Raw genomic sequence first — 115,343 nt, forward strand, 5'->3', positions numbered from 1 at the left:
GAGTAGGACACCGCCGGACCACACCAGAAAGGGTCGAGCCCCCGCACCACACGGTGCGGGGGCTCCCCGCATTTAACCACCCGTTCCGGCGCCGCACCGCCCCCACATGCCACAGGCCCCCACCACCACGGTGAGGGCCTGCTCCCGTGCACGAGGGCGATCAGCCGACGATCTTGCCCGGGTTGAAGTTGCCGCCCGGATCCGCCGCGGCGAACAGGCTGCGCATGAGCTGCACACCCTCGGGGGAGACGTCCTGCTCCATCCAGGGACTGTGCTCCAGCCCCACTCCGTGGTGGTGGGACAGCGTCCCGCCGGCGTCGATGAAGGCCTGCTGGATCGCGCTCTTGATCACGGCGTACTCGCCGTGCGGGTCCGCACCGATCTCGTAGCCGAAGGTGAAGTAGAGGCACGCCCCGGCATGGTACGAGTGGGACATGTGGGACATGATCCACCCGGTCTTGCCCTGCGACGCGAAGGCCCGGTGCGCGGCCTCGTAGACCGCCTGGTGCACGGTGGTGAGCTTGGACCACGGTGCGGCGGTCTCGGAGACGTCGCCGATGGTGTTCTGCTCGAGCAGGAAGTCGCGCAGGTACGGGGTGTCGAACTTCTTCTGGTCATAGAGCGCGCCGGGGCCGGCTCCGAGCACGAGCGCGCCCTGCTTCTTCACGATGCCGGCCACCGTCTTCTTCCGGCGCTCGACCTCCGGCTTGCTGCCCTCGAAGCACACGTAGGCGATGCACATCGCATCGGTGTCCCAGCCGCGGCGCCGCATGAGCTCCCACAGCAGGTCCTGGCCCTTGGCCGTGACCTTCTTCTTCAGGGTGGCGGGGGCCTTCTGGGTGGACAGGGAGAACGCGGTCTCGTGGGCGTCGGAGACCCGGGCGAAGGTGGTGCTGACGCCGGACCGAGCGATCCCGCGCATCGCGGTGAGCGCCTGCTGCCACGTGGGGAACATGTACGCGATGACCTCGCGGTGCTCGGCGATGCGGTGCACGTGCACGTCGAGCTGGGTGATCACGCCCAGCCGGCCCTCGGAGCCGATGATCATCTCCCGCAGGCTCGGACCGGTGGAGGTCGAGGGGAGAGGGCGCAGCACCACGGTGCCGCCGGGGCGGACCACCCGCAGGCCGCGCACGATGTCGGCGATGTCCCCGTACTTGTCGGACTGCATCCCCGAGGACCGCGTGGCGGCCCAGCCGCCGAGGGTCGAGTGCGTGAAGGAGTCCGGGAAGTGTCCCAGCGTCCACCCGCGGGCGTTGAGCTGCTCCTCCATGTCCGGACCCAGCACGCCCGCCTGGATCGTGGCGAGACCGGAGGTCTCGTCGAGGGAGAGCACCTGGTTCATCCGGCCCAGATCCAGTGAAACGATCGTTCGTTCCTCTGCCGCGTCCGGCTGGAGGCTGCGGGAGATGCTCGTGCCGCCCCCGAACGGGATGACCACGAGATCGCGCTCCACCGCCAGCCGCAGCACCTGGGCCACCTCGTCCTCGCTGCCGGGGTACACCACGACGTCGGGTACGCGCGCGAACTCGCCCGCCCGGGTGAGCAGCAGCTCGGTGACGGACTTGCCGGCCCAGTGCACGATCCGCAGCTCGTCATCGAGCGTCAGGTGCTCGGCGCCGGTGATGGCGGCCAGTGCCTCCAGGAGGGAGTCCTCGGCCCGGGAGGCGGGGACGCGCACCGTGGAGAAGTCCATGGTGTCGCGCTGCCGGGGCCGCAGGTCCACGTCCAGGGCGTTCTTGACGAACGGGGCGAAGGCGGGCTTGTTCGCGTACTCGAAGTGCACGCCTTCCTCGCCCCACCCCCACCACTTCATGTGCTTCACGTGTGCCATCTGCGCAGTACTCTCCTGGTTCTCGGGGGGCTGGTGGTGCTCAGGCGTCGATGCGCGGCCGGTGCTCGGCGTAGAGCGCCCGCACCGAGGCCTCGATGCGGCCGTTGAACGAGGAGGTGGGCTCCTTCTCCCGGGCGACCAAGGGCTCGCCGACGGCCACGACCACGCGGGGCCGACCGCGGCGCGGCCACCGCGTGCCGTGCGGCATGGCCTCGTGCGCCCCGATCAGGGCGACGGGCAGCACCGGCACGCCCACGGCCTTGGCGAGACCGGCGGCGCCGATCTTGAAGGACGCCATCTCGCCCGTGCGGGAGCGCGTCCCCTCGGGAAAGACGAGCAGCGGCACACCCGCCTTCAGCAGCTGCTTGGACAGCCCGCGGTTCGCTCCGGTGCCCGTCCGGTCCACCGGGAACGCGTTGAAGATCAGCTCGGTGAACAGCCGCTTGTGGGGTGCGGTGAAGAAGTAGTCCGCGGCCACCCCGGTCGCCAGGTTCCGGCGCACCCGCGGGGGCACGGAGCCGAGGACGAGGGGCGCGTCGAGGTGGCTGGAGTGGTTGGCCACCACGATGCAGGGACCGTCGAGGGCCTCGGCCGCCGGATGGGTCACGACCGTGCGGCGCACGGTGCGGTAGGCGAGCCCCTGCAGGAACACCCGCTGGGCGATCCGGCGGGCCAGGCGGCGCCGGGGATCCTGGAAGCGCGCGGGATCCAGCTGCGCGGAGGAGGCCGGTGGGGCGGGCGGGGCCGGCTCGGCGGCGGAGGAGGTGCCCCCGCCGTCGATGGACCGCCGGACCGGGACCGGGTCGTGATCCTTGCGGTGCTTCACGAGCCGGCCGTCCGTTCCTTCTGGCGGGCCGAGGCGACCAGCCCCGAGATCCGGCGCACCGCGGAGCGCGGCAGGTGGCGCAGGGCGAAGCCGAGGAGCCGGTAGCGCTTGGTGGGCATCGAGAGCACCTTGCCGCGGGCGACGTCGTCGAGCGCCTCCTCGACCACTCGCTCGGGGCTGAGCCACATGAAGGAGGGGATGGAGGACCCGCTGATGCCAGCGCGCTCGTGGAACTCCGTGCGCACCCAGCCGGGCAGCAGGGCGGTGACGTGGACCCCCGTCCCGTGGAGCTCCACGGCCAGGGCCTCGGTGAACGCGGTCGTGTAGGCCTTGATCGCCGAGTACGAGCCCATCGTGACCAGTCCGGCGGTGGAGGAGACGTTGATGATCCAGCCGGAGCCGCGTGCCGTCATCGCCCGGGCCGCCGCCGAGGAGAGGACCAGCACGGCCCGGCACATGACCTCGAACGCGCGGTCGTGGGCGCCGGTGTCCGGGTCGGCGAAGCGGGTCTTCACGGAGAACCCGGCGTTGTTCACGAGCACGTCCACGGGGTGCTCGGGATCCTCGACCCGGGCGGCGACGCGGTCCACGTCGGCGCGGTCGGAGAGGTCCGCGGCCAGCACCTCGACCGGCACGCCGTGCTCCGAGCGCAGCCTGGACGCCGTCTGCTCGAGGCGGTCCGCATCGCGGGCCACCAGGACGAGTGCATTTCCCCGGCGGGCCAGAGCCTCGGCGAACGCGGCGCCGATGCCGGACGTCCCCCCGGTCACGAGAGCGGTAAGCATGAGATCTAGGCTACACTACGGTAGCCGTAGCGCAGTCGGGTGCGGTCCGCTCGAGGGGCGCCGTCGTCGCCCGCCGGGCGGGGTCCGCCCGCAGCCCCCCGCCCGCTCCGCACCGGCCGCGGACCAGCACACCACCGGAGGAACACCGTTGACCGAGACCCCCACCACGCGCGTCCTGCTGACGGGAGCCACCGGCTTCCTCGGACAGGCGGTGCTCGAACGGCTGCTGTCCGCCCACGAGGGGGTGCACGTCACCGTCGTCGTCCGGCCGAAGGGCAGCATCAGCGGTGAGCAGCGACTGCGGCAGCTGCTGCGCAAACCGGCCTTCCGCACCTGGCGGGAGGCGGTGGGCGAGGACGAGGCCAAGCGGGTCTTCGCGGAGCGCACCGCCGTGCTCGAGGGGGACCTCTCCGCCCTCGCGGGCATCACGGAACCGTTCGACGTGGTGATCCACTCCGCCTCGACCGTGTCCTTCGACCCGCCCATTCACGAGGCCTTCAGCACGAACGTCGGCGGCGCCACCGGTCTCTACGACGCGCTCCTGGCCTCCGGACAGGACCCGCACGTCATCCACGTCTCCACCTGCTACGTCGGCGGGATCGCCAAGGGCCTGCGTCCAGAGGCGCCCGTGGACCACGACGTCGACTGGGCCGCCGAGTTCGAGGCCGCCCAGCGGGCGCGCGACGAGGCCGAGATGGCCTCCCGCACCCCGGAGCGGCTGCAGGCCATCATCGACGACGCCACGGCGGACCACGGTAAGGAGGGCCCCAAGTCGGTGGCCCGCGCCGCGGAGACCGCGCGCGAGGAGTGGGTCCGCACCCGCCTCGTCGAGTACGGGCGGACCCGGGCCCAGTCCCTCGGCTGGACCGACATCTACACCTTCACGAAGGCCCTGGGCGAGCGCGTCGCCGAGCAGAAGTGGGCGGGCGGCGGACACCGTCTCTCCGTGGTCCGTCCCTCCATCATCGAGTCCGCGCTGCGCCACCCGTACCCCGGCTGGATCGACGGCTACAAGGTGGCCGATCCCCTGATCATGGCCTACGCGAAGGGCGCCCTGCCGGAGTTCCCGGGGCTTCCGGACTCCGTGCTCGACGTCATCCCCGTCGACTTCGTGGTCAACGCGATCGTGGCGCTGGCCACGGAGGGGCACCGCGCCCCGTCGGGCGCGGTCACCCCGGACGGGCAGGCGGACCCCGCCCCCGCGTACTACCAGGTCTGCTCGGGCGCCTCGAACCCGCTCCCGTTCCACCAGATGTACGAGAACGTCCGGTCCTTCTTCCTCGCCCACCCCCTCGAGGACGCCGACGGCAAGCCCATCCGCGTGCCCGAGTGGAAGTTCCCCGCCAACAACGCCGTGGAGCGCTCGCTGGCGGTCAAGGAGAGGCTCTCCGCGGTGGGTGGCCGGCTCACCTCGGCGCTGCCCGCGACCTCCCGCACCCGCGAGTGGGCCAACTCCCTGCACCGCATGCAGTCCGGTCTCGGTTCCCTGCGCACGTACGTGGACCTGTACCAGTCCTACACGCGGACCGAGATGATCTTCGACGACGCCAGCACCCGGCAGCTCAACGACTCGCTGCCCGCCGGTACGCCCGAGGACCGGACCTTCGACGTCCGGTCGATCGACTGGGCCGACTACTGGAAGAACGTGCACCTGCCGGCCCTGACCACGATGACCAAGGCCTACGGCCGGCTCCAGGCGGCCTCCAAGCGGCGAAACGCGACCAGGCGGGGTCTCAGCGAGGGCACGGACGTGCTCGCGGTCTTCGACCTCGAGGGCACCGTCCTGGACTCCACGGTCATCCGCCAGTACCTGCAGCTGCGCCGCCGGACGCTCCACCTCGCGAAGTGGCCCGCCGAGGTCGCCGACCTCGTCTCGAGCGCCCCGACCTACCTGAAGGCCGAGAGGCGGGACCGCGGGGAGTTCATCCGGGCGTTCATGCGCCGCTACCAGGGCGTGCCCGCCGAGACCGTGCGGGAGCAGGTGGCCGGTCCGCTCGGCCAGGACATGCGGCGCCTCCTGCGCCCCGGGGCCCTGACCCGGATCGAGGAGCACCGCGCCGCGGGGCACCGGACGGTACTGGTCACCGGGTCCATCGACCTGCTCGTGGAGCCGATCGCCCACCTCTTCGACGAGGTCGTGGCGGGCCGGATGGACGAGCGCGACGGCGTGATGACCGGCTACCTCGCCACGCCGCCCCTGGTCGACGAGGCGCGGGCCCAGTGGCTCAAGAAGTACGCGGAGCAGGGCGGCTACGACCTCTCCCGCTCCTACGGCTACGGGGACTCCCACGCGGACGCCAGCTGGCTGCTGCTCATGGGCCACCCCTACACGGTCAATCCCGACCTGCCTCTCTCCCGGCTGGCCCGGAAGAACCACTGGCCCATCGAGGACTGGAAGACCGCCTGACCGCCGGGGGCGGCGGACGGCGAGCAGGAGGGGCACCGATGGGCGACGACGACCGGACCGATCCGCGGACCGTCACCACCGACAAGAAGATCACCGCGACGGCACTCGCCCTCCTCCGGGAGGGCGGGCCGCACCGGGTGAGCATCGAGGCGGTCTCGGCGGCCTCCGGCGTGGCCAAGACGTCGATCTACCGCCGCTACGCCAACAGCCTGGAGATGCTCGAGGGGGCCCTCCAGGACGCCGTGGCCACGTACTCGCCGCAGCGCCCGAGCGCCCCGGCCGGCTGGGACGAGGGTCTCGCCGAGGCGCTGGACTTCCTGCTGCACGACATGGGCATCGGCGTGGCGGTCTCGCTGCTGAGCGACCCGGACTCGGAGACGTCCCGGATCCTGCGGACGCACCTGGTCCGGCCGCGCGTGGAGCGGCTCAAGGAGATCCTCGCCGCGGAGACGGCGGCGGGACGGCTGAGCCCGGACCTGGACGTCGACGTCGTCCTCGACTTCGTGCTGGGCTCCGCCTACTCCCACGTGGCCCGGTACGGGAGCCTGGACGAGGACTGGCCCCGGCGGGTGCACCGGACCCTGACCGGCGTGCTCGAGGCGCACCGACCCTGACCGGCGCGGAGCGCCCCCCGGCTCAGAAGACCTCCCGCTCGTCGGGGCGCTGGGCCAGCTCCGAGGCCACGTAGTCCTCGACCGCCGTCTGCGTCGCCACGTCCTTGCCGGCGCGCTCGGAGAGGAACCACCGGTGCTCGAGCACCTCGTGCACGATCTCGGCGGGCTCGAGCTTGCGGCGCATCGGTGGAGTGACCGCCTCCATGATCGGGGAGAAGACCTCGCGCATCCACAGCTGGGCCACGAGCTCCTCGGGCAGACCCGGATAGAGGTCCTGTCCGAGCTGGGCGATGTCGGTGAGCAGCCGGCGCGCCTGGTTCTCGTGGGCGCTGAGACCCGTGAGCCGCTGCAGGCGACGGGTGTGGTGGCCGGGCTCCACGACCTGGGGGCGCAGCCGGATCCGGCCGTCGACCGTGTCCATGGAGGCCTCCTCGACGTCGAAGCCGAGCTCGTTGAGGCGGCGCACCCGCTCCACCACGCGCCAGCGCTCGTCCATGCTGAAGGACTCCTCGACCGTCAGCTCGCGCCACAGGAACTCGTAGGTGGCGACGAGCCGGTCGGAGACGTCGAAGGGGTCCACCAGGTCCGCGATGTCGTGCCCCTCCTCGACAGCACCGGCGAGCAGGTCCATGATCTCCCCGGCCACGTTCGTGCGGGCCAGCTCGATGTCGTAGCCCCGCTGGCCGCGCGTGAGCTGCGGATGGATCTCGCCTGTCTCCGCGTCCACCAGGTAGGCGGCGAACGCGCCGGCGTCCCGGCGGAACAGCGTGTTGGAGAGCGAGACGTCGCCCCAGTAGAAGCCGGAGAGGTGCAGCTGCACGATCAGCGAGGCGAGCGCGTCCACGAGCCGCTCGACCGTGGCGGCGCTGGGACCGGCCGAGAAGATGGCCCGGTAGGGGAGGGAGAAGCTCAGGTGGTCCGTCACCAGGGCCGCCGGCAGGAGCTCTCCCTCGGGGGTGTACCGGTCCGTGACCACGGAGTCCGGCACCACGGAGGGGATGCCCATGCGCTGGAGCCGGCGCAGGGTGGCGTACTCGTGCCGGGCGTAGTGGGGAACGGTCTCCTTGACGGCGACGACCTTCCCGCCGGCGTGGGCGAAGCGCACGACGTGCCGGGAGATCCCGCGGGGCAGAGCGGCGAGGACGTCCTCCGGCCACTGCTCGAGGGGCGTGTCCCACGGCAGCTCGAGCAGTACCGGGTCCGGGAAGGCCGTCTGGATGGACACGCTCCCGGACCGTCCGCCGCGGGCGGAGTCGTTCTGGGGCGCGAGGGGGAAGCGGGGGTCGAGGGAACCCTTCATAACGGGCCATGCTAGCAACCGGGGCGGTCCTGGTCCCGCCGCGGGCCCTCCCGCGCTCGATCCCCGTGGTGGTTAGGGTGGTGAGGGTGTCGATCGAACAGCGCATCCACGCGCACTACGCCGGGCTCTCGCCCCAGGAGCAGCGCGCCGCCGACCTGATCCTGGACCACCTGGACGACCTCGCCCTGTACAGCTCGGCGGAGCTGGCGCAGATGAGCGGCGTCTCCCGCGCCACCCTCTCCCGGTTGTACCGGCACCTGGGCTTCGAGTCCTTCACCGACCTCCGGGAGACGGCCCGGACCCTGCGACAGCAGGGCGTGCCCCTGGGGGCCGACGCCGACCCGGAGCTGAGCCAGCACCTGGAGCAGGAGCTCAAGAACCTGCGCAAGGTCCTGGACCCGGCGGGGGAGGACCGCCCCGCCCAGGCAGTGCGCGCGCTGGCGGACGCGGGGACGGTGATGCTCATCGGTCTGCGCAACAGCTACCCGGTCGCGCTGCACCTGAAGCAGCAGCTCCAGCAGGCACGGGACCGGGTACGGCTCGCGCCGCTGCCCGGACAGACCCTCGGCGAGGAGCTCGTGGACCTCGGCGAGGGCGACGTCATCGTGCTGCTGGGCTTCCGGCGGCGTCCCCGTGGGTTCGAGCGCCTGGTGGAGGTCTGCGTGGCCACGGGGGCGCGGACCGTCCTCGTCGCGGACAGCACGGCCCGTCGCCACGCGTCGGCCGTGGACCTGTGGATCGAGTGCCCCCTCGACGGTGTCGGGCCGTTCGACTCCTACGCGGCGGCCATGAGTCTCGTGTCGGTGCTCGCCGACGGAGTGCTCGCCGCGGCAGGTCCGGAGGGACGACGACGGGTGGGCCGCGCCGCCGAGCTCTACGAGGAACTCGAGGAGCTGGACCTGCGCTGAGACGGGCCGTGGTCGTGGGCGCCCGGTGCGCCGCAAGGGTCCGTCGGCTAGGATTCGTCAGTTGGCTGATCGATCCGGGCCGGGAGCGGTCCGGTCCGTACCGGAAGGAACCCGCCATGCATGATCCCCAGGCGCTCGCCCAGGCCGAGACGCATCTCATCCACGTGCTCGAGCACTCCGATCCGCCGCGCGACGCCAGCCGCTACAACGTGACGGCCGCCGCGCAGGCCTATCACGAGCGCACCGGGAACTGGGACGTGCGGGACGCCGACCCCGAGCTCGTCGAGCAGGTGCTCGCCGACCACCCCGCCCGCGACTGACCCGGCTCCGGACGCGCCACGGCGCCCTCCCCGATGAGGGGAGGGCGCCGTGGCGCAGGTGCGGTGCGCGCGCTGTCGCCGCCTCGCCGATCCGCTGATCCGTCGGCCTGTCGGCCTGTCGACCCGTCGGTCCGCGGGTCAGTCGGGGAGGCGGTTGCCGGTGGCGGTGTCGAAGAGGTGGACGTGCTCCAGGTTCGGGGCGACCCAGATCGTGGTCCCGGCCCGCGGTGGGGTGCGGCCCTCGGCCCGCACGATGATCTCGTGGGCGCCGGCGGCGTCCTCCTCCACGGTCCCGGTCGGGTCGACCTGGACGATGGTGTTCGCGGCGGTGACCGGGGCGAGGTGGCCGTAGACGAACGCGTCGGCGCCGAGCTCCTCGACCACGTCGGCCTCGATCGGCAGCCCCTGTCCTTCGGCGGCCGGGTGCAGGTCCTCCGGGCGGATCCCGACGGTCACGTGGGTCCCGGTCAGGTGCGCCTGCTGCTCACGGGTGAGTTCCAGGGACATCGTGCCGAAGGTGGCCGACCCGCCCGTGACGGGCACGCGGAAGAGGTTCATCGCCGGGGACCCGATGAACCCGGCCACGAACTCCGTAGCGGGCCGGTCGTAGAGCGCCCGCGGGGTGTCGACCTGCATCAGGTGCCCGTCCTTGAGCACCGCGACCCGGTCGCCCATGGTCATGGCCTCGACCTGGTCGTGGGTCACGTACACCGTCGTCACGCCGAGCCGGCGGGTCAGCGACGCGATCTGGGTGCGGGTCTGGACACGCAGCTTCGCGTCCAGGTTGGACAGCGGCTCGTCCATCAGGAACACCTGCGGGGAGCGCACGATCGCCCTCCCCATGGCCACGCGCTGGCGCTGCCCGCCGGACAGCGCCTTGGGCTTGCGGTCCAGGTAGTCGGACAGGTCCAGGATCTTCGCGGCCTCCTCCACCCGGCGGCGGCGCTCCTCGGGGGAGATCTTGGCGATCTTCAGGGCGAAGCCCATGTTCTCGGCCACGGTCATGTGCGGGTACAGGGCGTAGTTCTGGAAGACCATCGCGATGTCCCGGTCCCGGGAGGGGACATCGGTGACGTCGCGGTCCCCGATGTAGATGTTCCCGCCGGTGACCTCCTCGAGCCCGGCGAGCATCCGCAGGGTGGTGGACTTCCCGCACCCAGAAGGCCCAACGAGGACGAGGAACTCCCCGTCGGCGATCTCCAGGTTCAGGTCGGTGACCGAGGGCCGCTCGGCCCCCGGGTACTGACAGGTCACATTGGCGTAGCGCACAGAAGACATGGTTCACAGCCTCTTTCCCGGCAGGCACGTGCCGGACGATCCGAAGGAGAAGAGCTGTCCCCATCACGTGATGGGGACCACAGTGATCCTAATCACCTTCCGGGCGCCGGTGTCGGCGGCTCGCCGTCGTCGAACGTCCTCGTCGTCCGAGTTCACTGCTGCGCGTCCCGCCGCAGCCCGGCCAGCCGGGTCAGGGCCGCGGCCAGCTCCTCCGCCGAGGCGACGCGGTGCGTGGCCACGGTCTCCCCCGTGCCCACCTTGATCCCGAGATCGGCGGGACCGAGCTCGCGCATGGCGTTCTCGTCCGTCACGTCGTCGCCGGCGAACAGGGTGACGTCCGCGCCGGTGGCCTGCATGAACGCCGTGATCCCCTCACCCTTCGTCGCGGAGTGCACCGAGGACTCGACCACGTGCTGGCCGGGGGTGATCTTCAGTCCCTCGAGCTGTTCGAACTGCTCGATCATCTCCTGCTCGGCCCGGGCGCACCGGGACTGATCCGCCATCGTGCGGGTGTGGAAGGCGGCCCCCGTGGGCTTGAGCTCCAGCTTGGACCCTGGATACCGGGTCACCTGCGCCTCCACGAGGGCGGTGGCCTGCGCCAGCAGCTCCTCCTGGGCGGGGGAGAGCTGCAGCTCGGTGTCTGCCGCCGCGTCCCCCAGAGCGTCGAGGAGCAGCTCCGCCCCGTGCGAGCCGGACAGGAGCATCCGGCCGGCCGGGTCCACCACGGAGCGCAGGAACCGCATGGGCCGGCCGGAGATGACGGCCACGTACGTGCGGTCCAGCTCGAGCAGCGCCTCGAGCGCGGACTGGGCCTCCGGCAGGGCACGGCTGTCGTCCGGGTCGTCCGTGAACGGGGCCAGGGTGCCGTCGAAGTCCAGGGCGACCAGCAGGGTCTCGGCCTCGGCGGCCCGGGGGAGGGCCTCCTCGAGTGCCGGGCGGATGTCCTCGTGCGGCTCCATCACTGCTCCTCCTCGCCGGTCGTTCCCGGGCGGGTGCGGGCGAGGTCCCGCAGGAACGCCTCCGACCAGTCGTTGACGTCATTGCCCAGGACCTGCCGGCGCATCGAGCGCATCCGCTTCTTCGCCTCGGCCGCGGGCATGTCCTTGGCTCGCAGCATCGCGTCCTTGAGCCCGTCGATGTCGTGGGGGTTGACCAGCAGCGCCTGTTTGAGCTGTTCGGCGGCGCCCGTGAACTCCGAGAGGACCAGGGTCCCGGACCCGTCCGTCTTGGCCGCGACGTACTCCTTCGCCACCAGGTTCATGCCGTCCCGGAGGGAGGTCACCAGCATGACGTCCGTCGCCAGGTACAGCGCCACCATCTCCTCGAACGGATAGCCGTGGTGCAGATAGCGGATCGCGGTGTGCGAGATGGTGTCGTGCTGGCCGTTGAGGTGGCCCACGAGGCCTTCCACGTCCTCCCGCAGCTGGACGTAGGACTCCACGCGTTCCCGTGAGGGATTGGCCACCTGCACCAGCACCGACGGCCCCACCGTCAGCCTGCCGTCCTCCAGCAGCTCCCCGTAGGCCTTGATGCGGTGCAGGATGCCCTTGGTGTAGTCCAGGCGGTCGACGCCCAGGAACACGGTCTCGGGGTCGCCGAGCTCGTGCCGGATCTCCCGGGCCCGCTCCTTGACCTCCGGCCGCGAGGCCAGCTCCTGGATCGCCTCCGCGTCGATGGAGATCGGGTAGGCCTGCGCGTGCACGGTCCACGCGGCGTCCTCCGTGCCGAACCGCGCCGCCCCGTTCTTGAACGGCACGTCCAGGAACCGCCGCACGCAGCGCTGGAAGTTCTGGGCGTCACCGGGGCGCTGGAAGCCGATGAGGTCCGCCCCGGAGAGGCCGTCGAGGACGGCGCGCCGCCAGGGCAGCTGCGCGAAGATCTCCAGGGGCGGGAACGGGATGTGGTTGAAGAAGCCGATCGTGAGGTCCGGCCGCAGCTCCCGCAGCATCTTGGGGACCAGCTGCAGCTGGTAGTCCTGCACCCACACCGTGGCGTGCTCGGCGGCGACCTCGGCGGTCCGCTCCGCGAAGCGGCGGTTGACCCGGCGGTAGGAGTTCCACCACGTGCGGTGGAACTCCGGTGGGGCGATGACGTCGTGGTAGAGGGGCCAGAGCGACGCGTTGGAGAAGCCCTCGTAGTAGGCCTCCACCTCCTCGGCGGACAGCGGCACCGGTGCGAGGTGGAAGACGTCGTGGTCGAAGCGCTCGAGCGTCTCGTCGGCGGCCCCGTGCCAGCCCACCCAGGCGCCGGCGTTGCGGGCCATGACGGGGGACAGCGCGGCCACGAGGCCGCCGGGGGAGCGGCGCCAGGACGACTCCCCGTGCTCCACGACGCGCTCCACCGGCAACCGGTTGGAGACCACGACGAAGTCGTAGCCGGCCTCGTGGGGCACATCGGTCCGGGGCTCCGACACCTGCTCCAGATCGGCCGAGGAGGCGGTGGTGGTCTGCTCTGCACTCACGAGGGGTCCTTCCGGTAGGTCGTCGTCGTCCTGCCCACAGTCTATTCATCAGTGTGCTCACGGTTCCGCCTGATGATCTCCTGAGTCGGCGGGCCGGGAGGGGGTCCGATAATCTGGGCGACGACACGTCCCCATCCGCCCCCGAGGATCTTTCGAAGAGGACCCATGGCATCCAGCAGCAGCACGACCCCCGACCCCCGGAACCGCGACGCCGCCCGAGAGCGGGCGCGGCAGGTCGCCGACCAGCACGCGCGGCAGGACAAGCGCTCCCGCCGGATCCTGCAGCTGGGCATCCTCGCCCTGGTCCTCGTCATCGTCGCGGTGATCGGCATCGTCGTGGCGCAGAACCGTGCCCAGCAGATCCCCGAGGCCGGGCCCGTTCCCGCCAGCGCCAACCAGTGGGGCGGTACGGTGCTGACGGCCGACGGGATCCGCACCGGCGAGTCCGAGGTCCAGGAGCGTGACCTCGGCGAGGTCCCCGAGGCGCCGGAGACCCCGGACGAGTCCGCCGTCCCGATGGGCGTCGAGGCCTCGGGCGACGACGAGCCCGTGCAGGTCGTGATCTTCCAGGACTTCGAGTGCGTGCACTGCGCCGACTTCGAGGCCGAGAACGCCGACGCGCTCGAGGAGGCCGTGACCTCCGGTGACATCACCCTCGAGTACCGCAACCTGAACTTCCTCGACCGCTCGACGCCGACGCAGTACTCCTCCCGGGCCGCGGCCGCTGCCTACGAGGTGGGCAACCAGGTCTCCTCCGAGCAGTACCTGGCCTTCGTCGAGGAGGTCTTCTCGCACCAGGGCACCGGTGGGCTCGACGACGAGCAGCTCGTGGAGATCGCCTCCACGCACGGCGCCGACATCGCGAGCGCGCTCGAGGAGAACACGTGGCGGCCGATGGTGAACGTGGTCTCGCAGGAGTCCCTCGCCAACGGCGTCTCCGGCACCCCGACTGTCTTCGTCGACGGCGAGCGGCTCGGCAACGAGCCCTTCCAGGACGCCCTCGACGCGGCAGTGGAGGCCAAGGAGTAGGGTCCTCGCTCCCGTACAGCGCGACGGCGCCGCGTCCTCTTTCGAAGGGTGCGGCGCCGTCGCGCTGTACGGGCCCTTCCGGCGTTCGGGGGATTTCGGGGTCCCCCGGCGCGTCCGATATCCTGAGGGACCGTCCGTTCGGGCCGCATCCTGCGGAAGCCCGAGGGCGGCCTCGCCTCCTTAGCTCAGCTGGCCAGAGCACCTGTCTTGTAAACAGGGGGTCACCGGTTCGAATCCGGTAGGGGGCTCCACCGGCCCGGGACTGTGCGCTCGCGACCACATGTGACGTCACATGTTGCGCTGAGGTCTCAGCATGAGATATAAGCCTGCTGATGTCCGCGCGGCCACAACATGCGCCGCAGCTCCGGTGGGACCCGTCCACCGAAGGTGCGCTCGGGAACGGCGCCGCCGGAATCCGCGCCAGCACTGGGATCCGGAACTCCGGCCGCGATGCCGGCCGTGGACCCGGCGAGGCGGGGACCACGCCGGCGAGGGTCCGGGCGAGACATGCCGCTCCGGGGGTGCGACGAGACAGAACCGTGATGGCGATCGCCCTGGTCGGAGTCTTGAACCGTGACTCAGGACACTCCTACGGTGTTCATACCTATCTCATAGGCGAGACCTCTTGCCCAGGTCTCGGAACATCTCAATCGCATGACGATCCCCATGTCATGCCCTGTCCACAGGAGCACCTCATGAGCACTCTGCGGAAGACCCTCGTCGGCGCGGCCATGGCCGCCGCCCTCGTGGGAGGAACGGTTGCCACCCCGGCGGTCGCGGGGTCCGACAATCGTAACTACGAGCAGGATGATGGCAAAGACAAACGCGAGAACAAGCATCGCGATCGTGGAGACCGCGGAGATCGTGGAGACCGCGGAGACCACGACGACGGGCGGAAGGGCGACCGCCATCGCGACGGCGACGACGATCGGGGCCGGGACGACAAATACGACCAGGATCGTGACTGGGACCGCAACGACAGGGACCGTGACCGCGACCGCCGCGACAAGGACCACGACGACCGAGATCGCCGCGACAAGGGCGGCTACGACCGCGACCACGACCGCAACGACAGGGACCGCGACCACCGCCACGACAAGGACGACGACAAGAAGTACGACGACCACGATCACGAGGATCACTGGTGGTACTGCGAAGAGCACCAGAAGTGGCACTTCTACGACGACGACAACAAGCGGAGCAGGGACCACCACGAGGACATGAAGGACGAGGGTGATCACCGGCACGAGAAGAGCGGCAAGCACTGAGCCGCTGAGCCCGCGTCCTGACGTGCACGAGCCGCCGGCGACCACCGGTCGCGGCAGCCGCCCGTAGGACCGGACCCCGCGCGAGGGAACGAGCGCTCCGTCCCGTGGTGGACGGAGCGCTCCCCTGTGCGGGGCGTCAGCCGGTGCCGCCTCCGTCGACCCCCGCCAGCCCCGCGGACTGAACCTTCCAGCGCGGTCCGTACGGGATCCCGGCTCCCGGCGGGGAAGACTCCGAGGACACGGGCCGAGCTTCCGCGCGTCCGGCACCGCACCGTGGTGATATCGGTGGACGCACGCGGGAGGAGTCCTTCCCCGTGACATCCGTAGTCCTCGCCAGGACCATGCGGCCGCCTCGGTGCCCGCGGGCGATGACACCCCCCCTGCGAGCGCCCGACGCCGCACGCGGACCGACCCTGGAGGGCACCCTGGTACCCATCGCCCGACGACGCGTGCGCCCCCGGGCCGCTGCGGCGCTGATCCTGCTGCTGCTCGTGCTCCTCGCCGCACCGGCCGGGCCGGTGCGGGCGGCGGAGGAGCAGGAGCCCGACGGCCCGTACCTGGGGGCGCTGCTGGACTGGGGCGCGGACACGGCGGCCGACCACGCCGAGCGTCTCGGGACGCCGGCGGCCGTCTACGGCAGGCCCGTCCCGCTGCCGATGAGCGAGCAGGAGCGGGGCCACCTGCGGGACTACTTCTCCCAGGTCTCCGGGCAGGGCGCCCACGCCCTGCTCACGATCCGCCCTGAGATCGCGCTGGGCCGGGTGGACGAGGCACAGGCCTCCGTCCTGGCGGGACAGCTGGCGGACGCCGCGGAAGGGTTCGGTGGCACGGTCTTCGTCCGCTTCGCCCCGCAGATGAACGCCGCCTGGGTGCCGTGGGGGCAGCAGCCCCGGGCGTACACCGAGGCGTTCCGGGCGGTGGCGGCAGCGCTGGACGCCGAGCTCGGGAACCCGGTCATGGTCTGGTCGCCGACGGCCGGCACGGACTACCCCTTCCGCGCCCCGTCCGGCACCCCACCGCCGGGCGGTGAACTGGCTCTCCTGGACACGACCGGCGACGGGGTCTGGGACCAGGACGACGACCCCTACGGTCCCTACTATCCGGGCGACGACGCGGTGGACTGGGCAGGACTGGTCGCCTATCACGACGAGACGGGCAACGGCCCGGCCCGCAACGTCCTGCCCGCGCCCGGAAAGTTCAGTGCCATGCTGGGATCCGGGGAGGCGGCCGGGCCGTCGGGGGAGGACGACTTCTACGCCGAGTACGCCGTGGGCCGCGGGAAACCCCTCATGGTGGAGACCGGTGCCTTCTACAGTCCGGGGGCCGGCGGTCCTTCCGAGCCGGACATCAAGGGGGCCTGGTGGGACCAGGTGCTCGCGGCGACCTCCGCGGGAGACCACGACCGTGTCCGCGCGGTCGTGTGGAACGAGACGATCGAGCAGCGCGACGACGGCGCGGTGACCGTCGACTGGCGGATCACGGCCGGGGCCGGGACGGTCACGGCCGCCGGCGACCGGCTGCGGGACTCCGCCCTGGTGACCGGGCCCGTCACCGAACGGTCGGAGCCCCCGGGCGCGGACCCCCCGGCGACAGGGTCCGTGCTCGAGGGCCCGGCGGCTTGGGGCGGGGCCCTGGCCGTGCTCGCCGTGGCGCTGTTCCTCTGGGTCCTCCCGCTCCGGGGGCCGGCCAGAGCGTGGGCGTACGCGGACCCCTCCCGGCGGGACCTCCGCATCGACATGCTGCGCGGAGCGGCCATCGTGTTCGTGGTCGTCAACCACGTGGGGATCGCGTCGGTGTTCCAGCTGCTGACGCAGGAGACCGTCGGCGTCGTCTCGGGGGCCGAACTGTTCGTCCTGCTCTCCGGGGCGGTCCTGGGCATGGTCCACGGGCCACGGGCGAAGGACGACCTCGGGGTCGTGGTCGACCGCACGATCTCGAGGGCCTGGAAGCTCTACGTGACCGCCCTGGTGGTGGTGCTGGCCGTCTACGGCCTCAGCCTGCTGCCCTTCCTGGACGCAGGAGCCGTCACCACGTTCACGGACCAGGGGACCGGCGCCGCCGGGGCCGGGGCCGCGGGCACCACGTACGATCTCTACTCCGGGATGGAAGGACTGCTGCAGTTCCCCGTCCCCGCCCACCTGATCCCGTCCCTGCTCCTGCTGCAGATCGGTCCGTGGCAGTTCAACATCATGGGTCTGTACGTGATCCTGCTGCTGGTGAGCCCTCTGGTGCTGGCCGCTCTGGCGCGTGGGCGTGCGTGGCTGGTCCTGGCGGTCAGCCTGGCCCTCTACACGGCGGGCACCGTCTTCCGGATCCGGTTGCTGCCGTCCCAGTTCGAGGACTCGTTCCCCCTGCTGGTGTGGCAGGTCCTGTTCGTCGTCGGCATGACGGCCGGTCACCACCGGCGGCAGATCGTCGACTGGTTCTCCCACCGGCGGCGGCGCCCCGTGCTGGGCGCGTGCCTGGCGCTGGCCGTGGTCTTCGCGCTCTTCGCCTGGTCCAGCCCGTACCTCACGAACGCCTATGACGTCCGGTTGGCCCTGCTGCCGGAGTCGACGTTCCGCACGGTCTACGACGCCTTCTTCGGCCGGACCTACCTGGGGGTCGGCCGGCTGGTGAACGTGCTCCTCGTGGTGGTCGCCGGCTACGCCGCGCTCAGTGCCTACTGGAGACCGCTCGAGCGCGCGATCGGGTGGTTCCTCGTCCCGCTGGGGCAGGCGACCCTGTACGTGTTCGTCATGCACGTGTTCCTGATCCTCGCCGTGGCCAACGTCCCCGCCCTGCAGCAGGGGAACCTGTGGGGCAACACCGCCGCCTACGTCGTGGTCCTGGGTCTGCTGTGGGTCATGGTCCGGACCGGATTCCTGTTCCGGATCGTCCCCCGGTGAGATCCGGCCCGGTCCGGACGCCCCGAGTGCCCCGGTTCAGGAGCGGCGGGCGTCCGGCACGCTGCGGCGCAGGGCCACCACGGTGACGTCGTCAGGGTGTCCCTGCGCGCCGGCGAAGGCGACGGCGCGGTCGACGAGCTCCGCGACGGGCAGGCCGTGGATCTCGGCCCCGACGGCCCGGTCGAGCGTCTCCTCCAGCGTGGGGAAGAAGTCGAGGAACCCGTCGCTGACCACCACCAGCGTCTCGCCCGGCTCGAGCACGGTGCTGTGGAGGTCCCAGGTGTCGTCCGGGAAGACGCCCAGCGGGGGGCCCGACCGCTCCAGCGGACGGTAGCCGTCCGCGCTGAAGACGAAGGCGAGACCGTGGCCGGCGTCGACGTAGTCGACCCGCCCGGTGGCCGGGTCCAGGCGGGCGGAGAACGCGGTGACGAACGCGCCGGTGTCGGACAGCAGCTCCTGCGATGCCACGGCGACCCGGGCGAACGCGCTGCCCTGGTCGTTGAACTGGGCGGCGCCCACCAGCATCGCACGCACCGAGGCGGCGATCAGCGCCGCCGGGATGCCCTTGCCCATCACGTCGGCCACGTGCAGCTGCAGCTGCTCGCCGTCGAGGAGGTGCCAGGCGAAGAAGTCGCCGCCGATCGCCTGGGTGGGTACGCACCGGCCGGCGAGCTCGTACCCGTCGACGTGCGGGGCCGTGCGGGGCATGAGGACCTGCTGGACCTGGGCGGCGCGGTCCAGCTCGTTCTGCAGCGCCAGCTCCCGCTCCACCCAGCCGGCCATCTCCTGCAGCAGCGTCCGCTCGTCGGTGCTCAGGGTCCGGGGCCTCGTGTCGAGCAGGCACAGGGAGCCGATGCGCTCACCCCCCGGCGCCTCCAGCGGCTGGCCGGCGTAGAACCGCACGTGCGGGTCCCGGCGGACGAAGACGTTGTCGCGGAACCGGTCGTCCGCGGTCGTGTCCGTCACGATCAGGGCGCCCGGTCGTTGCACCGCGTGGCGGCACATCGAATCGGGGGACGGGGTGTTCTCCAGCCCGTCGAGTCCCGCCTCGGCCTTGGTCCACTGCCGGTCCGCGTCGATGAGGTTGACCGCCACCATGGGCACGTCGAACATCCGCTGCGCCAGCCGGACGATGCGGTCGTAGCGCTGCTCGCGCGGGGTGTCCAGCACGTTGAGGGCGTGCAGGGCCCGCACGCGGCGGCGGGCGGCGGTGACATCGGCCAGATCGACGGACATGCCACCACCCTACTCACCGGCGCTCGGGCCGCCGCCGGGCCGAGCCGATCAGGGGGTAAGCGCGGACGGACCGCGTTCATGACGGCGGGGCAGCGCCTCCGGTCAGCACGTATGACATCGCCGGCCGGGGCATGGGGGAGCCGTGCCCGCCGGGTGCTAATTTGCGGCTGCTCATACTCGTCGTTCCCGGCGAGGCACCCCCCCCCTTGAGCGCTCGCCGTCGGCGGAGCGCCCGCCCCTCGGAAGGTCCCCATGCCTGCTCCCGTTCCCCCGCGTGTCCCGCGCTCCCTCACGGCGGCGGCCGCCGCCGTGGTCCTGGGCCTGATCGCCGTCCCCACTGCGCACGCGGCGCCCTCGATCCCTCTCCCTGCCGGACCGACGACGCTCGCCGCGGTGAAGAAACCGGTCAGGTCCGTCGCCGTCGCGCCGGCCGCGCCCCAGGTCCGCACGTGCCCCCTGCGCTTCGGGGTCGGCACGGCCGGAGGTCCCGCGGCGTCCACCGAGCTCGCCGAGGTGGCCTCGCTGACCGGGGAGAAGCCCTCGATCGTGCTCTCCTACAAGGACTTCCGGCAGCCCGTCCCCTACTGGGAGCTCGAACAGGTCCGCGCGGCCGGTGCCACCACGCTGCTGACCTGGGAGCCGTGGGCCTGGGGCGGCGGGATCGACCAGCCGGCCTACTCCCTGGACGCGATCGCCTCCGGCGCCCACGACGCCCACATCACCGACTGGGCCACCCGCCTGGCGGACTGGGGGTCCCCGGTGATGCTGCGCTTCGGCCACGAGATGAACGGGAACTGGTACCCGTGGGCCGAGGGCGTCAACGGCAACGGCGCCGGGGACTACGTCGCCGCCTACCGCCACGTCCACGACATCTTCACCCGCGCGGGGGCCGACAACGTGCAGTGGGTGTGGAACCCGAACGTGCCCTACTACGGGTCCACGCCCCTGGACGGGCTCTACCCCGGCGCGGACTACGTCGACGTCACGGCCCTCGACGGCTACAACTGGGGCACCTCCCAGTCCTGGTCCAGCTGGCAGCAGCCGTGGGACCTGTTCGCCTACGGGCTGTCCGAGATGCGGCGCCTGGCCCCGGGCAAGGAGATCGTCATCGCCGAGACCGCCACCGCCGAGGCGGGCGGGTCCAAGGCCGAGTGGAACGCCCACCTGGTGTACTACCTCGCTCAGCAGCCCGACGTCACAGGACTCGTCTGGTTCCACCTGGACAAGGAGGTGGACTGGCGGATCAACAGCAGCCAGACCTCCGCGGCGGCCCTCCAGGAGTCGCTGGCGGTCCGCCCCTGCCCCTGACGAGCGGGACGCCGCGCGCCACACGGTGTCATCCGGGTCACAAAAGCAAATGTCGCGTGTAGCGTGACCCCCACGACCGGCGCCGCGCCACCGCTCATCCGGAGGCGGCGCGGCGCCGGTCGGTCCCCCCCAGGACCGTGTCGAGGAGTCCCCCCATGGCAGTTCCCTTCCCACCCACGCCCTGCCGCCGGCTCGGACCCGTCTGCGCGGCGCTGCTCGTCGTCGCGCTGGTGGGCTGCGCCGAGGACCCGGGGGCGGACGCCACCGCCGCGCCCGGCGCCGGTCCGTCGGCGGCCTCGGTCCCCGGCGGGCCCACCACCGCGCCCCCCGCGGCGGGGACCGGGACCGCGGAGCCGGCGACGCCGGACGGCAGCCCCGCCCCGTCGGGCAACGACGTGGCCCCCTACGACGAGACCTCCACCCGGGACGCCGCCGGTTCCTTCGGCACGACCCAGCGGCTCGACGGCTCCCTCGAGGCCGTGGTGGAGGGTCCCCGCCCCGCCACCACCGGCGAGCGCCCCGTCCGGGCCGCCCCCGGCACCCCGGTCCAGGTGTTCACGCTGACCCTCACCAACACCGGCGGCGCCCCGGTCGACGCCGTGCCCTGGTCCTTCCCGGTCGCCGTCGCCGGCGAGGAGCCGGCGATCCCCGTCTTCGACGACTCCCTGGGCGTGCCGATGGAGACCTTCCCGACCATCGCCCCCGGGGAGAGCGCGTCCCTCGACGTCGCCTTCTCCGCGGCGCACGACACCGAGCTGGCCGTCCGCGTCTTCGCCACCACCACCCCCGACCACTACGTCGAGTTCACCGACTGAACGCCCAGCAAGGGACCCCCTCATGAAGATCTCAGCTCTGCGCATCCCCGCCGCGGTCGCGGCCTGCTTCGCGGTCGTCCTCGCCGGTGCCCCGGGGGCGTCCGCGGCGCCGACCGCTCCCGCCCCCGGCGTCTCGGCCGGCCCGACGACGACTCCCGCTCCCGCCGCGGGCGCCGCCGCGACCGTGCGGCTGGAGCCGGTGGACGACGCGTCCACCGTGTCCGCCGACGGCACCGCGCTCGTCGACGTCCTGGCCAACGACGGTCTCGACGAGCCCGCGGCGGTGCGGCTCCTGCTCGTGGATCCCGCGGCCGACGCGCCCGACGACGAGCTCGTCGACGAGCTGCGCACGGACCTCGGGTCCCTGCGCGTGGTGTCCCCGGACGCGGAGCCCGAGTCCCTGTCCGAGGGCTGGGAGCTTCCCGCGCACCCGGTCCTCGCCCTGACGCCCGCGCCGGACGCTCCGGCGGACGCCTCCTCGGCGGAGGTGACCTACGCCGTGGTGGACACCACCGGTGCCGAGGCCCGGGCCGTGCTCACGGTCGCCCCGGATCCCGAGGCCCAGGCGTCCCCGGGTGCCTCCGCCGAGCCCACCGCGTCGGCGGAGGCACCGGTCCCGGCCGAGCCCACCACCGGCGCCGGGCCCACGGCGGAGCCCTCCACGGGAGCGGAGCCCTCCGCGGAGGCGGAACCCGCCGAGGAGCGCCCGGCCGCACCGGAGGCGGGGTCCCAGGACACGGCCGCCGCGGCCGCCGCGGACGTGCCCGTCGAGGTCCGGCAGGCGCTCGAGGCCGCCGCGGTCCGGGCGGCCGCCCGGACCGGGGAGCCGACCGCCGGGATGCGCCCCTGGAAGGGCGGCTGGGAGTGGCCGCACGAGAGGGGCGTGGTCCTGTGGTCGGAGGCGCACGGCGCGCACTTCGTGCAGCTGCGGGGCGCCATCGGGCACCGGTGGATCCTCGGGGGCGGGGTGGACGCCCTGGGCTGGCCCGTCGAGGACGAGTCCTGTCACCTGACGGGCGGCGGGTGCCGGCAGTCCTTCTCGAAGAACCGCACGATCTTCTGGACCTCCTCCACCGGGGCGCGGACCGTGAACATGCGGGGCGCGATCGGCCACCGGTGGATCCGCGGCGGACGCGAGGCCGGGACCTACGGATACCCCACCACCGACGAGATCTGCGGGTCGTCCGGCGGGTGCCGGCAGTCCTTCTCGGGACACCGCACGATCTTCTGGACCTCCTCCACCGGGGCGCGGACCGTGAACACCCGGGGCGCGATCGGCCACAAGTGGATCCGCGGCGGACGCGAGGCCGGGACCTACGGATACCCCACCACCGACGAGATCTGCGGGCTGGCCGGCGGCGGGTGCCGGCAGTCGTTCACCAGGGCCCACACGATCTACTGGACCTCCTCCACCGGGGCGCGGGCGGTCAAGACGAACGGCGCCATCGGGCAGCGGTGGATCGCCACGGGACGCGAGCGGGGCTCGCTCGGGTACCCCGTCACGGACGAGATCGGGACCGGGAGCGTGCACCAGAAGTTCCAGCGGGGACTCGTCACGTGGAGCCGCGCCACCGGAGCCCGGACGCACCTGTTCCGCGGTGAGTGCCACCACCTCAACACGGGACGCTCCGTGCAGCCGACCCGCAACGCGGCGCGCGTGTCCCTGACCATCGCGGAGGGCTACGGGCGCTCCCAGGCCACGTTCGTCAACTGCGTGCGGATCGGCGGCAGCTACGTCGAGGAGTGGCGGACGTCGGCCTACGTGGGCGCCAGCGGGTTCAAGCGGCCAGGGGTGCCCTCGGGGCACACCCAGTACCTGTTCTCGCCGCAGGGCTCGTACTCGGTCACGGAGTCCTTCGGGGTCTACAACCCGGGCACCGCGCTGCCCTACCGGCAGCTCAACCCGAACTCCCGGTGGGGCGGGCGCCTGGGCACGCTCTACAACAAGTACTTCGAGTCCACCGGCTACACCTGGCCGGACGAGAACATGTGGTACTTCTCGCTCTCCGGCGACTACCGGCTGGGCGTGGTGATCAACTACAACCGTCCGCCCGACTCGTCCATCGTCCAGGGCAACGGCTTCGCGATCTTCCTGCACGCGAACAAAAAGCCCACCGCGGGGTGCATCGCCCTGCACGAGCACGAGGTCGCCCGCTACATGCGCACCGCGCGGCCCGGTGACCGGATCATCATGGGCGTCCGGTCGGACCTGTTCCGCTGACGCCCCGGGAACGTCAGGAGGGGACCGCGCCGTGCGCGGTCCCCTCCTGACGTCCGTGCGGGTTCGGGCTACTCGACCGTCTGCTCCACCTTGGCCTGCTCGCGGCGGCCGAAGGCCCACAGCAGCAGCTCGCTCGGCACGGCGCGCAGCACGCGCACGGTCCCCGTCCTGCCGCGGCCGCCGCGCACGGCACCGTAGGACGGGGCGATGAGCACCACAGTGTCCTCCTCGTCCTTGAGCATGACCTTGGCCACCAGGGTCAGGGACCGCCACAGGGCCCGCTCCTCGTCGTGCAGCAGCGGACGCTCGTGCCACTGGGGCTGGGCCCGGCGGACGTCCTCGTGGTGGACGAAGTACTCCACGGTGTTCATCCGCTTGTCCACCGGTCCCACCCGCGCGGGCGAGTACAGCGGGGGGTGCTCCACCTTCCGCACGAGCTCCTCCCACGGCTGGCCGGCGACGGCCTGCTCGGCGCGGCGGGTGCGCTCGCCGAGCACGGGCACCCGCGGCAGCACCCTGCCGGCGAGGAGGTCCGGGCGCCCGTCGCGCAGGACGAGGTGCACGGCGAGGTCACGGGTCCTCCAGCCGTCGCACAGGGTGGGGGCGTCGGGGCCCAGTCGGCGCAGGAGCGCGGCGAGGTGCCGGCGCTCGACGTTGGCGAAATTGGTCACGGAGATCCTCCTCGTGGCCCCGCCGTCGGTCGGCGGGGCCGTCCTCCGACCACGCTATACCGGGTGCGCGGTCGCCAGGAACCGGCGCGGCACGCTCGGAAATCAGCCGCGGGGGACGGGCGGGCCCAGGTACAGGAGCACCGAGGCGAGGCCCGCGACCACGACCACGCCCGCCACCACGGCCAGCCAGGGGCTGCGGAGGGACCAGGCCTCCAGCCTCTCCAGCACGGTGGCGGGACGATCGCCCCCGGGGGCCAGGCGCCAGCCGCCGTCGAGCCGGCCCGAGCGCTGCGCGCGGCGCTCGAAGGGGATCGTGGCGTACGGGACGAAGGCGCTCGCCAGGCCCAGCGCCCCGAACCCCGTGGACCAGCGCTGGTCCACCCAGACGAAGCAGGTCACCACGCAGTACCCCAGGAACACGAGCCCGTGCAGCATGCCGAAGACGGGCACGAACGCCTCCGAGACGCCCGTGTACTTCAGGACCATGCCGAGGATCAGCAGCGTCCAGGTCACCGCCTCCGCGAGGGCGAAGCGTCCGTAGAGCTCACGGGGTGTCATGGGGAGTGCTCTCCTGCGTCTCGGGGGCGTCGTCGGGGACCGCGGGGGCCGCGAACTGGCTCGCGTGGAGCGCGGCGTACGCGCCCTGTGCGGCGAGGAGCTCCTCGTGGGTGCCCTGCTCCACGATGCGGCCGTCCTCCATCACCAGGATGATATCCGCGTCCCGGACGGTGGAGAGCCGGTGCGCGATGACGAACGAGGTCCGGTCGCTGCGCAGCGCGGCCATGGCCTGCTGCACGAGCAGCTCGGTGCGGGTGTCCACCGAGGCGGTCGCCTCGTCCAGGATCAGCAGGGAGGGATCGGACAGGAAGGCCCGGGCGATGGTGATGAGCTGCCGCTCGCCCACGGACACGTTGCTGCCCTCCGGGTCGATCACGGTGTCGTAGCCCTCCGGCAGGGCGCGCACGAAGCGGTCCACGAGGGTGGCCCGGGCGGCCTCGAGCACGTCCTCGTCGGTGGCGTCCAGCCGTCCGTAGCGGATGTTCTCCCGGATGGTCCCGCCGAACAGCCAGGCGTCCTGCAGGACCATCCCCACCCGGGAGCGCAGCTCGGCGCGGGACAGGTCGGTGACGTCCACGCCGTCCAGCGTGATGCGCCCGGCGTCGAGCTCGTAGAAGCGCAGCACCAGGTTCACGAGGGTCGTCTTGCCGGCGCCGGTGGGGCCCACGATGGCCACGGTCCGGCCGGGGCGGGCCTCGAGGCTCAGGTCCCGCAGCAGCGGCTGTCCCGGCTCGTAGGAGAAGGAGACGTGCTCGAAGCGCACGCGGCCCGGGGAGCGCTCGGGCAGCCGGGCGCGGGCGGTGTCGGGCCGCTGCTCGGAGGCGTCGAGCAGCTCGAAGGCGCGCTCCGCGGAGGCCACCCCGGACTGCAGGGTGTTGGCCATGCCCGCCATCTGGGACAGGGGCTGGGTGAACTCCCGCGAGTACTGGATGAAAGCGGTCGCCTCCCCGAGGCTCAGCTCCCCCGAGGCGACGCGCAGACCGCCGAGCACGGCGATGCCCACGTAGGTGAGGTAGGAGATGAACTGCATGACGGGCATGATCGTGCCCGAGACGAAGTGCGCGCCGAAGGCCGCCCGGTACAGCTCCTCGTTGCGCTCGTCGAAGCGCTCGGCCATCTCCCGCTCGCGGCCGAACACCCTGATCAGTTCGTGGCCCGAGAAGGACTCCTCGATGTGCCCGTTGAGCGCGCCGGTGGCGCGCCACTGCTCCGTGAACAGCCGCTGGGCGCGCACCCCGATGAATCCGGCGGCCCCCGCGGACAGGGGGAGGGCCACGAGGGCCACGAGGGCCAGCTGCCAGGACACCACGAACATCATGATCACGATGCCGACCACCGTGAGCAGGGACTGGACCAGCTGGGCGAAGGAGTGCTGCAGCGCCGTCTGGACGTTGTCGATGTCGTTGGTCACGCGCGAGAGCACGTCCCCGCGCTGGCGGGTGTCGAACCACCCCAGGGGCAGCCGGTTCAGCTTGTCCTCGACCGCGTTGCGCAGGTCGTGGACCACCTGCATGACCAGGCGGTTGAGCAGCCAGCCCTGCGCCCACATGAGCAGCGAGGCCACCAGGTACATGACCAGCACCGCCATGATCAGCCGGGCGAGCGCGGAGAAGTCGATGCCCGCGCCGGGCACCACGTCCGTGGCCGCGACCATGTCCGCGAGGTTCTGCTCGCCGCGGTCCCGCAGGGCCTGGGCCACCTCCTCCCGGGTCGCGCCCGCGGGCATGTCCCGGCCCAGCACCCCCGTGAAGATCACGTCCATGGCCCGGCCCAGGACGAGGGGAGCCCACACGTTGAGCGCCACGGACACCGTCCCGGCCAGGAGGACGAGGACCAGTCCCCGCCACCGCGGCGCGAGCAGTCCCAGCAGCCGCCCGGCGGAGGACCAGAAGTGCTGGGGCTTGCGCGGCGGGGCGGGCGCGGCCATCAGGCCACCTCCTCCGCGCCGGTCTGCGACTCCACGATCTCCCGGTAGGTCCCGGAGCGGGCCAGCAGCTCGTCGTGGGTCCCGCGCGCCGTGATCCGGCCCGCGTCCAGGACGAGGATCTGGTCCGCGTCCCGGATGGTGGACACGCGCTGGGCCACCACGAGGACGGTCGCGTCCCGGGTCACCGGCACGAGGGCGGCGCGCAGCCGGGCGTCGGTGCCGACGTCGAGGGCGGAGAACGAGTCGTCGAAGAGGTACACCGCGGGCCGGGCCACCAGCGCCCGGGCGATGCACAGGCGCTGCCGCTGCCCGCCGGAGACGTTCGCTCCGCCCTGGGCGATCGGGGCGTCGAGCCCCTCGGGCATCCGGCGCACGAAGTCCTCCGCCTGCGCCGTGCGCAGGGCCGCCCACAGCTCCTCGTCCGTGGCGCCGGCGTCGCCGAGACGGAGGTTGGAGGCCACGGTGCCGGAGAACAGGTAGGGGCGCTGCGGCACGAGGGCCACGCGCGCGGCGATCTGGTCGTGGGACAGGCGGGGCAGCGGGACGCCGTCGAGCTCCACGGTCCCGCCGGTGGGGTCCAGCAGCCGGGGGACGAGGTGGAGCAGGGTGGATTTCCCGGACCCGGTGGCGCCGATGACGGCGGTCGTCCGGCCCGGCTCGGCGCGCAGGCACACGCCGTCGAGCACGGGGGCCTCCGCCCCCGGGTAGCGGAACGTGACGTCGCGCAGCTCCACCACACCGGAGCAGGAGTCGGGGACCACCGGCTCGTCGGGCTCCCGGAGGGAGGGCACGGTGTGCAGGACCTCGCTGATGCGCTCGGCGCACACCATGGCGCGCGGGACCATCATGACCATGAACGTCCCCATCATCACGGCCGTGAGGATCTGCAGGAGGTACTGCAGGAACGCGGTGAGCGAGCCGACCTGGATCTGTCCGGCGTCCACCCGCTGACCGCCGAACCAGAGGACGGCGGTCGTGGCCAGGTGCAGGATCATGCTGATGACCGGGAACATCAGCACGAACAGGGAGCCGATGCGCACGGAGACGTCGGTGAGCTCCCGGTTGGCGGCCGCGAAGCGCCGGCGCTCGTGGTCCTCGCGGACGAAGGCCCGCACCACCCGGATGCCGACGATCTGCTCGCGCAGCACCGCGTTGATCCGGTCGATCCGTCCCTGCATGAGCCGGAAGAGGGGCATGAGCAGGCCGACCAGCACTCCCACCGCGATCCCGAGCACGGGCACCGAGACCCACACGAGCCATGAGAGGCCGACGTCCTCCCGGAGGGCCATGACGATCCCGCCGACGCACATGATGGGCGCGGCCACCATGAAGTTGAGCCCCAGGAGCACGAGCATCTGGATCTGCTGGACGTCGTTGGTGCCCCGCGTGATGAGGGTGGGGGCCCCGAAGCGGCTGACCTCGCGGGAGCCGAAGGAGCCGACCTGCCGGTGGACGGCACAGCGGAGGTCGCGGCCGGTGCCCATGGCCGCCCGGGCCGAGCAGTACACCGCGGCGACGGCCGCCGTCACCTGCAGGAGCGCGACGACGAGCATCACCTCCCCGACGCGCAGGATCAGCCCGGTGTCCCCCCGGGTGACGCCCTCGTCGATGATCCGGGCATTGAGGCTCGGCAGGAGCAGCGCGGCGATCGTGGCCACGAGCTGCAGGGCGACGACGGCCAGCACCCACGGCAGGTAGCGGCCGGTGTGCTGCCGGACGAGACGGAGAAGCATGGCGTCCTCTCCTGAACGGGGGACGGTCGGAGCGGGCCGGGAGGCCCGGCACCCAGGGTACGGCCGGGCGCGGACAGCCTTCCGGCCCGGTCGGAGCGGCTGTCGTCACCGAATGTGGCAATTCGTGAAGTGGATCACCACAACCCCTGGTAAAACCACACGAACTCACATAAACTCAAGGGAACGCAGAGAAGTTCATCGTTCCCGTCCGTGAGGTGCACGCCATGTTCGCAGAAGAACGCCAGGCCGAGATCGCCGAGCTGGTGGTCACGACCCGCCGGGTCAACGGCGCGGACCTGGCGCGCCGCTTCGACGTCACCATGGAGACGGTCCGCCGCGACCTCGCGGCCCTCGAGGCCGCAGGCCGGCTCCGCAGGGTGCACGGGGGCGCCGTCTCCGCCGACCAGTCGACGTCCGACGAGAAGGCCATCTCGTCCCGCAAGCACGTGAACACCCCGGAGAAGCGGCGGATCGCGCAGGCCGCGTTCGACCTGCTGCGCACCAGCGGGGCGGGGGCCGTCGTGCTCGACGCCGGCAGCACCGTCGAGGCCCTGGCCGACCTCATCGTCCGCACCGACTCCAGCCTGCCGGACGGGCAGGAGCAGCTCATCATCACCCACGCCCTGCACATCGCCGCCAAGCTCGCCGACGCCACGGGCATCGGGCTCGAGCTCGTCGGCGGGCGGGTCCGCAAGCTCACCTGGGCCGCCGCCGGCGGACGGGCCGCGGAGCACTACACCCGGCTGCGCCCCGACCTCGCCTTCGTGGGCTGCAACGGGATCCACGCCTCGTTCGGGCTGAGCACCCCGGACCCGATCGAAGCGGTCGTGAAGACCGCCATCATCCAGACCTCCCGGCGGGTCGTGGTCCTCTGCGACTCCGCCAAGCACGATCAGGAGACCCTCATGCGCTTCGCGTCGCTCGACGAAGTCGACACCCTCATCACCGACCGGGCGCCCGGTCCGGAACTGGCCGCCGCCCTCGAGGAGGCCGACGTCGAGGTGGTGATCGCGTGATCCTCACCGTCACCCTCAACCCGTCCTTCGACCGCACGGTCGAGCTCCCGGCTCCGTTGCGCCGCGGCGCCGTCCAGCGCGCCGACGGCGCCCGGCAGGACGCCGGCGGCAAGGGCGTGAACATCTCCCGGGCGCTGCGTGCGAGCGACGTCCCGACCCTGGCCGTGCTGCCGGGCGATCCCGGCGACCCGCTGCTGGCGGAGCTCGCCGCGGCCGGGGTCCCGTACGAGACGGTGCCCGTCGGCGCCCCGATCCGCTCGAACGTCACGATCACCGAGCCGGACGGCACCACCACCAAGATCAACGCCCCGGGGGCGCCGCTGGGTCCCGAGCACGTCGACGCCGTCGTCGAGCTCCTCGTGCACCGCGGCGCGCAGGCCTCCTGGGTGGTCCTGGCCGGCTCCCTGCCGCCGGGCGCCCCCGAGGACGTCTACGCGCGGATCGTCCGCCGTGTCCGGTCGGCACTGGGGGAGCGCTCGCCCCGGTTCGCCGTGGACACGTCCGGGGCGGCGCTGCGCGGCGCCGTGTCCGGCGACGACGCCCTGCCCGACCTCATCAAGCCCAACGGCGAGGAGCTCGCCGAGCTCGTGGGGACGGTCGACGGCGAACGGCTCGAGGCCGATCCCGACCTCGCGGCCACGACCGCCGCCGCGCTCGTGGGCCGCGGCCTGGGCGCGGTCCTCACCACGCTCGGGGCCGGCGGGGCGGTGCTCACCGTCGCGGAGGGCTCCTGGCACGCCGTCCACGACCCCGTGGCCGTGCGCTCCACCGTGGGCGCCGGCGACAGCTCGCTCTCGGGCTACCTGATCGCCCAGGAGCGCGGCGACGCGCCGCCGGACTGCCTGCGGCAGGCCGTGGCCTCCGGGTCCGCGGCGGCCGCCCTGCCGGGCACCCGGGTCCCGGCCCTCTCCGAGACCACCCCGGAGGCGGTCACCGTGCGGGAGCTCCCCGCGCGCGCCGTCTCCGGCTGACCAGCCCCACCCCACCTCATCCGAACCACCCGGGCCACCGGCCCGGCCGCTCAAGGAGGACATCGTGTCCGAGCTCATCACTCCCGACCTGGTCTCGCTCGACCAGGACCTGGGGACAGACAAGGAAACCGTCATCGGCCGGCTCGCCGCCCTGGTGCAGCGCACCGGTCGCGCCGAGCAGCTGGACGGGCTGCTGGCGGACGCCATCGCCCGCGAGAACAAGACCGCCACCGGCATCCCCGGCGGCATCGCGATCCCGCACTGCCGCTCCACCGCCGTGACCGAGCCGACGCTGGTCATGGCTCGGCTGGCGCAGGGCGTCCCCTGGGGCGCCAAGGACGGCCCGGCCGACATCGTCTTCTTCATCGCGGCACCCGAGGGAGCCGACCAGACGCACCTGAAGCTGCTGGCCAAGCTCGCCCGCTCGCTGATGAAGAAGGACTTCGTGGCGGCACTGCGCGCCGCCCGGTCCGAGCAGGAGATCGTCCGGATCGTCGACGACGCCCTGGGACTCGGCGGGACCGCCGACACCGCACCGGCCGAGGGGGCCTCCGCGACCGGCACGGGGGCCGCCGGCGCCACGTCCGCCGCCGCGGTGCCCGCCTCGGTGGACTCCCGGTCCGACGACGGGGGCTCCGCCCCGGCGCCGGCCGCGCAGACCGGCGGCGACGCCGAGAGCGCCGGCCCGCACGCCGGCAAGCGGATCGTGGCCGTCACCGCCTGCCCCACCGGCATCGCCCACACCTACATGGCCGCGGACGGGCTGACCTACGCGGCCGAGGACATGGGGATCGACCTGCAGGTCGAGACCCAGGGCTCCGCCGGCTTCACCAAGCTCGACCCCGCGACCATCGCCGCGGCGGACGCGGTGATCTTCGCGACCGACGTCGACGTCCGGGACCGCTCCCGGTTCGCCGGCAAGCCCTACGTCGCCTCGCCGGTCAAGCGCGGCATCGACGAGCCGAAGGTCATGATCGAGGAGGCTCTCGCCAACGCCGAGAACCCCAACGCCCCGCGCGTGCAGGGCGGGACCGGCGCGGACGCCGAGCAGGGCGCGTCGACCGGCGCCAACGAGGGCTGGGGCACCCGCATCCGCAAGGCCGTGATGACCGGTGTCAGCTACATGATCCCGTTCGTGGCCGCGGGCGGGCTGCTGATGGCCTTCGGGTTCATGGTGGCCGGCGCGGACATCGCCAACATCGCCGACGACGTGCTGACCGGCTCCACCGTCTGGAACCTCGGCGAGTTCACCCTCGCCCAGTACATCGGCGCGGTCCTGTTCAAGATGGGCAACCTGGCCATGAGCCTGCTGGTGCCCGCACTGGCCGGCTACATCGCCTACGGCCTGAGCGACCGCCCCGGCATCGCCCCCGGTTTCGCGGCCGGCCTGGTCGCGAACTTCATGGGCGCCGGCTTCCTCGGCGGCATCGTGGGCGGCCTGCTGGCCGGTCTCGCCGCCTACTGGCTCGCGCAGCCCCGGCTGCCCCGCTGGCTGGGCTCCCTGATGCCCGTGGTGATCATCCCGCTGCTCGCCACGATCTTCTCCTCCGGTCTGCTCCTGCTGGTGCTGGGCGGTCCGATCGCCACGTTCATGGCCTGGCTGACCGAGTGGCTCAACGGCATGACGGGCGCCGGCGTCCTCGTCCTCGGCGCGATCCTGGGTCTCATGATGGGCGCCGACCTGGGCGGCCCGATCAACAAGGTGGCCTACACGTTCGCCGCCGCCGGCCTCGGTGCGGCGACCGCCGCGAACACCGCCCCGCAGGAGGTCATGGCAGCGGTCATGGCCGCCGGCATGGTGCCCCCGCTGGCCATGGCCCTCGCCTCGACGGTCGCCAAGCGCTACTTCACGGTCGCCGAGCAGGAGAACGGCAAGGCGGCCTGGCTGCTGGGTCTGTCCTTCATCTCCGAGGGCGCCATCCCGTTCGCCGCGGCCGACCCCCTGCGCGTGCTGCTCTCGACCATGGCCGGCGGCGCGACCGCCGGTGCGCTGAGCATGACCTTCGGGGTCACCCTGGCCGCTCCGCACGGCGGGGTGTGGGTGCTGCCGGTGATCGGCAACCCGCTGCTGTTCCTGCTGGCGGTGGTCGCCGGTACGGTGGTAACCGCAGTGCTCGTGATCGCGCTCAAGCACGTGGGCGGTGTGCACGGGAAGGTCGCGGACTCGTCGACCTCGCGCGCCGGTGCGGCCACCGTCCCGGCGACCGCCTGATCCGACCGGGCTCCCGTCCGGCAACGACTCCCCGAGGAAGAGGAACACCATGCAGACACTGACAGGCGTGGGGGTGTGCGCGGGCCGCGTCATCGGCGAGCTCGTGAGCATGCCGGAACCCGTCTCCGAGCCGGCCGCGGGGCTGACCCTGCGGGACGAGGAGCCCGAGGCGGCGGTGGCCCGGCTGCAGTCGGCCGCGGCCGCCGTCAAGGCGGAGCTCAAACGGCGCGCCGAGGTCGCTGTCGAGAAGGACGCCGCGGACGTGCTCAAGTCCACCGCCCTGATGGCCGGGGACAAGGCGCTGCTGAAGAACGCCGCGAAGCTCATCACCGGGAAGGGGCTCGCCCCCGAGCGGGCCCTGTGGGAGGCCGCGAGCGACTACGCCGACCAGATGCGCGCCCTCGGCGGGTACATGGCCGAGCGCGCCGCGGACATCGAGGACGTCCGGGCGCGGCTCGTGTCCCAGCTGCAGGGGCTGCCCATGCCGGGCGTGCCGCACCGGGACGTCCCGTTCGTGCTGACCGCCGAGGACCTGGCGCCCGCCGACACCGCGACCCTGGATCCCGAGCTGGTCCTGGCACTGGTCACCTCCGGCGGCGGGCCGCAGTCCCACACGGCCATCCTGGCCCGCAACCTGGGGCTGCCCGCCGTCGTGGCGGCCCGGGGCGTCGAGGCGCTCGCGGACGGCACGCGCGTGTTCGTGGACGGGGCCACCGGCGAGATCCGCACGGAGCCCGGCGAGGAGGAGGAGGAGCTCGTGGAGGCCTGGGTGCGCAGCGCCGCGGCGCGCACCGCCTTCGACGGCCAGGGCGTGCTCTCGGACGGCACCGAGGTGCCGCTGCTCGCCAACGTGGGCACTCCCGAGGACGCCCGCACGGCGGCCGCGGCCGGGGCCCAGGGCGTGGGGCTGCTGCGCACCGAGTTCTGCTTCCTGGGCCGGGACAAGGAGCCCTCCGTCGAGGAGCAGGTGGAGCAGTACACCGCGATCCTCGAGTCCTTCGCCGGCAAGAAGGTCGTGGTCCGCACCCTCGACGCCGGGGCGGACAAGCCCCTGCCCTTCCTCACCGACACCGCCGAGCCGAATCCGGCGCTCGGGGTGCGCGGCTTCCGCACCGACCGGTCCGTCCCGGGCGTGCTCGCCCGCCAGCTCGAGGCGATCGCGCTGGCGGAGGAGGCCACGGACGCGGACGTGTGGGTCATGGCCCCGATGATCGCCACGACCTCCGAGGCCCGGGACTTCGCCGCGATGGCCAGGGCCGCCGGCCTGCGCGTTCCCGGGGTCATGGTCGAGACGCCGTCCGCGGCCGTCACCGCCGACCAGATCCTGCGCCACGTCGAGTTCGTCTCCCTGGGCACCAACGACCTGACCCAGTACACGATGGCCGCGGACCGGATGATGGGCTCGCTCGCGGAGCTCAACAACCCCTGGCAGCCCGCCGTGCTGCGCATGATCCGCTACACCGTGGAGGGCGCCCTCCGCGCGGAGTCCGAGGGCGCCGGCCGGCGCAACGTGGGCGTCTGCGGCGAGGCCGCGGCCGACCCCGCGCTCGCCGTGGTGCTCGTGGGCCTCGGGGTGCACACCCTGTCCATGAGCCCCCGGGGACTGGCCCCGGTCGCCGCCGTGCTGCGCAGCGTCGACCTCGCCACCGCCCGGGCCCTCGCCGAGCTCGCGATCGAGCAGCCCAGCGCCGAGGACGCCTCCGCGGCCGTGCGGACGGAGCTCAGCGTGCTCGCCGAGCTCGGCCTCTGACCCGCGGTCCGCACCCGCACGCACCACCCCAACCCCCGGGGTCCGACACCCAGGACCCCGCAACCCGAAGGAGAACCACCATGGCAGAACGCACCGCCACCATCGCCTCGTCCGTGGGACTGCACGCCCGCCCCGCCGCGATCTTCGCCGAGGCGGCAGGGGAGTACGACCTCGAGATCACCATCGCCGCCGAGGGCGAGCCCGAGGACGAGGCCATGGACGCCTCGAGCGTGCTGTCGCTGATGTCCCTCGGCGCCGGCCAGGGGGACAAGGTCGTCCTCCGTGCCGAGGGCGCGGGTGCCGACGACGCGCTCGACCACCTCGTGCAGATCCTCGAGACGGACCACGACGCCGAGTAGGACCACCCCGCACCGTCCTGCCACGGCGCCCGCCCACCGCACGGTGGGCGGGCGCCGTGGCGTGCCCGGACGTGTCCTGCGGGCCTCCCACGTGCGCCGACTACCGTGGAGGGGATGCCCGTTCACCCGATGGAGGACCGATGACCGCCGCTCGACCACCGCTCGACCACCGACGCCGGGATCCGGAGCACGCCGCGCAGGCGCCGCGGCGGGCGCTCATCGTGGGCACGGGCCGGGACCGGGGAGCCCTCGCGGCGGCACGCGCGCTCGGGCGGGCGGGCTGGCACGTGGGCGTCGGCACCCCGGACGGGCCGGGCATGCTCGGTGCCACCCGGGCGGCCGCGGTCCGCCACGAGGTGCCGCGCCCGCGCGGGGACGGGGCCGGTTTCATCGACGGCGTCCGCCGGGCGGTCGCGGACGGCGCCTACGACGTCGTCTTCGGCGCCGGCGACGACTGGATGGCCGCGGTCTCGGCGTACCGCCAGCACATCCCGGCGGCCGTGGCGCACCCCGGCCCCGACGTGGTCGCGGCGGCCCTCGACAAGGTAGGCCTCACGGACCGGGCGGCCCGAGCGGGCCTGACCGCTCCCCGGACGCTGACGGCCACGGACGAGGCGCTCGCCGCCTGGGACGGCCCGGTCGTCGTGAAGTGCCGGGCGCACTGGGCGCCGGGGCAGACCCGGCCCCACCGCATCGAGGCCAAGCTCTTCCCGGACGCCTCCGCCGCCGCCGGACAGGTCCGGCGCATCAGCGGGGCCGGCGCCGAGCCGGTGCTCCAGGCACCGGTGCGCGGCACCCTCGGGGCCCTGATCGGGGTCTACCACGACGGGCGCCTGCACGGGCGGGTGCAGCAGACCACCTCCCGGCTGTGGCCCACGCCCAACGGCGTCTCGGCCCGCGCGCACACGGTGCCCGTCGACGAGGCGCTCGCGGCCCGCGCCGAGGTGCTGCTGCGGGAGCTGGGCTGGTGGGGCCTCGTGGAGCTGCAGTTCCTCACCGGGGACGACGGCGTCCCGCAGCTCATCGACCTCAACGGCCGCTTCTTCGGCTCGATGGCCCTGGCCGAGTCCGCCCGCCCCGGGCTCGCCGACGCGTGGGGCCGGCTGGTCCTCGGCGCCCCCGTGCCGGAGCTGCCGGACGCCCGCCCCGGGGTCCGCTACGCCTGGCTCGCCGGGGACCTGCGCCGGGCGTCCGTGGAGCGCCGCGGCGGTCTGGCCGCGGACGTCGCCGACACCCTCCGCTGGGGCCGCGGCGCCCAGCACAGCGTGTGGGACCCGCGCGATCCCGGACCCACCTGGCACCTGGCCACGTGGCGGCTCGGGTACGGCGTCCGTTCCCGGTAGGGCCGCCCGTCAGCGCCGCCGGCGCGCCGTCACTGCCGCGGGCGCGTCGTCCGCGGCGTATCGCCGGCCCCGGTGCCGGGGAGCGGCGTCCGCTCGCGGTAGGGCCGTCCGTGAGTCCGTGAGTCCGTGAGTCCGTGAGTCCGTGAGCCCGTGAGCCCGTGAGCCCGTGAGCCCGTCGGCGCCCTCAGCGCCGCCGGCGCAGCGTCCGCAGCGTCTCGCCCACGAGCCGGCGCTCGGGGGCCCGCAGCGCGACGAGTCCGAGCAGGTAGGTCCCGCCCACGACGGCGGCGCAGAGCGCCGCGAGCACCAACGACGGCAGCGCGGGCAGCGCCTCCCGCGCGACCAGGCCCGCTGTTCCCGCGACGGCCGCCAGCGCCAGCGCCCGGACCACCAGGGCCGTCGTCGCCCGGGCGTCCAGCCCGGCGTGCCGCCGGTGCAGCAACCACGCGTTGAGCAACGCCGCGACGACCAGGGACGCGGTCGTGGCCGCCGCGATGCCGGCGAGGCCCAGCACGGGGGCCAGGACGAGGTCGCCCACCACGTTGACGACCATCGCCAGCACCGCCACGACCACCGGCCCCCGGGAGTCGCCGAGGGCGTAGGAGGCGCGGACCACCACCTGGCGGAAGCCGAGGGCGAGCAGGGCCGGCGCGTACCAGGCGACCGCGGTGGCCGTCGCCGCGACGTCCCCGGCGTCGAACGCGCCGTGGCCGAAGGCCGTGGCGACGAGGGGCCCGGCGGCGACCACGAACACCGCGCACACCGGGGCGAGCACCGTGACGACCACGGACAGCCCGCGGTTCACGAGCCGCCGCAGCTCGGGGCGGTCGTCCGCGGCGGCGCCCAGGGCCGGGTACAGGGGGACGAGCAGCGCGGCGATGACGATGGTCTCCGGCAGGTCGACCAGGCGCCAGCCGTAGGTCAGGGCCGTGATCGTGCCGTCGTCGAGGGTGGAGCCCACCGCGCGGTCGACGAGGGTGTTGATGTTCACCACGGCGTTGCCCACCAGCATGGGCGGCACGAGCCGGGCGATCTCCCGGAAGCCGGGGTCCCGCAGCTCCCACCGCGGCCGGAGCCGGGTGCCGAGCGCCCGCACCGGGGGCACCTGCATCAGCAGCCGCGCCGCGGAGCCCACCACGTAGCCCACGGCGAGCGCCGAGATCCCGTACCGGGGCCCGAACAGGCCCGCCGCGGCGATCATGACGAGGTTGAACGGGACGCCCTGCAGGGAGGACCACGCGAAACGGCCGTGCGCCTGCACGAGGGAGGCGAGCAGGTCGGTGCCGGCCACGAGCACCGTCGCGACGAGCACGATCCGGGTGAGCGAGGCGGCCGTGGCGGTCTGGGCGTCGTCGAACCCGGGGGCGAGCAGGGTCGTCACCGGTTCCGCGAGCAGACCCGTCACCACGGCGGCCAGGCCGAGGACCACCACGGTGACGGTGAGGGAGACCTCGAAGCCGCGGTGACCGCGGCACCCCGTGCCGTCCGCGCGCTCTCGGGCCGCCTCCCGGGAGGTCACCGGGGTCACGGAGCGGGCCATGGCCCAGGCGAGCAGGCCGAGGACGACGTTCAGCACGCCCTGGGCCACGAGCCACGCGTCGAGCTCGGCGCCGGCGCCGAAGACCGCGCCGACGACGACGTCCCGGAGGAAGCCGAGGACGGTGGAGACGGCGGTCAGCCCGGTCACGAGCACCGCGGCGCGGGCGATGCTCCACCGCCCGCCCGGTCCACCCACGGCTCCCGCCACCTCCCTGGTCCGGACCGCCCCGGGGATCGGTGCGGGCTCCGTCTGGTGCGAGCCGCGGACCTGCCGGTGCGAACCGCCTGAACAGAATACACAGCACGGTTCCCGGGACTGTCCGGGACTGTCCGGGACTGTGCAGGACCGTCCGGGGCCGCCCGGGATCCGGCTCGGCGGACGCGATGCCCGGGGCGTGGGTGCCGCCCGGCACGGCTCAGAGGCCGCTCAGGCCCACGCGGTTAGACTGACCGGGGCCGGCCCCCGCCGGCGCACCGGTCCGCCGGCCGTCCCCGGCCGGTCCGCCCCGACGACCCCGATGATTGAGAGAGCCTTGCGAGAGTTCACCGCACGCTTCGCCACCGCCCAGGAGATCGCCGACTGGGACACCCACGTCACGGCGAACCCCCACGGCGGCAACATGCTGCAGTCCGCGTCCTTCGCGGACGTCAAGGCGGACCACGGCTGGCGGCCCCTGCACCTCGTGCACGAGCCCGCCGACGGCGGGCAGGCGTCCTACAACCTCGTCCTCGAGAAGCCGGTGCCCGCCCTCGGCAAGCTCTGGTACATGATCAAGGGTCCCGACGTCGCCTCCGTCGACGACATCCCCGGGATCGCGGCGGCCAGCGCCCGGCTCGTGGCCGAGCAGCGGCTGAACGTGTTCGCGATCAAGATCGAGCCGGACGTCCTGGACTCCGACTACGCCCGGGGAGTGCTCGCGCGGGCCGGGCTGAAGAAGTCCTTCAACATCCAGCCCAACGACTCCACCGCGATCCTCGACACCGACCGGGACGAGGAGGCCGTGCTGAAGTCCCTGCACTCCCGCGGGCGCAACGCCGTCCGGCGGGCCCTGCGCGAGGGCTGCACGGTCGAACGGGTCGAGCTCACCGAGCAGAACATGCGCCGGATGTACGCGCTCATGGACACCGTGGGACAGGGAGACGCGAACGTGAACCTGCGCTCCTACGAGTACTACGCGAAGTTCTGGACGGCGTTCGAGCAGGCCGGTCAGGGCCGGCTGTACTTCACCTACGAGGACGGCGAGCCCTCCGTGGGGGCCTACGTCATCGCCTACGGGAACAAGGGCACCTACAAGGACGGCGGCTCGAAGCCCCGGCGCCGCCAGTACGGTGACTCCCACCTGCTCCAGTGGACCGCGATCACGGACCTCATGCGGGACCACGGGATCGTCGAGTACGACTTCTGCGGCACCCCGCCGAGCGATCAGCTCAAGAACAAGGAGCACCCCTACTACGGGCTGGGCCTGTTCAAGACGAGCTTCACCAAGACCGTGGTCGACTTCGTGGGCGTCCACGACCAGGTCCTGAGCCCCGCCAAGTACGCGCTCTGGACGAACGTGGCCGAGAAGGTCCAGCGCCAGCTGTGGGTCCGCCGCACGGGCCAGCCCTTCTACTGACCCGACCCCGACCCCGACCCCGACCCCGACTCAGACCCCGACCGCCCGCCGGGCCCCCGCTCCCGCGCCACGGAAGGAGGAACACCGCGTGGTGACCGACCAGCGCGCCCCCCTGCGACCGTTCGCCGCCTACCCCTCGTCGGACGGGGGCGAGGAGCCCGACCTCCACGTCGTCGAGCCGTTCGGGCCCGGCGGGGACACGACCCTCACGGGCGCCGCCCGCCCCGTCGCCCGGCACGGTGCGGGCCTGCCCGCGGTGCGCCCCACCGAGGCCCAGGCCCTCCACGCCCGGCGCCGCGCCGGGACCGCCGTGCCCGACGTGGTGCCCGACGGGCCGCAGGCGCTGCCCGTCCTCAGCACGGGCCAGATCCGCCGGCACGGGGAGACCCCCGAGCCGGAGCAGCGCCGGGAGCCCCTCACGGCCGCCGAGACCGTGCCCCTCGCGGCGTCGGCCCGCCGGCGGCGCCGCACCGACACGGTCCCCGTCTCCCGACCGGAGACGACGACGATCGGCCCCCTCACGGCTCCCGGCAAGAGCTCCGACCGGATGCAGCGGGGCGCGTACCCGTCCACCCGGGCGCAGGGGACCCGGCCCGGCGGGCGCGCACGGCTGCGCTCCATCCTGCAGGGGGAGGCCGCCCCGACCGCCCCCATGCGCGTGGTGGAACGGCTCAACGCCTCGCCCTTCGCCAACCTGCGCCGATTCGGGGAGTCCACCAGCCGACAGGCCCGGCGCACCCTGAACTTCGCGCTGCGGCTCGCGGAGACGATGTTCCACTACGGCGCGGACGCCCTCGACGTCGAGAACGCCATCATCGCGGTGTGCGCCACCTACGGGGTCGAGAACGTCGAGGTGGACATCACCAACCAGGCGGTGACGATCAACTACATCGCCGACGACCAGCCGGACGGCGGGGACACCCGCACCCGCGAGGACGTCTTCAACGATCCGGACACCAACAGCCACACGGTCATGCGGGTCGTGCGCTCCTGGACGGACAACTACGCGGGCCTGGCCGAGACGCACCAGCTCGTCGCGGACATCACGGGCGGGGAGATGCCCCGCGGAGAGGCGGAGCGGCGTCTCGAGGCGATCAACGCCAAGCCCAAGCCCTATCCGCGGTGGATGGTGCGCGCCGCCACGGCCGCCGCGGCGATGGCCATCACCGCCGGCATCGGCGGCGGTGTCCTGGGCGCGCTCGTCGCCGGCCTGTCCTCGATCCTCAACCAGATCGTGGCGCACCGGCTGGGCACCTGGCGGATCCCCGAGTTCTTCACCATGGCCGCCCAGTCCGGGATCCTCACCACGATGGCGCTGTTGCTGTCCTGGGGCGGTGTCGACCTGTCCCCGACACGGGTCATCGCGGGCGGGATCATCCTGCTCCTGCCCACCACCCGCATGGTCTCCACCATGCAGGACGCGATCAACGGCTTCCCGGTCACGGCGGCCGGGCGGCTGCTGTCCACGTCGATGGCGTTCCTCGGCATCGTCGCCGGCATCGCCGGGGGCATCTCCATCGCCGGCTACGCCGGCATGCCGCGGGTCGACGTCTCGCAGAGCACCTTCGACCCGGTGAGCCCGCTGACCAATGCCGTGTTCATGCTGATCGCCACCGGTCTCATCGCGGTCACGATGCAGACCAAGCCGCGCCACGTGCTCTCCACCGTGGGCGCCGCCCTCGGCGGCCTCGTGGTCTACCACACCGGCATGGCCGCCGGTGTGGGGGCCCGCCTGGACACGGCGCTCGCGGCGGTCACGAGCGGGTGCGTGGCGACCGTGCTCGCGGCCCGGCACCGGATCCCGCAGCTGGTCCTGGCGATCCCCGCGATGACGTTCCTGCTGCCCGGGCTGTCCATCTTCCGCGGCATGTACACCATCACCGTGGAGACGGACACCTACGGCCCCGGGATCGTGGGGCTCGTCAACGCGATGGCCTCGATCGTGGCCCTGGCCTCCGGGGTGGTGCTCGGCAAGTACCTCATGCGCCCCTTCGTGGGACATCTCAACGGCACCAGCTCCCGGCGCAACCGGCGCCGCTGACCCGGCCGACACCGGGCGGAGGCATCGGCCCGGGTCGGATCGTCGGGGTCGGAGCGTCAGGGTCAGAACGGCGGTGGGTCGTCCAAGGACACGAGGTCGTGGAGGCCCAGGACACCGGGAGCCGGGCCGCGCTCCGTCCGCACCCCCTCGAGCGGTGGTGGATCCGGCCAGGGTGAGCGGAAGTCCGGCGACGCGGCGGTCGGCGACCCGGGCGTCGGTGATCCGGGCGTCGGTGATCCGGGCGTCGGCGATCCGGACGACGACGCCGGCGGTGGGGGAGCAGCGACAGGCACGTCGTCGTGGATGCGGAGCGGGGAGAGCACGGGGTGATGGTGCTCCTGGGGATAGGTCACGTGGACACGTCCTGCCGGTGAGGTCCACTCCAGGACGCCCTCCTGGGCCCGCGGGTCTCGGTGGCGGACCTGCCAGCGTCCGAGCGGGCCGTGCCGGTGCTTGAGGACGTGGTGGTGGCGGCACAGGTGGGCGAGGTTGCCCGCGGCGGTCGGCCCGCCGTCGACCCAGGCCACGGTGTGGTCGAGGTCGCAGCGCTCGGCCCGGCGGCGGCACCCGGGGAACCGGCAGGTGCCGTCCCTCGCGCGCAGCCGGCGCCTGAGATCGGCCGGCACGGTGTAGGTGGTGCGGTCGTGGTCCAGGACTGTGCCGGTGACCGGGTGGGTGAGGATTCTCGACCACGACCCGGCGCCGGCGGCGATCCGCTCGGCCAGGCTCACCGGGATCGGTCCGTAGCCGGCCAGTTCCGCGCAGCCCGAGGCCCTCGCCGGCCCCCGAGCTCCGGGGAGCCCGTCGGCGTTCGGTGATCCGCCGGGGAGTCCGTCGGCGCTCGGCGACCCGCCGGTGAGCCCGTCGGTGCTCGGTGACCCGCTGGGGAGTCCGCCGCCGGGCGTCTGTGCGCTGTCTTCCAGCAGGGCGAGCACGGGCACGGTGACCGTGACGTGGCCGCGGATCCCGCGCAGGTGCTCGGGCATCAGGGCGGGCTCACCGTCCAGCAGCAGCGAAGCGAGCACGTCCGCGCGCAGCTGCCCGGCCGTGCGTGGTCCGCCGTCCCCGTAGCCCTGGTCGCAGTCCTCGCAGAGACCTCCGCAGCGATCCCCGCAGAGACCCTCCTGGTGTTCTCGGCCGATGCCCTGGCCACCGCCAGCAGACTCCGGCACGTCGGGTCGCGGCCCGTGCGGCTCCACGCGGGCGGCGATGGAGGTGAGACGGTCGTGAACGGCGTGGGCGGTGGCCGCGTCCAGGAGCGCGCACAGCCGCGCCATGCCGTCCTCCTCGGGTTCCACCCACACCCTGCGTCCCCGGTGGGCCACCCGGTGACGCGCCTCCTCGGACCCGGCCAGCAGCCGAGCCCGCCGCCGCCGGGCCAGCGCCCGGAGCTGCGCCGCGGTGACTGTCTCCGCCTTCTCCAGCAGCTCGTCCAGGACGCGGGCCACAGCCTCGCCGGGTGCCCACCGCTCGGGCGGCCGGTCGGCCGCACCCACCAGGTCCCGCCACAGGTCCGCGATCACCTCGGCCTGCCGCAGGGCGATCGCCCCGGACTCGAGGGCTTCGAGGACCCGGGGCAGGTGCTCCGCCAGCAGGACCGCGTTCTCCACCCGCCGCACCGCCGTGCCCACCGGCAGCCGCAGGGCCGGGCCGATCTCATCGGCCACGTCCAGGACCGTGCGCTTCTCCGGTTCCGGAAGGTCCTGCCCGAGCGCACGGGTGTGCCGATGGGACCAGCGTGCCTGAGCCACCCGCCGCTGCTCGTGAGCCTGCTCCTGCAGCTGCCACATCCGGTGGATCACCCGCAGCTGCCGACCCGCGGCCCGGGCCTCCGCCCGGGCGTCCTCCACCAGCTCCGCCACGGCACCGGCGTACTCGCGGTCGATCCCGGCCGCGGCCGTGCCCTCCTGGCGGACCACCTCCAGGTTCCACGGCCGACCGTCGGTAATGGTCATGCCCCATGGTCTCCACCAGGTCCGACACCACAAGACCTGGTCTCACGACGTGCCCCGTCGCGGCCCGCTTCCCATCATCGGTTCACCGTGCCTGCCCGACGACGAGGACGCGGCCGTGGGCGACCGATGACCGGTGTCGGGTCGTTGGCAGGAGCGCCGACCGTGAAGCATCATGGGGGATGATCACGGATCCTTCCCACTCCACGGGACGAGCTGCGGGTAAGACCATGACGGCGGTGGTCACGACCGGCGTCGGCGGCTACGACCGGCTCGTCGTCTCCCAGGTGCCCGTCCCCGTGCCGGGCGACGGTGAGGTGCTGGTGCGCGTCTTGGCGGCCGGCATGAACAACACCGAGATCAACACCCGGCTCGGCTGGTACTCGTCGTCGGTGACGGCAGGGACCAACGATGCGTCCGAGAACGTCGCCGGGGACGCCTCGACGCGGCCGGACGGGGGCTGGAACGCGGTCACTCCGTTTCCCCTGATCCAGGGCGCGGACTGCTGCGGTCGGATCGTCGCCGTCGGTAGCGGCGGCGACGAGTCCGTTCTCGGGGCACGGGTGCTGGTCCGACCCTGCATGCGCACGCAGGGGTTCTCCTCGTGGGACACCATCTGGCTGGGGTCGGACGTCGACGGAGCATTTGCGCAGTTCGTCGCCGTCCCGGCGCACGAGGTCTTCCCCGTCGACTGCGACTGGAGCGACGCGGAGCTCGCGACGGTCCCGTGCGCCTACGGGACGGCGGAGAACATGGTCCGCCGCGCCGGGATCACCGCGGGGGCACGGGTCCTGGTGACCGGCGCCTCGGGTGGCGTCGGATCGGCCGTGGTGCAGCTCGCCAAGCGACGCGGAGCCCATGTCGTCGGCATGGCCGGTGACGCCAAGCAGGACCAGGTCCGCGCCCTCGGCGCCGACGAGGTCATCGGACGCAGCGATCCTCTGGGCGTGCTGGGCGCGGACAGCGTCGACGTCGTGATCGACAACGTGGCCGGCCCCGGTTTCCCGGCGATGCTCGGGCTCCTCAGGAGGGGCGGGACGTACGTCTCGTCCGGCGCCATCGGCGGCCCCGTCGTCGAACTCGACATGCGCACCTTCTATCTGAAGGACCTCACCCTGATCGGGTGCACGGCGTGGGACGAAGAGGTGTTTCCGGACGTCGTCTCGTACATCGAGCGCGGAGAGGTCCGGCCTCTCCTGGCCCAGGTCTTCCCGCTCGAGCGGATCGCGGCCGCCCAGAGGGCGTTTCTCGACAGGGCGCACGTCGGCAATTTCGTCTTGGTTCCGCCCGGTCCCGAGTCCTGAACCCCGCCGACCGAGGTGCGTCGGACCCCGGCCCCGCACCGTGATCGCCGTCGTCCCGCGTCCGGGTCAGAGGATCTGGCCGACCGGCAGCTTCTTCTCCGCCTGGAAGGCGTCCTCGGTGCGGCCCCGCGCCCAGTAGCCGGACAGCGAGACCTGGTCCCGCTCGAGCCTGCGGCGGGTGAACAGCTCCTCGCGCAGGGCCTTCATGACCTCCCGCTCGCCGTGGGCGAAGACCTGCACACCCTCCGGGACCGCGGGCCACGAGGCCTCGCGCACGGCCCGCACCAGGGCCGGGTCCTCCCCGGGCCCGCCGTCCGCGCGGAACGCCCAGCGCACCGTCATGCCGGCCGGACCGGACACCGGCTGGACGTCGCGGGGCGAGTCCACCTCCAGGAGCACCTCGCCGTGCGCGGACGCCGGGAGGGCCTCCAGGACGGCGAGCGCGGCGGGGACCGCGGCGTCGTCGGCGGCGATCAGGGTCCATGCGGCGTCCGGGGAGGGCGTCCACCTGCCACCCGGGCCCAGGGCGATGATCCGGTCCCCGGGCTCGGCGCGGGCCGCCCACGGGCCGGCGTAGCCCTCGTCGCCGTGCAGCACGAAGTCCATCCACAGCTCGTGCCGCTCGGGCACGTACCGGCGGATCGTGAGGTGGCGGGTGACGGGCTGCCGGTCGCCCGGAAGGGTCTCCTTGAGCTCCCAGTAGTCCGGGTTCGGGCCGGGCCCCGTGCCCGGGTCCGCCGCGGCCGGCCGGGCTGGGCCGGAGTGCTCCGTGCCGGTGTGCTCCGTGCCGGTGTGCTCCGTCCCAGGGTGGAGGAAGACGAGCTTGACGTACTTCTCCGGCGGGTCGATGTCCGCGTAGCGCTCGGGCTCGTCGAGGCCCAGGACCACCCGGACCATGGACGGGGACAGCTGTTCGCGGGAGCGCACCGTCAGGTTCAGCTGCGGTTTGCGGGGTCTGGCGGGCCGGGCCCCGGGGGTCGTCGTCATGCCGCCCACCCTAACGGAGGCCTCACCGGGCACCGGGGTCACAGCCGCCAGTCGACGGGCTCGGCTCCCTGCTGCTCCAGGAGCTGGTTGGTGCGGGAGAACGGCCGGGAGCCGAAGAAGCCCCGGGACGCGGACAGCGGGGACGGGTGCGCGGACTCGACCGTGGGGAAGCCGTCCAGCCACGCGGCGGTGCTGCGGGCGTCGCGCCCCCACAGGATCGCCACGAGCGGGGTCCCGCGGGCGGCGAGGACCTGGATGGCGCGCTCCGTGACCGTCTCCCAGCCCTTGCCGCGGTGCGACGCGGGGGCGCCCTCGCGAACGGTGAGGACCCGGTTCAGGAGCATCACACCCTGTCGCGACCACGCGGAGAGGTCCCCGTGCTCGGGCGGGTCGATGCCGAGGTCCTCCTGCAGCTCCTTGTAGATGTTCTGCAGGGAGCGCGGCACGGGGCGCACGTGGGGCTGCACGGAGAAGGACAGGCCCATGGCGTGGCCGGGCGTGGGGTAGGGGTCCTGGCCGACGACCAGCACCCTGACCTGCTCCAGCGGATCCTGGAACGCCCGCAGGACCGCCGCGCCCTCCGGGAGCGTGCGGTGCCCGTCGGCGTGCTCCTCGCGCAGGAACCGGCCCATCTGCCGGATCTGCGGTTCCACCGGGGCCAGGGCCTCCGCCCAGTCGGGGGCCATGATCCTGTCCAGGGGCTGGGGCTCGCTCACGGTGCTCCTCGCTGCGGGTGTCGGTGGGGATGACGGTGCGGGTGTCGGTGCGGAGGCTGGTGTGCCGGGCTCCACTCTAGGCCGGGCCCGCGTCGTCGCCGGCCGGGGCGGCCTCCCGCGGAGCGGTGCCCGGGGCAGCGGTGCCCCGGGGGTCGGGGCCGGAGTGCCGACGGCGCAGCGCGCGGCCCTCCTCGACCAGCTCCTGCTCCCTCGCCTGCAGCCGCCGGACGCCGCGGAGGTCCCGCGGCGGCAGCCGCAGGTTCTCCTCGGCCTCGATCCCCGCCTGGAGCTGGCGGCCGCGCTCGATCTCCGCGTTGAGCTCCGCCCCGGCGAGCAGCACGATGTTCATGATCCAGAGCCACAGCAGCAGGACGATGACGCCGCCGATGGCGCCGTAGGTGGCGTTGTAGTTGTTGAAGTTGGACACGTAGAAGCTGAACCCGGTGGTGGCGGCGACCATGACCAGGATGGCGACGACCGAGCCGATGCTGAGCCACCGGAACCTCGGCTGCCGGATGTTCGGGGTGGCGTAGTACAGCAGGGCGATCATGAAGACGAGCAGCATCAGCAGGGCCGGGATCCGGGCGGCCTGCCAGAGCTGGAGGGCCGCCCCGCCCAGGCCGATCAGCCCGCCGAGGCCCTCGGCGACCGGCCCGGAGAGCAGCAGGAGGAGCATCATGCCCACCACCAGGACCACCAGGGAGAGGGTCACCCCGATCATCAGGGGGTAGAGCTTCCAGACGGGGCGCCCCTCCTCGACCTCGTAGATCCGGTTCATGGACCGCCCGAAGGACCGCACGTAGCCCGAGGCCGTCCAGAGCGCGCCGACCAGGCCGGTGACCAGCGCCAGGCCCGCCGACGGGAAGGCGGTGAGCTCGCTGATTGGCCCCTCGAGCACGGCCACGGCCCCCTCGGGGACGCCGAACTCGTCCAGCAGGCGCAGCAGCGTTCTGGTGGTCGCCTCGGCCTGGCCGACGACGCCGAGCGTCGACACCACCGTGAGCAGCCCCGGGAAGACAGAGAGCACGGCGAAGAACGTCATCACCGCCGCCGAGTCCGTGCACTCGTCGCGGCGGAACTCGTGGACCGACCGGCGCAGGATGTAGCCCCACGAGGGTTTCGTGATCTGCGCCGGCGACGAGGGCTTGTCCGCGCTGTCCGGGTCCGCCCCGGGATCGCCCGTGGGGTGAGGGTCGGCTGCCATGGGGCTCCTCCGCGTGGTCGGCTGCGGGTCAGGATACCGGGGCCGTCACCGTCCCCGCCCGTTCCGTCCGAGGGCGGGCGGGAGCGGCGGCGGACTGGTTAGAGTGGGCGCATGAGCGCTTCCCCCACCGAGACCCGACCCCGCGCCGTCGTCACCGGGGCCACCGGAGGCATCGGCCGCGCGTGCGTGGTGGACCTCGCCCGCGACCACGACGTCCTGGCACTGGGCCGCGACGCCGGCCGGCTGGCCGAGCTCGCCGACCTCCCGCACGTCACCGTCCGCGCCGCCGACCTGACCGACGTCGCGGCGCTGCCCGCCGTGGTCGCGGACCTCGACCGGGTCGACGTCCTCGTGCACTCGGCGGCCGTCGCGGGACGCACCACCGTGGAGGCCGCCTCCGTGGCGGACTGGCGGGCGCAGCTCGAGCTCAACGTGGTGGTCCCCGCGGAGCTGACCCGGCTCCTGCTGCCCGCCCTGCGGGCCGCCCGGGGCAAGGTCGTGTTCCTCAACTCCGGCTCGGGACTCACCGCCCGCGCCGGGGACGCCGTCTACGCGGCCTCGAAGTTCGCCCTGCGCGCGCTCGCCGACTCGCTCCGCCAGGAGGTCGAGGCCGACGGGATCGTGGTCAGCTCGGTGCACCCCGGTCCCGTGGACACGCAGATGCAGCGCGACATCCAGGCGAGCCTGGGCAACGAGTACGTCCCGGAGCGCTACATCCGTCCGGAGTCGGTGGCCGCGGCGGTGCGCGCCGTCGTGGACGCGGGCGAGGACGCGCAGCTGACGACCGTCTCCGTGCGGCCGCGGGCCCAGTCGCGGTGACCGGCGAGAACGACGCCCCCGGCGACGATGTGCCGGACGACGCCGTGCCCGAGGACGCCGTGCCCGAGGGCGCCGTGCCCGGCGACGATGTGCCGGACGACATGGCGCCTGCGGACGTCGTGCCCGGCGACCACGAACCCGGTGGCGACGCACCCCGCGCGGAGCCGGTGCCGGACAGGGACGCCGCGGCCGGCCGGGAGCCGGACGGGGAACCGTCCGACGACGGCACCGGCCTGGGCGCCGTCGACCGCGAGATCCTGGCCCTCGAGAACCTGCAGTGGAAGTACCAGGGGGCGAAGGAGATGGAGATCCGCCGCCGCCTTAACCTCTCGCCCACCCACTACTACCAGCGGCTCAACGTCCTGATCGACACCCGCGCCGCCCTCGAGCACGACCCGATGCTCGTGGCGCGGCTGCGCCGGCAGCGAGGAGATCGGGGATGACCCAGTACCCGCACGACGAGTTCGACGACGTCCCCGAGGACGGCCTTCGCCAGGGCGCCCACCGCGGCCTCCGACCGACCGTCCGGGTGGGCGCCCGGGAGCTCACCGCCATCGTCCTGGCCGGAGTGCTGACCCTCGGCGTCGGGGTGTTCTCGTTCCTCAACGCCCCCGGTGACGGCCCCCCGGCGACCGGAACCACCGCCCCGAGCCCCTGACCCCACCCTCTGCCGAGCCGACCCGGCCCCGGCGCCACCGAACCCTGACGCCACAGACCCTGACGCCACCGAACCCCGACGACACCGAACTCCGACGCCACCGGAAGGAACCGCCGTGCAGATCGAAGGAAGCAGAGTTCGCCTCCGCGACTGGACCGAGGAGGACCTCGCTGCCTACGAGACGTGGATCATGCCGCCCGCCGGCGGCGGCGAGCACGAGTGGCAGCGCACGGACGGCCCCTTCTACCCGAACTTCACCGCCGAGGGCGCCCAGCGCTGGCTGGGCACCCTCCGGGAGCACGTGGCGGCGGGGGACTGGCCGGACCCGCGCGAGACGATGGTCATCGCCGACGCCGCCGACGACCGGTTCATCGGGCAGGTCTCCTGGTACTGGTCGGAGAAGCCCACGGAGGACCCCGGGGACGGCACGCACCTGCTGCCGCTGCGCTCCCTGGGCATCACCGTGTACTCCCCGGAGCACTGGAGCGGCGGCTACGGCACCGAGGCCCTGCGCCTGTGGATCGACCACCTCTTCGCCCGCTCCGACTCCCACCGGCTCGATCTCGAGACGTGGAGCGGCAACGTGGGCATGTGCCGGGTCGCGGTGAAGCTGGGCTTCACGGAGGAGGCCAGGATCCGCCGGGCCCGCAAGGTCCGCGGCGAGTACTACGACCGCATGCTCTACGGCGTGCTCCGCGAGGAGTGGCAGGGCTGAGCGGAATCCGCTCAGGGGTTTGCACTCTCCGGGGACGAGTGCCAAGATTGCGATTAGCACTCAGTCGTGTGGACTGCTAATGGCTCGGTCCCCGGCCCGACCCGGGCAGCCACCGGCACAGGAGTGACACCTCAACCACCACGGTGAGGTGCCGCGCGGCGTCGGGAAGAGTCCGCCGTCGTGCGCGCCGTCCGTCGCGGGCACCGTGGAGGTCGACCGTTTGTCTACCGTCCAGGAGGGACGAAGTCACATGGCAAAGATGATTGCTTTCGACGAAGAGGCACGCCGCGGTCTCGAGCGGGGCCTGAACACCCTGGCCGACGCCGTCAAGGTCACCCTCGGCCCGCGCGGCCGCAACGTGGTCCTCGAGAAGGCCTGGGGCGCCCCCACGATCACCAACGACGGCGTGTCCATCGCCAAGGAGATCGAGCTCGACGAGCCGTTCGAGAAGATCGGCGCCGAGCTCGTCAAGGAGGTCGCCAAGAAGACCGACGACATCGCCGGCGACGGCACCACCACCGCCACCGTGCTCGCCCAGGCGCTCGTCAAGGAGGGCCTGCGCAACGTGGCCGCCGGCGCCGACCCGCTGAGCCTCAAGCGCGGCATCGAGAAGGCCGTCGCCGCGGTCACCGAGGAGCTGCTGGCCTCCGCCAAGGAGGTCGAGACCGAGGAGCAGATCGCCGCCACGGCGTCGATCTCCGCCGGCGACCCCGAGATCGGCCGCCTCATCGCCCAGGCGATGGAGAAGGTCGGCAAGGAGGGCGTGATCACGGTCGAGGAGTCCAACACCTTCGGGCTGGACCTCGAGCTGACCGAGGGCATGCGCTTCGACAAGGGCTACCTGTCCGGGTACTTCGTCACCGACGCGGACCGCCAGGAGGCCGTCCTCGAGGATCCCTACATCCTCGTGGTCAACTCCAAGATCTCCGCCGTCAAGGACCTGGTCCCCGTGCTCGAGAAGGTCATGCAGGCCGGCAAGCCGCTGCTGATCATCGCCGAGGACGTCGAGGGCGAGGCCCTGGCCCTGCTGGTGCTCAACAAGATGCGCGGCTCCATCAAGTCCGTGGCCGTCAAGGCCCCCGGCTTCGGCGATCGCCGCAAGGCGCAGCTGGCCGACATCGCCATCCTCACCGGTGGCCAGGTCATCACCGAGGAGGTCGGGCTCTCCCTCGAGACCGCCACCGTGGACCTGCTGGGCCAGGCCCGCAAGGTCGTCGTCACCAAGGACGAGACCACCATCGTCGACGGCGCCGGCACCGCCGAGGAGATCGAGGGCCGCGTGGCCCAGATCCGCGCCGAGATCAACAACTCGGACTCGGACTACGACCGCGAGAAGCTGCAGGAGCGCCTGGCCAAGCTGGCCGGCGGCGTGGCCGTCCTCAAGGCCGGTGCCGCCACGGAGGTCGAGCTCAAGGAGCGCAAGCACCGCATCGAGGACGCCGTGCGCAACGCGAAGGCCGCAGTGGAGGAGGGCATCGTCGCCGGCGGCGGCGTGGCCCTGATCCAGGCCGGTCAGAAGGCGTTCGACAAGCTGCAGCTCACCGGCGACGAGGCCACCGGCGCGAACATCGTCAAGGTCGCCATCGACGCCCCGCTCAAGCAGATCGCCCTCAACTCGGGCCTCGAGGCGGGCGTGGTCGTGGACAAGGTCCGTGGCCTGCCCCTGGGCCACGGCCTCAACGCCGCCACCGGCGAGTACGAGGACCTGATGGCCGCGGGCATCAACGACCCGGTCAAGGTCACCCGGTCCGCGCTGCAGAACGCGGCGTCCATCGCCGGGCTGTTCCTCACCACCGAGGCCGTCGTGGCCGACAAGCCGGAGCCCGCGGGCGCCGGCGCCGGTGCCGACGACGGCATGGGCGGCATGGGCGGCATGATGTGATCGACGGCTGACCCGTCGAGCGTGCCCAGCACGCATCCGGCACGGGCCGGGCGCCTCGGAAGAGGTGCCCGGCCCGTCGTCGTCCCCGCCCCCGGTGCCGCGGCGCCGGAAGTGGTGTTCAATCGTAGGGACCAGCTGCCGGAGGAGGAGCCGTGGTCGTCGTCGTGTGGGACGCGGTTCCCGTCCAGGTCGCGCTCGTGCTCATCGCCTTCGGGCTCACGTCGCTGGTGGGCCTCGAGCGGAGGCTGCGGCGCAAGAGCGCCGGACTGCGCACGCACGCCCTCGTCGGCACCGGCGCGGCGGTCTTCACCCTCGTGTCCGCCTACGGCTTCGGCGCCCTGCCCGGCATCGACGCCGGGCCCGACCCGTCCCGTGTGGCGGCCCAGATCATCACGGGCATCGGCTTCCTGGGCGCGGGCGTGATCTTCACGAACCGGGACGTGGTGCACGGCCTGACCACGGCCGCGAGCATCTGGCTCTCCGCCGCCATCGGCATGGCCTGCGGGGCCGGGCTCGTGCCGCTCGCCGTCGTCGCCACGGGACTGCACTTCGTCTCCGCGCTCCTGCTGACCCCGATCTCCCACCGCCTCCCGGGGATGCTGGCCCCGCAGGGCCTCCGTCTGCGCTACGAGGACGGGCACGGCGTGCTGCGGGAGGTCCTCACGGTCGTCGACGAGCTGCAGCTGAGCGCCTCGGTGGTCTCGAGCCGGACGGTCGAGGGGCCCGGGGGAGCCGAGGTGGAGCTGCTCCTGCGGCTCGACGGCAAGACGGACCTGCGCACGGCGGCCGTGCAGCTGTCGAAGGTCGCCGGGGTGCGCGACGTCGCCCAGCAGCAGCTCGAGCAGGAGCCCGGCGACTGAGCCCGCGGCCCGCCCGGGTCCGTGGCGCACCGGGTCCGGGCGCCGTGAAAAGATGGGTGCCATGACGATCACTGCTGCCGCCGACGGCTCCGCGCTGGGCAATCCCGGGCCCGCGGGATGGGCCTGGTACATCGACGACAACACCTGGCGGGCCGGCGGATGGCCGCACGGCACCAACAACATGGGCGAGCTCAAGGCCGTGCTGGACCTGCTCGAGGCCACGGCCCACCGCCCCGACGAGTCCCTGCGGGTGCTGTGCGACAGCCAGTACGTCATCAACTCGATCACGAAGTGGATGCCCGGCTGGAAGAAGAAGGGCTGGAAGAAGAAGGACGGCAAGCCCGTCCTCAACGTGGAGCTCATGAAGGCCCTGGACGCCGCGATGGCGGGGCGGGACGTGCACTTCGAGTGGGTCAAGGGCCACGCCGGCCACGAGCTCAACGAGGCGGCCGACTCCCGCGCCCGCGCGGTGGCCACCGCGTTCCAGACCGGGCGCCCCGCGCCCGAGGGGCCCGGCTTCGACGGCGCCGCCCGGCGCCCGGACGCGACGAGCCCCCGGCCCCCGGCCCCGCGGCCGGTGGAGGGGCCCGCGGACGGGGCGGTGGAGGCCCACGACCCCGACGCGCTCGAGGACCGCCACGACCCCGACCTGCTGAGCGAGCTGCTCGCCCACGAGGAGGAGCTGGCCCGCGGCCGGACGGCGGGGGAGACCGTCCAGGCCCTCGAGCGGGACCTGCTGCGCCCGGAGGTCAGGGCGGACCCGGGCCGGCTGGGCCAGCTGCTGCACGAGGGCTTCGCCGAGGTCGGTGCCTCGGGATCGTGGCGGTCCCGGCAGGACGTCCTCGACCGGCTGCCCCGCGAACCGTCCCCCGGCGCGGTGGACGTGCACGTGCTCACGACCACCGAGCTCGGCCCCGCGGCCGTGCACCTCGTCTACCGGCTCACGGCGGGGGACCGCACGAGCCTGCGCAGCTCCCTGTGGGTCCGGGAGGACTCCCGCAACGAGCTGGGTCCCTGGCAGCTGCGCTTCCACCAGGGCACCTACGAGTCCTGACGGGCCCGGTCACACCTCGGGGGCGTCGTCGGCGGGCTCGATGCCCGGCACGCGCACGGTCATCGTCGCCCCGCCGCCGGGGGTCCCGGTGAGCCGCACGGTGCCGTCGTGCTGCTGGACGATCGCGGCCACGATCGACAGTCCCAGCCCCGTGCCGCCGGTCTCCCGCGTGCGGGAGGAGTCGGCCCGGTAGAAGCGCTCGAAGACGCGCTCCGCGTCCTCGCCCTGGATGCCCGGGCCGTGGTCGCGCACCTGCAGGACGGCGTTGAAGGAGTCGTCCACCGAGCGCTCCACGCCCACCGCGATCTCGATCGGCGTGCCCTCCGGGGTGTAGCGCAGGGCGTTGGTCACGAGGTTCGCCACGACCTGCCGCAGCCGGAACTCGTCACCGTGCACCCACGCCGAGACCGGTGACCCGCCCCCCAGGCCCTCGACGGCGATCCGCCGGTCGGGGGCCGAGACCCGGGCGTCCCCGGCCGCGTCGAACGCGAGGTGCAGCAGGTCCACGTCGACGTTCTCGCCGGGCCGCCGCTCGTCGAGGCGCGCGAGCATCAGCAGGTCCTCCACGAGCTGCGTCATCCGCTTGGCCTCCGACTCGATCCGGGACATCGCGCCGGCCACGTCCTCGGGCTCCTGCAGGGCGCCGTGCCGGTAGAGCTCCGAGTAGCCGCGGATGGTCACCAGGGGCGTGCGCAGCTCGTGGGAGGCGTCGGCCACGAACCGCCGCAGCTTGGCCTCGGACCGGGTCCGGGCGTCGAAGGCGTCCTCGATGTGGCCGAGCATCGCGTTGAGGGAGGCCGAGAGCTGGCCGATCTCCGTCTGCCGGTTGTAGCCCTCCATGCGCTGGGAGAGGTCGCCCTCCGCGATGCGGGCGGCGGTCTGCTCCACGCGGTGCAGGGGCGCGAACGCGCGGGTGACCAGGACCCAGCCGACGGCCATGGCCGCGAACAGGGTCGCCACGCCGAAGCTCAGCGTCAGGAGGGTCACCGCGCTGAGCATGGCGTTCATGTCGTCGAGCGGCTCGACGACCGCCACCACCAGGTTCAGCCGCTCCGTCTCGGCTGCGACCACCCGCCACCGGCGGTCCGGGGCGTCCACGGAGCCCACGGTCGTCGGCTCGAAGGGGTTCTCCCGCACCTGCTCGAGGTTGATCTGCGAGAGGTCGGGCCGGCGCTCGAGCACTCCGTCGGGCGTGTGCACCGCCTCGGCGAGCGTTCTCCCCTCGGCGTCGAGCAGGAACCCGGCGTGGGGCACCTGCACGCCCTGCCCGCTGCCCATGTCGGCCACCAGCACCGTGGAGACCGACCGGACGGAGTCCTCAAGCCCGCGGTCGATGTCGTTCAGGAGCGAGGTCCGCAGCACCGAGATCGCCACGAAGCTCGTCACCAGGATGGACAGCGCCAGGAGCAGACCCGTGAGCACCATGAGCTGTGAGCGCAGCGAGGCCGAGCGCCACCGGGAGGACAGGGTGTGCATCCCGGGACCGGGTCAGTGGTTCTTGTGCGAGGACCGCAGGAGGTAGCCGACGCCGCGCTTGGTGTGGATCAGCGGCGGCAGCTCCGGGTCGTTGTCGATCTTCCGGCGCAGGTAGGAGATGTAGGACTCCACGATCGAGGCGTCCCCGTTGAAGTCGTACTCCCACACGTGGTCGAGGATCTGCGCCTTGGACAGCACCCGGTTCGGGTTGAGCATGAGGTAGCGCAGCAGCTTGAACTCGGTGGGGGACAGGTCGATCTCGCGATCTCCCCGGAACACCTCGTGCGCGTCGTCGTCGAGGACCAGGTCGTCCACGCGCAGCCGGGAGTCGTCCTCCTCGGCGGGCTGCGTGCGGCGCAGGACGGCGCGGATGCGGGCGACGACCTCGTCGAGGCTGAAGGGCTTGGTGACGTAGTCGTCACCGCCCACGGTCAGCCCGGTGACCTTGTCCTCGGTCTCGTCCTTGGCCGTGAGGAAGAGGATCGGGAAGTGCCGCCCGGACGCGCGCAGCTTGCGGGTGACGGAGAAGCCGTCCATGTCCGGGAGCATGACGTCGAGCACCGCGAGGTCCGGGTTCTCGGACTCCGCCTTGGCGAGGGCGTCACGGCCGTTGGCGGCGGTGACCACCTCGAAGCCGGCGAAGCGCAGGGACGTGGCCAGCAGCTCGAGGATGTTGGGCTCGTCGTCGACGACGAGCAGTTTCGCTTCGGGGTTCTCGTTCTTCACGCCACCCATTTTCTCGGAACACCCTGAACGCCGCCTGAACGGCGGTCACCGGTCCTCCGGGAGTTCGCCGGGGGCCTCGACGGCCGCGGCGTCGACGATCCGGTAGGCGTAGCCCTGCTCCGCGAGGAAACGGCGGCGCTTGGCCGCGTAGCCGGCGTCCACGGTGTCGCGGGCCACCACGGTGTAGAACGTCGCCGGGCGGCCGTCGCGCTTGGGCCGCAGCAGCCGGCCCAGGCGCTGCGCCTCCTCCTGCCGCGAGCCGAAGGCCCCCGAGACCTGCACCGCGACCGAGGCCTCCGGCAGGTCGACCGAGAAGTTCGCGACCTTCGAGACCACGAGCACCGGCAGCTCCCCGGCACGGAACGCGGCGAAGAGCTTCTCCCGCCGTGCCGTGCTCGTGCTGCCCTTGAGCACCGGGGCGTCGAGCAGCGCGCCCAGCTCGTCGAGCTGGTCCAGGAACTGCCCGATCACGAGCACCGGCTCCCCGCGGTGGCGCGCCACGAGCCGGGCGACGACGTCGAGCTTGTGCGGGGAGGACGAGGCGAGGCGGTGCCGGTCGGCGTCCTCGGCGGAGGCGTAGGCCATCCGGTCCGCGAGGGGCAGCTCCACCCGGACCTCGACGCAGTCGGCGGGTGCGATGTGGCCCTGGGCCTCGATCTCCCGCCACAGCGCGTCGTAGCGCTTGGGGCCGATGAGGGAGAACACCTCGCCCTCCCGGTGGTCCTCGCGCACCAGGGTGGCCGTGAGGCCCAGCCGGCGCCGCGCCTGCAGCTCTGCGGTCATCCGGAACACGGGGGCGGGCAGCAGGTGCACCTCGTCGTAGACGATCAGCCCCCAGTCGTGGCCGTCGAGCAGTTCCAGGTGGGGGTGGATCCCGCCGCGGCGCGCGGTCAGCACCTGGTAGGTGGCGATCGTCACGGGGCGGACCTCCTTGACGGCCCCGGAGTACTCACCGATCTCGTCCTCCGCGAGGGTGGTCCGGCGCAGCAGCTCGGCCTTCCACTGCCGCGCCGAGACCGTGTTCGTGACCAGGACGAGCGTCGTCGTGGAGCTCGCGGCCATGACCCCGGCGCCCACCAGCGTCTTGCCGGCGCCGCAGGGCAGGACGACGACGCCGCTGCCGCCCGCCCAGAAGTTCTCCACGGCGTGGCGCTGGTACGGGCGCAGGGCCCAGGCCTCGCCGGTGACCGGGTCCGTCTCCGTCAGGGCGACGGGGTGGGGCGTGCCGTCCACGTAGCCGGCCCGGTCCTCCGCCGGCCAGCCCACGGTGAGCAGCAGTTGCTTGAGCTGGCCGCGCGCGCTCGCGTGCACCACCGTGGTGGCGCCGTCGATGCGGGGACCGAGCAGCGGGGCGATCCTGCGGTGCCGGGCGATCTCCTCCAGGACGGGGGCGTCGTGGCTGCGCAGCACGAGCCCGTGCACGGGGTCCTTCTCGAGCACGAGCCGGCCGTAGCGGGACATCGTCTCGTCGATGTCCAGGAGCAGGGCGTGGGGGACCGGGAAGCGGGACCGGGTGAGGAGGACGTCGAGCACCTGCTCGGCGTCCAGCCCGGCGGCCCGGGCGTTCCACAGGCCCAGCGGGGTGATGCGGTAGGTGTGCACGTGCTCCGGGGCGCGCTCGAGCTCGGCGAAGGCGGCGAGCTCCCGCCGGGCGTCGTCGGCGTCCTCGTGGTCGAGCTCGAGCAGCACGGTCCGGTCGCTCTGGACGATCAGGGGTCCCACGGGGCGGCTCCTCCGTTGTCGGTCGGGTTGTCGGTCGGGTCATGGGTCGGGTCGTCGGCAGGATCGTCGATCGGGCGCCGCAACCGGTCCCGGCCGGTGAGCCGGTCCACCAGCTCCTGGATCTCCGCCGCTGAGGGGACGGGCAGGCGCGGAGCGGGGACCTCGAGCAGCAGGGTCGGGTCCGCGGCCGGGACCGGCGGGGCGGGCTCCGCGGGGGCGACGTCTAGCGCCGGCTCCGTGCCCGTGGCCCGGACGGCGGCCGCGAGCTCGCGGAGCTCGCCGTCCCGGCCGGCCGGTCCCCGGCGCCGGCCGGGGACCTCCTCGCCGGGGCCGACCACGAGCACGCCGGGCGCGGGCCGGCGCAGCCGCCGCCCCGCGAGGTCCGGGGAGCCGGCGAGCGCCTCCAGCAGCTCGTCCTCACCGGTGAGCACCCAGTCCGCCCGGGTGATCCGGATCCGCCCGTGCCCCCGGCCCGCCTCCTCGACCAGGTAGGCCAGGGCCTGCGGCACCGTGCCCCGGCCGTGCTCCTCGAGCCACGCCAGGATCGAGGGCGGGGTCCAGCCTGCGTCGAGCGCGCGGTGCAGGGAGCGCTCGCTGAAACGGTGCCGCGGGACCGGCCCGTGGCCCTCCGGCTCCGCCAGCCGGTCGAGGGCGCGGGCCACGTCCGGGGCGAGGTAGCCGGTGGCCGTGGCCGTGAGGTCGCTCTGCAGCAGCACGGTCCGCGAGGGCGCCGGGAGCCACCCGGCCACGGAGCGGGCGGCGTCCCCGGGCCGGTCCTCCGCGAGGGCCAGACCGGGAGCAGTGAGGACGTCGGCGCCCAGCAGACCGAGCTCGGCGGCCTCCGTCAGCATCCCCGGGCCCCACCGGTCCAGGGCCCTGGCCAGACGGGGGCGCCGCCAGCGGGCGAGCGCCAGGACGTCCTCGGGGCCGTGGCCACCCGGCGCCCGCTCGGCGAGCTCGGCGTGGGCGGCCAGCAGCGCCCGGCGCACGGCCGGGGCCTCCGGGGCGTGCGTGCCGCGGGTCAGGACCCCGACGACCGAGCCGTCGGCCAGGGGCAGACCCACCGCCGAGGGGACGACGTCGGAGGCCAGCCACGACCGCACCACGTGCCACCACTGGTCGGTGCGCTCGGCGTCCTCGAAGGGCGCCGGCGCGGGGCGCCAGGCCGAGGTGTCCGGGTCCAGCCGCACGAGCCCGGCGAGCTCGCCCAGGCCGAGGAGGCGGACGAGCTCAGCGTGCTCGACGCCCAGGGCCGAGCGCAGGCGGCGCAGCTCGCGCACGCCGATCGCGCCCGCCCGCAGGGTGCTCAGCGGCCGGGCCCGCAGCTCGGCGCGCAGCGCCGCGGTGCGCCGCAGCAGCTGCTCGACCGCCGCGGCGGCGGCGTTGTCCCGCACCCGGTTGGGCACGCGCGCGCCCGGCCGGACGGGCGGCTCCAGGGACATCGTGGCCCAGGGGTCGGGACCGCGCAGGAGCAGGCCGACCTCCCGGGGGAGCTCCACGTGGCGGGAGTCCACGGGGAACAGGACGCCGTGGGCCAGGAGCCAGTCGACGGGCCGGGCGTCGGCGTCGGCCGCGGGGTCGGTACGGCGCAGGGCATCGGGCAGGGCGCCCACGGGACGGGAGCGGAACCGTTCGAGGACCTCCCGCACCGGTGCGGGCCACCGCGCGAGCTCCTCGGCGGTGCGGGGCCCGGCCACGGGTCCCGCCGCGGCCGGTGCGTCACCGCGCAGGCGTGCGGCGAGGGCCGCGAGCACCGGCCGGGGGCGGCCGAGGCCCGCCGGATAGCGGCCGAGGGCCTCCGCCAGCCCGGGCACGAGCCGCAGCGCGTCGCCGTCCCGGTGCACGAGACCCAGGCGGTGCAGCCGGTCCCAGGGCGGGCCGGCCGGCAGGCGCGCGGCGGGCCCGTCCGGCGGGCCCAGCACCACGGCGCGCTCGACGGCGTCCAGCTCGGGCCGGGAGAGCGCGTCGAGGGCCCGGCGCAGCCCCGCACGGGACAGCAGCGCCTCGGCGAGGTCCTCGACCGACGCCGTGCCCGGGCGCACGGCGTCCGGCCGGGCGGCGAGCAGCTCGCGCAGCTCGGCCGGGGAGCGGGACGCGAGATCCCGGAGCAGGCCGTCCGGGAGCACGGATCAGGCCCGGCGGCGGCGCAGCAGGGAGCGCACGAGGACCGCGCAGAACAGCAGGAACGCCACGGGGAGCGCGAACCACGGAACCACCGTGAGCCCGTCCCAGGGGTCCGCGCCGACGGCCTTGAGCACCAGCAGCAGGGCGAGGCACACCGCGCACACCAGGCCGAGCACGACCGCGGAGACGCCGAGGACGTCGACCCCGGGGTGTCGGGCGGTGCGGTTCGCGGGCGCGGCCGCACGGTCGTCGGAAGCAGGCATGGGTCCAGAATACCGAGCGGAGCGGTGTGCTGCTGACCGCGCCCGGCGGTCCCCGCCCGCGGAGCAGGGCTAGAATGGGAGGTTCCACAGGGTGGCCCGGCGGCAGTGACCGACGGGCCGCCCCTCCACGAACACGAGGACGAGGGAGACAGCGTGCCCACCGGCAAGGTCAAGTGGTTCGATGCGAAGAAGGGCTTCGGCTTCCTGGCGGCCGACGACGGCCAGGAAGTGTTCCTGCCCTCCTCGGCGCTGCCCTCCGGGGCCACCACGGTGAAGCCGGGTACGCGGATGGAGTTCGGGGTCGCCCAGGGCCGGCGCGGCGCGCAGGCGCTCTCCGCCCGGATCCTGGACCGGACCCCGTCGGTCGCAAAGAACGTCCGGAAGCCCGCCGACGAGATGGCGGTCATCACGGAGGACCTCATTAAGCTCCTGGACGACATGTCCAACGGGCTGCACCGGGGCCGCTACCCCGACTCCCCGCACGGGAAGAAGATCGCCGCGATCCTGCGCACGGTGGCCGACAACCTGGACGTCTGAGGCCACCGCCCCGAGCGCCCGCCGCGGGGACCAGCTCCACCACCGGGACCCACGACCGGGACTCATGACCGGGACCCACGACCGGGACCCACCACCGGCATCCATCGCCGACATCCAGCACGAGGGAGACCAGCAGTGACCGAGGAGACCGTCCAGGACGCGACCGACGAGGCCGTGCCCCCGGCGCCCGAGCCGGCGACACCGGCGCCCCGCCGCCGCCGGGCCCCGAAGCAGGACCCCCTGCTCGTGGCCGACGTCGCCACGGCCCGCGCCGGGGTGGAGCAGATCGCGGAGCCCTCGCAGATCGGCCCCGGGCACCGGGTGACGGTGGAGGAGGACCGGCTGGTGGTCCACCTCTTCGAGTGCACGCTGCCCGGCTACCGGGGCTGGAACTGGTTCGCGAGCCTGGCCCGCGCCCCGCGCAGCAAAGCGGTCACGGTCTGCGAGGTCGGCCTGCTGCCGGGGGAGGACGCCCTTCTCGCGCCCGAGTGGGTCCCGTGGGCCGCCCGGGTGAGCCCCGAGGAGAAGGCCCAGGAGGAGCAGGACCGGGCCGAGGACGAGGCCGGGGAGAACGCCGCGGCCGAGGCTTCCGGAGGCGCTCGCGGTGCCTCCGGCGGCGACCGGGCCCCCGAGGACCGCCCCGCGGCCGAGGACGGGTCCGTCCCGCCGCAGGAGGGCGAGCGGTCCTGACCGCTCCGCCGGGGACCGCGGGGACGGACGAGGCCCCGGAGCCCGCGCGCGGAATGTTCCGGTCCTTCCGGTTCCGCAACTACCGCCTGTGGTTCCTGGGCGCGCTCGTGTCCAACATCGGGACGTGGATGCAGCGCACGGCCCAGTCGTGGCTGGTCTTCGACGAGCTCTCGGACCACGACGCCACCGCCATGGGCGTGGTGACGGCCCTGCAGTTCCTGCCCCAGCTCTTCCTCGCGCCCTGGGCCGGCGTGCTCGCGGACCGGCTCGACCGGCGGCGCCTGCTGCTGTGGACGCAGACGGCCATGGCGGTGCTGGCGGCGGGTCTGGGGGCGCTGGTCCTGGCCGACGCGGCCACCCTGTGGCACGTCTACGGCTTCGCCCTCGCCCTGGGCGTCGTTTCCACGCTGGACGCCCCTGTGCGCCAGACCTTCGTCTCGGAGATGGTCGACGACGCCTACCTCTCCAACGCCGTGGCCCTGAACGCGACCTCGTTCAACACGGCCCGGATGATCGGGCCCGCCGTGGCCGGCGTGCTCGTCGCCTCGATCGGGTCGGGCTGGGTGTTCCTCCTCAACACGCTGACCTTCGGCGCCATGCTCGCCGCCGTCCTCGCGATCCGCACGGACGAGCTGCGCGGGATGCCCCGGTCCGGGCGGGGGCGGGGGCAGATCCGCGAGGGACTGGCCTACGTCGGCAGCCGTCCCGACATCGTGGCGGTGCTGATCACGATCTTCCTCATCGGCACCTTCGGGCTGAACTTCGCGGTGTTCCTGGCGGCCATGGCCGGCCCCGAGTTCGGCCGCGGCTCGGAGACCTTCGGGCTGCTCAACTCGGTCCTCGCGGTCGGCACGGTGGCGGGCGCCCTGCTCTCCGCCCGGCGGCGCAGCGCCCGGCTGCGCTACGTCTACGGGGGCAGCGCCGTCTTCGCCCTCAGCTGCCTGGGAGCGGCGACGGCGCCCGGCCTCACGCTGTTCGCGCTGTGGCTGGTCCCCTGCGGGCTGTCCTCGCTGACCATCATGACCACCGCCAACGCGTACGTGCAGTCGACCACCTCGCCGGTGATGCGCGGGCGCGTCATGAGCCTCTACATGGCGATCTTCATGGGCGGCACCCCGATCGGGGCGCCGGTCGTCGGCTGGATCACCGACGCCCTCGGCGCGCGCTGGGGCATGGGCGTCGCCGTGGCGGCGGGGCTCGGCGGAGCCCTGGTGGGCTTCGTCGTGTGGTGGCGCCTGCGCGCAGGACGTGCGTCCGCCGAGGACGCCGGCTAGCGCCCTGACGGTCCGCGGAGCTGCTCGACGACGTGGTCGACACAGCGCAGCAGCCGGGCGACGTCGTCGGGTTCGATCGAGACGAACGTGGCGATCCGCAGCTGGTTGCGCCCCAGCTTGCGGTAGGGCTCGACGTCCACCACGCCGTGGGCGCGCAGGACCGCCGCGACCCCGGCCGCGTCCACGGTGTCGTCGAAGTCCACGGTGGTGATCACCGTGGAGCGGTCCTCCGGGCGGACCACGAACGGGCTCGCGAAGGGGGACGCCTCGGCCCACGCGTAGACGAGGTCGGAGGACTCCTTCGTGCGGGCCGAGGCCCACGCCATTCCGCCCTGGTCGTTGAGCCAGCGGACCTGCTCGTCGAGCATGACCAGGGTGGCCAGGGCGGGTGTGTTGTAGGTCTGGTTCTTCCGGGAGTTCTCGAGCGCCGTGGTGAGCTGCAGGAAGTCGGGGATCCACCGCTCCGAGGCGCCGATCCGCTCGATCCGCTCGATCGCCGCGGGGGAGAACGCCCCCAGCCACAGTCCGCCGTCGGAGCCGAAGTTCTTCTGCGGGGAGAAGTAGTAGACGTCCGTCGCGGCCAGGTCCGCGGCCATCCCGCCGGCGGCCGAGGTGGCGTCGACCAGCACCAGCGCCTCGTCCCCGATGCCGGCGGGGCGGGCCACGGGCGCGGCGACCCCGGTGGAGGTCTCGTTCTGGGGCCACGCGTAGACGTCCACGCCGTCCTCCGCCCGCGGCTCCGGGCGCGTCCCGGGTGCGGACTCCACGATCGAGGAGGCCTCCAGGAACGGGGCGCCGTCGGTGGCCTGGGCGAACTTCGCCCCGAATTCGCCGAACGTCAGGTGCTGCGCCCTGCGCTGCACGAGCCCGAAGGCCGCGGCGTCCCAGAACGCGGTGGCCCCGCCCAGGCCCAGCAGCACCTCGTGGTCCCCGGGCAGGCCCAGGAACTGCGCGAGACCCTCGCGCACCGAGCCCACGAGCTCCTGGACCGGCGCCTGGCGGTGCGAGGTGCCGAGCAGGGCGGTCCCCGCGCGGGCCACGGCGTCGACCTGGGCGGGGCGGATCTTCGAGGGGCCGGCGCCGAACCGGCCGTCGGCGGGCAGCAGGTGCTGGGGGATGGTGACGTGTGCGGGCAACGGGCGCTCCCTGGTGGTCGGCAGGCGGTGGATGACGCGCAGTGGATGGCGGGCGGTGGGCGCGGCCGCCGGAAGGGGTGCTCGCGCCGGTGGCGCCCCGGCCCATTCTGCCCCACGCGCGGACGCCGGGCGCCGCCCTCCGCCCGGGCCGCAGGACTCTCCCACTAAGCTCGTGCGGGAAGACCGGACCGGGCGGGATCCCCGGGGCTGGACGGCCGGACGAAGGATGACTGAGGCATGAGCGACCTTATCGACACCACGGAGATGTACCTGCGGACCGTGCTCGAGCTCGAGGAGGAAGGGATCACGCCGATGCGGGCGCGCATCGTGGAGCGCCTCGACCACTCCGGGCCCACGGTCTCGCAGACGGTGTCCAGGATGGAGCGGGACGGGCTGCTGACGGTGGGCGCGGACCGGTCGCTGCTGCTCACCGAGGCGGGCCGGGAGCGGGCCGTGCAGGTCATGCGCAAGCACCGGCTCGCGGAGCGGCTGCTCGCCGACGTCATCGGGCTGGACCTGGCGCAGGTGCACGACGAGGCGTGCCGGTGGGAGCACGTGATGAGCGAGCAGGTCGAGCGGCGGCTCGTGGACCTGCTCCACAGCCCCCGCCACTCGCCGTACGGCACGCCGATCCCCGGCCTGGCCGCCCTGGGCGTCGAGGAGAGCCCCGCTGCGGCGCATCCCTCCCTGCTCGACGCCGCCCGTCACGTCCCGGACGGCCCGCACACCATCGCGCTGCTGCCGGAGGTGGTCCAGGCGGACGCCGACCTGCTGGGCGTGCTGAGCGACGTGGGCGTGCTCACCGGGGCGGAGGTCAGGGCCCGGGTGGACGGTCAGCTCGTGCGGATCGAGGTGCCGGCCACGGGGCGGTCCGCGGAGATCGACCTGCGCACCGCCGCGGCCATCCGCGTCCTCGCTCCCTGACGGGTCGCCGGAGCCATCGGGGAGGTTTCCCGGGCGCCTCCGGAGCGCTCCGGCGGGCGGTCGGCTCCGGATGTGTGGACGTTCACAAGGTACTTTCGACCAGTTCGCCCCGCTCCGGCGCCCCGGGGTGCGATATCCCTGGTGGGACGCGGATCGTCCGGGTTCCGAAGCGCACTGCACAAGCTGTCACACGGGCAAATTCATACTCCGCAGTGCACTAATGCCAGGGTATTGGTATTTTTGCCGTCGCCTTGTCGTTATCGGCCGTGATCAAAACGTGACACTTCCGTAATCAGTCATGTACTGTTCAACGCGTGCCGATCACTGGTCGGATCAGCACCCACGGAGCACATCGCCGAATTCTGCCGGTGCCCGTGGCCTCTACACAGAAACTGCTTGGCAGAAGCGAGGGAACCATTTTCGGTCCCGGTGATCCGGGTCCTTGGGGTTAAGTCGTCAGAGCGCGTGCGTTCTGCGGCCGGGTGTCTCCCACCCGAATCCGACAGCTCACCTCGTAGGCAAAGGGAGGAACTCAACCATGTCGCTTTTCAAGCAGAACACTGCCCGCCACCGCGCCGAGAGCACCTCGCGCGCCGTGCGCAACACCACCATCGCCGCCGCCGCCGGCGCCGCGATGATCGGCTCCATCGCCCCGGCCCAGGCCTACGCCCAGGCTCCCGTCGAGTCCGGAGCGGCCTACTCGGCCCCGGCCCCGGCATCCGCCTCGCTGGCCGGCTACACCTCGTACACCTACCAGGCCCCGGTCGCCGCTCAGCCGGCCGCGCAGCCCGCCGCCCCGGCCTACGAGGCCCCGGCCCCGGCCGCGCAGCAGACCGCCGCCACCTCGAGCGTGACCCCGCAATCCACCGCGATCACCGAGATCAGCCCCGCCGCTGGCGGCATCGTGGGCACCGCGATGTCCGCGCAGGGCGCAGGCTATGTCTACGGCGGTACCTCCTACGGTGCCTGGGACTGCTCCGGATTCACCGGGTGGGTCTACGCGCAGAACGGCATCGACCTGCCCCGCACCAGTTTCCAGCAGATCGCGGCCGCCACTCCGACGACCAACCCGCAGCCGGGGGACCTGGTGTCCCAGAACGGTGGCAACCACATCGGCATCTACATCGGCGGTGGCAAGATGATCTCGGCGTTGAACCCGACCCAGGGCACCTTCGTCCACTCCGTCAACGCCATGCAGCTGGACGGCTACTACACCTTCTGATCGGTCCCCGCCGCCCGCACCCCCGGGTGCGGGCGGCACCCGATCCCCCCCAAAGCACGGAGAGCCGCTCTCCCGGTTCTCCGTGCTTCCTGCTGTCCGCCCGGACAGCGCCTCTCCCCTCCGCTCGCCCGGCCGTCGTTCCCGATCCCGGAACACCGTCCTGCCGGACATCGGACCACCCCAGCATCCCCCGGCGCGATCCGTGCTGTCCCCGTGCCCTCCGACAGGCCGGCTCGGCCCCGCCAGAAAGTCGTCTGAACTCCTCATGACCCGTGACCTGACCTCCTCCAACGGCATCGGCTCGCTCCTGACCGGCAAGGCCCGCACCGTGGCCGCCGTCGCTGCGTTCTCCGGACTGGCCCTCGCCACCACCGTGTCCGTGCAGTCCGCTCCCGCCCAGGACGCCTCTGCCGACGCTCCGCTGTCCGCCGTGGCTGCCGCCACCCCCGCCGCGGCCCCCGCCGTGTCCCTCGAGCCCGTCGCCCACGTGACGAAGGCCGAGAAGTCGGCGTCGGAGAAGCCGGCCGCGAAGAAGGCTGAGAAGAAGGCCGAGCGGAAGGTGCAGACCCCGGTCGTCTCGGCCCCCGCCGTGGCCGCCCCGGCCCCGAAGCCGGCCGTGCAGGCCGCCCCCGCTCCGAAGCCGGCCGTGCAGGCCGCCCCGGCCCCGAAGCCGGCCGCCGCGCCTGCCCCGGCGGTTGCGGCTCCGAAGCCCGCTGCTCCGAAGCCGGCCGTGCAGGCCGCCCCGGCCCCGAATCCCGTCGCCGCCCCGAAGCCGGTCGTGCAGGCCGCCCCGGCGGCCGAGCGCACCGTCAGCACCCAGAGCTCCGCCTCGGGCAAGGGCGCGACCATCTCCTCCGCCGCCATGGGCCAGCTCGGCGTGAGCCAGGACTGCACCGCGCTCGTCACGAACGCCCTGCGCGCCGCCGGGATCAACCACCACGGCTGGCCGGCCTCCTACCTGAGCCTCGGCACGCAGGTCTCCGCCGGCCAGGCGCAGCCCGGCGACCTCGTCTACTACGCCGACGGCGGCATGGGCGCGGCCCACATCGGCGTCTACATCGGCGGCGGCAAGGCCGTCCACGGCGGCTGGAACGGCGGCACGACCGTCATCGACAGCGTCAACGTGGGCTCCGGCCCCGTCTACGTCCGCGTGCGCTGACCGCACGCGAGAGCACGGTTCGGGTGCGCGGTTCCTGGTCGGCCAGACAGGAACCGCGCACCCGCTGTCGTTCCCGGCACCCAGCCCGGCGCCGCGCCGGCGGTCGATAGACTGGGGCCATGTCCACCGACTTCAGCCGCAACGCCCGCACGAGCCTCGATCGTGAGTACGCCTACATGGCCTACGGCATGATCGGCGGCGCCGTGCCCGGCATCGTGGTCGGCTTCGTCGTCGCCGCGTTCGTGGGCCACGCCGCGATGTGGCTCTCGGTCTTCGGCGGCATCGGGATCGTGCTCGGACTGGTCACCGGGATCCTGCTCCACCGGAGGCGGCATCCCTCGGCCGGTACCGGAGAGAACCGGGAGCGCGGCGCAGCGCCGGAATGACGTGCTCCCGCAGCAGCGGGGCCAGATCCGCGGGGAGCGCGGCGGGGGAGTCCCCCACCACCGGCTGCCAGCGCAGCTCCTCGATCTCCGCGAGCGGCACGGGCCTGCCTGTCAGGGGCGCCGTGAACACCGTGCAGCGCACCCACGTGCCGGCCTCGTTCGCGGCCGGCGCCTCGAACTCCCCGAGCAGGAGCAGCTGGGCGGTGTCCAGCCGCAGGCCCACCTCCTCCGCCGTCTCGCGCACGGCGGCCGCCGCCGGGGACTCGCCCGGGTCGAGCTTGCCGCCCACCAGCATGAAGCGCTCCGTGCCGCGCTTGCGCACCGTCAGCAGCGCCCCGTCGTCGTCCCGCAGGCACACGGCGGTGATGGTCAGCACCTCGGCGTCCGCGGGAGGACCCCCGGGATCTGCCTCGACGGCTGCGCGCAGCCGGCCGATCTCGTCGTCGAGGTTGGTTGCCGCCGCGGCGCCCCACCGCCGCTGGGCCTCGGGGGTCCGGAACAGCGGCCGCCGGTGCCGCAGGTCCTCGAGCACCCGCAGCCGGGCCTGCGCGAAGACCGGTGCGGGCACGTGCGCGTACTCCTTCCGCACTCCCGCGACGTAGGCGGCGTAGCCGGCCGGGTCCGCACCGAGCACCGAGAGGTCCGCGTCGAGGAGCACCGCTCCTGCGGTGTCCTCCTCGGTGACCCGGTGCCCGAGGGTGAGCAGGACCAGCCGCTCGACCTCCGCCGCGAGCGGCTCCGGGAAGCCGGCGGCGCCCAGCCGCGCGCGGGCCAGCTCCGCGGACTCCCGCTCGTCCGCCCCGGGACGGCCGCGGTAGACCGCGTCGTGGAACCACGCGGCCAGGACCAGGGCCTCGTGGCCGGCGGGGTCGGGGCCGGTCCCGTGCCGCAGCAGGTCGACGGCCTCGAGCACCGCGAGCAGGTGGGAGGGGCCGTGGTAGTGCCGGTGCGGCTCGCTCCACCGGTCCACGAGCTCCTCGCCCAGCGCCGGGTGCGCCGGGAAGCGGGCCGTCCACCGCCGCAGCAGCACCCGGGCGACCCGGTCGGGGCGCGCCCGCGCCGGGACCCGCAGCCCGCTGCGCACGAGCACGCGCGTGAGCCGCCGGCCGTCGACCGGCAGGGCGCCCGCGGCCACCGCCTCCTCGTACCGGCTCTCCGGCACGTCGTAGTGGTCCCGGTCGAACGCTCGCCGGGAAACGCCCAGCCGGTCCGCGAAGGCGTGCAGCTCCTCGTAGGACGTGTCGGATACCAGGTGCGAGAAGTGCGTCCCGTGGGCTGGCCACAGCGGCGGATCGATGTAGACGGGCATGCGATCGATCCTAGACGTGGCCGGTTAGCGGGGGTCCGGGGGAGCCCCTAGACTGTTCGCGTCGCCCTCGTAGCTCAGGGGATAGAGCACGGCTCTCCTAAAGCCGGTGTCGTTGGTTCGAATCCAATCGAGGGCACGCACGGACGTCCCGGACCGCACGGTCCGGGACGTTCTTCTGTTCGGGGCGGGTCCCGGGCGGGTCCGGGGCGGGTCCGGGAGACCTGGCGCGGCCGCCGGCGGAGACCGCCGGTCACCACCGGGCGCGGCCGGTCACCGCCGCGCTGCGGGCGCTCACTCCCGCGGCGGGGCGTCGGCGGGGGCGGCCCTCGACCGGCGCCGGACGGCCTCCACGGCCACGGTCGCGGTCACGGCGAGCAGCAGCACGAGCAGCACCCAGCGGGCGATCACCAGCACGGAGGCCAGGGTCACGGCGGAGCCGTCCGCGGGGTCCGCGAGCGCGGCGTCGATCGCCGCGTTGCCCGCCAGGGAGACGGCCGCGAAGCCGAGCACCACGGCCGAGCGCACCCAGCGCCGGGCGCGGGACGCCGTGTTGACCGCCACGAACAGCAGCCAGGCCAGCCCCACGAACAGCGGGGCCAGCAGCCCGGAGGAGCGGTGCACCGCCTCGTACTGGGCGCGGCCCTGCTCGCCCAGCGCCGTGGCGAGGCGCTGGGCGTGCTCCTGGTCGAATCCGCCCGGCATCCACTCGGGCAGGGCGAGCCCGCCGGCCGCGGCGGCGCCGAACTGGGGGAGCACCCAGGCGTGGACGTACAGCCACAGGACCGCCGAGACGGACATGGCCACCCCCACCACGAGACCCGAGCTCGACCTCGTGGGCTCGGGACGGAGCTCGCCGGGGCCCGCCTGGTGCAGGCGCGTTCCCCGCCGCGGCCCCGGAGGCGCCGCGGTGCCGCCGTGCTTGCGTGCCTTCTGTGCGCGTGTCAGTCCCATGCCTCCATTATCCGGTCGTGCGCCCTCCGCCCAACGCCGGGACCGGGGGTAGGCTGGGGCCACCCGCACCGGTCCTTCGGGCCGCAGGGGGGGCGGCCCGGCCGAGGACGACCGGGCGTTCGACGAGGACGACACGGAGGTGCCGGTCATGGAACTGTCCATCGGACTCCCGGACGGCCTGCTCATGCGGCTGACCGAGGGCAACGTGCTGACGCTGTTCGATAAGGACCACGAGACGGTGCGCCGCACGGTGGACTGCTCCGTCCTCGGCGGCGCCCCCATCGCGGACATGGTGTGGTCGCACAAGCTCTCGGCCGTGATCGTGGCGGTGCCCTCCCTGCACCGGCTCTTCCGCTGGGACCCGTACACCGACGTGCTGTACGAGTTCGCGGGCACGGGCGAGTCCGGGCGGCGGGACGGCAAGGCGGCGCAGGCCAAGTTCGCCGCCACCGTGTCCATCACCGAGGACGGCAACGGCACGCTGTGGCTCATCGACCGCGACTCCTCGTCGCTGCGCTGCATCGAGATCGACACCGACAAGCCCGACGGCGGCCCGCAGGTCTGCACCGTGGTCGGACGTGCGGGCGCTGGCTTCGCGGACGGTCCCGCGGACGTGGCCCAGCTGGACCACCCCGAGGACCTGCAGATCCTCTACGACGGCTCCGTCGTGATCGCCGACACCGGCAACGACGCCATCCGGCACCTCGACCCGGCGAGCCGGGAGCTCGACACCGTCTACGGCGGGGGGACCGAGAGCTCCGTCGAGTTCGACGACGACATCGCGCTGCAGCGGCCCGTCCGGGTCACGGTCGCCGACTCGGAGCTGTGGGTCGAGGACGACAACGGCCGCCACCGGCTCGAACTGCACTTCGTCTGAGGGCCGTCCCCGCCCCGGCCCGGCTGTCGGACGGCCCTCGGTAGACTGGGTCCACGATGGACTACCTCTTCGACAACCCGCTCCTGCCCTCCGCCTCCGTGGCCCGCCCCGGCACGGCCACCCCGCCGCGGCGCGGCACCGTCTCCGCCGACGCCCTCGTGGAGGGCCTCAACGACCCGCAGCGGGCCGCCGTCGAGCACTCCGGCTCACCGCTGCTGATCGTCGCCGGCGCCGGCTCCGGCAAGACCCGTGTGCTGACCCACCGCATCGCGCACCTGCTGGCGACCGGGCGGGCCCACCAGGGCGAGATCCTGGCGATCACGTTCACGAACAAGGCCGCCGCCGAGATGCGCGAGCGCGTGGTCGAGCTCGTGGGGGACTCCGCGAAGTCGATGTCGATCTCCACCTTCCACTCCTTCTGCGTGCGCGTGCTGCGCCGGGAGGCCGCGAGCGTGGGCCTGAAGTCGACCTTCTCCATCTACGACTCCGCCGACTCCCTGCGGCTCCTCACGCTCGTGGCCAAGCAGCACGACCTCGATCCCAAGCGCTTCGCGCCGAAGAGCATCCAGCACCGGATCTCCGCGCTGAAGAACGAGCTCGTCGACGACGAGACGTACCTGTCCCGGGCCTCCGAGAGCGACCCCTTCGAGAGCGCCGTGGCCCAGGTCTACCGCGGCTACACCGAGCGGCTGCGCGCGGCCAACGCCATGGACTTCGACGACCTCATCGCCCAGACCGTGCACATGCTCCGGGCGTTCCCGCAGGTCGCCGAGTACTACCGGCGGCGGTACCGGCACGTGCTCATCGACGAGTACCAGGACACCAACCATGCGCAGTACGCGCTGGTCCGGGAGCTCGTCGGGACCGGCGCGGACGCCGGGACCGGGCCGGGGGCGAGCCCCGTGCCGCCCGCCGAGCTGACCGTGGTGGGCGACTCGGACCAGTCGATCTACGCGTTCCGCGGGGCCGACATCCGCAACATCGTCGACTTCGAGCAGGACTACCCCCAGGCCCGGACGATCCTGCTGGAGCAGAACTACCGGTCCACCCAGAACATCCTCACCGCGGCCAACGCGGTGATCGCGAAGAACACGGGCCGCCGGGACAAGCGGCTCTGGACGGCCTCCGGCAGCGGCGAGAAGATCACCGGCTACGCCGCCGAGAACGAGCACGAGGAGGCCCGCTTCATCGCGGAGGAGATCGACCGCCTCCAGGACGAGGACGGCTACCGCCCCGGTGACGTCGCCGTGTTCTACCGCACCAACGCCCAGTCGCGCTCCCTCGAGGAGATCCTCATGCGCGTGGGCCTGCCCTACAAGGTGGTGGGCGGCACCCGCTTCTACGAGCGCAAGGAGATCAAGGACGCCCTGTCCTACCTGCGCGCGATCGTGAACCCGGACGACGACATCAACGTCCGCCGGATCGTCAACGAGCCCAAGCGCGGCATCGGCGACCGCGCGGAGGGCGCCGCCGCGGCGCTCGCCGAGCGCGAGCGGATCTCCTTCATGGCCGCGCTGCGCCGTGCCGACGAGGCACCGGGGATGGCCACCCGCTCGCTGAACGCGGTCAAGGTGTTCGTCCAGCTCATGGACGACCTCGCCTCGGTCGCCGAGGGCTCGGGGGCCGCCAGCGTCCTCGAGGCCGTCCTGGAGCAGTCCGGGTACCTCGCGGCGCTGCGCCAGTCGCAGGACCCCCAGGACGAGTCCCGCGTCGAGAACCTCGCGGAGCTCGTGGCCGTGGTCCGGGAGTTCGAACGGGACCGCCCCGACGCCGGGCTGCCCGAGTTCCTCGAGCACGTCTCCCTCGTGGCCGACGCCGACCAGATCCCCAACCGGCCCGCCGCCGGGACCGAGGGCGGGCCGAGCGCCGAGCAGATCGCGGCGGAGGTCGCCGAGGCCCGTGCCCAGGGCGTGGTCACCCTCATGACCCTGCACACCGCCAAGGGCCTCGAGTTCCCCGTGGTCTTCCTGACCGGGATGGAGCACGGGCTGTTCCCGCACCAGCGCTCCCTCACGGACGAGAAGGAGATGGAGGAGGAGCGGCGCCTCGCCTACGTGGGCCTCACCCGGGCCCGCGAGCGCCTCTACCTCACCCGCTCCGAGTTCCGCTCCATGTGGGGGCAGTCCCAGTACAACCCGGCCAGTCCGTTCCTCGACGAGATCCCGGCCGAGCTCCTCGACTGGAAGCGCGAGGGGTCCTCGGCCCCGGCGTCGTGGGGCTCCGCGCTGCACGGCGGCGGCTCCGGGCAGCGGGACCCGATGCGCGGCTCGTACTGGGGCGCCGCGGCGGCGTCGAACGCGGCCTTCGAGCGGATGGCGCCGTCCCGGGCCACCACGGCGGGACGCGTCCAGCCCAACAAGGAGATCCCGAGTCTGTCCGTGGGCGACACCGTGGACCACACGGCGTTCGGGAAGGGCACCGTGGTCTCCCTCGAGGGCGCCGGCGACAAGACCGTGGCGAAGGTGCGGTTCGGGGCCGACGAGAAGCGGCTGCTGCTGCGCTACGCGCCGCTGACGAAGGTCGGCTGAGCCCGGCCGGCCTGCCGCGGTCCACGGTGGGACGGACGCCGCGGCGGAACGAGAGAGCCGCGGCGGAACGAGAGAGCCTCCGTGGTGGAGGTGGTCCCCTCGAGGGGAGCACCTCCACCACGGAGGCTCATTCCGTGCGGCGTCCGGCCGATGTCGAACGCCTAGGAGGTCGGCGCCTTGATCTGGTAGATCGCGCCGGTCGAGACGTCCTCCTCGAGGGCCTCGAGCGTGCGTCCCCGGGTCTCCGGGACCTGCGTGAACACGAAGATCAGCGCCAGCACGCCGATCCCGGCGAAGAGGAAGAACGTGCCGGTGATGCCGACCGCGGCGACCAGGGAGGGGAAGTAGAGCGAGAGGACGCCGTTGGCCACCCACAGCATGAAGACGGACACGCCGATCCCGAAGCCGCGCATGTGCAGCGGGAAGACCTCGGAGAGGTACACCCACACGGCGACGTTGAGGAAGGTCTGCATGGAGCCGACGAAGGCCACCACCAGCGCCAGGATCACCCAGGGCCGCAGCGGGTTGCCCGGCTCCAGGGTCATCGCGGAGATCCCGATCAGCAGGTGGCAGGTGGTCGTGAGGCTCAGGCCGATCATGAAGGTCTTCCGCCGGTCGAGCCGGTCCATCAGGTACAGCGCGATGAACCCGCCGACCACGGCGATCACCCCGGGGGCGATGTTGGCGATCAGAGCGGCACTGGCGCTGAAGCCGGACTCGATCAGCACGATCTGGCCGTAGTACATGATCGAGTTGATGCCGGTGAACTGCTGGGCGATGCCCAGGCCGATGCCGACGAGCATGATGCGGACCAGGTGCTTGTTGGTGAGGATCTGGCCCAGCCCGATCCGGTTCTCGGCCCGCTCCTCCTCGGTGATGTGCTCGACCTCGCCGAGCTCGGCGATCGCCCGGTCCTCGGATCGCACCGTCTTGAGCACCGCGAGGGCGTCCTCGTGCCGGCCCTTCTCGACGAGCCAGCGCGGTGACTCCGGCATCCGGAGCATCCCGATGAACAGCGCCACGGCCGGCAGCGCGGAGATCGCGAACATGATCCGCCAGACCCCTGTCACATCGCTGAAGACGTTGCCGATGATCGCGTTGATCACGAACGCCGAGAGCTGGCCGATCACGATGGCCACCTCGTTGCGGCCTGCGATCGAGCCGCGGATCTCGTAGGGGGCCAGCTCCGCGAGGAAGACCGGCACGACCGCCGAGGCGCCGCCGACGGCGAGGCCCAGGCAGATGCGCCCGGCGACCAGCACCTCGTAGTTCGGGGTGAAGACGACGATCATCGTCCCGACGAAGAAGAGGACGGCCAGGAGGAGGATCGTCCTGCGGCGACCCCAGGCGTCCGAGATGCGACCTCCGGACAGCGCGCCGACGGCGGCCGCGAAGACGAGCGAGCTGGTGACCACGCCCTCGGTGAACGGCGTGAGGCCCAGCTGCTCCGACATCGGGCGCAGCGCGCCGTTGATGACACCGGTGTCGTAGCCGAAGAGCAGACCGCCGAAGCAGGCGACGACCGAGATGAGGCCGAGGCGCTTGCGATGTGGTCCGGAGGTGAGCGGGGGCAGCGCAGCAGCTGCCTCCCGGGGTGACGATGTGGCCATCGGAGAGTCCTTTGTTCGTGCGCAGCCGTTGCGCTCTTGACGGTGCTGGTTCGTCGGTTCGACGGGCCGCTCGTGGAGTGACGCACGTCTCACTGGTCCTGATGTCACTATGTTAGGACATAGGAAGACGGCGGGGAACCCCGAGCCGGAATTTCTTGTGATCGGCGCAACATTTCCGGAAGGCACCGGGCACCGGGCACCAGGTACCAGGCCCCAGGCCCCGGGCACCAAGGGCCAGGCGCCTGGGGCCTGGGGCGGGGATCCGCGGTCAGAGGGGAGTGGCGGGGAAGGGCGCCGGCCGTGCCGCCGGGTCCGGGGCGGGTGACCTCAGACGAACAGCAGGACCGCCACGGCAGCGGGGGCCGTCCAGCGCAGCGACCTGCCGGTGAGGTTGTGCACCATGCCCAGCAGCGTGCAGCAGACCACGGCCGTGGCCACGGAGGCCCAGCCGCCGAGGACCAGTCCGGGCAGGGCGAGCAGGAGCCCGAGCGCGAGCCCCCCCAGCGGAGCGACCTGCGTCCAGTGGAGCGGCCGGCGCAGCTCCACGGCCCGCTGCACGCACGTCAGGACGAGCGCGAGGAGCAGGGACCGGCCCACGTGGTAGGCGGCGAAGCCCACCATGCCCAGCCAGGCGCCTCCGCCGTAGTCGGCGTAGAGGTCCAGGTAGAGCTGGATCGGCTGGACGCGCCACTCGCCCACGAGGAAGACGGGCAGGATGACCCCGAGCAGGACGGCCAGGACGAACAGGAACAGGGCGGTCGTCGTCCGCCGGTGGTCGACCGCGAGGGAGGGGGGAGGGCCCGGGGACGGCGGGAGCGCGGGGTCCGACGCCCGGTGGCGCAGCCACGCCACGAGACCCCGCTGGATCGCGAACCACGCCGCACCGAGGCAGAGCCAGGCGAAGACCTGCCAGCCCAGCGGGTAGACGTCGGGGATCTCGCCGGTGAGGGTGAGCACCGTGCCGTCGACGACGGCCTCCAGCCCGAGGGCCACGAACGCGAAGGTCGCGATCGAGACGAGGAAGCCGGGGTCGGCGGGGGCGAACGCCCGGTTCTCGGGGGGGTCGACAGAACTCATGGGGTCAGTCAATCAAGAAACGCGGGGCCGCACGCGCGCGTCCCCGGTTGTGGCCGCCGTTTCGGCATGCACTACAGTCTCGTACAGGGAGTGCACCGGAAAGTCCCGCGCCCGGAACGGCTCCGCGGAACGGCCCGGACGCATCCGTCGGCCTCGGCCGGGAGGATGCGGGGCGCTCCGTTCACCATCAGGTCGGAGGACGACCCGCGTACTGCCCGGGTCGCCGCCGCCCACGACTTCGACGAAGAAGGGCATTCACCCGTGGACCTGTTCGAATACCAGGCACGCGACCTGTTCGAGAAGCACGGCGTCCCCGTGCTCCAGGGCATCGTCGCGACCACCCCCGAAGAAGCAAGGGCCGCCGCCGAGAAGATCGGCGGAGTCACCGTCGTGAAGGCGCAGGTCAAGGTCGGAGGCCGCGGCAAGGCCGGTGGCGTCAAGGTCGCCAAGAACGCCGACGAGGCGTACGAGTACGCCCAGCAGATCCTCGGCATGGACATCAAGGGCCACACCGTCCACCGGGTCATGATCGCCCAGGGTGCGGACATCGCCGAGGAGTACTACTTCTCGATCCTGCTGGACCGCGCCAACCGCTCGTACCTGGCCATGTGCTCCGTCGAGGGCGGCGTGGAGATCGAACAGCTCGCCGTCGAGCGTCCCGAGGCCCTCGCCCGCGTCGAGGTCGTCCCGACCGAGGGCATCACCGAGGCCAAGGCCCAGGAGATCGTCCGCGAGGCCAAGTTCGACGAGGAGACCGCCGCGAAGGTGGCCCCCGTGCTCGTGAAGCTGTGGGACGTCTTCAAGAACGAGGACGCCACGCTCGTCGAGGTGAACCCGCTGGTGAAGACCGGCGACGGGCAGATCATCGCCCTCGACGGCAAGGTCACCCTCGACGAGAACGCCGAGTTCCGCCAGTCCGGGCACGCCGACCTCGCGGACAAGTCCAGCGCCGATCCCCTCGAGGAGAAGGCCAAGGAGCACGACCTCAACTACGTCAAGCTCGACGGCGAGGTCGGCATCATCGGCAACGGCGCGGGCCTGGTCATGTCGACCCTGGACGTCGTCGCCTACGCCGGAGAGAAGCACGGCAACGTCAAGCCGGCCAACTTCCTGGACATCGGCGGCGGGGCCTCGGCCGAGATCATGGCCGCCGGCCTGGACGTGATCCTCAACGATCCGCAGGTGAAGTCCGTGTTCGTCAACGTCTTCGGCGGCATCACCGCGTGCGACGCCGTGGCCAACGGCATCGTGAAGGCCCTCGAGATCCTCGGCGACGAGGAGGACAAGCCGCTCGTGGTCCGCCTGGACGGCAACAACGTCGAGGAGGGCCGGCGCATCCTCGCCGGCGCCAACCACCCGCTGGTCACCCTCGCCGAGACCATGGACGAGGGCGCGGACAAGGCTGCCGAGCTCGCCCACGCCGCCAACTGATCCGCCGACCGGACGAACACTTCTAAGGAACGAACAGCAATGTCTATCTTTTTGAACAAGGACTCCAAGGTCATCGTTCAGGGCATCACCGGCGGCGAGGGCACCAAGCACACCGGACGCATGCTCGCGGCGGGGACCCAGGTCATGGGCGGCGTCAACGCCCGCAAGGCCGGCACCACCGTGGCCCACCAGGACAAGGACGGCAACAGCGTCGAGCTGCCGGTCTTCGGCACGGTCGCCGAGGCCGTCGAGAAGACCGGCGCGGACGTGTCGATCGTCTTCGTCCCGCCGGCCTTCACGAAGGGCGCCGTGATCGAGGCCATCGACGCCGAGGTCCCGCTGGTGGTCGTCATCACCGAGGGCATCCCGGTGCAGGACTCCGCCGAGTTCTGGGCCTACGCCAAGTCGAAGACCGGTGCGGACGGCAAGCCGACCACCCGCATCATCGGCCCGAACTGCCCCGGCATCATCACCCCCGGCGAGTCGCTGGTCGGCATCACCCCGGCCAACATCACCGGCAAGGGCAAGATCGGCCTGGTCTCGAAGTCCGGCACCCTGACCTACCAGATGATGTACGAGCTGCGGGACATCGGGTTCACCACCGCCATCGGCATCGGCGGCGACCCGGTCATCGGGACCACCCACATCGACGCCCTCGAGGCGTTCGAGGCGGACCCGGAGACCGAGGCCATCGTGATGATCGGCGAGATCGGCGGCGACGCCGAGGAGCGCGCCGCGGACTTCATCAAGGCGAACGTGTCCAAGCCGGTCGTCGGCTACGTCGCCGGCTTCACCGCCCCCGAGGGCAAGACGATGGGCCACGCCGGCGCCATCGTCTCCGGGTCCTCGGGCACGGCGCAGGCCAAGAAGGAGGCCCTCGAGGCCGCGGGCGTGAAGGTCGGCAAGACGCCGTCCGAGACCGCCCAGCTCATGCGGGAGATCTTCGAGGGCAAGTGACCCGGCGGGCCCCGGCCCGTTGATCCGCCGCACAGGGAGGCCCCGTCCACGATGGCTCGTGGACGGGGCCTCCGCGCGTCCGCGGCCCTGGGACGGCCCTGGGACGGCCCTGGGGCGGCTCCGGGGCAGTCCGAGCGGCCCGAGAGGGCAACGCGGTGACGGCAGTAAGACGGTATGTCTTTACAAACTGACCTGATGTCGTATTCTTGTTGTGATCCGGACCACTGATCGGCCGGGCGCACGGGATTCTCACCGTGACGCCGGTCCAGCACCAGAAAGCAGGTCACCATGGCGCAGCAGAACACGACCTCCACGACCGCCGGCGCGGCGGCACAGCAGACGGCACAGGGGACGAACCCCGTCCTCATCGGCACCGCCCCCGACTCGTGGGGCGTGTGGTTCCCCGACGACCCCCAGCAGACGCCCTGGGAGCGCTTCCTCGACGAGGTCGCCGAGGCGGGCTACTCCTGGATCGAGCTCGGCCCCTACGGCTACCTGCCCACCGACCCCGTCCGGCTCGCCGACGAGCTGGCCCAGCGCAACCTCAAGGTCTCGGCGGGCACCGTCTTCACCGCCTTCCACCGCGGCGCGGCCCAGTGGGACGAGGCGTGGGAGCCCGCGCGGCAGGTCGCCGAGCTGACCGCCGCCATGGGCGGCGAGCACATCGTGGTGATCCCGGCCATGTGGCGCGACGACGTCACCGGCGAGGCGCTCGAGAACGAGCACCTGAGCACCGAGCAGTGGAACGCCCTGTGCACGGGCCACGACCGGCTCGGCAAGGTGCTCCGCGAGGAGTACGGCCTGCAGCAGCAGTTCCACTCCCACGCCGACTCGCACGTGTGCGGCCAGCCGGACATCGAGACCTTCCTCGACCGCACCGACCCCGAACTGGTCACGCTGTGCCTGGACACCGGCCACGCCGAGTACGGGGGCGCGTCCTCCGTGGACCTGATCCGCAAGTACCCCGAGCGGATCGGCTACCTGCACCTGAAGCAGATCGACCCCGTGGTGCTCGAGCGCGTGCGCCGGGAGAACCTGACCTGGGCCGCGGCCAATCTGGCCGGCGTCATGGTCGAGCCGCCGGCCGGCCTGCCGGACCTCGCGGAGGTCATCGCGGAGGTGGAGAAGCTGGACCGGCCGATCTTCGGCATCGTCGAGCAGGACATGTACCCCGTCTCCTCCTTCGACGTCCCGCTGCCGATCGCCACCCGCACGCGCTCCTACCTGCTGGGCTGCGGCTCCCGCACCCGCGTCCGCTGACCCGTCCGCGCACCACAGACCTGGAGAACCGTCCATGAAGATCGCCCTCGATCCCACACCGTTCCACTCCACCCACTCCCTGCTCGAGTTCCCGCAGCTCGCCGCGGACCTCGGCTACGAGTACCTGCAGCTGACGCCGCACGCCGACTTCCTGCCCTTCTTCAACCACCCCAAGGCCGACGACCGGCTCGTCGCGGACCTGCGGACGGCCTGCCGCGAGGCCGGGGTGCAGATCGCCTCCGTCCTGCCCGTCCTGCGCTGGTCCTCCCCGGACCCCGACGCCCGGGAGGCGGCCGTGCGGTACTGGAAGCGCGCCATCCGGATGACCGTGGACCTCGGCGTGCACCAGATGAACACCGAGTTCCAGGGCCGGCCCGAGCTGGCCGAGGAGTCCGAGCGGGCGTTCTACCGCTCGATGGAGGAGCTGCTGCCCCTCGTCGAGCGCGAGGGCGTGCACATCGCGATCGACCCGCACCCCGACGACTTCGTGGAGCAGGGCCTGGCCGCCTGGCGGGTGATCCGGGGCGTGAACTCCCCGAACCTCGGCTTCGCCTACGTGGCGCCGCACACCTTCCACATGGCGGACGCCCCGCTGGAGATCATGGCCGCGGTGGGTGACCGGCTGCGCGTGGTCCACGTCGCCGACTCCATGGACCACCACCGCTCGCACGGGCTGCGCTACATCACCAATCCGCCGGGCAGCGCCGCCCGGGTGCACCAGCACCTGAAGATCGGCGACGGCGACGTCGACTGGGACGAGTTCTTCGGCGGGCTCGCGGCCAACGGCTTCCTCGACCGCGAGGAGTCCGTGATGGTCTCCTCGGTCTTCGCCGAGAACGAGAACGCGATGGAGGTCTCCCGCTACCAGCTCGAGCAGATGACCGAGCGCGCCGCCGCGGCCCGGAAGGCCGCAGCCCGCACCCCGCAGCAGACCGAGCAGAAGGCGGAGGCCCACGCATGAGCTACGACGTCGTGACCCTGGGGCGCATCAGCGTCGACATCTACCCCGACGACATCGGCGTCGGCCTGGAGGACGTGACCACGTTCCGCAAGTACCTGGGCGGATCGCCGTCGAACGTGGCGGTCGCCGCGGCCCGCCACGGCGAGTCGGCCGCGGTGATCACCCGCACCGGCGACGACCCGTTCGGCACCTTCCTGCACCGCGAGCTCACCCGCTTTCGTGTGGACGACCGGTTCGTGAGCCCCGTGCCGGGGCTGCAGACCCCCGCCACGTTCTGCGCCATCCGGCCGCCGGAGGACTTCCCGCTGTACTTCTACGGACGCTTCCCCACGGCCCCGGACCTGCAGATCCGGCCCGAGGAGATCGACACCGAGGTCGTGCGCGACACGCGGATCCTGTGGTCCACCGTCACAGGCCTGTGCCAGGAGCCCAGCCGCTCGGCCCACTTCGCCGCCCACGAGGCCCGTCCCCGTGAGCAGCTGCGGAGCGACCAGCACACGATCCTGGACCTCGACTACCGGCCCATGTTCTGGGACTCCGAGGAGGACGCGCGAGCGCAGGTCCACGAGCTGCTCCAGCACGTGACCATCGCCATCGGCAACGACAAGGAGTGCGCGGTGGCCGTGGGGGAGGGCACCCCCGACGAGCAGGCCGACCGGCTGCTGGAGGCCGGCGTGCGGATCGCCGTGGTCAAGCTCGGCCCCGAGGGGGTCATGGCCAAGACCCGCGACGAGCGCGTGGTCTCGGCCCCCGTCCCCGTGGAGACCGTCAACGGCCTCGGCGCCGGCGACTCCTTCGGCGGGGCCTTCTGCCACGGCGTCAACCAGGGCTGGAGCCTCGAGCAGGTCCTCGACTACGCCAACGCCTCCGGCGCGATCGTGGCCTCGAAGATCTCGTGCTCCGACGCCATGCCCACCCCCGACGAGGTCTTCCAGCTGCTGCGCGAGCGCGGCCGCGCCGTTCCCGAAGGAGTCACCCCATGACCACGACGTCCCCGCTCGAGCTCGACACGGCGGATCCGCGCCGCTACGAGCACCTCACCCGGGTCCGGCTCGAGGACCCCCGCGCGGTCCAGCGCGCCGCCGACTCCCGTCGTCGCCACCCCGGGCCGATGCACGGACGGCAGAACTTCGTGGTCGCCGCGGACCACGCGGCCCGCGGCGCCCTGAGGGTGCGCGACGAGGCCGACGCCATGGCCGACCGGCGCAGCCTGCTCGACCGGCTGCAGATCGCCCTGGCGGACCCCAAGGTCGACGGCGTGCTCGCGTCCCCGGACGTGCTGGACGACCTGCTGCTGCTCGGCGCGCTCGAGGGCAAGCTCGTCTTCGGCTCCATGAACCGCGGCGGTCTGCCCGGGCTGGTCAACGAGATCGACGACCGCTTCACGGGGCACACCGCCCAGGCGCTGGACCGGATCGGCGCCGACGGCGGCAAGATGCTCACCCGCATCTGCTTCGAGGACCCGCACACCAGCTCCGTGCTGGAGAACACCGCCCGGGCCGTGGACTCCCTGGCCGCCCTGGGCCTCATCGCGATGGTGGAGCCGTTCATCTCCCGGATCACCGACCGGGGCATCGTCAACGACCTCTCGGCCGACGCCGTGATCCAGTCCGTGGCCATCGCCCAGGGCCTCGGCGGGACCTCCGCCCACACGTGGATGAAGCTGCCCGTCGTCGAGGACATGGAGCGCGTCATGGCGGCCACCACGCTGCCCACGGTCCTGCTCGGCGGCGACCCCAGCGGCCGTCCCGACGAGGTCTTCGCGACCTGGGAGGCGGCGCTGGCGCTGCCCGGCGTCCAGGGCCTCACGGTCGGCCGCACCCTGCTCTACCCCGAGGACGGCGACGTCGCCGGCGCCGTGGCCACCGCCGCGTCCCTGCTCAAGGGACACCCCGTCGAGGAAGGAGCCGCCCGATGAGCACCCGCACCCTCTCCGTCTCCCAGGCGCTCGTGGAGTTCCTGGCCAACCAGTGGACCGTGGACCGGATCGGCGGGCAGGAGTACCGGCAGCGCACGATCCCGGGCATGTTCGGCATCTTCGGCCACGGCAACGTGGCCGGGGTGGGCCAGGCCCTGAAGCAGTACCAGGCCGAGGACCCCACGGTCATGCCCTACTACCAGGGCCGCAACGAGCAGGCCCAGGTGCACCAGGCCGTCGGCTACGCCCGGCACACCCGGCGCCGGGCCACCTTCGCGGTGAGCACCTCGATCGGGCCCGGGGCCACCAACATGGTCACCGGCGCGGCCCTGGCCACCACGAACCGGCTGCCCGCGCTGCTGTTCCCCTCGGACCAGTTCGCCTCCCGGCGCCCGGACCCGGTGCTCCAGCAGCTCGAGCGCCCCGACGCCAACGACATCACCGTCAACGACGTCTTCCGGCCGGTCAGCCGTTACTTCGACCGCGTCTGGCGACCCGAGCAGCTCTTCTCGGCGCTGCTCAACGGCATGCGGGTGCTCACGGACCCGGCCGAGACCGGTGCTGTGACGATCGCGCTCCCGCAGGACGTGCAGGCCGAGCCGCTCGAGGTGCCCGAGGAGTTCCTCGCGCCCCGGGAGTGGCGGATCCGCCGGCCCGCACCGGAGGAGGAGGACGTCCGCGCGGCCGTCGCGGCGATCCGTGCCGCGGAGCGGCCCGTGATCATCGCCGGCGGCGGGGTGCACTACGCCTTCGCCACCGAGGCGCTGCAGGAGTTCGCGGAGGCCACCGGGATCCCCGTGGCCTACACCCAGGCGGGCGTGGGCGTCCTGGACTGGGACCACCCGCAGTGCCTCGGGGCCGTCGGGTCGACCGGGTCCACAGCCTCCAACGCCGTGGTCGCCGACGCCGACCTCGTGATCGGCATCGGCACCCGGTACGAGGACTTCACCACCGCCTCCCGCACCGCGTTCCAGCACCCGGACGTGCGCTTCGTCAACATCAACGTCGCCGCGTTCGACGCCTACAAGCAGGGCACCGCCGTGCCGGTCGTCGCCGACGCCCGCAAGACCCTCGTCGAGCTGACGAAGGCCCTCGGCGGGTACCGGGTGGGCGCCGACCTCGCCGGGACCGTCGAGGTCGAGAAGCAGCGCTGGGACGCGACCGTGGACGCGGCGTTCTCGGAGCGGCACCTGCCGCTGCCCAGCCAGAACGAGATCATCGGGGCCGTCAACGAGGCCATGGACGACCGCGACGTCGTCGTGTGCGCGGCGGGCTCGCTGCCCGGCGACCTGCACAAGATGTGGCGGGTGAAGGACCCGTACGGTTACCACGTCGAGTACGCCTTCTCGTGCATGGGCTACGAGATCGCCGGCGGGCTCGGGGTCAAGCGGGCCGCCGTGGCCGAGGCCGAGCGGGCCGGGGCGCCCCAGGACGCCCGCGACGTCGTCGTCATGGTCGGGGACGGCTCCTATCTGATGATGCACACCGAGCTCGTCACGGCCGTGGCCGAGGGGCTCAAGCTCGTGGTGGTGCTGATCCAGAACCACGGCTACGCCTCGATCGGCGCCCTGTCGGAGCAGCTGGGGTCCCAGCGCTTCGGCACGAAGTACCGCTACCTCGACGGGCAGCGGCACAGCTTCGACGACGGCTCGACGCTGCCGATCGACCTCGCCACCAACGCCGAGTCCCTCGGCGTGCGGGTGCTGCGCGTCGAGCCCGGCGAGGGCGTCATCGACCGGCTGCAGGCCGCCGTGGCGCAGGCCAGGGCCGTGCCGGAGGGCTCCGGTCCCGTGCTCGTGCACGTGGAGTCGGACCCGCTGATCGACGCGCCCAGCTCCGAGTCGTGGTGGGACGTGCCCGTCACGGGCACCGCCACCCTGTCATCCACCCACGAGGCCTACGAGGTCTACCAGCAGCACAAGTCCCGGCAGCGCCCGCTGCTCGGGGAGTCCAGGAGGAACGCATGAGCCAGCAGACCCAGCAGCAGACCCAGCACGTCGAGCACTTCATCGACGGCAAGCGCACCCCCGGCACCGGGGACCGTACCCAGGAGATCTACAACCCCGCCACCGGCGAGGTGTCCGGCATCCTGCACCTGGCCACCGAGGCGGACCTGCAGACCACGGTGGCCGCGGCCCGCAAGGCCGCCGACTCGTGGGGCGACATGTCCCTGGCCAGGCGCACGGCCGTGCTGTTCAAGTTCCGCGAGCTCGTGGCCGCCCACACCGACGACCTCGCCGCCCTGATCACCGCCGAGCACGGCAAGGTGCTCTCCGACGCCAAGGGCGAGGTCGGCCGCGGCCTCGAGGTCGTGGAGTTCGCCTGCGGGATCGCCGAGCAGCTCAAGGGGGAGTACTCCGACCAGTTCTCCACCGGCATCGACGTCTACTCCTTCCGCCAGCCCCTCGGGGTGGTCGCGGGCATCACCCCGTTCAACTTCCCCGTCATGGTGCCCTTGTGGATGGCCCCGGTCGCCATCGCCACCGGCAACGCGTTCATCCTCAAGCCCTCCGAGCGGGACCCCTCACCGTCCCTGCTGATCGCCGAGCTGTGGCAGCAGGCCGGTCTGCCGGACGGGGTGTTCCAGGTCCTGCACGGCGGCAAGGAGGCCGTGGACGGGCTGCTGACCCACCCGGACGTGGACGGCATCTCCTTCGTGGGCTCGACCCCGATCGCCCAGTACGTGCACGAGACCGCGACCAAGCACGGCAAGCGGGTCCAGGCCCTCGGCGGGGCGAAGAACCACGCGATCGTGCTGCCGGACGCGGACATGGACTCCGCGGCCGACAACCTCACGGCGGCCGCCTTCGGCTCCGCCGGGGAGCGCTGCATGGCCGTGTCCGTGGCCGTGGCCGTGGGCGAGGCCGCGGACCTGCTCGTGGACAAGCTCGCGGCCCGGGCCAAGGACATCACCGTGGGCAACGGCATGGACGCCTCCTCCGACATGGGCCCGGTCATCACGCCCGCGTCCCGGGACCGCGTGCGCCGGATCGTCACCGCCGCCGAGCAGGACGGCGCGGCCGTCGTCGTGGACGGGCGGGACCTGATCGTGAAGGACCACGAGGACGGCTTCTTCGTCGGCCCCACGGTGCTGGACAAGGTCCGGAAGGACATGCAGGCCTACGAGGAGGAGATCTTCGGACCCGTCCTCGTGGTGCTGCGCGTGGACACCCTGGACGAGGGCATCGAGGTCATCAACGCCAACCCCTACGGCAACGGCACCGCGATCTTCACCTCCTCCGGGGCCTACGCCCGCCAGTTCAAGCGTCGCGTGACCGTGGGCATGATCGGGGTCAACGTCCCGATCCCCGTGCCCGTCGCCTGGCACTCCTTCGGCGGCTGGAAGGCCTCCCTGTTCGGCGACCACCACATCTACGGGCCCGACGGCGTGCGCTTCTACACCCGCGGCAAGGCCGTCACCGAGCGGTGGCCCGAGCCGCACCACGCCTCGGGGGCGTCCTTCGCGTTCCCGTCCTCGGGCGACCACTGAGTTCAGCCCGTCCCACGGCCAGCGGTTCCCAGCTGCTGTGCCCGGACCTCGGGTCCCCGCCCCTGCCCCGCCCGCGAAGGCGCGGCAGGGGCGGAGCGACGCAGCTTCCACCACCATCCGGACCGACCGGGTCCACACGCCCCCAGCGGGCGGAAGGAGATTCATCATGACCAAGACTCTGCGCGTAGCCGTCGTCGGCGCGGGCCGCATGGGCGCCGACCACATCGACCGGATCCACCACCGCACCACCGGCGCCGAGGTCGCGGCCGTCGTCGACATCGACCGGCCCCGGGCCGAGGCCGCCGTCGCCCACATCGACGGCGCCGTCGCCTGCACGAGCTTCCAGGAGGTCCTGGACCGCGGTGACATCGACGCCGCCCTGATCGCCACCCCGGGTTTCCTGCACGAGGACGTGCTGCTCGCCGTGATCGAGCACGGCCTGCCCACGCTGTGCGAGAAGCCCCTGACCCCGGACGCCGCCTCCGCGTGGCGGGTGGTGCAGGCCGAGGCCGCCGCCGGCCGGAAGCTGATCCAGGTCGGCTTCATGCGCCGCTTCGACGCCGGCTACCGGTCCCTGCGCCGGCTGATCGAGGAGCAGACCTACGGGGAGCTGCTGACCCTGCACCACCAGCACCGCAACCCGACCACCCCCGCGGGCTTCACCAACGAGATGATCATCAACGACTCCGTGGTGCACGAGTTCGACGCCGTGCGCTACTTCACCGGCGAGGAGATCACCTCCGTCCAGGTCCGGATCGGCCGGTCCACCCGCAACGCCCCGAACGGCCAGCGGGACCCGCAGCTGGTGCTGATGGAGACCGAGTCCGGCGTCCTCGCCCAGGTGGAGGCGTACGTCAACGCCCAGTTCGGCTATCAGGTGGCCACCCAGGCCTCCTTCGAGACCGGCGTCGTGGGCATCGGCGGGGACACCGAGCCCTACGTCCGCACGGCCGGCACGTGGGGCGGCAGCATCACCCCCGGCTTCGAGGAGCGCTTCCGGGACGCCTACGACATCGAGCTCCAGGACTGGGCCGACGCCGCGTCGCGCGGCGAGCTGGGCGGGCCCTCCGCCTGGGACGGCTACGCCACCGCGGCGTGCTGCGAGGCCGGCGTCCGCGCCCAGGCCAGCGGGGACATCGTCCCCGTGCAGCTCGAGGAGAAGCCGGAGCTCTACCGCTGAGCCCGCTCCACCGCTGAGTCCTCGACGGGGCCGGTCCGGGAGCCGCCACGGCGGCTTCCGGGCCGGCCCCGTCGTCCGGTGACCGTCGTCCGGTGACCGCCGTCAGCCGTCCCGGGGGCCCGCGCAGGAGCTGCGCGGCATCAGCCGGGGCGTCAGCAGCGCGGTCCGCACCGGCTCGTCCGCCGTCGTCGTCACCCGCCGCACGAGGCGCTCGGCCGCGGCGGCCCCGACCTCGGCGTTGCGACCGTCGACGGTCGTGAGCTGCAGCAGGTGCGTGGCCGCGATGGGGGAGTCGTCGTAGCCGATCACGGACAGGTCCTCCGGCACCCGCAGTCCGCGCTCGCGGGCCGCTGCCAGCGCGCCCATGGCCATGGTGTCGTTCGCGGCGAAGACCGCGGTCGTGGCCGGCGCCTCGTCGAGCAGCCGCCGCGCGGCCCGGTAGCCGTCCTCCTCCGTGGTGCGGCCCGCACCGCGCACCTCGGGGGCGCGCAGCCCCCGCGCCCGGACGGCGTCCCGGAAGCCCTCGGCCCGCAGCCGCGCCGCCCCGCCGTCGCCGGTGAGGTGCCCGAGCCGGCGGTGGCCGAGCTCCAGGAGGTGCTCCGTGGCCAGGCGGCCGCCCAGGCGGTCGTCGTCGGCCACGACGTCCGCGCCAAGCACGACCCCCAGCCGACTGCCCGCGACCACCACGGGCAGGCCCACCGGCACGCGCATGGCGGGCGTCGGCTCGGTGGCGATGACCAGCCCGTCGACCCGCATGGCCAGGAAGCCGTCCAGCGGACCGGCCTCCACGTGCGCGTTCATCGTGTGGTCGGAGACCGCGATGCGGAAGCCGTGCGGGGCCAGTCCCTCCTGCAGTCCCTGGAGAAGAGAGACGAACCAGAGGTTCCGGAAGTCGTCGATGACCACGCCGATGGTGCGGGTGGTGGCCCCGGCCAGCGTCGCGGCGGCCTGGCTGGGGCGGTAGCCCAGCTGCTCCACCGCCTCCAGGACGGCCGTCCGCCGGGCCTCGGACACGCTGGGGGAGCCGCGCAGGACGAGGGACACGAGGGACTTGGAGACGCCCGCGGTCCGGGCGACGTCGTAGATGGTGGGCGGGCGGGACGGACGCGAGTTCACCACACCATTGTCCCTCTCAGTTTGTCCTGACAAATCCCTTGACCCTGCTCCCGGAAGATCCTACGCTTATTGGAGCGCTCCAAAAAGTGACCGGCGGCACAGTGTCCGGCTCCGCGGCGCCGATCTTTCCCGTCCCGCCCTCTCTCGTCCCACCCTTGCTCGTCCCTGCCGCTTTCGCGGTTCGTCCCGTCCCACTCCAGGAGAAGAAACATGACCGACAGCATCGGCATCGCCGTCATCGGCGCCGGCATGGCCGGGCAGGCCCACGCCGCGGCCTACCGTGTGGCGCCCACCCTCTACGACCCCGTCCTGCCCCCGCTGCGCTACGCCGCCATCGGGGACGTCAACGAGACGCTGGGCGCTCACGTCGCCCGCCGCTACGGCTACCAGAAGGCGGTCGGCTCCTGGGAGGAGATCGCGGAGGACCCGGAGATCGACGTGGTCAGCGTGGTCATCGCGAACCGCTTCCACCGCCGGGCCGTCGAGGGCCTGCTGGAGGCCGGCAAGCATGTGCTGTGCGAGAAGCCGCTCAGCGACACCCTCGAGGAGGCCCGGGCCATGGCCCGGGCCGCCGAGCAGGCGGACACCATCGCGCGCATCGGCTTCACCTTCCGGCGCACCCCCGGCATCGCCGCGATCCGCGACCTGATCCAGGGCGGAACGCTGGGGAAGGTGCTGCACTTCAGCGGCCGGTACTGGACCGACTACGGCGTGAACCCGAAGGCGCCCATGAGCTGGCGGTACCAGGGCGGTCCCGGCTCCGGGGCGCTGGCCGACGTCGGCAGCCACCTGGCCTACGTGGCGGAGTTCCTCTGCGGGGACATCCGCTCCGTGAGCGGCGGCCGGCTGACCACGGCCGTTCCCGAGCGGCCGCTGCCGCTCGGCGCGGTGACCGGCCACCACCTGGTCGAGGTCAGCGACACGTACGAGCCGGTCGAGAACGACGACTACGCGGCCTACTCGGCGGAGTTCGCCTCCGGCGTCGGCAGTCTCGAGGTCTCCCGGGTGGCGGCCGGGCACCCCAACACCCTGACCTTCGAGGTGTTCTGCGAGAAGGGCGCGGCGCGGTTCAACCAGCTGCGCCCGGCCGAGATCGAGCTGTTCCTCGCCGACGGACCTGAGGCCACCAACGGCTACCGCACGGTCAACCTCGGCCCTCAGCACGCCTATCTCGGCGGCGGACTGGCCATGGACGCCCCCGGCGTCGGCTTCGGCCAGAACGACGCCTTCGGCTACCAGGCCCGCGCCTTCCTCGAGGAGGTCGCCGGCCTCGAGGAGTCGGCGTCCCTGCCCCGCAACGCCTCCTTCGCGGACGGCGTGCACAACATGGAGATCCTGGAGGCGGCAGTGGAGTCCGCCACCCACCACGGAAAGAAGGTCACCCTGTGAAGCTCGGCGTCTACAACGCGATCCTGCACGACCGCCCGCTCTCCGAGGCCCTGAAGGTCATCGCGGACCTGGGCCTGACCGGCATCGAGATCAACACGGGAGGTTTCCTCCCGGCCGTCCACGTCCCGAACATGGACCAGATCCTGGAGAGTGACGCCGCCCGCGACGACTACCTGGGCGTCTTCGAGGGCACCGGCGTCTCGATCGCCGGCCTCAACTGCAACGGCAACCCGCTGCACCCCAAGCGGGAGATCGGTGAGAAGCACACCGAGGACATCCGCCGCTCCATCCGGCTGGCCGAGCGGCTGGGCCAGACCCGCGTGGTGACCATGTCCGGGCTGCCCGGCGGGGAGCCCGGGGCCACCGTGCCCAACTGGGTCGTCAACGCCTGGAACTCCGGAGCCCTGGACGTCCTGGACTACCAGTGGGGAATCGTGGCCGACTTCTGGCGGGAGACCGACCGCCTCGCCGCCGACCACGGCGTGAAGGTGGCCCTGGAGCTGCACCCGCAGAACGTCGTGTTCAACACCGCCGACGTCCGCAAGCTCATCGAGCTGACCGGCGCCACCCACGTGGGTGTCGAGCTCGACGCGTCGCACCTGTTCTGGCAGCAGATGGATCCGGTCGCCGTGGTGCGCGAACTCGGCCCGCTCGTGGTCCACGCGGCGGCCAAGGACGTGCGGATCAACCAGGCCAACGCCGCGCTCTACGGCGTGCTGGACAACAGCTTCCGCCGCCTCGCGCCCGAGGAGGACCGCACCAACCTCGGCGGCGACGAGTGGGCCAACGAGTGGCCCAAGAACTCCGCCTGGGACTTCGTGGCGCTGGGCCGCGGCCACGACACCGCCTACTGGGCCGAGTTCCTCACCGCCCTGCTCGAGGTCGACCCGGACATGGCGGTCAACATCGAGCACGAGGACGTCTCCCTGGGCCGGATCGAGGGTCTCGAGATCGCCGCGGGCGTCCTGAAGGACGCCGCCGCGTCCGTCGCCGCCCTGCGCTGACCCCGCAGCTGCCCGGAACGACGGGTCCCCTCCGGCCACGGAGGGGACCCGTCCGTCGTCGGAGCCTGCCCGCCGAGGACCTGCCCGCTGGGGACCTGCCCGCCGGGGACCTGCCCGCCGGGGGACTCCCGGCGCGCGGCGGGCCTGTCGTGATGTCGGAGCCGGCTGCGGGAGGGAGGAGTGCGGGGCTAGAGCTGTCCGGTGAGGAACTGGGCGGTGCCCAGGCCGAAGGACCAGTCCTCGCGGGTGTTCTCGGTGACGGAGACGATGAGGTCCTGCGGGTCCAGTCCGGTGCGCTGCTCGAGGCGGTCGGCCAGGGCCCGGTACATGGCCTGCTTCTGGGCCTCGCTGCGCCCCTGCTGGGTGACCTGGACGACCACCAGGTCGTCGGTGCGGGTGTAGCCCAGTCCGGTGTCCTCGGCGATGATCTGGCCGGGCCTGTGCTCGGTGATGATCTGGTAGCGGTCGCGGGGCGGGGCCGCGAAGGTGTCCAGCATGACGTCCTGGACGGTGTCGGCGAGCTCGCGGAGCTGGGCGGGGGAACGGCGGTCCTGGATGACGTCGATGCGCACGAGGGGCATGGTCGGAGCCTTTCGGTCGATGCGGGGAGGGGCGGAACCGTGCGGTGCCGGGTGCGGTGTCTGCCGGTGTAGGAGACGCCGGACGGGTCCTCCGGGGAGCGGACTGCGGAGGGCGCCGCCGGCCCGGTCGCCCGGACGGGACGGATCGGGGCGGATCGGCTCAGCGTCCGAACGGCAGCCGGGGGTCGACGGCCGACTCGTCCCAGGTCCGGCGGATCCAGCCGTGGTGGGGGTCGTCGCTGATCAGCCACTCCCGCACCCGGCCCGGGCCGGCCATGACGTTGAGGTAGTACAGGTCGTAGCCCGGGGTCGCCATGGCGGGGCCGTGCCAGCCGTAGGGCACCAGGACGACGTCGCCCGAGCGCACCTCCGCGCTGACGTCGATGGGGCGGTCGTCCGAGGCGTAGACCCGCTGGTAGCCCATGGGGTCCGTGCCGTCGCCCTCCGGGGCGGGCATGCCCTCGGCGAGCTGCGTCTCGAAGTAGTAGATCTCCTCCAGCGCGGTCTCTCCGTCCTTCTCCTCGTCGTGCTTGTGCGGAGGATAGGAGGACCAGTTGCCCGCGGGCGTGAGCACCTCGCACACGATGAACCGGTCGGCCTCCAGTGCGGCGGGCGTGCCGAAGTTGTGCACCTGCCGGGAGCAGCTGCCCGCACCGCGGAGCTCCACCGGGATCTCGTCGCGGCCCACGAGCCGGGTGGGGTGCTCCGCGCGCGCGGGCGCCGAGGCCACGGCCACCCGGCCGCCGGTGGCGGTGGACACCGACAGGTCCCGGCGGATCCCGGTGTAGAGGACGTCAGTGGGGCCGGCGAAGACGGACGCCCGGCCGGCGAGCTCGTAGCTCTGCCCGCCGGTCTCGGCCGTGAAGCTGCCCGAGAGGGGCACCACGATGCGCTCCTCCTCGGCGGCGTCCAGGCTGATCCGGTCGCCCGGGCCGAGGTCGGCCACGCGCAGGCCCGTGTGGGCCCAGCCGGGGACCTCGGTGGCCGAGTCGTGGCCGCCCAGGGAGACGAACCAGCCGTCCTGGGCGGCGGAGTCCTTGGGGTGGACCCATTCGGGGCGGGAGCTGTCGGTGTGCATGGGTCGGTGTGCCTTCCGGTGTCGTCGTCGTGCGGTGGTCTCGGGCCGCGGCGGTGGTCCGGCGCTCAGCGCTGGACGAGGGTCAGCTCGAAGGTGTACTTGTCGGCCCGGTACACGTGTCGGCCGGTCTCGACCTGGCGGCCGAGGTCGTCCATGGCGGTGCGGTGCATGCTGACCAGCGCGGCGCCGGGCTCGACGCCCAGCTGCTCCGCCTGGAACGCGTCGGCCGAGACGGCGCCCACCCGCTGGTGGGCGAGCTGGAAGTTGACGCCCTGGCCGCGCATGAGGGAGTACAGCCCTTCCTGCTCGAGCTGCTCGCGCGTGAGCTCGCACAGCGCGCAGGGGATCCAGTTCTCCATGAGGGCCAGCGGCTCGCCGTCCGTGCTGCGCAGGCGCACGAGGTGGTAGACCTCGTCGCCCGGCGCGATGCCCAGCAGCAGCGCCACCTCATCGTCGGCAGGGATCCGCGCGAAGTCCAGCACGTCCGTGCTGGGACTGCCCCCGCTGCGCTGGAGGTCCTCGTGCAGGCTGGTCAGCTCGAGCGAGCGGCGGACCTGGCTGCCCACCACCTGGGTGCCCACACCGCGCTTGCGCACCAGCAGCCCGGCGCGCACGAGCTGGTCCATGGCCTTGCGCATGGTGGGCCGGGACAGGTTCAGCCGGCTGGCGAGGTCGATCTCGTTGTCCAGCTTGGTTCCCGGGGGCAGCTCACCGCTGCGGATCGCGTCCTCGAGCCCCTGGGCCACCTGGTGGTAGAGGGGCACGGGGGAGGTCTTGTCGACCGTGAGACGGAGTGGGCCGGACATGGTGGACCTCCAAGGAGTGGAACCGAGCGGGCGGGACCGCCGCTTCCTCCATTGTGAAGGGTGAGATGTGAATATGTCCATACATTCTATTGACATCTGTGATCCGGGTCACCCAGGATGATCCCCAAGCGGACGGCCGAGGCGGCGCCCGGAGGCGCGAGGCCCCGCAACAACACGAGGAGAACTTCCCATGACTGCACGACGTCCTTCCCCCGAGAGCCTGCGGCCGAGGGCGCCCCGGCGTCTCCTGGCGGCCGCCGCCCTGCTGGTCCCGGCCATGGCGCTCGCCGGCTGCTCGTCCGAGGGCGGCCGGGAGACCACGGCCGCGGGCGAGGGCGGCGGCGGCCAGGTGGCCCAGACCGAGCAGATCAAGATCGCCATGATCACGCACGCCGCCCCGGGCGACACGTTCTGGGACCGGATCCGCGCGGGCGCCGAGGAGGCCTCGGCGAAGGACAACGTGGAGTTCCTCTACGCCTCCGATCCCGAGGGCGGGCGCCAGGCCCAGCTCGTGCAGCAGTACATCGACCAGGGCGTCGACGGGATCGCCGTGACCCTGGCCAAGCCCGACGCCCTGCGGGACGTGCTGGCCCAGGCCGAGGAGGCCGGGATCCCGGTGGTGACCCTCAACGCCGGCGAGAACGAGTTCGAGGACCTCGGCGCGTTCGCGCACTTCGGGTCCGACGAGCAGCTGGCCGGGCAGACGGCGGGGGAGCGGCTCAAGGAGGAGGGCCTGCAGCACCCGATCTGCGTGATCCAGGAGCAGGGCCACGTGGGCCTCGAGGCCCGGTGCGCCGGCGTCAAGGAGGAGCTGCCGGAGACGGAGATCCTCTACGTGCAGGGCACGGACATGACCCAGGTGTCCTCGACCGCCACGGCCAAGCTGCAGGCCTCGACGGAGGCCGACTCGATCATCGGGCTCGGCGCGCCCTACACGATGACCCTGCTCGAGGCGAAGGAATCGGCCGGCAGCGACGCGACCGTCGCGTCCTTCGACATGAACGGCGACCTCGCCCAGGCCGTCGTCGACGGCGACGTGCTGTTCACCATCGACCAGCAGCCGTGGCTGCAGGGCTACCTGTCCGTGGACTCCCTGTGGCAGAACCACCGGGGCGCCTTCAAGATCGGCGGCGGCCAGGCGACGCTCACGGGTCCCGCCGTCGTGGACTCGTCGAACGCCGAGGACGTCCTCGAGTACGCGAACGAGGGCATCCGCTGAGCGGGCCCGGGAACCAGGAGCAGAAGACCATGACCTCCACCCGTACACCGGCCGCCGCACCGGCGCCGGACCGCGGCTCCTCCGGAGCCCCCTCCACGCCCACCGCCGCGGCCCCGGCCGACGAGCGCATCCAGACCAAGGGCCTGCTGGGCACCTTCCTGGCCCGCCCCGAGATCGGGGCGCTGGTCGGGGCGATCGTGGTGGCGCTGTTCTTCGCCGTCGCCGCCCCCTCGATCACCCAGGCCCAGTCCATCTCCACCGTCCTCTACGGGGCCTCGACCATCGGGATCATGGTGGTGGGGGTGTCCCTGCTGATGATCGGCGGGGAGTTCGACCTCTCCACCGGGGTGGCCGTGATCACCTCCGCGCTGGCCGCCTCGATGTTCAGCTGGTTCTTCGCCGTCAACGTCTGGGTCGGGGTGGGCATCGCCCTGCTGACCTCGCTGGCGATCGGACTGATCAACGGCTGGCTGCTGATGCGCACCAAGCTGCCCTCCTTCATCGTGACCCTGTCGACGTTCCTCATGCTCACGGGGCTCAACCTCGCCCTGACCCGGCTGATCGGCGGCTCCGTCTCCTCGCCCTCGATCAGCACCATGGACGGCTTCGCCTCCGCCAAGGCGATCTTCGCCTCCTCGGTCACCATCGCCGGGGTGAACGTGCGGATCACGGTCTTCTACTGGATCGCCCTGGTGGCGGTCGCCACGTTCATCCTGCTCAAGACGAGGATCGGCAACTGGATCTTCGCCGTGGGCGGGGACGAGAACGCCGCCCGCGCCGTGGGTGTCCCGGTGGCGAAGACCAAGATCGGGCTGTTCATGGGCGTGGGCCTGTGCGGCTGGCTGCTGGGCATGCACAACCTCTTCGCCTTCGACTCCGTGCAGTCCGGGGAGGGCGTGGGCAACGAGTTCCTGTACATCATCGGCGCCGTGATCGGCGGGTGCCTGCTCACCGGCGGCTTCGGCTCCGCGATCGGCGGTGCCCTGGGCGCGCTGATCTTCGGCATCGCCTCCCGCGGCATCGTCTACGCCGAGTGGAACCCGGACTGGTTCAAGTTCTTCCTGGGCCTGATGCTGCTGCTGGCCACCATCGTGAACATGTACGTGCGCAAGCGCGTCGAGAGGAAGTAGGTGACCACCGTGTCGACGCAGAACACGCCCACGGGCGCCACCACCGACACCGCCGCGCCCCTGGTGGAGCTCGCGGACGTCGGCAAGCGCTACGGCAACATCATCGCCCTGCGCGAGGTCACCATGACCGTCGACGCCGGGAAGGTCACCTGCGTGCTCGGTGACAACGGGGCCGGCAAGTCCACCCTGATCAAGATCATCGCCGGACTGCACCAGCACACCGACGGGACCCTGCGGGTCGGCGGGGAGGAGACCACCTTCACCTCGCCCCGGCAGGCCCTCGACGCCGGGATCGCCACCGTCTACCAGGACCTGGCCGTGGTCCCGCTGATGCCGGTGTGGCGCAACTTCTTCCTCGGCTCCGAGCTCACCACCGGGTTCGGGCCGTTCAAGCGCCTGGACGTGGCGAGGATGAAGGAGACCACCAAGGCCGAGCTCGCCGACATGGGCATCGACCTGCGCGACGTGGACCAGCCCATCGGGACGCTGTCCGGCGGCGAGCGCCAGTGCGTGGCCATCGCCCGCGCGGTGCACTTCGGGGCGAAGGTGCTGATCCTCGACGAGCCCACCGCGGCCCTGGGCGTGAAGCAGTCCGGGGTGGTGCTGCGCTACATCCTCCAGGCCAAGGAACGCGGCCTGGGGGTGGTGTTCATCACCCACAACCCGCACCACGCCTACCCGGTGGGGGACCGGTTCCTGCTGCTCAAGCGCGGGCGGTCCATCGGCTACTACGAGAAGAAGGACATCCTGCTCGGGGACCTCACCGCCCAGATGGCCGGTGGTGCGGAGCTGGAGGAGCTCACCCACGAGCTCGAGCAGCTCGGCGGGCACACCTCCCAGATGCAGCAGGTCCAGGCCGGCATGGCCGAGTCCCAGGCCCGCCCCCGCGCCTGACCAGACCCCGGCCCCGCGCCCCCGGAGAACTCCGGGCGCGGGGCCGGTCCCACACCAGCCCTCCCTGTCGAAAGGACTCCCCGCCATGACCGTCCGGATCGGACTGATCGGCGCCGGCCGCATCGGCGCCATGCACGCCGCCCACCTCGCCGCCCTGCGCGATCCCGGCGGTGAGCCGGCGGTGCGGCTGAGCATCGTGGACGCCGTGTCCGAGCAGGCGGCCGTTGTGGCCGGCCGGACGGGGGCGGTGCCGCTGCCCACGGTCGAGTCGTTGCTCGAGGACGGGGTGGACGGCCTCGTCGTGGCGACCGGCACGGCCACGCACCCGGGGCTGATCCGGACGGGCCTGGCCGCGGGGCTGCCGATCTTCTGCGAGAAGCCGGTGGCGCTGTCCGTGGCGGAGGCGCTGCCCCTGCTCGACGAGATCGAGCGCGTGCAGGGCGTGGTCCAGATCGGCCACCAGCGCCGCTTCGACCCCGGCTACGTCCGGGCCCGGGAGCTGTACGCAGCGGGCGAGCTGGGCTGGCTGCACACCGTGCGCGCCGTGACCGGTGACATGACCCCGCCGCCCGTGGAGTTCCTCGCGACGTCGGGCGGGCTGTTCCGCGACTGCTCCGTGCACGACGTCGACGTCCTCCGGTGGATCACCGGCCGCGAGGTCGTGGAGGTGTACGCCCGCGGGTCCAACCGCGGGGACCCGCGGATCGGCGAGGTGGGCGACGTCGACACCGCGCTGGCCGTGCTCACCCTCGACGACGGCACGGTGGCCACCGTGGCCGCGACCCGCTACAACGGCGCGGGCCACGACGTGCGGCTCGAGCTGCAGGGCTCGAAGGGCTCGGTGGCCGTGGGGATGGACGAGCACATGGCGATGCGCTCGGCCGAGCCCGGGGTCGGGTTCCCGGCCGGGCCGCCGCACACCACGTTCCACGAGCGCTTCGCCGAGGCCTACCGCCTCGAGATGGCGGCCTTCGTGCAGGTGGTGCGCGGGGAGATCCCCAGCCCCTGCACGGCCCGCGACGCCGTGGCCGCCTCCCGGGTGGCCGACGCCGCGCAGCGCTCGCTCGAGACGGGAGTCGCCGTCCGGGTGGAGCCTCTCGGGGCGTCCGACCTCCCGGTGCGGACGGTCCGGCCGGCGCGGGCGTGAGCGCGCCCGGCCGCCCCGGGGCGCGGGGGCCGGGTCAGACCAGGACGATGGTGCGGTTGCCGGAGAGCACCACGCGGCCCTCGGCGTGCCACTTCACCGCGCGGGACAGGGCCTGCATCTCGGCGTCGCGGCCCACCGCCACGAGGTCCGCGGGGGTGTGGGCGTGGTCCACGGGCATGACGCGCTGGGCGATGATCGGGCCCTCGTCGAGGTCGGCCGTCACGTAGTGGGCCGTGGCCCCCACCATCTTCACGCCCCGGGCGTAGGCCTGGTGGTAGGGCTTGGCGCCCTTGAACGAGGGCAGGAACGAGTGGTGGATGTTGATGCACCGCCCCGACAGCTCTCGGGTCAGCTCGTCGGAGAGCACCTGCATGTAGCGGGCCAGCACGACCAGCTCGACGTCGTAGCGGTCCACGAGGTCCAGCAGCCGGCCCTCGGCCTGCGGCTTGGTCCCGGCCGTGACGGGGACGTGGTGGAAGGGGACCTCGTGCCACTCCACGAGGCTCTTGTGGTCGAGGTGGTTGGAGACCACGGCCACGATCTCGATGGGCAGCTCGCCGATCCGGGTGCGGTGCAGCAGGTCCGTCAGGCAGTGGGAGAACCGGGAGACCATCACGAGCACCCGGGTCCGGCGCTGCACGGAGACCAGCCGGAACCGCATGTCGTGCTGCTCCGCGACGGGCGCGAAGCCCTCGGTCAGGGACTCGACGGTGGCCGTGCCGGCCTCGCTGACGGTGTGGCAGCGGATGAAGAACTCGTCGGTGAACCGGTCGGAGAAGTGCTTCACGTCGAAGATGTCGCAGCCCTGCTGGGTCAGGTTCGACGTGATGGCGCTGACGAGTCCGTGGGCCTCGGGGCAGTGGACGGTCAGGACGTGTTCGACGGTCCCCTGGGCGGGCATGGGCGGGCTCCTCGGCGCTGGTGACGGGTGCGCCGCGCGGTGCGGCCCCGGCGAGGGCGGGCGCGGCCCTACGATCCTAGCCCCAGCGGCCAGGGGGCCGGGACCGAGTGCCGCGCAGGGCGACCGGGGCGGAGCGGGTGCGGTGTAGACCGATGGCCGCGGGAACGGGCGGTAGGAGTCCGCCCGGCGCGGGGAGAGATGCGCCTCCCATGGAGGACCCGCGGCCATCGGCAGGCGTTGCACGCCTCAACAGAGGAGAGCCGTGGGCTGAGCGGCTTTCAGAACACGGATGCCGCAGACGGTGCACCCCCCAGTGCGTCCGAATCGGTCCGATCCGTGCAATTTCCCCCATTGCTGTGGTTCTCACCACGATCGCCACCTTATCCGAAGCGGCACCGCGTCCGCACCCGGTTTTCCCGGCGAATTCCCGGGGCGGGCCACGAACGCTCGGCAGCGGCTCTCCCGGGGGACGGCCCGACGGACCCGGCGGCGGCGGATCGGCCGGGAAACCCGCTCCCACCAGTCCGTTCGCTCTCGGGCCGGCCGCCGTGCGGTTCCGGCCCCTCCCGCGCCTGTCCCCGGAAGTGAGGACAGGATCTGTTCGCCTTCGTGACCGCCGGCGGCGGGATCAGGCGACGCTCGTGTTGAACAGCAGCCCGAGGAGGTAGGTGGCCAGGGCGGCGCCGTAGCCGATGGCCAGCTGGCGCAGCCCGCGCTTCCAGGGGGAGGCCCCGGAGAGCAGGCCGACCAGGCCTCCGGTGACCAGCAGGGCGATCCCGACCAGGACGAGGGCCACGACCATCGCGGGCACCCCCGTGAGACCCGCGAGGTACGGCAGGATCGGGATGATCGCTCCGGAGGCGAAGAAGCAGAAGCTGGACGCCGCCGCGCCCAGGTCCGTGCCCAGCGCCATGGTGGAGTGCGGCGCCGGCTCGTCCGCGACGGTGTCCTGGAAGGACCGGGAGGGGTCGCAGTCGCACTCGAAGAAGCCCAGCCGCTCCGCGGCGCGGTGCTCGGCGGCCTCCTCGCTCATGCCCCGCGCCCGGTAGATCAGCACGAGCTCGTTGGCGTCGAGGTCCAGGTTCGGCGCCACGTGCAGCGTCACCTGGGTCGGCTGGGAGGCGTCGAGCAGCTCGCGCTGCGAGCGCACGGACACGAACTCCCCGGCGCCCATGGACAGCGCGCCCGCCAGCAGGCCGGCGATCCCCGCGAAGAGCACCATCCCGGGGGAGGTCCCGGTGGCGCCCACGCCCATGACCAGCGCGAGGTTGGACACGAGGCCGTCGTTGGCGCCGAAGACCGCCGCCCGGAAGTTCCCGGACAGCTTGTGCCGGCCCTCGGTGGCGAGGGCGCGGATGATCTCCTCGTGCACGGCCTCGTCCGCCGCCATGGCGTCGGACGCGTCCTGCTCGCGGTCGTAGGGGGAGCGGCTCTCGGCGCGCTGGATCAGGGCCAGGACGAAGACGGAGCCGAAGTGCGTGGCGAGGAAGATCAGCAGCCGGGAGTACAGGGACGGCCGGGCCTCGGCTCCGGCATGGGGGCCGAGCAGCCGGACCCAGTGCTCGGCGTGGCGCTGCTCGGCCTCGGCGACCTGGTGCAGGATCTCCTGCTCCCGGCCGGTGCTGCGGGCGGCGAGGAGGCGGTAGATCCGCGCCTCGGCGCGTTCCTCCGCGAGGTACTTGCGCCAGCGGCGGATCTGCCCGCGCTCGGGTCGGCTCGGGTGGGCGGTGTCCTCCCGCGAGGCGGGGGAGTCGGCGTCGGGTGTCATGGGGCCTTCCTCGGGCCCGGGGCGGCACGGGGCGCGCGGGGTCCGACCGGGGGTGCGGTGTGGTCCGGAAGGTCTCGTTCGCCCGCGGTCACGGGTGGGCTGCCGGGACTCCTCGTCGAGACCGGGATGGCGACAGACCGACGGGTGCACGGCACCCGGGAACTACTCCCCTTCGCTTCCCGACGAGTGTAGACCCGCGGCGGCGCCCCCGGGATTCGGTGCGCCGAAGCCCCGCGGGCCGCTCAGCGGGGGCCGGCCGCCGCGGGGCGGCGCAGGATCGCGTACGCCGCGATGCCCGCGAGCATGCCCCAGAAGGGGGAGACGATGCCGTAGGGGGCGATCCCGGAGACCGTGACCACCAGGGTGATGAGCGCCGCCTCGATGACCGCCGGCTGGTGCCGGCCGGGGTGCATGCTGTCGAAGAAGGAGCCCTGCAGCGCGCCCAGCAGGGCCACGCCGGCGAGGGCGGTGATCATCCCCGGGGGGATCGCCGAGAACGCGGCGACGATGGTGTCCGCGAACAGGCCGAAGAGGACGTAGAAGAATCCGCACGAGACGCCGGCCACGTAGCGCCGGCCGAGGTCCGGGTGGGACTCGGGGCTGGTCGCGATGCCCGCGGTCACGGCGGCGAGGTTCAGGGCGTGGCTGCCGAAGGGCGCGAAGACGACCGAGGCGACGCCCGAGGCGCCGAGCAGCAGACGGTCCCGGGCGGCGTAGCCGGCCGTGTGCATCATGGCCAGGCCCGGGGCGTTCTGCCCGGCCGCGGTCACGATCAGCAGCGGGATGCTGATCCCGGCGATCGCGTCCCACGAGAACGTGGGCAGCGTCAGCACGGGCTGGGTGAGGGAGAGGTCCAGGGCCACGGGCTCGATCCGCCCCCGGACGAGAGCCATCAGCACGCCCAGGGCCAGCGCGGCGAAGACGGCGTAGCGGGGGAAGAACCGCCGCCCCAGGAGGTAGCCCAGGACGAGGGCGCCCGCCACCCACGGGTTCTCGACGACCGCCGAGGCCACCTTGATGGAGAACGGGAACAGGACGCCCGCCAGGACGGCGGCGGTGATGGGCTTGGGCACCGCGGCCAGGATCCGGCCGATCAGCCCCGTCACGCCCAGGACCAGGCCCAGGACGCCGGTGACGACATAGGCGCCCACGGCGTCGGAGAAGGAGTAGTTGCCGAGCGAGGTGATCAGCAGCGCCGCCCCCGGGATGGACCACGCCACCATGACGGGCTGCCGGGTCCACACGCTCATGAGCGCGCACGTGACGCCGGAGCCGACCGAGATGGCCCACAGCCAGGAGGAGGTGAGCTCCGGGTCGAGTCCGCCCGCCCGGGCGGCCTCGAGGACCACGAGCACGGGTCCCGAGTAGGAGACGACCACGGCCACGAGGCCCGCGAGGGCCGCCGACGCGGACCAGTCCCGCCGGAGTCCGCGACCGGAGTGCTCGGCGGGCCGGGTGGTGCTCGGCACGTGGCGGCTCATGGAGTGCTCCTGGATGGCAGAAGGGTGGACCGTGCCAGCCTAGGACGACCCTCTCCCGGAGATAAATATCAATCCCGCATGATTCTCCGGACCCGGCATATGAATCGACCGGTGGGCGTCAGGAGTCGACGGTGTCCGGCGCCGCCGGCGCGCGCCACTGCCGGCGGTCCGGGGCGATGACGGAGGCCTCGTCGCGGGTCTCGGCGGGGAAGGACCCGACGCCCCAGTGGAACCGGTACGGGTCGGAGCAGCCCCAGCCGAAGCGCAGGCCCTCGACGAGCTTCTGCGCCGCCTCCGGGAAGCCCAGCGGGGCGGTGGTCCACGGCTGGTCCCAGCCCGTCGGCTCGTTCCACTCGTCCTCGTGGAAGAAGGTGGCGTCCACGGGCCAGGCCGCGTGGGCGAGCTGCCCGCCCGAGAGCACGGCGCACTCCACCCCGTGCGGGCCGACCCCGGCCCACGCGACGGGCGCCTCCGAGCGGTCGTCGTAGCGCTCGTACTCCACGACGAGGAAGTCGTTCCAGGGCAGCCGGGCGAGCACGGTGGCGATGAGCCGGCGCAGGTCCTCCCACACGTCCTCGCCGGCCACCGGGGTGGCCTCGTCCGGGAGGACCACGCCGATGCCGGCGCGGCCCAGCATCTCCTGGGCCTCCGGCGTGGCCAGGTCGGACCAGGTCCTCGTGTCGGCGAAGCCGTCCCCCGGGGGCTCCCCGGCCGGCTGGCGGGCGGAGGCGAAGCGCATGGCCTCCTCCCAGGAGCCGAAGAACCGGCGGACGCCGTCGAAGTAGGGGCGCGGGGTGCTGTCCGCCTCCTGCTCGACGACCCACCGGCCGTAGCGGGCCGTGGTCGGGTGGTGGCCGGTGCTGCGGCAGTGGGAGAGGAACGCCGTCACGGCCGTCGCGTACTCGTCCTCCGTGAAGGCGTGCTCGAGGGCGGGCTCGGCGCCGGCCTGCAGCCCGATCCGCTCGAGCGCCACGTCCCACCGCCCGCCGCCCAGGCGCTGGGCGACCGTGCGCTCGGGCACGGGCCAGTGGTGGGCGAGCGCACACAGGAAGTCGGAGTCCGTGCACAGCCCCAGCCGCGCGATCTCGTAGCTGTGCGCGCTGAGCGGACGGCAGGAGGAGTCCTGGGCGCAGTGCCGCTGGGCCGCCCCGATCAGTCCCAGGGTCCGCCGGGTGAGGGAGCCGTCGGCGTCGGACGCGGCGAGGAGGCCGGTGACGTCGCGGACCACGTCCGTGCTCAGGTTCAGCGCCGCGTAGTCCGGGGCCGGTGCCAGTCCGAGGTGCTGCGCCATGACGAGCCACACGCCGGCGCCGACCGCGCCGTCGTTGATCTCCGGGGCGGAGGCGTCCTGCGGGAAGCGCTGTTCCAGGTGCGCGATCGCCGCGTCCAGCACGGCGGTCGACTCCTCCGGGAACAGCAGCTGGAAGCGCATCCGCACCTGGCCGCGGGTCATCCCGCGGTCGGCCATCGCATGGATCAGCGAGCCATAGCGCTGCACGAAGGCTGCGAGTCCCGCCACGGCGTGAGGCATGGAGGGTCCTCCGGTCGAATGGTCGGAACGGCTCGGGGAAGGCGCCCGAGCCGAGGGGGCTGCGCCGCCGCACGGCACCACGCCGCCGCACGATACCGCGCACCTCCGATGCTAGTCCCTGCCCGCCGGTTCCCGCGCGTGCGGGAGAATGTGACGGTCCCGGCGCCCACCCGCGGACGAAGCCGCAGGTCAGGGCGTGAGCAGGCCCCGGATGTCCTCGGCGGTGAGAGCGCTGGAGAACATCCTGTCGTCGTCCAGCACGGCGGTGAACAGCCTGGCCTTGCGCTCCTTGAGCTCCATGACCTTCTCCTCGATCGTGTCCCGGGCCACGAGCCGGTAGACCATCACCTTCTTCTGCTGGCCGATGCGGTGGGTGCGGTCCACGGCCTGCTCCTCGGTGGCCGGGTTCCACCACGGGTCCAGGAGGAAGCAGTAGTCGGCCTGGGTGAGGTTGAGCCCGAAGCCGCCGGCCTTGAGGCTCACCAGGAACACGGGGACCTCGCCGGACGTGAACCGCTCGAGCACCCGCGCCCGGTCCGTCGTGGAGCCGTCGAGGTAGGCGTAGGGGATCCGCAGCTCGTCCAGGCGGGCCGCGGCCTTCTTGAGGAAGCTGGTGAACTGGCTGAACACCAGCGGCCGGTGCCCCTCCGCCACGATCTCGGGCAGGTGCTCGAAGAGCAGGTCGAGCTTGCTCGAGGAGACGTCCGCCGCGGGGTCCACGAGGGACGCGTCGAGGCTGAGCAGGCGCAGGGTGGTCAGGGACTGGAAGATGGTGAAGCGGTTGCGGTCGAGGTCGCGCAGCAGACCGAGGACCTTCTGCCGCTCCCGCTGCAGGCGCGTGTCGTAGATGCGGCGGTGCGCGGGGGAGAGCTCCACCTCGATGGTCTGCTCGAGCTTGGGCGGCAGTTCGAGGTCCACGGACTCCTTGGTCCGGCGGAGCATGAGCGGCTTGACCCGGCGGCGCAGCCGGGCGAGCGCCGCGGCGTCCTCCCCGCGCTCGATGGGACGCTGGTAGGTCTCCGTGAACTTCCGCCGGGACGGGAACAGGCCGGGAGCGGTCAGGGACAGCAGCGCCCACAGCTCCACGAGGCTGTTCTCGAGGGGGGTGCCCGTGATCGCGAGCTTGAACGGGGCGTCGAGCTCCTTCGCGGCCCGGTGCGCCTTGGTCCGGGGGTTCTTCACGAACTGCGCCTCGTCGAGGAGCACCCCAGCCCAGGAGATCCCCCGGTAGGCGGTCTCGTCCAGGCGCAGCAGGGTGTAGGAGGTCACCACCACGCGGGCGCCCGCGGCGGCGTCCGCGAGGTCGGTGCCGGCCTTCGCCTGCGTGTCGGTCACGCCCACGACCGGCAGGGACGGGGCGAAGCGCCGGATCTCCGCCGTCCAGTTGGGCACCACGGAGGTCGGGGCGACCACGAGGAAGGGCGGCAGGTCCGGGTCCCGCTCGACGGCGCGGCAGATCAGGGCGATCGCCTGCACGGTCTTGCCCAGACCCATGTCGTCGGCCAGGATCCCGCCCAGGCCGTGGTCCCACAGCACGCTCAGCCACGAGTAGCCGTCGCGCTGGTACGGGCGCAGCTCGGCGTGCAGGGTCGCCGGGACGGGGGGCGCCCCGAGGTCCTCGAGCTCGAGCAGGGAGCGCACGCTCTCCTGCCAGGCCTCGGCCTGGTCCGTGTCCGTCGCGACGTCCTCGAAGTCCTGCCACAGCCCGGCCTGGTGCCGGTGGATGCGCAGCGGCCCCTCGGGGGTCTCCTGCAGCGAGCGCGCCTCGGCGATGAGCTCGCGCAGCCGGTCGAACTCGGGGCGGTCCAGGGAGAACCACGAGCCGTCCGGGGCCAGCATCACGTCCTGGCCGAGGTCCAGGGCGCGGAAGACGTCGGCGAAGGAGATGTAGAACTCTCCCACCTTGACCGTGACTCCCAGGTCGAACCAGTCACGGCGCTCCGTGGCGGCGGTGCTGACGGTGATGGTGGGCGGGTCGGCGATCTGCTGGTAGGCCATGCGCCCGCCGGTGTGCTCGATCCGCAGGTCCGGGACCTTCTCGAGGGCGGGCAGCCACTCGCGCACCAGCACCAGGGCGTCCTGCGCCACGTAGCTCGAGCGGCGGAAGTCCACGCCCGGCGCCCGGTGGCGCACCGCGGCGGTGACTGCCGTCTCCCAGGAGGACTCGCGGTGCACGGGCTCGTCGGCGAGCGGGTCCTCGGGGCGGAACGGCAGCAGGATCCGGTCCCGGCCCTTCTGGTACTCCCACTCCCAGCGGGCGCGGATGGTGAGCTCCTGGTGCTCCAGGGTGAGCACCAGCTCGGGGTCCGCGACCTGCGGCAGCTCGATGGACCCGTCCCCGGTGTCCACGTCCATGCTGCGGTGCAGCCGCGGGAAGTAGCGGTCGAAGAACTCCTCGACCTCGTCCTCGGGGATCCGCAGCCCGCCCGCCGTGTCCAGGAACCGCCGCTGCTCGCGGGTCAGCCGGGTGGCCAGGGGCACGAGGCGCAGCGGGAGGACGTTGAGGTCCTCCGTGTCGGCGACGGCCTGCGGGTCCCCGTCCGGGGAGAACAGCCCGTGCCCGGGGTCGCCGATGATCCGGGCGGTGCCGAGGGCGATCCTGCGGTCGCCGCAGTCCACCGTGGGCCGCAGCTCGAGGTCCTTCCCGGGGCCGCGCAGCACGTCCACGTGGAAGCGTCCCGGCTCCTCGACCGTCACGGGCAGCCCGTGCTCCCGGCCGACCAGGGAGATCCCGGCGGCCTCCGCCCGGGCGAGGATGCCCCACAGCAGGGGCGAGGCGTAGGAGTCGAGCCGGATCCAGTGCCGGTCGTGCACCGCGTAGGGGGAGCGGGTGGCGCTGAGCGCCCGGAGCTCGTCGAACCAGTCGACCTGCTCGGGGCTCAGCGACCACCGGCCGGCGTCGGCGGTGACGGTCTCCCAGTCCAGCCCGCCCTTGATCCACCCGCCCCGCCGGCCCCGGCGCACCGGGCGGACGTACAGGTGCCACGGCGAGCCGGCGCGGCCCGTGCCGTGCACGTACCGGTACGGCTCCCGGCGCAGGTCGAACTCCAGGGCCACCCCCTCGGGCTCCTCGGGGGGCGGTTCCACGGGGCCCGTCCCGCCCAGGATCTCGGTCAGGGCGTCCTTCCAGTCGGGTGCGCCGCCCCGCCGCCCGGACGCGTGGCCCTCCCGGGGCGCGGTGCCGGCCGGGGACGGCGGCGCCGCGGTGCCGCCCTGCTGGTGGGCGCGGACCGCGGTCTCGAAGTTGTGGCGCAGCACCGTGGCGACGGCGTGCTTGCAGAAGCCCCCGGCCGGGCAGCTGCACCACGCGGGCCCGGGCGCGCCCTCGGCCCCGACGTGCACGGACACCGAGTACACCGACCCGGAGCCCTCGACCTCGGCGGAGAGGCTGCCGGCCCCCTCGGCGCCCGGGGACCACCGCACGGCGCGCACGCGTCCGGTGCGGAAGTACTCCTGGCCGCGCCGGAAGACGGCGGGCCCGGAGGCGGCGACGAGCCGCCGGGAGTCCACGAGGGGACCGGGAGGGGAGTGCATCGTCCCACCGTATCGGCCCGGGACGCCGGGCGTGCGCAGCGGTCCTGCGGCCTCTCTATAATCGAGGCGACCCCTCGAACGACGACAGCGGCCCCACGTGCGGCCGCGGACGGAGGACTCGTGCCCGACACTGCTGGGCTCCGCCTCGGAGACCATGCCATTGCCGACAGTGCCGAGGAGCTCGCCTACCTCCGGTGGAACGACGCCGTCTGCGCGGCCTTCTTCGGCCCGGAGCGGGCGGGGGAGCTGATCTACCTCGACCTCGACGACAAGACGCTCGCCGCGATCGGCGAGGAGCGCGGCCTCGACGGTCCCTCGACCCTGCGGGCGCTCGCCGACTCGGTGACCCCGCTGCTGGTGACCGAGGACGGGCGGCGCTCGGTGTTCGACGTGTTCAACCGGCTCAACGGCCAGTGGTACCGCGCCACCCGCCGCAGCCTGGACTCCATCGCGGAGATCCCGCCGCCGCCCGTCGTCGCGCTGCTGGCGCTGTTCGCGCTCGCCGGACGGCACATGTCGACCCTGGCCGCGCGGACGGGCAACAAGTCCGTCTCCGCGTTCTTCCTGCCCCTGACCGTGCTGCTGCAGGCCGGGCCGGAGAACGCCAAGGCCCTCGAGTCGTCCTTCAAGAAGGACACCGAGGCGTACTGGGACGCGCTGCGCTACTGGCTCGAGCTGCGCAACGGCGAGATCGGCCTGCCCACGGCGTACGCGGTGAACCAGCGGCCGGTCGGGCTCGCGCTGTCCCAGACGATGTTCGGCGAGGCGGAGCGGCGCCAGCTGCACCGCATGTTCGAGGACCTCGGGATGACCACGGCCCAGGGGCTCTCCGCGGCCGAGCTCGGGGTCTACCTCGACTTCTGGCTGGACATGGCCGAGACCAAGGCGTCCAAGGCCATGAAGCAGGTCTGGGCGAACCCCCTCACCCGCGAGCCCGGACTCGAGATCGCCCTGGCGGAGCTCGCCGTCTGGGAGCAGTCCCGCGAGCAGGCCCGCGCCGAGGTCCGCGCGAACGGCCGGGGGCCGGGCCGCAGCGCCGTCAAGTCGTGCTCGCTGTCCCTCACGGACAGCACGGACTACGTGGGCAACCCCGTGTTCGAGCTCGGCTTCGTGGTGCCCAAGCGCTTCCTCTCCGGCCGGGAGGTGGAGCTCGAGACCACGGCGGGGCCCCGCACCGTGTTCCTGTCCTTCATCGGGGACGCCTTCCTGGGGGTCTCCGCCTACACCGCGCGGATGGACCCGGGGACGCTGCTGGGCGGGACCCTGCAGCTCAGCGCCGGGGACGTGCGCTTCGAGCGCCACCCGCGCCCCGTCGTCATCTTCGCCAAGGACGGCTTCTCGGACACCTTCATCTCCGTGGACCACATCCCCGCGGCCTGGCCCTGCCGGATCATGGTCCGGGACGAGCCGGAGTGGATCGCCCAGATCAAACGCATCCTCGACGACTCCGCCTCCCCGGACTACCGCTTCGTCGAGGCGGGCACCCACGGCCTCGCCGAGGGCTGGGTGATGTTCGACGACGTGCAGGTGCTGCGCGCGGGCAACCCGGAGCTCACCGCCAACGACAACTTCTCCGGACTGGTGCCCCGGCTGGTCCCCGCCGTGACCCTCTCGGGGGGCCTGCGGATCCCCGGGGACGTGGTGCGCTGGTCGGCGCTGCGCCCGCCGCAGGTGACCATCACCTCGGACACGGACGCGCCCCTGACCGTGGAGTGCGAGTGGCGCAACCCGCACTCCTTCAAGCTGGAGAAGGCGAAGCTCGTGGAGGGGCGCGTGCCGCCGTTCCAGATCTCGCTGCACGGCACGCCGATGGCCCGGGCTGACCGGACCCTCAAGCCCAACGACTACACGCTGGTCCTCAAGGCGGGCCGCACGGTCCGGCAGCGCCGCGAGTTCAAGCTGCGGGACTCGTCCTTCCACCTGACCCAGCGCTCCCTCGGCTACGAGGGCGAGATGGTGCACGTCGAGGAGGAGCCCCTGTGGCCCGTCACGGCGGGCATCGTGGCGGAGCTGCCCGAGCGGTACGTGCAGGGCGCGTTCGACAACCTGCCCGCACGGGAGGCGGCGGGGGACCACGAGGTCCCCGGCGCCCCCGGCTGGCACTCCTCCGAGGGGCAGCTGCTGCTCGAGCGCACCAACGCGCTGCCCGAGCCGGAGGGACGCTCCTGCCTGACCACCGGCCGGCACCGCATCGTGCTGCCCGCCATGGAGCCCAAGGCGAAGGCGCCGTGGATCTTCGGCCAGTGCGCCCAGTGCGGGCTGCAGAAGCGCTATCCGGGCCGGCTCACGAAGCCCTCCGCGCTCACCTCCACCGGGTCCGTGGAGGCGCTGCGCTTCATCGGCCCGGACGAGGGGGAGTACCCGACGTCCTGGGCCCCGTTCCGGGACGCCCTCACGTTCCTGGGCGGCGGCAAGCGCTCGAGCCTGTCGATCGTGGCCCGCCAGCTCGAGGACTCCGAGCGCTTCGAGGAGTGGTTCGTGGGCCACCTGCAGGCCCTCGGCTTCCTCGAGGTGGTCCGCGACGAGCACTGGACCGTGCGGCGCTGGCAGGTCTGCGGGCCCTCGCTCACCCAGCTCGTGGACGGCTCCGTGCTGCTCACCGGCGGCTGGACACCGGAGAAGGAGGCCGTGGTCGCCGAGGCGGCCGCGGCGCAGGAGGCGTCCGTGGTGGTGCTCTCCCCCGAGGACCACGGGACCACCCTGCTGCAGGACGTGGACCTCGGAACGCTGCAGGAGGCGCTGCCGGTGGGGCTGTGCGACGTCGTCTTCGACGCCGGGCCCGCGATGCTGGAGACCCTGCCCCCGCTGTCCGAGGTCGAGGAGCGGCTGCGGCGCGCGGAGATGCAGTACAACGGGGTGGCCGAGCGCTTCGTCCCCGAGGACGCCACGTGGGAGCACACCGAGGACCGGAACCGGCCGGGGCTGTACCGGATCAACCACCACCACCGGACCCGGTACGCGTTCCGCACCCCGGCGGACGTCGAGTCCGGCCACGCCCGGTTCGTGGCCTCGGGCATCGGCAAGCACTTCGCGGCCCGGCAGGCCGGGGTGCCGATCGTCTCCTACGACCCCGAGCTGGAGCTGCTGTCCGTGCCCATCGGGGCGGAGCTGGCCGGGCTCTACGCCCGCGCCGCCGTCCTGTGCTCCGGGCTGCTGCCCGCCAAGGTGGACGAGGACTTCTCGCTCAACTACGGGGACGTCACGCCCGAGTTCGCCCAGGCGCTGGTGGACAAGCTCATGAGCTGAGCCGCCGTCGGGAACGGACGGGCCCCGGGTCGCACGTGCGACCCGGGGCCCGTCCGCGTCGGGGGAGGAAGCGGGGAGGGGACGCTCAGGCGTCGGCCGCGATCAGCTCCGCCGCGCGCTCGCCGATCATGTAGACGGTGATGTTGGGGTTCACCGTGGTCAGCTCCGGCATCACCGAGGCGTCGGCCACGCGCAGGCCCGCCACCCCCTTGACCCGCAGCTGCGGGTCGAGCGGGGACATCGCGTCCTCGGCCGGCCCCATCCGGCAGGACCCGGCCGGGTGGTACACGGTGTTGTGGGTGCGCCGGACGTAGTCGGCGATCTCCTCGTCGGTCTGCACGTCCGGACCCGGGAACAGCTCCGTCCCGGCCCACTCGGCCAGCGCCGACTGCGCCACGATCTCCCGGGCCCTGCGGATCCCGGCGGTCATGATGCGCATGTCGTAGCCCTCGGGGTCGGTGAAGTACCGGGGGTCGACCTTCGGCTTGTCCCGGAAGTCCCGCGAGCGCAGCCGCACGGTGCCGCGGGACCGCGCGTGGGTGACGTTCGGGGTGAGGCAGAAGACGTTGTCCGCGGTGGGGTAGCCCTGCCGGAAGGTGTGCATGTCGAAGTTGACCGAGCCGTAGTGCATCATCAGGTCCGGCCGGTCGGTGTCCGGGTCCACCTGGGTGAAGATCCCGGCCTCCCACCACTGGGTGGACTCGGTGACCATGGGCTTCCGGGCCTCCCACTGGAGCACCCCCTCGGGGTGGTCCTGCAGGTGCGCGCCGACCCCGGGGGCGTCCACGACCACGTCCACGCCGACCTCGCGCAGGTGCTCCGCCGGGCCGATGCCCGAGAGCATCAGCAGCTTCGGGGTGTCGATCGCTCCGGCCGAGACGACCACCTCGCGGCGGGCGCGCACGGTCCGGGACGTGCCGAAGGCGTTGTCGACGACCTCGACGCCGGTCGCCCGGCCGTCCTCGACCACCACGCGCTGGGCCTGGGTCGAGTGCAGGACCGTGAGGTTCTCCCGGTCGGCGACCGGGTGCAGGTAGGACACCGACGACGACGCCCGGGTGCCGTCGGCCCGGCGGTTGACCTGGAAGAAGTTCGCGCCGTTGACCACGGTCTTGCCGGTGTTGAACGTGGTGCGCGGGATCCCCGCCTGCTCGCAGGCCTCGAGCAGGGCGACGCCGCAGGGGTCGGCGTCGGGGACCTGCATGAGGTGCACGGGCCCGTCGTGGCCGTGGTGGGCGCCCTCGTCGTCGTTGGTCTCGAGCTTCTGGTAGAGCCGGAAGGCGGTCTCGGAGTTCCAGCCCTCGGCGCCGTGGACCTCCTCCCACTCGTCCAGGTCCTCGGCCGGGGCCCAGAACGCGATGCACGAGTTGTGGGAGGAGCAGCCGCCCAGCACCTTGGCCCGGGCCATGCGCATGAACGAGTTGCCGTTCTCCTGCTCCTCGATGGGGTAGTCCCAGTCGTAGCCGGACTCCAGCAGCTCCATCCACCGACTGAGGGTCAGCACCTCGTCGATGTCCCGGTCGTGCGGTCCGGCCTCGATCAGCCCGACGGTCACGGACGGGTCCTCGGACAGGCGGGCGGCGACGACGGCGCCGGCGGAGCCTCCGCCGACCACCAGGTAGTCGAACTCCTGCGGGGTCTCGGGCGCCGGGGTGGTGCTGGGCGTGGTCATGTCTCTCCTCGGGAAGGTCTCGGGTCGGGGCGGGTCTCGGGGGCGGCGGGTCTCGGGGCGCGCCGGCGGCGTCGTCGTCGTGCGGGCGACGACGACGCCGGGCGGGCACGGGTCAGTGCTCGGCGAACCAGCCGGTCACGGCGGGGGCGGTGTTCTGGTAGACGTGCTTGAGCTCCTGGTACTCGCCCAGGCCCGTGGGGCCGAGCTCGCGCCCGAAGCCGGACTGCTTCATCCCGCCCCACTCGGCCTGCGGCAGGTAGGGGTGGAAGTCGTTGATCCAGATCGTGCCGTGGCGCAGCCGGCCGGCCACGCGCTGGGCGCGTCCGGCGTCCTGGGTCCACACGGCGCCGGCCAGACCGTAGATCGTGTCGTTGCCGATGGCCACCGCCTCGTCCTCGGTGCGGAAGGTCTCGACGGTCACGGTGGGGCCGAAGGCCTCGTCGTGCACGCAGTCCATCTCCCGGGTGCAGCGGTCGATGACGGTGGGCGGGTAGAAGAAGCCCTGCCCGAGATCGAGGGAGCCGTCGGCGGAGGTCCCGGCGGCGTGCTCGCCACCGGTGCGGACCCGGGCGCCCTGCTGCCGGGCGCGCTCCACGTAGGCGTGGACCTTGTCCCGCTGCGCCTGGGAGATCAGCGCCCCGGTCTCGGCCTGCTCGTCGAACGGGCCGCCGAGGCGGATCCGTTCGGCCCGGCGGACGAGCTCGTCGACGAAGCGCTCGGCGATCGACTCCTCGACCACCAGCCGGGCCCCGGCCGAGCAGACCTGCCCGGAGTGCACGAACGCGGCGTTGAGGGCGTTGTCCACGGCGGCGTCGAAGTCGGCGTCGGCGAACACCACGTTGGGGTTCTTGCCGCCGAGCTCCAGGGCGATCTTCTTCACGGTGGGCGCCGCGGCGGCGGCGATGGCCCGGCCGGTGACGACCCCGCCGGTGAACGAGACGAGGTCGACGTCGTGGGAGGAGGACAGCGGCGCGCCCGCCTCGGCGCCGGCGCCGAGCACGAGGTTGGCCACGCCGTCGGGGAGGCCGACCTCCTGAAGGACCTGCATCATCAGGATCGCCGTGTGCGGGGTGAGCTCGGCGGGCTTGAGCACGAAGGTGCAGCCGGCCGCGATCGCCGGGGCGATCTTCCAGGCGGCCTGCAGCAGCGGGTAGTTCCAGGGCGTGATCATCCCGCACACGCCCACCGGCTCGGTGACGACCCTCGAGACCACGGTGGGGTCCCCGGCGTCGACGACGCGGCCGGCCTGCTCCGCGGCGGTCTTGCCGAAGTACGTGAAGCACGCGGCGATGTCGTCCATGTCGATCTCGGACTCGACCAGCCGCTTGCCGGTGTCCAGGGACTCGGCGCGGGCGAACTCGTCCTTGCGCTCGCGCAGCCGGGCGGCGACCCGCAGCAGCAGGTCCCCGCGCTCCGGGCCGGGCACGGACGACCAGCGGCCGTCGTCGAAGGCCCGGCGGGCCGCGGCGATCGCGCGCTCGGTGTCCTCCGCGGTGGCCTCGGCGACGACGCCGACCTCGGTGCCGTCGGCGGGACAGACGATCGTGCGGGTGCCGCCCTGGGCGGCGGCCTGCCACTGGCCGTCGATGAACAAGGTGGTGCTCACGGGTGTGCCTCCTTCGCCGCGGGGATCTGCCCCGTCGGCACGTCGCGGATGTCGGTGGACCAGTCGGGGTGGCCCTGCTCGCCGTCCTGGATGACGGACGGGCCGTCGTGGATGCTCAGGAAGGCCAGGTGCGCCTCCCAGCTGTCGAGGACGTCGTTGATGACCTGCTCGTGGCTCCAGTCCATGACGTCGGTGCCCTCGGAGCCGGTCTCGTTGAAGACCTCCAGGCGGTAGTACAGGTCCGAGTCCGGGTTGGTGCGGAACCCGCCGAAGGCCGGCACCGGCGTGGCCACCGGATAGATCTGGTAGCAGAAGTCCCGGTCCTCGCCCATCCGCACGGTCAGGGTGTGCTCGGACAGGTCCTGGTAGCCGACCACCGAGCTGGTGAGCTCGGCGTCGAGGCCCTGGGCCCGGAACTCCTCGACGACCTCCGCGAGGGCGGGAACGAGCACGTCGTCCTCGTAGCGGCGCACGGCCTTCGGGCCCGGGAACGAGCCGGTCCGGGAGAGCCTCCGGCGCCAGTGGCCGTCCGAGCCGGGGGTGCGGGAGGCGGCCGCGGAGCGGCGGGTGGAGCTGCGCCCCTCGCGCTGGGAGCGCTCGGCGCGCAGGGCCTTCCAGAACCCGATCATGACGAGGTACATCACGATCGAGAAGGGCAGGCCGATGATCAGCGTGGCGGCCTGCAGCGTCGGGACCCCGCCCACCAGCAGCATCGCCAGGGTCAGCAGCCCGGTGGCGGCGGCCCAGAAGATGCGCAGCCACTTGGGCCCGTCCTGGGTGGGGTCCTGGATCGTCGAGGTGAACGTCGACATCACGAGCGCCCCGGAGTCGGCGCTGGTGACGTAGAACAGCAGCCCGGCCAGCGAGGCGAGCGCGATGAGCATCGGCGCGCCCGGGTACTGCTCGAGCAGCGAGTAGAACGCCCGTTCGGGGGTGTTCATGGCGGCCTGCCCGAAGGCGTCGTCGCCGCCCGTGACGATCGCCAGGGCGCTGTTGCCGAAGACCGAGACCAGGATGAGGATGAACAGGAACGGCACGGTCAGGGTCGCGATCACGAACTCGCGCAGGGTGCGGCCGCGGGAGATCCGCGCCAGGAACAGGCCGACGAACGGCGCCCAGGCGATCCACCAGGCCCAGAAGAAGAGTGTCCACCCCGCCATCCACTCCGCCGCACCGGTGTAGGCGAACGTGTCCAGGGTCATCCCGGGCAGCGCGGACACGTAGTCGCCGAGGTTCTGCACCGTGGCGTCGAGCAGGAACGAGGTCCGGCCGGCGAGGAGCACCCAGATGATCAGCGCCACGGCCATGAGGACGTTGAGCTCGGAGAGCCTGCGGATGCCCTTGTCCACGCCCGAGACGCACGAGGCGGTGGCCATCACCACGGCCAGGGCGATCAGCCCGATCTGCGCGGCGGTGCCCTCCTCGATCCCGAACAGCAGGTAGAGACCGTAGTTGAGCTGCACCACGCCGATGCCCAGCGAGGTGGCCACGCCGAAGATCGTGCCCAGCAGCGCCGCGACGTCCACGGCGTCCCCCATGCGTCCCTGCACGCGCCTGCCGATCAGCGGGTAGAGGGCCGAGCGGATGCTCAGGGGCATGTTCCACCGGTAGGCGAAGTAGCCGAAGGCCATGCCCATCAGGGCGTACATCGCCCAGCCGGTGACGCCGTAGTGGAACAGCGTCCACACCACGGCCATCCGGGTCGCCTCGAGGGACCCGCCCTCGCCGGCGGGCGGGCCGTAGTACTGGGTGACCGGCTCGGCCACGGAGAAGAACAGCAGGTCGATGCCGATGCCGGCCGCGAAGAGCATCGCGGTCCAGGTGAACAGGTTGTACTGCGGTTTCGAGTGGTCCGGGCCCATTTTGATGGTCCCCTCGCGGGAGAACGCCACGACCAGCACGAAGACCGTCACCACGGTGGCGGTCAGGACGTAGAACCAGCCCATGTTGGTCGAGATCCAGCCGACCACGGCGTTGATCACCGTGGAGGCCTGGTCGGGCGCGAGGATCGCCCACAGGGAGAACAGGATGATGGTGACGCCCGAGCCGGCGAACACGGCGGGGTTGACCTTCGGGCGGGGCCGCGCACCGGGCGGACCCTCGCTCGCGGCGGGGGAAGCGGACAGGGCAGCGGTCATGGGTCGGGTCCTCCTGGGAAGGGTGGTCCGGAACGAGGGGTCGTCCGCACGCCGGTCCGGGAGGACCGGGCGGGAGCAGGGCGTCGTCGTCCCCGCGGTGGGCCGGCGGGGTGCCTCGACGGGACGCCGGTCTGCGTCACATGGTGTCACCAACCTTCCGGTTGGTAAAGTCTTCTCCATGAATCCCTCCTCCCGCGACCGCATCCTGGGCGGCGCCCTCGAGCTGCTGCGGGCCGGCGGCACCGTCACCCTGGAGTCGACCGCCCGCCACGTGGGACTGAGCAAGCCCGGGGTGATGTACCACTTCCGCACCAAGGAGGCGCTCATGCTCGCCCTGGTGGACCGGGTGATGGACGGCTGGGACGCGCAGATGGCCCGCCGCCTCCCCGCCCCGCCGGAGCAGGTGCCGGCGGAGGAGCGGCTGCGCGCCTACCTCGACTGGTGCCTGTCCGGGGAGGTCGACGAGACCGACCTCGTGATGCTGACCGACCAGCGGCTGCGCGCCACCCTCAAGCGGCGCTGGGTGGCC

The 115,343-nt window shown here is 72.7% G+C and carries 91 protein-coding genes, 2 tRNA genes and 1 riboswitch (1 of these 94 running past the window's edge); of the genes, 54 read left to right on the top strand and 39 right to left on the bottom strand.

What is annotated here, in order from left to right; translation table 11 throughout:
• Positions 1-160: 160 nt before the first annotated feature.
• From Q0817_RS09660 to Q0817_RS09670, 3 genes are read right to left on the bottom strand one after another with little or no spacing between them, the layout of a single operon-like run.
• Positions 161-1,834, bottom strand: a complete 1,674-nt coding sequence (locus tag Q0817_RS09660; protein ID WP_298586387.1) for an FAD-binding oxidoreductase — start codon at positions 1,832-1,834, stop codon at positions 161-163.
• A 40-nt stretch (positions 1,835-1,874) separates the two neighbouring features.
• Positions 1,875-2,660, bottom strand: coding sequence for a 1-acyl-sn-glycerol-3-phosphate acyltransferase (locus Q0817_RS09665; RefSeq protein ID WP_298586390.1), 786 nt, complete (start codon positions 2,658-2,660; stop codon positions 1,875-1,877).
• Positions 2,657-3,445 carry an SDR family oxidoreductase gene (locus Q0817_RS09670; protein WP_298586392.1) on the bottom strand — a complete coding sequence of 263 codons (789 nt, stop codon included), beginning with the start codon at positions 3,443-3,445 and terminating at the stop codon, positions 2,657-2,659. Before Q0817_RS09670 ends, Q0817_RS09665 begins: the two co-directional genes overlap by 4 nt.
• Positions 3,446-3,593: 148 nt before the next feature.
• On the opposite strand from Q0817_RS09670, the gene Q0817_RS09675 reads away from it, so the two are divergent.
• The gene (locus Q0817_RS09675) at positions 3,594-5,852 is read left to right on the top strand and encodes an HAD-IB family hydrolase (protein ID WP_298586395.1); all 2,259 of its coding nucleotides are present in this window, start codon (positions 3,594-3,596) and stop codon (positions 5,850-5,852) included.
• A 38-nt stretch (positions 5,853-5,890) separates the two neighbouring features.
• Positions 5,891-6,466, top strand: a complete 576-nt coding sequence (locus tag Q0817_RS09680; RefSeq protein ID WP_298586398.1) for a TetR/AcrR family transcriptional regulator — start codon at positions 5,891-5,893, stop codon at positions 6,464-6,466.
• Positions 6,467-6,488: 22 nt separating this feature from the next.
• Here the strand turns inward: Q0817_RS09680 and Q0817_RS09685 are convergent, their stop codons facing one another.
• A complete protein-coding gene (locus tag Q0817_RS09685; RefSeq protein ID WP_298586401.1) occupies positions 6,489-7,766 on the bottom strand; it encodes a DUF4032 domain-containing protein in 1,278 nt (425 codons plus the stop codon).
• An 86-nt stretch (positions 7,767-7,852) separates the two neighbouring features.
• On the opposite strand from Q0817_RS09685, the gene Q0817_RS09690 reads away from it, so the two are divergent.
• Positions 7,853-8,674 (top strand): MurR/RpiR family transcriptional regulator, encoded by an 822-nt coding sequence (locus Q0817_RS09690; protein ID WP_298586404.1) that lies wholly within the window; start codon positions 7,853-7,855, stop codon positions 8,672-8,674.
• A 116-nt stretch (positions 8,675-8,790) separates the two neighbouring features.
• Complete coding sequence (locus Q0817_RS09695; protein WP_298586407.1) at positions 8,791-8,994, top strand: hypothetical protein; 204 nt, start codon at positions 8,791-8,793, stop codon at positions 8,992-8,994.
• Between the two features lie 138 nt (positions 8,995-9,132).
• Here Q0817_RS09695 and ugpC read toward each other — a convergent pair whose 3' ends face one another.
• The 3 genes from ugpC to Q0817_RS09710 all read right to left on the bottom strand — a co-directional run bounded on the left by ugpC (position 9,133) and on the right by Q0817_RS09710 (position 12,685).
• Positions 9,133-10,272: an ABC transporter ATP-binding protein gene (ugpC, locus tag Q0817_RS09700; RefSeq protein ID WP_298586410.1), complete on the bottom strand. Its 1,140-nt coding sequence runs from the start codon at positions 10,270-10,272 to the stop codon at positions 9,133-9,135.
• Between the two features lie 152 nt (positions 10,273-10,424).
• Entirely contained in the window at positions 10,425-11,231 is an 807-nt protein-coding gene (otsB, locus tag Q0817_RS09705) for a trehalose-phosphatase (RefSeq protein ID WP_298586413.1), read from the bottom strand.
• Positions 11,231-12,685: a trehalose-6-phosphate synthase gene (locus tag Q0817_RS09710; protein WP_298586685.1), complete on the bottom strand. Its 1,455-nt coding sequence runs from the start codon at positions 12,683-12,685 to the stop codon at positions 11,231-11,233. The genes otsB and Q0817_RS09710 overlap by 1 nt, the downstream gene beginning before the upstream one ends.
• Positions 12,686-12,898: 213 nt before the next feature.
• Between Q0817_RS09710 and Q0817_RS09715 the strand changes: the two genes are divergently transcribed.
• The 4 genes from Q0817_RS09715 (at position 12,899) to opgC (ending at position 17,918) form a co-directional block, all read left to right on the top strand.
• On the top strand, positions 12,899-13,762 hold the full coding sequence (locus Q0817_RS09715; RefSeq protein WP_298586416.1) for a DsbA family protein: 864 nt from the start codon (positions 12,899-12,901) through the stop codon (positions 13,760-13,762).
• Positions 13,763-13,936: 174 nt separating this feature from the next.
• Positions 13,937-14,013, top strand: a tRNA-Thr gene (locus tag Q0817_RS09720).
• Positions 14,014-14,457: 444 nt separating this feature from the next.
• Entirely contained in the window at positions 14,458-15,030 is a 573-nt protein-coding gene (locus tag Q0817_RS09725) for a hypothetical protein (protein WP_298586419.1), read from the top strand.
• 368 nt (positions 15,031-15,398) lie between these two features.
• Positions 15,399-17,918: an OpgC domain-containing protein gene (gene opgC, locus Q0817_RS09730; RefSeq protein WP_298586422.1), complete on the top strand. Its 2,520-nt coding sequence runs from the start codon at positions 15,399-15,401 to the stop codon at positions 17,916-17,918.
• 36 nt (positions 17,919-17,954) lie between these two features.
• On the opposite strand, the gene Q0817_RS09735 is transcribed toward opgC, so the two are convergent.
• Positions 17,955-19,154, bottom strand: a complete 1,200-nt coding sequence (locus tag Q0817_RS09735) for a PP2C family protein-serine/threonine phosphatase (protein ID WP_298586425.1) — start codon at positions 19,152-19,154, stop codon at positions 17,955-17,957.
• Between the two features lie 252 nt (positions 19,155-19,406).
• On the opposite strand from Q0817_RS09735, the gene Q0817_RS09740 reads away from it, so the two are divergent.
• The 3 genes from Q0817_RS09740 to Q0817_RS09750 all read left to right on the top strand — a co-directional run bounded on the left by Q0817_RS09740 (position 19,407) and on the right by Q0817_RS09750 (position 23,498).
• Positions 19,407-20,462, top strand: coding sequence for a glycoside hydrolase family 26 protein (locus Q0817_RS09740; protein ID WP_298586428.1), 1,056 nt, complete (start codon positions 19,407-19,409; stop codon positions 20,460-20,462).
• Between the two features lie 155 nt (positions 20,463-20,617).
• On the top strand, positions 20,618-21,277 hold the full coding sequence (locus Q0817_RS09745; RefSeq protein ID WP_298586431.1) for a hypothetical protein: 660 nt from the start codon (positions 20,618-20,620) through the stop codon (positions 21,275-21,277).
• 22 nt (positions 21,278-21,299) lie between these two features.
• The gene (locus Q0817_RS09750; RefSeq protein ID WP_298586434.1) at positions 21,300-23,498 is read left to right on the top strand and encodes a L,D-transpeptidase family protein; all 2,199 of its coding nucleotides are present in this window, start codon (positions 21,300-21,302) and stop codon (positions 23,496-23,498) included.
• A 68-nt stretch (positions 23,499-23,566) separates the two neighbouring features.
• On the opposite strand, the gene Q0817_RS09755 is transcribed toward Q0817_RS09750, so the two are convergent.
• From Q0817_RS09755 to Q0817_RS09770, 4 genes are all read right to left on the bottom strand, one after another.
• Entirely contained in the window at positions 23,567-24,169 is a 603-nt protein-coding gene (locus tag Q0817_RS09755) for a TIGR03085 family metal-binding protein (RefSeq protein WP_298586438.1), read from the bottom strand.
• Positions 24,170-24,271: 102 nt separating this feature from the next.
• Positions 24,272-24,727: a DUF3817 domain-containing protein gene (locus tag Q0817_RS09760; RefSeq protein ID WP_298586443.1), complete on the bottom strand. Its 456-nt coding sequence runs from the start codon at positions 24,725-24,727 to the stop codon at positions 24,272-24,274.
• The gene (locus Q0817_RS09765) at positions 24,714-26,654 is read right to left on the bottom strand and encodes an ABC transporter ATP-binding protein (RefSeq protein ID WP_298586446.1); all 1,941 of its coding nucleotides are present in this window, start codon (positions 26,652-26,654) and stop codon (positions 24,714-24,716) included. Before Q0817_RS09765 ends, Q0817_RS09760 begins: the two co-directional genes overlap by 14 nt.
• Positions 26,654-28,387: an ABC transporter ATP-binding protein gene (locus tag Q0817_RS09770; RefSeq protein ID WP_298586449.1), complete on the bottom strand. Its 1,734-nt coding sequence runs from the start codon at positions 28,385-28,387 to the stop codon at positions 26,654-26,656. Before Q0817_RS09770 ends, Q0817_RS09765 begins: the two co-directional genes overlap by 1 nt.
• 224 nt (positions 28,388-28,611) lie before the next feature.
• On the opposite strand from Q0817_RS09770, the gene Q0817_RS09775 reads away from it, so the two are divergent.
• From Q0817_RS09775 to Q0817_RS09800, 6 genes are all read left to right on the top strand, one after another.
• Positions 28,612-29,403 carry a DeoR/GlpR family DNA-binding transcription regulator gene (locus Q0817_RS09775; protein ID WP_298586452.1) on the top strand — a complete coding sequence of 264 codons (792 nt, stop codon included), beginning with the start codon at positions 28,612-28,614 and terminating at the stop codon, positions 29,401-29,403.
• Positions 29,400-30,374 carry a 1-phosphofructokinase family hexose kinase gene (locus Q0817_RS09780; protein ID WP_298586454.1) on the top strand — a complete coding sequence of 325 codons (975 nt, stop codon included), beginning with the start codon at positions 29,400-29,402 and terminating at the stop codon, positions 30,372-30,374. The genes Q0817_RS09775 and Q0817_RS09780 overlap by 4 nt, the downstream gene beginning before the upstream one ends.
• A gap of 64 nt (positions 30,375-30,438) precedes the next feature.
• Complete coding sequence (locus Q0817_RS09785) at positions 30,439-32,586, top strand: fructose-specific PTS transporter subunit EIIC (RefSeq protein WP_298586457.1); 2,148 nt, start codon at positions 30,439-30,441, stop codon at positions 32,584-32,586.
• 49 nt (positions 32,587-32,635) lie between these two features.
• Positions 32,636-34,336, top strand: a complete 1,701-nt coding sequence (gene ptsP, locus Q0817_RS09790) for a phosphoenolpyruvate--protein phosphotransferase (protein WP_298586460.1) — start codon at positions 32,636-32,638, stop codon at positions 34,334-34,336.
• 80 nt (positions 34,337-34,416) lie between these two features.
• A complete protein-coding gene (locus Q0817_RS09795) occupies positions 34,417-34,695 on the top strand; it encodes an HPr family phosphocarrier protein (protein WP_298586463.1) in 279 nt (92 codons plus the stop codon).
• Positions 34,696-34,835: 140 nt separating this feature from the next.
• Positions 34,836-36,038 (top strand): hypothetical protein, encoded by a 1,203-nt coding sequence (locus tag Q0817_RS09800; RefSeq protein WP_298586466.1) that lies wholly within the window; start codon positions 34,836-34,838, stop codon positions 36,036-36,038.
• Between the two features lie 184 nt (positions 36,039-36,222).
• Here Q0817_RS09800 and murJ read toward each other — a convergent pair whose 3' ends face one another.
• A complete protein-coding gene (gene murJ, locus Q0817_RS09805; protein WP_298586469.1) occupies positions 36,223-37,773 on the bottom strand; it encodes a murein biosynthesis integral membrane protein MurJ in 1,551 nt (516 codons plus the stop codon).
• 337 nt (positions 37,774-38,110) lie between these two features.
• Here murJ and Q0817_RS09810 point away from each other — a divergent pair, with 337 nt between their 5' ends.
• Both Q0817_RS09810 and Q0817_RS09815 read left to right on the top strand, forming a co-directional pair.
• The gene (locus tag Q0817_RS09810; protein ID WP_298586472.1) at positions 38,111-39,193 is read left to right on the top strand and encodes a peptidoglycan bridge formation glycyltransferase FemA/FemB family protein; all 1,083 of its coding nucleotides are present in this window, start codon (positions 38,111-38,113) and stop codon (positions 39,191-39,193) included.
• Positions 39,194-39,281: 88 nt separating this feature from the next.
• Complete coding sequence (locus Q0817_RS09815) at positions 39,282-41,234, top strand: threonine/serine exporter family protein (protein ID WP_298586475.1); 1,953 nt, start codon at positions 39,282-39,284, stop codon at positions 41,232-41,234.
• A 62-nt stretch (positions 41,235-41,296) separates the two neighbouring features.
• On the opposite strand, the gene Q0817_RS09820 is transcribed toward Q0817_RS09815, so the two are convergent.
• Positions 41,297-43,189: an HNH endonuclease signature motif containing protein gene (locus Q0817_RS09820; protein WP_298586478.1), complete on the bottom strand. Its 1,893-nt coding sequence runs from the start codon at positions 43,187-43,189 to the stop codon at positions 41,297-41,299.
• Between the two features lie 179 nt (positions 43,190-43,368).
• Between Q0817_RS09820 and Q0817_RS09825 the strand changes: the two genes are divergently transcribed.
• Positions 43,369-44,490, top strand: coding sequence for a zinc-binding dehydrogenase (locus tag Q0817_RS09825; RefSeq protein WP_298586481.1), 1,122 nt, complete (start codon positions 43,369-43,371; stop codon positions 44,488-44,490).
• A 66-nt stretch (positions 44,491-44,556) separates the two neighbouring features.
• Here Q0817_RS09825 and Q0817_RS09830 read toward each other — a convergent pair whose 3' ends face one another.
• The 3 genes from Q0817_RS09830 to Q0817_RS09840 form a co-directional block, all read right to left on the bottom strand.
• Entirely contained in the window at positions 44,557-45,477 is a 921-nt protein-coding gene (locus Q0817_RS09830) for a siderophore-interacting protein (protein WP_298586484.1), read from the bottom strand.
• A gap of 38 nt (positions 45,478-45,515) precedes the next feature.
• Positions 45,516-46,193 (bottom strand): uracil-DNA glycosylase, encoded by a 678-nt coding sequence (locus Q0817_RS09835; RefSeq protein WP_298586488.1) that lies wholly within the window; start codon positions 46,191-46,193, stop codon positions 45,516-45,518.
• 76 nt (positions 46,194-46,269) lie between these two features.
• On the bottom strand, positions 46,270-47,397 hold the full coding sequence (locus Q0817_RS09840; RefSeq protein ID WP_298586491.1) for a YihY/virulence factor BrkB family protein: 1,128 nt from the start codon (positions 47,395-47,397) through the stop codon (positions 46,270-46,272).
• A 111-nt stretch (positions 47,398-47,508) separates the two neighbouring features.
• Between Q0817_RS09840 and Q0817_RS09845 the strand changes: the two genes are divergently transcribed.
• The 7 genes from Q0817_RS09845 (at position 47,509) to Q0817_RS09875 (ending at position 53,385) form a co-directional block, all read left to right on the top strand.
• Positions 47,509-48,216 (top strand): SDR family oxidoreductase, encoded by a 708-nt coding sequence (locus Q0817_RS09845; RefSeq protein WP_298586494.1) that lies wholly within the window; start codon positions 47,509-47,511, stop codon positions 48,214-48,216.
• 101 nt (positions 48,217-48,317) lie between these two features.
• Positions 48,318-48,659 (top strand): DUF3263 domain-containing protein, encoded by a 342-nt coding sequence (locus tag Q0817_RS09850; protein WP_298586688.1) that lies wholly within the window; start codon positions 48,318-48,320, stop codon positions 48,657-48,659.
• Complete coding sequence (locus Q0817_RS09855) at positions 48,656-48,874, top strand: hypothetical protein (RefSeq protein ID WP_298586497.1); 219 nt, start codon at positions 48,656-48,658, stop codon at positions 48,872-48,874. Before Q0817_RS09850 ends, Q0817_RS09855 begins: the two co-directional genes overlap by 4 nt.
• A 115-nt stretch (positions 48,875-48,989) precedes the next feature.
• Complete coding sequence (locus Q0817_RS09860; RefSeq protein ID WP_298586500.1) at positions 48,990-49,589, top strand: GNAT family N-acetyltransferase; 600 nt, start codon at positions 48,990-48,992, stop codon at positions 49,587-49,589.
• A 250-nt stretch (positions 49,590-49,839) separates the two neighbouring features.
• Entirely contained in the window at positions 49,840-51,471 is a 1,632-nt protein-coding gene (gene groL / locus Q0817_RS09865) for a chaperonin GroEL (protein WP_298586503.1), read from the top strand.
• Positions 51,472-51,623: 152 nt separating this feature from the next.
• Positions 51,624-52,331, top strand: a complete 708-nt coding sequence (locus Q0817_RS09870) for an MgtC/SapB family protein (protein ID WP_298586506.1) — start codon at positions 51,624-51,626, stop codon at positions 52,329-52,331.
• Between the two features lie 61 nt (positions 52,332-52,392).
• Positions 52,393-53,385, top strand: a complete 993-nt coding sequence (locus tag Q0817_RS09875; RefSeq protein ID WP_298586509.1) for an RNase H family protein — start codon at positions 52,393-52,395, stop codon at positions 53,383-53,385.
• A gap of 9 nt (positions 53,386-53,394) precedes the next feature.
• Here Q0817_RS09875 and Q0817_RS09880 read toward each other — a convergent pair whose 3' ends face one another.
• Genes Q0817_RS09880 through Q0817_RS09900 form a run of 5 tightly spaced genes read right to left on the bottom strand, consistent with a single transcriptional unit; the run spans position 53,395 to position 59,696 of the window.
• Complete coding sequence (locus Q0817_RS09880; RefSeq protein ID WP_298586512.1) at positions 53,395-54,861, bottom strand: cell wall metabolism sensor histidine kinase WalK; 1,467 nt, start codon at positions 54,859-54,861, stop codon at positions 53,395-53,397.
• A gap of 12 nt (positions 54,862-54,873) precedes the next feature.
• Positions 54,874-55,596, bottom strand: coding sequence for a response regulator transcription factor (locus Q0817_RS09885; protein WP_298586515.1), 723 nt, complete (start codon positions 55,594-55,596; stop codon positions 54,874-54,876).
• A 36-nt stretch (positions 55,597-55,632) separates the two neighbouring features.
• Positions 55,633-57,309 (bottom strand): DNA repair helicase XPB, encoded by a 1,677-nt coding sequence (locus Q0817_RS09890; protein ID WP_298586517.1) that lies wholly within the window; start codon positions 57,307-57,309, stop codon positions 55,633-55,635.
• A complete protein-coding gene (locus Q0817_RS09895; RefSeq protein WP_298586520.1) occupies positions 57,297-59,435 on the bottom strand; it encodes a helicase-associated domain-containing protein in 2,139 nt (712 codons plus the stop codon). Before Q0817_RS09895 ends, Q0817_RS09890 begins: the two co-directional genes overlap by 13 nt.
• A 3-nt stretch (positions 59,436-59,438) precedes the next feature.
• Positions 59,439-59,696 (bottom strand): hypothetical protein, encoded by a 258-nt coding sequence (locus Q0817_RS09900; protein WP_298586523.1) that lies wholly within the window; start codon positions 59,694-59,696, stop codon positions 59,439-59,441.
• A 153-nt stretch (positions 59,697-59,849) separates the two neighbouring features.
• Between Q0817_RS09900 and Q0817_RS09905 the strand changes: the two genes are divergently transcribed.
• The 3 genes from Q0817_RS09905 (at position 59,850) to Q0817_RS09915 (ending at position 62,197) form a co-directional block, all read left to right on the top strand.
• Entirely contained in the window at positions 59,850-60,233 is a 384-nt protein-coding gene (locus Q0817_RS09905) for a cold-shock protein (RefSeq protein WP_298586527.1), read from the top strand.
• Between the two features lie 135 nt (positions 60,234-60,368).
• Positions 60,369-60,923, top strand: coding sequence for a DUF3027 domain-containing protein (locus tag Q0817_RS09910; RefSeq protein WP_298586530.1), 555 nt, complete (start codon positions 60,369-60,371; stop codon positions 60,921-60,923).
• A gap of 53 nt (positions 60,924-60,976) precedes the next feature.
• Entirely contained in the window at positions 60,977-62,197 is a 1,221-nt protein-coding gene (locus Q0817_RS09915) for an MFS transporter (RefSeq protein WP_298586533.1), read from the top strand.
• On the opposite strand, the gene serC is transcribed toward Q0817_RS09915, so the two are convergent.
• Positions 62,194-63,333 (bottom strand): phosphoserine transaminase, encoded by a 1,140-nt coding sequence (gene serC, locus Q0817_RS09920; protein WP_298586536.1) that lies wholly within the window; start codon positions 63,331-63,333, stop codon positions 62,194-62,196. The genes Q0817_RS09915 and serC overlap by 4 nt on opposite strands.
• Positions 63,334-63,570: 237 nt before the next feature.
• On the opposite strand from serC, the gene Q0817_RS09925 reads away from it, so the two are divergent.
• From Q0817_RS09925 to Q0817_RS09940, 4 genes are all read left to right on the top strand, one after another.
• Positions 63,571-64,257, top strand: coding sequence for a metal-dependent transcriptional regulator (locus Q0817_RS09925; RefSeq protein WP_298586539.1), 687 nt, complete (start codon positions 63,571-63,573; stop codon positions 64,255-64,257).
• Between the two features lie 343 nt (positions 64,258-64,600).
• Positions 64,601-64,790, top strand: a riboswitch (cyclic di-AMP (ydaO/yuaA leader).
• A gap of 5 nt (positions 64,791-64,795) precedes the next feature.
• Complete coding sequence (locus tag Q0817_RS09930; protein WP_298586543.1) at positions 64,796-65,479, top strand: C40 family peptidase; 684 nt, start codon at positions 64,796-64,798, stop codon at positions 65,477-65,479.
• A 265-nt stretch (positions 65,480-65,744) separates the two neighbouring features.
• The gene (locus tag Q0817_RS09935) at positions 65,745-66,638 is read left to right on the top strand and encodes a C40 family peptidase (RefSeq protein ID WP_298586546.1); all 894 of its coding nucleotides are present in this window, start codon (positions 65,745-65,747) and stop codon (positions 66,636-66,638) included.
• A gap of 119 nt (positions 66,639-66,757) precedes the next feature.
• Positions 66,758-67,024, top strand: coding sequence for a hypothetical protein (locus Q0817_RS09940; protein ID WP_298586549.1), 267 nt, complete (start codon positions 66,758-66,760; stop codon positions 67,022-67,024).
• Here the strand turns inward: Q0817_RS09940 and Q0817_RS20075 are convergent.
• The gene (locus Q0817_RS20075) at positions 66,942-68,333 is read right to left on the bottom strand and encodes a DUF4031 domain-containing protein (protein WP_366139868.1); all 1,392 of its coding nucleotides are present in this window, start codon (positions 68,331-68,333) and stop codon (positions 66,942-66,944) included. The genes Q0817_RS09940 and Q0817_RS20075 overlap by 83 nt on opposite strands.
• A gap of 63 nt (positions 68,334-68,396) precedes the next feature.
• On the opposite strand from Q0817_RS20075, the gene Q0817_RS09955 reads away from it, so the two are divergent.
• Positions 68,397-68,469: transfer RNA gene (locus Q0817_RS09955), tRNA-Arg, on the top strand.
• A gap of 155 nt (positions 68,470-68,624) precedes the next feature.
• Here the strand turns inward: Q0817_RS09955 and Q0817_RS09960 are convergent.
• Entirely contained in the window at positions 68,625-69,284 is a 660-nt protein-coding gene (locus Q0817_RS09960; protein WP_298586552.1) for a hypothetical protein, read from the bottom strand.
• A gap of 148 nt (positions 69,285-69,432) precedes the next feature.
• Here Q0817_RS09960 and Q0817_RS09965 point away from each other — a divergent pair, with 148 nt between their 5' ends.
• Positions 69,433-70,161 (top strand): integrase, encoded by a 729-nt coding sequence (locus Q0817_RS09965; RefSeq protein WP_298586555.1) that lies wholly within the window; start codon positions 69,433-69,435, stop codon positions 70,159-70,161.
• A 56-nt stretch (positions 70,162-70,217) separates the two neighbouring features.
• Entirely contained in the window at positions 70,218-72,689 is a 2,472-nt protein-coding gene (gene pcrA, locus Q0817_RS09970; protein WP_298586559.1) for a DNA helicase PcrA, read from the top strand.
• Positions 72,690-72,850: 161 nt separating this feature from the next.
• On the opposite strand, the gene Q0817_RS09975 is transcribed toward pcrA, so the two are convergent.
• Entirely contained in the window at positions 72,851-74,299 is a 1,449-nt protein-coding gene (locus Q0817_RS09975) for a sugar porter family MFS transporter (RefSeq protein ID WP_298586562.1), read from the bottom strand.
• Between the two features lie 327 nt (positions 74,300-74,626).
• Positions 74,627-75,376 (bottom strand): hypothetical protein, encoded by a 750-nt coding sequence (locus tag Q0817_RS09980; protein WP_298586565.1) that lies wholly within the window; start codon positions 75,374-75,376, stop codon positions 74,627-74,629.
• A 261-nt stretch (positions 75,377-75,637) separates the two neighbouring features.
• Here Q0817_RS09980 and sucC point away from each other — a divergent pair, with 261 nt between their 5' ends.
• From sucC to Q0817_RS10025, 9 genes are all read left to right on the top strand, one after another.
• Entirely contained in the window at positions 75,638-76,807 is a 1,170-nt protein-coding gene (sucC, locus tag Q0817_RS09985) for an ADP-forming succinate--CoA ligase subunit beta (RefSeq protein ID WP_298586568.1), read from the top strand.
• A 39-nt stretch (positions 76,808-76,846) separates the two neighbouring features.
• Entirely contained in the window at positions 76,847-77,764 is a 918-nt protein-coding gene (sucD, locus tag Q0817_RS09990; RefSeq protein WP_298586570.1) for a succinate--CoA ligase subunit alpha, read from the top strand.
• Between the two features lie 288 nt (positions 77,765-78,052).
• Positions 78,053-79,024 (top strand): sugar phosphate isomerase/epimerase, encoded by a 972-nt coding sequence (locus tag Q0817_RS09995; protein ID WP_298586575.1) that lies wholly within the window; start codon positions 78,053-78,055, stop codon positions 79,022-79,024.
• 34 nt (positions 79,025-79,058) lie between these two features.
• Positions 79,059-79,985 (top strand): sugar phosphate isomerase/epimerase, encoded by a 927-nt coding sequence (locus Q0817_RS10000; RefSeq protein ID WP_298586579.1) that lies wholly within the window; start codon positions 79,059-79,061, stop codon positions 79,983-79,985.
• A complete protein-coding gene (gene iolC / locus Q0817_RS10005; RefSeq protein ID WP_298586582.1) occupies positions 79,982-80,968 on the top strand; it encodes a 5-dehydro-2-deoxygluconokinase in 987 nt (328 codons plus the stop codon). Before Q0817_RS10000 ends, iolC begins: the two co-directional genes overlap by 4 nt.
• Positions 80,965-81,903, top strand: a complete 939-nt coding sequence (locus Q0817_RS10010) for a deoxyribose-phosphate aldolase (protein ID WP_298586585.1) — start codon at positions 80,965-80,967, stop codon at positions 81,901-81,903. The genes iolC and Q0817_RS10010 overlap by 4 nt, the downstream gene beginning before the upstream one ends.
• On the top strand, positions 81,900-83,870 hold the full coding sequence (iolD, locus tag Q0817_RS10015) for a 3D-(3,5/4)-trihydroxycyclohexane-1,2-dione acylhydrolase (decyclizing) (protein WP_298586587.1): 1,971 nt from the start codon (positions 81,900-81,902) through the stop codon (positions 83,868-83,870). Before Q0817_RS10010 ends, iolD begins: the two co-directional genes overlap by 4 nt.
• Positions 83,867-85,393 (top strand): CoA-acylating methylmalonate-semialdehyde dehydrogenase, encoded by a 1,527-nt coding sequence (locus Q0817_RS10020; protein WP_298586590.1) that lies wholly within the window; start codon positions 83,867-83,869, stop codon positions 85,391-85,393. The genes iolD and Q0817_RS10020 overlap by 4 nt, the downstream gene beginning before the upstream one ends.
• 166 nt (positions 85,394-85,559) lie before the next feature.
• Positions 85,560-86,573, top strand: coding sequence for a Gfo/Idh/MocA family protein (locus Q0817_RS10025; RefSeq protein ID WP_298586593.1), 1,014 nt, complete (start codon positions 85,560-85,562; stop codon positions 86,571-86,573).
• A 102-nt stretch (positions 86,574-86,675) separates the two neighbouring features.
• On the opposite strand, the gene Q0817_RS10030 is transcribed toward Q0817_RS10025, so the two are convergent.
• Positions 86,676-87,689, bottom strand: a complete 1,014-nt coding sequence (locus Q0817_RS10030; protein WP_366139869.1) for a LacI family DNA-binding transcriptional regulator — start codon at positions 87,687-87,689, stop codon at positions 86,676-86,678.
• 210 nt (positions 87,690-87,899) lie between these two features.
• On the opposite strand from Q0817_RS10030, the gene Q0817_RS10035 reads away from it, so the two are divergent.
• Together Q0817_RS10035 and Q0817_RS10040 are read left to right on the top strand one after the other, a co-directional pair.
• Positions 87,900-89,078, top strand: coding sequence for a Gfo/Idh/MocA family protein (locus Q0817_RS10035; RefSeq protein WP_298586599.1), 1,179 nt, complete (start codon positions 87,900-87,902; stop codon positions 89,076-89,078).
• Positions 89,075-90,082: a sugar phosphate isomerase/epimerase gene (locus Q0817_RS10040; RefSeq protein WP_298586601.1), complete on the top strand. Its 1,008-nt coding sequence runs from the start codon at positions 89,075-89,077 to the stop codon at positions 90,080-90,082. The genes Q0817_RS10035 and Q0817_RS10040 overlap by 4 nt, the downstream gene beginning before the upstream one ends.
• Positions 90,083-90,270: 188 nt before the next feature.
• Here Q0817_RS10040 and Q0817_RS10045 read toward each other — a convergent pair whose 3' ends face one another.
• The 3 genes from Q0817_RS10045 to Q0817_RS10055 all read right to left on the bottom strand — a co-directional run bounded on the left by Q0817_RS10045 (position 90,271) and on the right by Q0817_RS10055 (position 92,547).
• Entirely contained in the window at positions 90,271-90,663 is a 393-nt protein-coding gene (locus tag Q0817_RS10045; RefSeq protein ID WP_298586604.1) for a tautomerase family protein, read from the bottom strand.
• A gap of 160 nt (positions 90,664-90,823) precedes the next feature.
• Positions 90,824-91,741 (bottom strand): 5-deoxy-glucuronate isomerase, encoded by a 918-nt coding sequence (gene iolB, locus Q0817_RS10050; RefSeq protein WP_298586607.1) that lies wholly within the window; start codon positions 91,739-91,741, stop codon positions 90,824-90,826.
• A 65-nt stretch (positions 91,742-91,806) separates the two neighbouring features.
• On the bottom strand, positions 91,807-92,547 hold the full coding sequence (locus Q0817_RS10055; protein WP_298586609.1) for a GntR family transcriptional regulator: 741 nt from the start codon (positions 92,545-92,547) through the stop codon (positions 91,807-91,809).
• Positions 92,548-92,824: 277 nt separating this feature from the next.
• Between Q0817_RS10055 and Q0817_RS10060 the strand changes: the two genes are divergently transcribed.
• The 4 genes from Q0817_RS10060 to Q0817_RS10075 all read left to right on the top strand — a co-directional run bounded on the left by Q0817_RS10060 (position 92,825) and on the right by Q0817_RS10075 (position 96,937).
• Positions 92,825-93,766, top strand: a complete 942-nt coding sequence (locus Q0817_RS10060) for a substrate-binding domain-containing protein (protein ID WP_298586693.1) — start codon at positions 92,825-92,827, stop codon at positions 93,764-93,766.
• Between the two features lie 29 nt (positions 93,767-93,795).
• Positions 93,796-94,896 (top strand): ABC transporter permease, encoded by a 1,101-nt coding sequence (locus Q0817_RS10065; protein WP_298586612.1) that lies wholly within the window; start codon positions 93,796-93,798, stop codon positions 94,894-94,896.
• A gap of 60 nt (positions 94,897-94,956) precedes the next feature.
• Positions 94,957-95,790 (top strand): ATP-binding cassette domain-containing protein, encoded by an 834-nt coding sequence (locus tag Q0817_RS10070; protein WP_298586696.1) that lies wholly within the window; start codon positions 94,957-94,959, stop codon positions 95,788-95,790.
• Positions 95,791-95,875: 85 nt separating this feature from the next.
• Positions 95,876-96,937, top strand: a complete 1,062-nt coding sequence (locus Q0817_RS10075; protein WP_298586615.1) for a Gfo/Idh/MocA family oxidoreductase — start codon at positions 95,876-95,878, stop codon at positions 96,935-96,937.
• Positions 96,938-96,971: 34 nt separating this feature from the next.
• On the opposite strand, the gene purU is transcribed toward Q0817_RS10075, so the two are convergent.
• From purU to Q0817_RS10100, 5 genes are all read right to left on the bottom strand, one after another.
• A complete protein-coding gene (gene purU / locus Q0817_RS10080) occupies positions 96,972-97,838 on the bottom strand; it encodes a formyltetrahydrofolate deformylase (protein ID WP_298586618.1) in 867 nt (288 codons plus the stop codon).
• Between the two features lie 628 nt (positions 97,839-98,466).
• Complete coding sequence (locus Q0817_RS10085) at positions 98,467-99,606, bottom strand: VIT1/CCC1 transporter family protein (protein ID WP_298586622.1); 1,140 nt, start codon at positions 99,604-99,606, stop codon at positions 98,467-98,469.
• Between the two features lie 242 nt (positions 99,607-99,848).
• Positions 99,849-101,087: a benzoate/H(+) symporter BenE family transporter gene (locus Q0817_RS10090; RefSeq protein ID WP_298586624.1), complete on the bottom strand. Its 1,239-nt coding sequence runs from the start codon at positions 101,085-101,087 to the stop codon at positions 99,849-99,851.
• 118 nt (positions 101,088-101,205) lie between these two features.
• A complete protein-coding gene (locus Q0817_RS10095; protein ID WP_298586627.1) occupies positions 101,206-102,618 on the bottom strand; it encodes a TY-Chap domain-containing protein in 1,413 nt (470 codons plus the stop codon).
• 189 nt (positions 102,619-102,807) lie between these two features.
• Positions 102,808-106,152 (bottom strand): SNF2-related protein, encoded by a 3,345-nt coding sequence (locus tag Q0817_RS10100; RefSeq protein WP_298586629.1) that lies wholly within the window; start codon positions 106,150-106,152, stop codon positions 102,808-102,810.
• A 120-nt stretch (positions 106,153-106,272) separates the two neighbouring features.
• Here Q0817_RS10100 and Q0817_RS10105 point away from each other — a divergent pair, with 120 nt between their 5' ends.
• Positions 106,273-109,398 (top strand): hypothetical protein, encoded by a 3,126-nt coding sequence (locus tag Q0817_RS10105; RefSeq protein ID WP_298586632.1) that lies wholly within the window; start codon positions 106,273-106,275, stop codon positions 109,396-109,398.
• An 85-nt stretch (positions 109,399-109,483) separates the two neighbouring features.
• On the opposite strand, the gene Q0817_RS10110 is transcribed toward Q0817_RS10105, so the two are convergent.
• The 3 genes from Q0817_RS10110 to betT form a co-directional block, all read right to left on the bottom strand.
• Positions 109,484-111,070, bottom strand: a complete 1,587-nt coding sequence (locus Q0817_RS10110; protein WP_298586635.1) for a GMC family oxidoreductase — start codon at positions 111,068-111,070, stop codon at positions 109,484-109,486.
• A 112-nt stretch (positions 111,071-111,182) separates the two neighbouring features.
• Positions 111,183-112,676, bottom strand: coding sequence for an aldehyde dehydrogenase family protein (locus Q0817_RS10115; RefSeq protein WP_298586638.1), 1,494 nt, complete (start codon positions 112,674-112,676; stop codon positions 111,183-111,185).
• Positions 112,673-114,814, bottom strand: coding sequence for a choline BCCT transporter BetT (gene betT / locus Q0817_RS10120; RefSeq protein ID WP_298586641.1), 2,142 nt, complete (start codon positions 114,812-114,814; stop codon positions 112,673-112,675). The genes Q0817_RS10115 and betT overlap by 4 nt, the downstream gene beginning before the upstream one ends.
• A 178-nt stretch (positions 114,815-114,992) precedes the next feature.
• Between betT and Q0817_RS10125 the strand changes: the two genes are divergently transcribed.
• Positions 114,993-115,343 carry the 5' portion of a TetR/AcrR family transcriptional regulator gene (locus Q0817_RS10125; RefSeq protein ID WP_298586646.1) on the top strand. It continues 180 nt past the right edge of the window, so the window shows 351 of its 531 coding nt (coding positions 1-351); its start codon is at positions 114,993-114,995; its stop codon lies off the right edge, out of view.

Origin of the sequence: uncultured Kocuria sp., assembly GCF_947500125.1 — a bacterium.
Lineage (GTDB): Bacteria > Actinomycetota > Actinomycetes > Actinomycetales > Micrococcaceae > Kocuria.

Coding starts and splice junctions, on each gene's coding strand:
- Q0817_RS09660 (WP_298586387.1), bottom strand. CDS start 1,834: ATGGCACACGTGAAGCACATGAAGTGGTGGGGGTGGGGCGAGGAAGGC.
- Q0817_RS09670 (WP_298586392.1), bottom strand. CDS start 3,445: ATGCTTACCGCTCTCGTGACCGGGGGGACGTCCGGCATCGGCGCCGCG.
- Q0817_RS09680 (WP_298586398.1), top strand. CDS start 5,891: ATGGGCGACGACGACCGGACCGATCCGCGGACCGTCACCACCGACAAG.
- Q0817_RS09685 (WP_298586401.1), bottom strand. CDS start 7,766: ATGAAGGGTTCCCTCGACCCCCGCTTCCCCCTCGCGCCCCAGAACGAC.
- Q0817_RS09695 (WP_298586407.1), top strand. CDS start 8,791: ATGCATGATCCCCAGGCGCTCGCCCAGGCCGAGACGCATCTCATCCAC.
- ugpC (WP_298586410.1), bottom strand. CDS start 10,272: ATGTCTTCTGTGCGCTACGCCAATGTGACCTGTCAGTACCCGGGGGCC.
- otsB (WP_298586413.1), bottom strand. CDS start 11,231: ATGGAGCCGCACGAGGACATCCGCCCGGCACTCGAGGAGGCCCTCCCC.
- Q0817_RS09715 (WP_298586416.1), top strand. CDS start 12,899: ATGGCATCCAGCAGCAGCACGACCCCCGACCCCCGGAACCGCGACGCC.
- Q0817_RS09725 (WP_298586419.1), top strand. CDS start 14,458: ATGAGCACTCTGCGGAAGACCCTCGTCGGCGCGGCCATGGCCGCCGCC.
- opgC (WP_298586422.1), top strand. CDS start 15,399: ATGACACCCCCCCTGCGAGCGCCCGACGCCGCACGCGGACCGACCCTG.
- Q0817_RS09735 (WP_298586425.1), bottom strand. CDS start 19,154: ATGTCCGTCGATCTGGCCGATGTCACCGCCGCCCGCCGCCGCGTGCGG.
- Q0817_RS09740 (WP_298586428.1), top strand. CDS start 19,407: ATGCCTGCTCCCGTTCCCCCGCGTGTCCCGCGCTCCCTCACGGCGGCG.
- Q0817_RS09745 (WP_298586431.1), top strand. CDS start 20,618: ATGGCAGTTCCCTTCCCACCCACGCCCTGCCGCCGGCTCGGACCCGTC.
- Q0817_RS09750 (WP_298586434.1), top strand. CDS start 21,300: ATGAAGATCTCAGCTCTGCGCATCCCCGCCGCGGTCGCGGCCTGCTTC.
- Q0817_RS09760 (WP_298586443.1), bottom strand. CDS start 24,727: ATGACACCCCGTGAGCTCTACGGACGCTTCGCCCTCGCGGAGGCGGTG.
- Q0817_RS09765 (WP_298586446.1), bottom strand. CDS start 26,654: ATGGCCGCGCCCGCCCCGCCGCGCAAGCCCCAGCACTTCTGGTCCTCC.
- Q0817_RS09770 (WP_298586449.1), bottom strand. CDS start 28,387: ATGCTTCTCCGTCTCGTCCGGCAGCACACCGGCCGCTACCTGCCGTGG.
- Q0817_RS09775 (WP_298586452.1), top strand. CDS start 28,612: ATGTTCGCAGAAGAACGCCAGGCCGAGATCGCCGAGCTGGTGGTCACG.
- ptsP (WP_298586460.1), top strand. CDS start 32,636: ATGCAGACACTGACAGGCGTGGGGGTGTGCGCGGGCCGCGTCATCGGC.
- Q0817_RS09795 (WP_298586463.1), top strand. CDS start 34,417: ATGGCAGAACGCACCGCCACCATCGCCTCGTCCGTGGGACTGCACGCC.
- Q0817_RS09800 (WP_298586466.1), top strand. CDS start 34,836: ATGACCGCCGCTCGACCACCGCTCGACCACCGACGCCGGGATCCGGAG.
- Q0817_RS09820 (WP_298586478.1), bottom strand. CDS start 43,189: ATGACCATTACCGACGGTCGGCCGTGGAACCTGGAGGTGGTCCGCCAG.
- Q0817_RS09825 (WP_298586481.1), top strand. CDS start 43,369: ATGATCACGGATCCTTCCCACTCCACGGGACGAGCTGCGGGTAAGACC.
- Q0817_RS09830 (WP_298586484.1), bottom strand. CDS start 45,477: ATGACGACGACCCCCGGGGCCCGGCCCGCCAGACCCCGCAAACCGCAG.
- Q0817_RS09840 (WP_298586491.1), bottom strand. CDS start 47,397: ATGGCAGCCGACCCTCACCCCACGGGCGATCCCGGGGCGGACCCGGAC.
- Q0817_RS09845 (WP_298586494.1), top strand. CDS start 47,509: ATGAGCGCTTCCCCCACCGAGACCCGACCCCGCGCCGTCGTCACCGGG.
- Q0817_RS09850 (WP_298586688.1), top strand. CDS start 48,318: ATGGCGCCTGCGGACGTCGTGCCCGGCGACCACGAACCCGGTGGCGAC.
- Q0817_RS09855 (WP_298586497.1), top strand. CDS start 48,656: ATGACCCAGTACCCGCACGACGAGTTCGACGACGTCCCCGAGGACGGC.
- groL (WP_298586503.1), top strand. CDS start 49,840: ATGGCAAAGATGATTGCTTTCGACGAAGAGGCACGCCGCGGTCTCGAG.
- Q0817_RS09875 (WP_298586509.1), top strand. CDS start 52,393: ATGACGATCACTGCTGCCGCCGACGGCTCCGCGCTGGGCAATCCCGGG.
- Q0817_RS09880 (WP_298586512.1), bottom strand. CDS start 54,861: ATGCACACCCTGTCCTCCCGGTGGCGCTCGGCCTCGCTGCGCTCACAG.
- Q0817_RS09885 (WP_298586515.1), bottom strand. CDS start 55,596: ATGGGTGGCGTGAAGAACGAGAACCCCGAAGCGAAACTGCTCGTCGTC.
- Q0817_RS09900 (WP_298586523.1), bottom strand. CDS start 59,696: ATGCCTGCTTCCGACGACCGTGCGGCCGCGCCCGCGAACCGCACCGCC.
- Q0817_RS09915 (WP_298586533.1), top strand. CDS start 60,977: ATGTTCCGGTCCTTCCGGTTCCGCAACTACCGCCTGTGGTTCCTGGGC.
- Q0817_RS09925 (WP_298586539.1), top strand. CDS start 63,571: ATGAGCGACCTTATCGACACCACGGAGATGTACCTGCGGACCGTGCTC.
- Q0817_RS09930 (WP_298586543.1), top strand. CDS start 64,796: ATGTCGCTTTTCAAGCAGAACACTGCCCGCCACCGCGCCGAGAGCACC.
- Q0817_RS09935 (WP_298586546.1), top strand. CDS start 65,745: ATGACCCGTGACCTGACCTCCTCCAACGGCATCGGCTCGCTCCTGACC.
- Q0817_RS09940 (WP_298586549.1), top strand. CDS start 66,758: ATGTCCACCGACTTCAGCCGCAACGCCCGCACGAGCCTCGATCGTGAG.
- Q0817_RS20075 (WP_366139868.1), bottom strand. CDS start 68,333: ATGCCCGTCTACATCGATCCGCCGCTGTGGCCAGCCCACGGGACGCAC.
- Q0817_RS09960 (WP_298586552.1), bottom strand. CDS start 69,284: ATGGGACTGACACGCGCACAGAAGGCACGCAAGCACGGCGGCACCGCG.
- Q0817_RS09965 (WP_298586555.1), top strand. CDS start 69,433: ATGGAACTGTCCATCGGACTCCCGGACGGCCTGCTCATGCGGCTGACC.
- pcrA (WP_298586559.1), top strand. CDS start 70,218: ATGGACTACCTCTTCGACAACCCGCTCCTGCCCTCCGCCTCCGTGGCC.
- Q0817_RS09975 (WP_298586562.1), bottom strand. CDS start 74,299: ATGGCCACATCGTCACCCCGGGAGGCAGCTGCTGCGCTGCCCCCGCTC.
- Q0817_RS09980 (WP_298586565.1), bottom strand. CDS start 75,376: ATGAGTTCTGTCGACCCCCCCGAGAACCGGGCGTTCGCCCCCGCCGAC.
- sucD (WP_298586570.1), top strand. CDS start 76,847: ATGTCTATCTTTTTGAACAAGGACTCCAAGGTCATCGTTCAGGGCATC.
- Q0817_RS09995 (WP_298586575.1), top strand. CDS start 78,053: ATGGCGCAGCAGAACACGACCTCCACGACCGCCGGCGCGGCGGCACAG.
- Q0817_RS10000 (WP_298586579.1), top strand. CDS start 79,059: ATGAAGATCGCCCTCGATCCCACACCGTTCCACTCCACCCACTCCCTG.
- iolC (WP_298586582.1), top strand. CDS start 79,982: ATGAGCTACGACGTCGTGACCCTGGGGCGCATCAGCGTCGACATCTAC.
- Q0817_RS10010 (WP_298586585.1), top strand. CDS start 80,965: ATGACCACGACGTCCCCGCTCGAGCTCGACACGGCGGATCCGCGCCGC.
- iolD (WP_298586587.1), top strand. CDS start 81,900: ATGAGCACCCGCACCCTCTCCGTCTCCCAGGCGCTCGTGGAGTTCCTG.
- Q0817_RS10020 (WP_298586590.1), top strand. CDS start 83,867: ATGAGCCAGCAGACCCAGCAGCAGACCCAGCACGTCGAGCACTTCATC.
- Q0817_RS10025 (WP_298586593.1), top strand. CDS start 85,560: ATGACCAAGACTCTGCGCGTAGCCGTCGTCGGCGCGGGCCGCATGGGC.
- Q0817_RS10035 (WP_298586599.1), top strand. CDS start 87,900: ATGACCGACAGCATCGGCATCGCCGTCATCGGCGCCGGCATGGCCGGG.
- Q0817_RS10045 (WP_298586604.1), bottom strand. CDS start 90,663: ATGCCCCTCGTGCGCATCGACGTCATCCAGGACCGCCGTTCCCCCGCC.
- iolB (WP_298586607.1), bottom strand. CDS start 91,741: ATGCACACCGACAGCTCCCGCCCCGAATGGGTCCACCCCAAGGACTCC.
- Q0817_RS10055 (WP_298586609.1), bottom strand. CDS start 92,547: ATGTCCGGCCCACTCCGTCTCACGGTCGACAAGACCTCCCCCGTGCCC.
- Q0817_RS10060 (WP_298586693.1), top strand. CDS start 92,825: ATGGCGCTCGCCGGCTGCTCGTCCGAGGGCGGCCGGGAGACCACGGCC.
- Q0817_RS10065 (WP_298586612.1), top strand. CDS start 93,796: ATGACCTCCACCCGTACACCGGCCGCCGCACCGGCGCCGGACCGCGGC.
- Q0817_RS10075 (WP_298586615.1), top strand. CDS start 95,876: ATGACCGTCCGGATCGGACTGATCGGCGCCGGCCGCATCGGCGCCATG.
- purU (WP_298586618.1), bottom strand. CDS start 97,838: ATGCCCGCCCAGGGGACCGTCGAACACGTCCTGACCGTCCACTGCCCC.
- Q0817_RS10085 (WP_298586622.1), bottom strand. CDS start 99,606: ATGACACCCGACGCCGACTCCCCCGCCTCGCGGGAGGACACCGCCCAC.
- Q0817_RS10090 (WP_298586624.1), bottom strand. CDS start 101,087: ATGAGCCGCCACGTGCCGAGCACCACCCGGCCCGCCGAGCACTCCGGT.
- Q0817_RS10095 (WP_298586627.1), bottom strand. CDS start 102,618: ATGCCTCACGCCGTGGCGGGACTCGCAGCCTTCGTGCAGCGCTATGGC.
- Q0817_RS10100 (WP_298586629.1), bottom strand. CDS start 106,152: ATGCACTCCCCTCCCGGTCCCCTCGTGGACTCCCGGCGGCTCGTCGCC.
- Q0817_RS10110 (WP_298586635.1), bottom strand. CDS start 111,070: ATGACCACGCCCAGCACCACCCCGGCGCCCGAGACCCCGCAGGAGTTC.
- betT (WP_298586641.1), bottom strand. CDS start 114,814: ATGACCGCTGCCCTGTCCGCTTCCCCCGCCGCGAGCGAGGGTCCGCCC.